Here is an 81426-nt window from a genome sequence, read left to right as displayed (position 1 = left end):
AGATCCCCGAACCCGACTACCGCGCCCTCACCGCATAACAACACGAGGGATCACACGCGACCGGATACACCACTCAAAAGGACTTGACCGGATGCCGCATCCACCCCCTCAACCCGACACCAACTCACCCCACCCGGCCACACCCCGACGCCTCGGGGTGAGCGCATGCCGCATCCACCCCCTCAACCCGACACCAACTCACCCCACCCGGCCACACCCCGACGCCTCGGGGTGAGCGGATGCCGCATCCACCCTCTCTACCCGACACCAACTCACCTCAAGCGGCCACACCCGGCCACACCCCCACGCTTCGGGGTGAGCGGATGCCGCATCCACCCCCTCAACCCGACACCACCTCACCCCACCCCGCCACACCCCGACCCTTCGGGGTGAGCGGATGCCGCATCCACCCCCGCAACCCGACACCAACCCACCCCAGCCGGCCACACCCCCACGCTTCGGGGTGAGCGGATGCCGCATCCACCCCCCGCAACCCGACACCAACCCACCCCACCCGGCCACGCCCAGACCGATCGGGGTGGACAGACGCCGCATGCCGGGCCGCAACCCGACACCAACCCACGCCGATGCACCCGGGCACGGCAAGCGCGCGGGCTACGCCGTGATGAAGGCCTTGTAGCGGTCGAGGGCGGCGGCGATCTCGGCGTCGGTCGCGGCATCCGGACTGAACAGCTCGGGGATCGGGTCGTCGGCGTGCCTGCCGACGGCGACCGAGTGCGTCCACACGCCGACGGCCTCGCCGCGGGCGACGAGGATGGGGCGGACGATCCCGTTCATGCTCGGCCCGATCGCGGCGAGGAACCCGGGCGCGCACGGCACGGTGCGGTCGACGTACGAGAGGTAGTACTCCTCGAAAGGCGGCAGGGCGTGGACCTCGTGCGCGGACGCGCTCCGCCGGGGCGCGGGACCCGCGACGACGTATTGCGGCTCGGGCTCGTCGTCGACGATGTCGATCCGACCGGATGCCGCCTCCGCAGCCTTCCGCGCGAGACCGAGCGGCAGCCCCGACCACCACGCGAAGTCGCGCGCCCCGGCCGGGCCGTGCGAGCGGATGTACCGCACGAAGAACTCGGCGAGCGCGTCTGCCGGCGCGGCCTGGTCGGGAGCCCATTCCTCGGCGAGCACCCAGAACTGCTCGCGCGTGGGACCCGCCTCGCGCGGCACGACGCCGCCCTGGCACAGGATGCCGCGCACCGAGAGCGCGAACAGCAGGTGATACCCCCGCTGTGCGCGGGTCGAGACTCCCCCGGCCTCCCAGACGGCGAACATCTCCTTGCGGGCGAGCCCATCGCCCCCGCGGAGGGCGGCGCGTGCCAGCCGCTCCGCGCGGGCGAGCTCGTCGGCGTCGATAGCCTCGGCGCGATGCACGGCCGCGGCCTTGCGGAACTGCCGCTCGCCCGTGACGGAGAGCACCCACGCGAGATCACTCGCGGGGAGGGCGTGGATCGTGCCGCGCATCGTCCAGGCGCGGATGATCTCGCCGCGGTCGAACGCCGCGTCGACGTCGCGGAGCGTCGGCTCGCCGCGCGTGCGCGCGGCGAGCGCCCAGCGCCCGCCCCAGAACTCTTGCGCCTGTGTCGCGAGCATGTGCTCCGCCGCGGCGAGCACGGTGGGCGCCGGGGCGCTCAGTCGATGCGATCGCAGACGCTCCGAGCGCAGGGACGCGACCCGACCCCCGCGCCCCGCGTCTCCGCGCGACGCGCTGGCGGCGTCTGGTGAGAGCGTCGGAACCATGCCCTCATTGTGCTCCGCGGGGCGGACATCGCGCGCCCGCGGATTCGACCCGCGCACGGGATTTCGCGCATGCTCGAGGACGCGTATAGCGTCGAGCGTCACGACAGAGGGAGTACGGGGACGTGGATCTCATCCTGCAGGCGCTCAGCCACACGATGACGACGATCGCCGGTCAGCGGATCAGCTGGATCGAGGCGTTCGGCTTCGTCACCGGCGCGCTGTGCGTATGGGCCGTCGCCCGCCAGTACTCATGGAACTGGCCCGTCGGCCTCCTCAACAACCTGGCTTTCCTCGCACTCTTCCTCGGCTACGGACTCTATGCCGACGCGGTGCTGCAGGTGGCTTTCTTCGGACTGGGCGTATACGGGTGGATCGCATGGAGCCGCCAAGGACGCGCCCTCGGATCGAGCGTCGTGCCGATCCGTCGGGCGACGACGATCGAAGCGGTCGCCGGCGTCGCGATCGCCGGCGTCGCGACCTGCGTCATCGCGTTCGCTCTCAACGCCCTCACCGACTCGATCGTGCCGTGGCCGGACGCGTTCATCCTGGCGTTCTCGCTGCTCGCGACCTGGGGGCAGGCGCGCAAGATGCTCGAACAGTGGTGGGTCTGGATCGCGGTGGACGTCGTCTCGATCCCGCTCTACGCCTACAAGGGCCTCTGGCTGACTGCGCTCCTCTACACGGGCTTCCTGGCTCTGTGCATCTATGGTCTGCGCAGCTGGACGCGGCAGCTCCGCGACCCGCAGCGGTCGGTCGACCAGGACGAGCCGATCGAGGTGATCGCGTGACCCGGAAGACGGCCCACGGCCTCGTCATCGGCAAGTTCTATCCGCTGCACGCCGGGCACCTCGCCCTCCTGCGCTTCGCGTCGGAGAGATCGCAGCGGCTGACCATCGTCCTGATGTGGTCGCAGTTCGAGTCCATCCCTCGCGGCACCCGCGAGCGGTGGCTGCGCACGGCCGCGGCCGAACTCGGGAACGCCCGCGTCCTCGCCGTTCCCTGCGACGCGCCCGTCGACTACGGCGCCGACATCGCGTGGCACGCGAACGCCGCGATCCTTCGCGAGGCGCTGGATGCCGGGGGCGCGCCCCCGGTCACCGGGGTGTTCAGCTCGGAGCTCTACGGCGTCGAGCTGGCCGCGCGATTCGGTGCCGAGCCCGTGCTGTACGACATCGACCGCACCGGGCACAGAGTGAGCGGGACGGCCGTACGGCGGGATCTCGTGCGGCGCTGGGATCGTGTTGCGCCGATCGCGAGACTCGACCTCGCGACGCGCGTCATCGTCGTGGGTGCGGAATCCACGGGAACCACGACACTCGCCCGGGATCTCGGCGAGCACTATCGCGCGAACGGCTTCCCGCACCTGCGCGACGTCGAGGAGTACGGCCGCGAGCTGACCTACCGACTGCATGCCGAGGCATCCCGCGCCGCTGGTGCGACGGCGTCGATGGACGCGATCGCGTGGCGCCCCGAGCATTTCGCCGAGGCTGCGACCACGCAGCTCGAGCGAGAGCAGGAGGCCGCGCTCGCCTGCCCGCTCGTGATCGCCGACACCGACCCGCTCGCCACGGAGGTGTGGGAGCGCCGGTACCTCGGTGAGGACTCGACGGCGGCGGCATCCGTCAACCGAGCCGGCTTGCCTCCGCGTGCCGTCTATCTCGTGACCGATCACGTCGGCGTGCCGTTCGAGCAGGACGGATGGCGGGACGGAGAGCATCTGCGGGCGGAGATGACGTCCTGGTTCACGGCCGAACTCACCCGCAGGGGTGAATCGTGGGTGCTGCTGCGCGGAGACCGGGCGGAGCGCCTCCGCTACGCCCGGCTGCTGATCGATGCGCTCTGGGAGCAGCGATCGACCTTCGCCTCGCCGCCCTGGGCGGACCGGACAGTCCTCCGAGCAGAGGTGCCCGCACCCGCGGATGCGGGTGAGTGAACTGCCCCCACCTGCGGGGTGCGGGTGAGTGAGGTGCCCCCCGGCCGTCAGAACGGGTTCGGCGTGAGGGTGTACTTCGTCTGCAGGTACTCGTGGATGCCCTCGAAGCCGCCCTCGCGGCCGAGGCCGGAGGACTTCCAGCCCCCGAACGGCGCGGCGGCGTTCGACGCGACGCCGACGTTGAGGCCCATCATCCCGGTCTCGAGGCGCTCGATCATCCGCTGACCGCGGGAGAGGCTCTCGGTGAACACGTACGAGATCAGGCCGAACTCCGTGTCGTTGGCGACGCGCACGGCCTCGTCCTCGTCATCGAACGGGATGATCGCGAGCACCGGGCCGAAGATCTCCTCCCGCAGGATGTCGCTGCCGGGCCGCACATCGGTGACGACGGTCGGCTCGTAGAACGTGCCGGGGCCGTCGACCGCGCTGCCGCCCGTCGTGACTGTCGCGCCGCGCGAGACGGCGTCCTGGACGAGCGCGGAGGCCTTCGCGACGGCGCGGTCGTCGATCAGCGGGCCGATCACGACGCCGTCCTCGGTGCCGCGGCCGATGCGGAAGCCCTCGACGCGCTCCGTGACGCGCCGCGCGAACTCCTCGGCGACCGAGCGGTGCACGATGAACCGGTTCGCGGCCGTGCACGCCTGCCCGATGTTGCGGAACTTCGCGAGGATCGCCCCGTCGACCGCCTTGTCGAGATCCGCGTCCTCAAAGACGATGAACGGCGCGTTGCCGCCGAGCTCCATCGAGGTGCGCAGCACGCCCTGCGCGGACTGCTCGAGCAGGCGCCGGCCGACCTCGGTCGAGCCCGTGAACGAGAGCTTGCGCAGCCGCGGGTCGCGGATGATCGGCTCGGACACGGCACCCGATGTCGAGGTCGTGAAGACGTTGACGACGCCCTTGGGCAGTCCCGCGTCTTCGAGCAGCTTGACGAAGTACAGCGTCGTGAGCGGCGTCAGCTCGGCGGGCTTGATCACGACGGTGCAGCCCGCGGCGAGCGCCGGCGCGATCTTGCGTGTCGCCATCGCGAGCGGGAAGTTCCACGGCGTGATGAGGAAGCAGGGGCCGACGGGATGCTGCGTCACGATCATCCGGCCCGTGCCCTCGGGGTTCGCCCCGTAGCGGCCCTGGATGCGCGAAGTCTCCTCGCTGAACCAGCGCAGGAACTCGCCGCCGTAGCCGACCTCGCCACGCGCCTCCGCGAGCGGCTTGCCCATCTCGATCGTCATGAGGAGCGCGAACTCCTCCTTGCGCTCCTGCAGCAGGTCGAACGCGCGACGCAGCAGCTCGGCGCGCTCACGCGCGGGGGTCTGCGACCACGACGGGAAAGCGTCGACCGCCGCATCGAGCGCGGCCTTGCCGTCGCCGGGAGCGGCATCCGCGATCTCCTTGACGACCTCGCCGGTCGCAGGGTCGTAGACCTTCAGCGTCCTGCCGCCGTCGGCGGCCAGCCACTCGCCGCCGATGAAGAGCCCGTCGGGCACCTTCGCCAGCAGTTCGGTCTCACGGTTCTCGCTCATGGGACTCCCTCGTCGAATCGTCTACGAGCATTCTGTGCGGCGAGACGCCTCCGGGTCTTCATACGCGGTGTCTATCCGACGATCCGGACTCGCCGTCACGTACACGCCGCTGCGTGCTCACGAGGCCCGAGGCGAGCTGCATAGGTCAATCGCCGCGGGATTGCAAGGGTTGAACCCTGAGCGTAGGCGATGGAAGCATCTCGCATGATGGTCTATCCGACCGTCGCCCATCCAGAGACGGGAAACCCCCCAATGAAGACACCCGCATCGAGGCGCGCGGCCGGCATCGCCGGCGCCTGCGCGCTCGCGCTCGCCATCACGGCGTTCAGCGGCTCACCGGTCAGCGCGGCAACGGGCGATGTCACCGGCGAACAGGAATTCGTCGTGCTGTTCACCGAGGGCACCTCCGCCGCGGCCGCGAAGGCAGCTGTGGAGGCGGCCGGCGGCACGATCGTGAGCCAGAACACCGACGTCGGAGTCGCGACCGTGACCACGACGGACTCGGAGTTCGCGGCGGCAGCGGCTGAGCAGGGCGCGATCGAGGGCACGGCTCAGAACCGGGTCATCGCGGACGTGCCCGACGCGCAGAAGGCGACGGGCGAAGCGACCAAGGAGGACGCCGCGGAGGCCGACCTCAAGAGCGACGCGAGCGCGGCGGCACAGGCCGCGGCGGGGGCGAAGAGCCGCGGAACGGGCGCCACCCCGACGGCCGATCCGCTAGCCTCGCTGCAGTGGGACATGAAGGCGATCGGCGCCACCGCCGACGGCTCGTACAAGTACGAGCGGGGCAAGGGCATCGTCGTTGGCATCCTCGACACCGGTGTGGACGGAACCCACCCCGACATCGCGCCCAACTTCAGCACCACGCTCAGCCGCAACTTCACCGTCGACATCCCGTTCGACGCGAACGGCGATGTCATCGACGGCGCGTGCGAGGACGACCCGGACGGCTCCTGCGAGGACCCGGCGAACGTCGACGAGGACGGCCACGGCACGCACGTCGCCTCCACGATCGCGTCGCCGCTCAACGGCATCGGCATCGCGGGCGTCGCGCCGGAGGCCACGATCGTGAACCTCCGCGCGGGTCAGGACTCGGGCTACTTCTTCCTGCAGCCCTCGATCGACGCGCTGACGTACGCCGGCAAGATCGGCGTCGACGTCGTCAACATGAGCTACTACGTCGATCCGTGGCTGTTCAACTGCGCGAGCCACCCCGCCGACTCGCCCGCGGACCAGCAGGAGCAGCAGACGATCGTCAAGGCGATGCAGCGCGCGCTCGACTACGCCCGCAACCGCGGCGTGACGCTCGTCTCGGCCGCCGGCAACGGGGCGAGCGACTACACGAAGGTGATCTCGGACGCGAGCAGCCCCGACTTCGCGGACGTGCCCGGTGAAGTCGCCTACGCGCGTGACCTCCTCGACCCCGCGACGTGCACCTCGATGCCGTCCGAGGGCCGCGGCGTGATCTCGGTCTCGAGCACCGGCCCGTCGTCGCGCAAGGCGTACTACTCCGACTACGGCAACGGGTACATCGACGTGGCAGCCCCCGGCGGCGACGTGTACGACACGCCCGCCGGCACGCGTGATCTCAGCGCGGGCATCCTCGCCGCCTATCCCAAGGTCGTGGCCGAGGCCGAGGGCGCGATCGACGCCAACGGAGAGGTCATCGCCCCCTGGGCTGTGAAGAGCTGCGACGCGAGCGGCGCCACCTGCGCGTACTACCAGTACCTGCAGGGCACTTCGATGGCGTCGCCGCACGCGGCGGGGGTCTCGGCCCTCATCGTCGGCAAGTACGGCGTGCGCGACTTCGTCCGCGGCGGTGACTACCTCCCGCCGATCGTCACGCAGGCGCGTCTCGAGCAGAGCGCGATCGACACGGCCTGCCCCGTGCCGGCGGCGTTCACGTACACGCGTCACCTGCCGTCGGGTGCGGTCGCGACCGCCACCCACACGTGCGAGGGGACGAAGGCGTCGAACGGCTTCTACGGCAAGGGCATCATCAACGCACTGAAGGCGATCGGACGCTGATCGAGCTGTCGATCAGCTGACGTCGACGAGGGGCCGGCTCCTGCGGGAGCCGGCCCTTTCGTGTCAGCTGTCAGCGGGCATCCGCACGGCGGACACGACGAAGGACGGATGCCTCGCCGAGGCATCCATCGCCGCCGCGCGGCTCAGCCCGAGACGCCCGCGATCGCGACGTCGTCGGCGAAGCGGATGTTGTACTCCGCGATCCGCTGCGGGACGCCGGCGAAGGCCTCGGCGCGCGCGTCCGACGCGAGGTAGGCCTGCTCGGTCGCGAGGAAGGCCTCCTGGTCGCCTTCGGCGCTCACGGCCCAGACGAACTCGTTCGTCTCGCGCACCCCATAGGCGAACTCGATCACGAACCCCGCGGCGGGCCGCACGCGCGGCATCCACTCCTCCCACCAGGCGAGGAAGGCGTCGTACTGTCCTTCGACGAGCGTGTACCGGCGGAGCTGAATCGTCCTCACCGTGGCATCCTCCCACGCCGCGGGGTTGCCTATACTCGTCGTGTCCGGCTGGGTCGCTCCCGCCGGTGCTCGAAAAAGGGGCACACAGCGCGCAGGCGCGAGACACACACGGCCCACGGATCCGTTCACTGTCTCCGGGAGATTCCATGCCCACCGTCTCCGCGCACGTCGCCATCGCCCTCGCCCACCACGTCGATCACGTCTTCGGAGTCATGGGCAACGGCAACGCCTGGTTCCTCGACGCGCTCGAGCGCTCGACGCCCGCTACCTACACCGCGATGCGGCACGAGGCGGGCGCGGTCGTCGCCGCCGACGCGCACTACCGCGCGGGCGGGGGCCTCGCGGCCGCAACCGCGACCTACGGCGCGGGCTTCACGAACACCCTCACGGCGCTCGCCGAGGCGCGGCAGGCCCATGTGCCGCTCGTCCTCGTGGTGGGCGACGAGCCGACGTCGGGGCCCCGCCCATGGGGCGTCGACCAGATCGCCCTCGCGTCGGCGGTCGGTGCGCGCACGTACACGGTCGGACGGACGGATGCCGCTGCCACGACCGTCATCGCGGTCGAGCACGCCCTCACCTACCGGGTGCCGACGGTCCTCGCGATCCCGTACGACGTCGCGACGCGCGAGGCGGGGCCCGTGCCGGAGGTCCCCGCGCCCGTCCTCCCCGCTCCCCTCGCACCCGCGGGCCCCTTCGCCGCCGAGTCGGTGCACGAGCTCGCCCGCCTGCTGGCGGGAGCGGAGCGTCCCTTCCTGCTCGCGGGTCACGGCGCGTGGGTTGCGGGGGCCGGTGACGCCCTCGGTGCGCTCGCCGACGCGACGGGGGCGGTCACGGCCTCGACGGCGCTCGGCCGCGGCATCTTCCCGCGGCGCGAGTCCGACCTCGGCGTGACGGGCGGCTTCGGCGCCGAGGGCGCGATGGACCTCGTCCGCGAGGCCGATGTCGCGGTCGTGTTCGGGGCGTCCCTCAACCAGTTCACGATGAGGTTCGGCGAGCTGTTCTCCCCCGGCACGAGGGTCGTGCAGGTCGACATCGCGCCCGCCGCGACCCATCCGCACGTCGGCGGCTATCTGCGCGGCGACGCTCGGGTCGTGGCCGAGACGCTCGTCGACGAGCTGTGGGCGCTCGGCGCGACGCCGTCGGGCTGGCGGGAATCCGTCGACGTCCCGTCGCTGCGGACCTACGAGCGCGGCGACGGCACAGCACCCGACGGGCGCCTCGACCCCCGGTCGATCGCGGCTCGCATCGGAGAGCTGCTCCCGGACGACCGCGTCGTCGTCTCGGACGGCGGGCACTTCATCGGCTGGGCCAACATGCACTGGGCCGTCGCCTCCCCCGACCGCATGATGATGGTCGGCACCGCGTACCAGTCCATCGGGCTCGGCTTCCCGTCGGTGCCCGGCGCCGCGCTCGCGAAGCCGTCGTCGACGGTCGTCCTGACGACGGGCGACGGCGGAGGGCTCATGGCGCTCGCCGACCTCGAGTCGGCCGTCCGCGTCGCCGCGGGCCGCGGGATCGCCGTCGTCTGGAACGACGGCGCCTATGCCGCCGAGGTCAACCTCTACGGCCTCAAGGGCGTCACGCAGGCGCCCATGCTCATCCCCGAGGTCGACTTCGCGGGCCTCGCTGCGGCCGTCGGCGCCGAGGGCGTCGTCGTGCGGGCATTGGCCGACCTCGATCGCCTCGCCGAGTGGACGGCGACGGATGCCGCATCCCGTCCCTTCCTCGTGCTCGACTGCCGCATCTCGCCCACCGTCATCGCGCCCTATCAGCGCGAGATCATCCGCGTGAACTCCTGACCGTCGCCGCCGGTCTCAGCCGGCGTCGCCCGCGCCACCGGTCTCAGCCGGCGTCGTCGAACTCGCGCCGCAGATACCGCGGGGCCTGCACGCGCCATGCCTCGGTGAACAGCTCCTCGAGGTGGTCGTCGTCGACGCCTGCCATGCGGAACGCGACCTTCGGCTCGCCCCAACTCGTCGTCGTGCGCAGGAACACGTCGGGCGCCATCTCGACGAGGGCGAGCGCGTCCACCCGATCTGCGACCTTCACCCCGACGACGAGCTCGGCCGCGACGATCGCGCGGATGTCGGCGGGGATGCTGGGCCACGGATGGCACTCCCACGCATAGAGCTTTCCACGCACGAACCACGCCGCACCGCCCGTCGTGGCGCGCTCCTCGCTGCCCGGGAGTCCCGCCGCGATCCGGCGCAGGTCGTCGAGGGTGGCCACGAGCCGAGCCTAGGGCGGGCAGCCGACGTCGGCGCGCGGTGTCGGCGGCGTGCACAAGCCGCCCACCGCGGCGGGAACGAGCACAGCCCGCCCCGCGGGGCGGGACGGGCTGCGATCGCGGCGGAGTGGGGGTCAGCCCAGCTCGAAGCCGAAGTCGAGGATGAGGTCGTCAGGGACATCCGACGTGGTGCTCGGGACGTCGTACCAGACGTCGAACACCATGACCCGGCTGCTGCCCGTCGGCACGACGTTACCCGGCTGCCCATCGGTGAAGATCGCGCGCTCGACCCAGACGCGGTTGCCGTCCTGCTGGTCGGCATAGCGGATGCGGAACTCGCGGTCGGCGGCGGTGTCGTTCGTGACCGTCACCGCGACCTGGGTCGACCAGTAGGTCAGCCCGTCGAACTTCTGCTCGACCTCGAACACGTCGGGCAGGTTGACACGCGTTCCCGTGGGGTCGCTGAGCTTGACGCCGCACGTCGTGGCCTCGGTGCCGGCGACGCCGACGGTGCTCGTCTTGGTGCCGTCGCGGAAGTACGCGACGTTCTTGCCCTTGACGACGTACGTCGCGGGCGTGCCCGCAGGCGCGTCCTTCTCCGCCCACTGCGTGGGGCCTTCGCTGCTCTTGACCGGCGAGTACTTGTACAGCGTCTTGAGCGTCGAGGCGGTGGCGGCGACGGGGGTGCAGGTCGTGTCATACATGACGGCTGCGTCGGCAGCTCCGCCCACGACGAGGGGGATGGCGATCGCAGCGGAGGCTGCGATGCCGAGGATGGTCTTGCGCACGGCTTCGTATCACTTTCTCTTGCTTCGGCCGCCGCCCCAATGCGACGCCTTTGCATAGTCTAACAGGTCTCTAATCCATCTCTAATGAGAGAGCATGGCAGCTGTGTCGATCGTTCGATAGGATCGCGTGCCATGGCGCGCCCCTATGGAGACCCGGTCGAGATCATCACCGGCCCAGTCCCCGCACAGTCCCCGTTCATCCCGACCGACGCCCGGATCGTCGTCGGCGTGGTCGCTCCCGCCTCGCCCGACCCGATCCCGATCGTGCTGCTGCCGGGGTTCGAGTACCGCATGGTCGAGTGGCGGCATCCCGAGACCCACCAGATCCACTGGCGGCTCGAGCGCAGGAAGTCCACGCCGCTCAGCGCCGAGGACGCCTAGCGTCTCGACGCTCACGCCGAGACGGGGTCGTGCGACCGCGCACTACGGCGCCTCGACGCGGCCGCCGAGCAGGCCCGTGCGGTACACGAACGCCGTCGCCTCGGAGCGACCGCGCACGCCGAGCTTGCGGTAGATCGCCATCGAGTGGTGCATCACCGTCTTGACCGACACTCCGAGGGCGACCGCGATCTCCTTGTTCGTCCGCCCCGTCGCGAGGTGGAGAAGCACGTCCCGCTCGCGCGGAGTGATGGCGGGCCTGGGCGCCTCGAGCGGCGCCGTGCTCTGCCCCACGGTGGACGGGTACCGGATGATCCGCGGTTCTTCCGGTCGGGATGCCGCACTCCGCGCGATCGCGTGCAGATAAGCCACGAGTGCCGGAGCCAGCGGACCGTGCTCGCCGGCGTCGGCCAGCACGGCTTCGCGGGTGAGGGGCGGCATCCGGTAGGCGACCGTCGACTCGAAGACGGCCACCGCCAGGGCCGGGTCACGCGAGGGCTCGGTGGAGTCGGGCTCGGCGCCGAGGCGCTCGATGAGGCCGGCAGCGACGAGTCGCGCCAGATCGCCGGCGACCTCATCGGCCGACCGTCCGCACAGGGCCGTCGCGGCCGCGAGTTCGAACGGCCCGCCGAACAGGACGAGGTCCCGAAGCAGGTCGTCGTGGCGCGTAGTGAGCATCCCCCGTGCGGCGCGCACGTCGGCGGGGTGGTCGAGGCTCACAAGGGTCCGGAACGGGCGGGGCGAGACATCCGCGCAATCCCTCCTTCCGGCGCGCCGAATATCGCCGACATCGCGAACGCCGCCGGCACACCCTTGCGACCAACCATGAGATCCACGCGGCCCCCTTGCCGCGCCGCAGGCCGGCAGTGCGGTGGACTCGGGGGATTCCACGTCGACGCACGGCGCCGGCCGCGTGCTGGGCTCAGCGTAGCGACGACGGCGCGCGGCGCGTCATCTCAGGCGTCAGACCGGGCGAAGGTCGGCCACTCCTCGTCCGCGGCGACCTCTTTCGCCTGGTCGAGCGCCCGCTCGATGCTCGCCTCGCGGTTGGCGGCGATGTCGACGGCGTGCGCGCGGATGAACGTCACGTCCCGGATGCCGACGAAGCCGAAGATCGCGCGCACGTAGGGCTCGAAGAAGTCGAGCGATCGCAGCGGGCTCTGCTCGCTGTAGTCGCTGCCCGACGACGTGACGACGACCATGCGCTTGCCCTCGAGCATCGGGAGCGGGTAGCCCTGCTCGTCGAAGCGGAAGAGGTAGCCCGGCTGCACGAGGCAGTCGATGTAGTACTTGAGCGCGTAGGGCACGCCGAAGTTCCACATCGGCGCCGTGATCACATAGGCATCGGCCGCCCGGAAGCGGTCGATCTCGTTCTCGATCTCGATCCAGGACTCCGCATGGTCCCGGCCGATCGGCATCCCGGCCAGGAGCGTGTACTTGGCCTCGATGTTGTCGCCCGCGATCGCGGGGAGGTCGGACCGGAAGAGATCCAGCGTCTCGACTTCGAGATCGGGACGCCGCGACCCCAGCTCGTTCAGCAGTGCATCCGTGATGCGCAGTGTCGTCGATCCTTCGAGCCTCGGGCTCGCGATGACGTGCAGCAGTTTCATTCTCGTCCCCTTCGGTGGTCCCCGGTCGAAGCGCACCACGCGCACTCGGCCCCGCGCATCGGGCATTCGCCCTATCTCATCCCCCGTGTGCGACGCTGGACCGATGGAGCGCAACGTCTCGAGCCGCATCGTCCTGGACATCACCGACCCCGCCGACCTCGTGTTCGCGATAGCCGTCGCCGAGCAGCACATCCCGGCGGTCGAGTCACTGACCGTCCGACTCGACGGCGTTCCCCTCGAGCCGCGAGAGGTGAGCGATGCGCACGGGACCCGCCTGCACCGCGTCCAGGCGGGAACCGGCCGGCTCGTCGTCGAGTACTCCGCCGCCGTCGCGGGGCAGGCGGATGCCGACGAGCCGACCGAGGCTGACCTGCTCGCGTACTCGCGGCCGAGCCGCTACGCCGAGTCGGATGCGCTGCTGCCCACGGCGGCGGCGGAGTTCCGCGGCATCCAGACCGGCGCCGACCTGCTCGCGTCCGTGTCGTCGTGGGTCGGCACGCGCCTCGCGTACGTCTCGGGCTCGTCGCTCCCGACGGACGGGGCCGTACGCACCCTGCTCAACCGCCAGGGCGTGTGCCGCGACTACTCCCACCTGTGCGTCGCGTTCCTGCGCGCGCTCGGCATCCCGGCCCGCCTCGCGGCGGTCTATGCACCCGGCCTCGCGCCCATGGACTTCCATGCCGTCGCTGAGGCGTGGATCGACGGACGCTGGTGCGTCGTCGATGCGACGGCGCTCGCTCCGCGCGCCTCGCTCGTGCGGATCGCGACGGGACGGGATGCCGCCGACACGGCGTTCCTCAACGTGATGTCGGGACGCGCCGACCTGGTCGAGACGACGATCTCGGCGGTCGTGGACTCGCTGCCTTTCGACGACGTGACGGAGCTCGTCTCGATCGCGTAGGACGAATTCGTGTCAACCTGTTGACATTCAAGATGTCAACAGGTTGACTCTGTGCATGGCCGACCGGATCACCGTCACCCTGCACCATCTCGTGTCGCTCATGGACGCGTACGCAGACGAGATGCTGCAGACCCGGCACGGAGTCACGTTCAGCCAGTTCCAGTTCCTCGCGGCCGTCGCCGACCTGCAGCCGGTCGACATCACGAGCCTCGCCCGGTGCCTGTTCGTCACCAAGGCGGCCGTCAGCAAGCGCGTCCCCTCGCTCGTCGCCGACGGCTGGATCGTCGCAGAAGGCGACCCGAACCACGGCCGCCGCGTGCTGCTGACGCTGACGCCGCGGGCGCTCCAGCTCGTCGTGCAGGCCGGCGGCGGTCTCGACGATCAGTTCACCTCGCTTTTCGCCGATCCGCGGCTGGGCGCCGACGGCATCGACGTGGACGTCCTCAATCGTCAGCTCGAAACACTCATGGTCCTCGTCACAGAAAAGGGAATCCCGCAATGAACCCTCGCATCCTCGTCATCGTCGGCACGCCGATCACCGGCAGTCTCAACCATTCGCTCGCGACGGCGTACGTCGACGACGCGCGGGCCGGCGGCGCCGACGTCCGCGTCATCGATCTCGCGAACGACCCGATCCCGGGGCACCCGACGCACCGGGACGAACTGCGGATGCCCCGCACCGACGATGACACGCCCCTCGACGCCGACGTCGCCGCCTATATCGAGGACGTTCGGTGGGCCGATCACATCGTGTTCTTCCACCCGCAGTGGTGGGGCACCTACCCCGCGGCGCTCAAGGCGTTCATCGACCGCGTGTTCCTCTCGGGCTTCGCGTTCCGCTACCGCGCGAAGAGCGCCCTGTCGGAGCGGCTGCTGGCGGGGCGCACGGCCCGCATCGTCATGACCATGGACTCGCCCCGCCTGTGGAACCGCCTCGCGTACCGCAATGCCGCCGAGACGAGCCTCAAGCGCGCGATCCTGGGCTACTGCGGCGTCAAGACGGTCGGTGTCACACGGTTCACACCCGTACGGTTCAGCGAGGACGAGCAGCGCTCGGGGTGGGTCGCCGAGGCCGGCAGGCTCGGGCGCCGCGATGCCGCGGCATCCGTCACACGCTCCCGCGAAGCCGTCGCCGTCGCCTGAATCGGCGCACGCCGCGGGCGTCCGCGTCCGCGGCGTGCGAATCTAGACGCATGAAGAAGTGGGTCGTCCGGTTCGCGACGCTTTACGTGTTCAACCTCGCGGTGCTGCTGCTGATCGATCTGCTCACGCCGGGCGTCCGCGTCGGGTGGGGCGTTCTGTGGGCGAGCGTCATCCTCACAGCCGCCGTCATCTGGCTCAAGCCGCTGATCAGCAAGTGGTTCGGCAGCATGACGGCCAAGTCGGCGCACCAGCGCACGAAGGCGGGCGAGACGCTCGTGCAGATCGGCCTCGTGTTCGTCGTCGAGCTCGTCGTCTGGATCATCGTCGTCGCGCTGTCGGGCGTCACGGTGCACAACTGGTTCTTCGGCTACCTCGTGCCGCCGATCTTCCTGCTCATCGCGTGGGCGATCTACGCCGCGATCGACACGCGCCTCGAGGCGCGCGCCGACGCCCTCTACGACCAGGCGTCGACGAAGCTCGGGAAGCGACCGACGGATGCCGCCGCCCCTCCCGCCGCCGACACGCGCGCCGAGGTCCAGGACGGCCTCACGCCCGAGCAGCGCCGCATGCTCGACGAGCTCGGCAACGGCTGAGCCGCTCCCCGCCCGAGCGCCACTCCTCGTCGGAGATCCGCCCCGCCGCTGTAACAAAGTGACGCGGGATGCCGCACCGGCCGCCCGCCCGACCAAGATGAAGACGCGCCGACAGCACGGCGCCACCCCACCGGAGGCCCCCATGTCGCGTTCCCTGCGCCCCGCCCTCATCGCAGCATCCATCGCCGCCGCCCTCGTCCTCGCCGGCTGCGCGGGGACCGCCGGCTCGCCCGACACCGAGAGCACGGCCGACGACGCCGGCTGGGTGACCCCCGGCAAGGTCACGATCGCGACGGGCGAGCCCGCGTACTACCCGTGGGTCATCGACGACGCTCCCGAGAGCGGCGAGGGCTTCGAGGCCGCCGTCGCGTACGCGGTCGCCGAGCAGCTCGGCTTCGCCGAGGACGACGTCGTCTGGGTGCGCACGAGCTTCGAAGAGGCCATCGCACCGGGCCCCAAGGACTTCGACTTCAACCTGCAGCAGTTCTCGATCAGCGACGAGCGCAAGCAGTCGGTCGACTTCAGCTCGCCGTACTACGAGACGACGCAGGTCGTCATCACCACCGGCTCCTCCCCCGCCGCCGACGCGAGCTCGATCGCCGACCTCAAGGACCTCCTGATCGGCGCGCAGACCGGCACGACGAGCTTCACGACGATCGAAGAGGTCATCCAGCCGACGCAGGGCGCGCAGGCGTTCAACACGAACGACGACGCCAAGCTCGCGCTCGAGAACGGTCAGGTCGACGCGATCGTCGTCGATCTGCCTACCGGCTTCTACATCGCGGGCGCCGAGCTCAGCGACGGCGTCATCGTGGGCCAGCTGCCGAACCCCGAGGGGGCATCGGGCGACCAGTTCGGCCTTCTGCTCGCGAAGGGATCGCCGCTCACGGCGAAGGTCACGGCGGCCGTCGACGCCCTACGCGCGGACGGCACGCTCGACGAGATCACGACCGAATGGCTCGGCGGCGACGACACCGCCCCGCTCCTGAAGTGAGGCCGGGGCGGCGACCGGATCGCACGCCCACCCGCTCGACTAGCCTGGCCCGATGACCCTGGCACCGGCATCCGATCCGCCTGTTCGACAGGTCAGCGCGGTCGAACTCGAGCGTCGCGCCTTCCGCAAGCGGCAGGGAACGAAGTCGGTCGTCATCTCGATCATCTCGACGCTCGTGCTCGCCGCGATCGTCTGGGTGACGCTGATCAACACGCCCGGCTGGTCGCGCGTCACCGAGATGTTCTTCGACTGGGACGTCGCGGTAGCGGCGTTCCCGCGCATCTGGAAGGGGTTCCTGCTCAACCTCCAGGTGCTCGCGATCTCGGCGGTGCTCGTGCTCGTCTTCGGGTTGCTCATCGCGACGATCCGCACCCTGCGCGGTCCCGTGTGGCTGCCGCTGCGCGCGCTCGCGGCGGGCTACACGGATCTCTTCCGCGGGATGCCTCTCATCATCGTCCTGTACATCGTGGGCTTCGGCATCCCGGGTCTCGAACTGATCCCCGTGCGCCTGCCGTACGCCTTCTGGGGCACCGTCGCACTCACGCTCACCTATTCGGCCTACGTGTCCGAGGTCTTCCGCGCGGGCATCGAGGCGGTGCACCCGTCGCAGCGCCAGGCGGCGCGGTCGCTCGGACTGAGCCATGCCAAGACGATGCGGCTCGTCGTCGTGCCGCAGGCGTTCCGCAAGGTCACCCCGGCGCTCATGAACGACTTCGTCGCGCTGCAGAAGGACGTCGGCCTCATCTCGGTGCTCGGTGCGGTGGATGCCGTCCGCGCCGCCCAGATCGAGACGGCGAAGTACTTCGACTTCACGCCGTACGTCGTGGCGGGACTGCTGTTCGTTCTGCTCGCGATCCCGACGATCCGCCTGACCGACTGGTACACGGCCCGCGTGCGCGCCCGCGAGCAGGTCGGCGGCATCGTATGAGCGCCGTGCTGCGCCTCGAGGATGTCTGGAAGTCCTTCGACGATCATGAGGTGCTGCGCGGCATCGACCTCGAGGTCGGTGCGGGCGAGGTCGTCGCGCTCATCGGCGCGAGCGGATCCGGCAAGTCGACGCTGCTGCGCACCGTCAACCTGCTCGAGCCCATCGACGACGGGCGCATCTGGCTGGGCGGCGACGACATCAGCGATCCGCGCGTCGACGCCGACACGGTTCGCGCCCGCATCGGCGTCGTGTTCCAGCAGTACAACCTCTTCCCGCACCTCACAGTGCAGGGCAACATCACGCTCGCGCTGCGGCACGTCCACCGGCGCTCGAAGAGGGAGGCGGATGCCGCGGCCCTCGCGCTGCTCGAACGCGTCGGCCTCGCCGACAAGGCCTCGTCGCACCCCGACCGGCTCTCGGGCGGGCAGCAGCAGCGCGTCGCGATCGCGCGCGCGATCGCGACCTCGCCCGACCTGCTGCTCCTGGACGAGATCACGTCGGCGCTCGACCCCGAACTCGTGGGCGAAGTACTCGATCTCGTCCGCGCGCTCGCCGACGACGGCATGACGATCGTCATGGCGACGCATGAGATGGCCTTCGCGCGCGACGTCGCCGACCGCGTCGTCTTCCTCGACGCGGGCCGCATCCTCGAGCAGGGTCCGCCCGCCGAGGTGTTCGGCGCCCCGCGCCAGGAGCGCACACGCGCATTCCTCGCCCGCTTCACCGCCTGACCCGGCCGTCGAGCGGCGCCCCACCTGTCCTCGAGCGAGCGGCGCGAGGCGGCGCGCCGGCGCCCCGCGATCGCGGCGATTCCGCCCGACGTGCATCCAAGGCGGCGTTCCTCCCGGAAAGCACCCTTGAAGGGCGGTCACCGATCGCTCGACGACAAAGGAGGAAGACAGTGCGCAAGACAGCAGCCGCCGGCCTCGTGGTCGGCCTCATCGCCGCCCTCGGCTTCGCCGCTCCCGCATCCGCGGAGACGAGCGGTTCCGCGCAGCTCTCCGTGCTGCACGGCATCCCGGATACTCCGGTCGACGTGTACGTCAACGGCGAGCGCACGCTCGACGATTTCCGGCCCGGTGACCTCGCGGGTCCGCTCGAGCTTCCCGCGGGCGACTACGAGGTGGCGCTCACGGCTCCCGATGCAGCCGACGCGAGCTCGCCGGTCCTCGGGCCGGTGACGCTCACCCTCGCCGCGGGCGCGAACTACACGGCCGCCGCCTACCTGAGCGAGGCGGGCGCGCCGTCGCTCAAGCTGTTCCAGAACGACATCGCGACGACCGCCGCGGGTCAGGGCCGGCTCACGGTGCGCCACATCGCCGCGGCTCCGGCCGTCGACATCCTGGCGGGCGGCTCCCCCGTCATCGAAGGCCTGACGAACCCGAACGAGCAGACGCTCAACCTGCCCGTCGGCACGGTCGCGGCATCCGTCGCCCTCGCCGGCACCACGGAACCCGTCCTCGGGCCTGCGGATGTCCCGATCCAGGACGGCGTGCTGACCATCGTGTACGCGTGGGGCAGCGCCGAGGACGACAATCTCGCCCTCGCCGTGCAGTCCGTCACAGTGGGGCACTCCAACCCCGGCGGAGTGCCGTCGGGAACCGCCGGATACCTCGCCCAGCGTGACTCCGTCACGACCATGGTCGGGATCGGCGCGGTCGGGGCCGTCGTGATCGCGCTGGCCGCGATGGCAGGAATCGGCGCGCGGCGCCGGCAGGAGTCGCGCCGCTGATGCGCGGCGGCACGCCGCGAGGGCACCGACGGCAGCGGTCCGCAGTGGCTGCGCTCGTCGGAACCGTCCTCGCGGCGTGCCTCGCCGCGTGCGGACAGGCGGTCCCGACGGCGGTCCCGCCGTCGCCCGCGGCATCCACCTCGGCGCCCGCACCGCCCACCGCGGCTGTCGATGTGCCCGTCACCTCCGCCGAGGTGCCGCCGCCCGTCGCGACGATCGCGCCGTCGCGGCTCGTGATCGAAGCGCTCGGGGTCGACATGACCGTCACGCCCGTGGGCGTCGAGCCGACCGGGCAGATGGAACTGCCGGTCGACCCCGCGATCGCCGGATGGTACCGGTACGGGCCGGATGCGGCGGCGACGGGCGGACACGTCGTGCTCGCGGCGCATGTCGACGCGATCGACTATCCGATCGGCCCGCTCGCGCGCCTGCGGGACGTGCCGATCGGATCACCCGTCGTCGTCGAGGCCGCGGACGGCTCGACCAGGACCTACGCCGTGGACTCGCTCACGTACTACGAGAAGTCGGCCCTGCCGACCTCCGACCTGTTCGCGCGCACGGGTGCTCCCGCGCTCGTCATCATCACGTGCGGCGGCCCGTTCGACAGCTCGACGGGACACTACCGCGACAACGTGGTCGCCGTCGCGACCCCGCGGTAGCACGCGATCTGCCGGCGACTCCGGGGTCAGCCGGCGGCGCGCTCCGCGGCCTCGACGACGTTCGTCATGAGCAGCGCGACCGTCATCGGGCCGACGCCGCCGGGGTTCGGCGAGAGGAAGCCGGCGACCTCTGCGACATCCGGATGAACATCGCCGTAGACCTTGTGCTTGCCCGTCTCGGGGTCGCTCTCGCGCGTCACGCCGACGTCGAGGACGGCGGCCCCGGGCTTGACGTCCTCCGCGCGGACGATGTGCCTGACACCCGCCGCAGCGACGATGACGTCGGCCTCGCGCAGGTGCGCACCGAGGTCGGTCGTGCCCGTGTGGGTGAGCGTCACCGTCGCGTTGTACTCGCGGCGCGTGAGCAGCAGCCCGACCGAGCGGCCGATCGTGACGCCGCGGCCGACGACGACGACGTGCTTGCCGGCGAGATCGTAGCCGTTGCGCACGAGGAGCTCGATGACGCCGCGGGGCGTGCAGGGCAGCGGAGTCGTGATCGGCGCGTTGACGTTGAGCACGAGGCGCCCGAGGTTGGTCGGGTGCAGGCCGTCGGCGTCCTTCGCGGGGTCGATGCGCTCGAGGACGGCGTCCGTGTCGAGGTGCTTGGGCAGCGGCAGCTGCACGATGTACCCGTGGCAGGACGGGTCGGCGTTCAGCTCGTCGATGAGGGCCTCGACGTCTTCCTGGGTCGCGTCGGCCGGCAGTTCGCGCTGGATCGAGTTCATCCCGATCGCCTCGGACTCGCGGTGCTTCATGCCCACGTACAGCTGCGACGCGGGATCGGCGCCGACGAGCACCGTCGCGATGCCCGGTGTGATCCCGCGCGCCGCGAGGGCCTCGACGCGGACCTTGAGCTCCGCCTTGATCTCGGCCGCTGCCGCGCGGCCGTCGAGCTTCTGTGCCGTCATTTCTCGTCCTTGATCTCGCCGAGACAGGGGATCCTGCCGAGGCGGGGAGTCATGCTCACCCGCGTCGGCGAGATCCCCTGCTTCGATGCCACGGGATGCCGCAAACAGCGGTCAGTGCTGCAGGCCGGGGTACAGCGGGAAGGCGTCGGCCAGCGTCGCGACGCGGGCGCGCAGTGCGGGCAGGTCGGCGCCCGGCAGGAGCGCGAGCGCGATGACGTCGGCGACCTCGGCGAACTCGGCGTCCCCGAAGCCGCGCGTCGCGAGCGCGGGCGTGCCGATGCGCAGGCCCGAGGTCACGAGCGGCGGGCGCGGGTCGTTCGGCACGGCATTGCGGTTGACCGTGATGTGGATCTCGTGCAGCAGGTCTTCGGCCTGCTTGCCGTCGATCTCGGCGTTGCGCAGGTCGACGAGCACGAGGTGCACGTCGGTGCCGCCCGAGCGCACCGAGATGCCGGCGGCCTCGACGTCGGGCTGCGAGAGCCGCTCGGCGATGAGGTGCGCGCCGCGCAGGACGCGCTCCTGGCGCTCCTTGAACTCGGGGGTGCCGGCGAGCTTGAACGCCGTGGCCTTCGCCGCGATGACGTGCATGAGCGGGCCGCCCTGCTGCCCCGGGAAGACAGCCGTGTTGATCTTCTTCGCGAGGTCTTCGTCGTTGGTGAGGATGAAGCCCGAGCGGGGTCCGCCGATCGTCTTGTGCACGGTCGACGAGACGACGTGCGCGTGCGGGATGGGCGACGGGTGGACGCCCGCCGCGACGAGACCCGCGAAGTGGGCCATGTCGACCCACAGGAGCGCGCCGACCTCGTCGGCGATCGCACGGAAGCGGGCGAAGTCGAGCTGGCGGGGGTACGCCGACCAGCCCGCGATGATGACCTTCGGCTTGTGCTCGACGGCGAGGCGGTGCACCTCGTCCATGTCGATGATCGAGGTCTCGGGGTCGACGCCGTACGCGACGATGTTGTAGAGGCGGCCCGAGAAGTTGATCTTCATGCCGTGCGTGAGGTGGCCGCCCTGGTCGAGCGAGAGGCCCAGCAGCGTGTCGCCGGGGCGCGCGATGGCGTGCAGCACGGCGGCGTTCGCGGTCGCGCCCGAGTGCGGCTGGACATTGGCGAACTTCGCGCCGAACAGCTCCTTGGCGCGCGCGATCGCGAGCTCTTCCGCGACGTCGACCTCTTCGCAGCCGCCGTAGTAGCGACGGCCCGGGTAGCCCTCGGCGTACTTGTTCGTCAGGACCGAGCCCTGCGACTGCAGCACGGAGACGGGCACGAAGTTCTCGGACGCGATCATCTCGAGGTATCCGCGCTGGCGGTCGAGCTCTCGGTCGAGCACCTGCGCGATCTCGGGGTCGATCTCGGCGAGCGGGGCGTTGAAATAACGATCGGTCATGACGATCTCCTTGACGACGGCTGTTCGGGGTGCGGCGCGCGAGGGTGCCGGGAATCGCTCCGGCCCAGGCGTGCGGTCGGATGCCGTTGTCGGTCGCTCCCCGGTGGTTGCCCACCTCAACGCCAGTCGCGACGGTTCGAGCATAACGGATGACGCTCCCCCGCCCGCGCGCACTGATAGGCTTGTCACGCCTTTTGTTAGGGATCCTTACACTTGCAGTCGACGACGACACCGCCGTCGCGGGCTGCCACGCCGCGGATCCATCGCCGCCCAGGTATCGCGCAGGGCCGGCGAGAAGAATGGAGACACCATGTCGCCCCTCGCCGTCGTCCCGGTCCCCCGTTCGCTCCAGCCTTCGCCGTCGGGCCCGTTCCCGCTCGCTTCGGCTGTCGTCTCGGGAGATCCGGATTCCGCCGCCACGCTCCGCGCGCTCGTCGAGGCCCGGACGGGCCTGGCCCTCGAGTCGGCGGGCGACGCGGCATCCGGCGGCCCCTCGATCGACCTGCGGATCGACGCGTCGGCTGATGCTGAGGGCGGCACCGCCGAGTCGTACCGCCTCACGGTCGAGGCGGCATCCGTCGTCGTGACCGGCGCCGACGCCGCGGGCCTCTTCTACGGCGTCCAGACCCTCGTGCAGCTCATCGCCCGCGACGGCGACGCATGGAGCCTGCCGGCCGTCCGGATCGACGATGCCCCGCGCTTCGCGTACCGCGGAGTCATGCTCGACGTCGCGCGCCACTTCCAGCCGGTCGGGACGGTGAAGGCCTACATCGACCGCGCCGCGGGGCTCAAGTTCAACGCGCTGCACCTGCACCTCACCGACGATCAGGGGTGGCGGCTCGAGCTGCGCTCGCGGCCGAAGCTCACCGAGTTCGCCTCGGGCACGTCGGTCGGCGGCGACCCGGGCGGCTTCTACACGGCCGAGCAGTACCGCGAGATCGTCGCGTATGCGGCATCCCGCCACATGATCGTCGTTCCCGAGATCGACATGCCCGGTCACACGCACGCGGTGGGGCTGGCCTATCCCGAGCTCGCCGAGGCGCCCGTGCTGTCGACGCACATCACCGACGTCGTCGAGGCCTTCGGCGGCGGGATGCCGACGGCGGGCGAGCCGTACGAGGGGATGGCCGTCGGCTTCTCGTCGCTGCGGATCCACGACGAGGCGACGTACGACTTCGTCGCCGACGTCTTCGGCGAGCTCGCGGCACTGACGCCGGGACCGTATCTGCACCTCGGCGGCGACGAGGCCCTCGGCACGGCGCCGGAGGACTTCGCGCTGTTCGTGGAGCGCGCGTCGACCATCATCGCTGACCTCGGCAAGACGCCCGTCGCGTGGCACGAGGCGGGCGCCGCGGCGGGTCTGCACCCCGACACGATCGGCCAGTACTGGGGTTTCACGACGCCGACCGACGGCATGGACGAGAAGACCCGCGCTTTCGTGCGGCGCGGCGCGCAGGTGATCCTCTCGCCCGCCGACGCGATCTACCTCGACATGAAGTACGCCCCCGACGCGCGGCTCGGCCTGACGTGGGCGAACGGCCCCACGAGCGTCGAACGGGCCTACGCGTGGGAGCCCGCCGACATCGTCCCGGGCGTCGGCGAGGCCGACATCCTCGGCGTCGAGGCGCCTATGTGGACCGAGACGGTCCGTGATCTGAGCGACATCGACGAGCTCGCCTTCCCCCGCATCGCGGCGGCGGCCGAAGCGGCATGGTCACCCCCGGCCGCCGACAGCGACCTGCGCACGTGGGAGTCGTTCCGCACGCGTGTCGGCGGGCTGGGCCCACTCTGGACCCGTCTGGGCATCGGCTTCCAGGCGTCCTCCGAGATCCCCTGGGCCAGCGAATGAGCACCGTCGTCCACTCGGTCCGGCTCGTCGACGGCGACCGCATCGTCGAGGACGCCTGGGTGCGCTTCGCGGACGGACGCGTCGTCGAGACCGGCACGGGCGCGGACTGGCAGCACGGAGCGGATGCCGCGGCCTCCGTCGACGCGACGGCGCTCGCCGGCCCCGGCGCGATCCTGACGCCAGGCTTCATCGACATCCACGGGCACGGCGGGGCGGGCGCCTCGTACGACGACGGACCCGACGCGATCCGCACCGCACGGGCCCTGCATCGCGCGCACGGCACGACGCGCGCCGTCGTCTCGCTCGTGACGGCGCCTCTCGAGACCCTCGAGCGGCGGGCTGCGATGGTCGCCGACCTCGTCGCCACCGACGCCGACATCCTCGGCTCGCACCTCGAAGGCCCCTTCCTCGACCTCGCACGCAAGGGCGCGCACGACCCGTCGCTGCTGAGGGCACCCGTTCTCACCGACGTCGAGCGCCTCCTCGCCGCGGGCCGCGGCACCGTGCGGCAGGTGACGCTCGCGCCCGAGCTGCCGGGAGGGATCGAGGCGATCCGCGCCGTCGTGGCGGCGGGCGCCGCGGCGGCCGTCGGCCACACCTCCGCCGATGCCGCGCAGTCCCGCGCGGCGTTCGACGCCGGCGCGACGATCCTGACGCACGCCTTCAACGCGATGGCCCCGTTGAACCACCGCGATCCGGGACCCGTCGGGGCTGCGGCATCCGACCACCGCGTGACCCTCGAGATCATCGCCGACGGCGTGCACCTCGATCCCGAGATCGTCCGCATCGCGTTCGCGGCCGCGCCCGGCCGGGTCGCGCTCGTGACGGACGCGATGGCGGCGGCAGGCGCCGCTGACGGCCACTACGAGCTCGGATCCCTCGCGGTGGACGTCACAGGCGGCGTCGCGCGGCTCGCGGAGGGCGGCGCGATCGCAGGGTCGACACTGACGCAGGATGCCGCACTCCGCCTCGCCGTGCAGGCGGGCGTGCCGCTCGCGGACGCCGTCGCGGCGCTCAGCACCGTGCCCGCGCGCGCGATCGGGCGCGGGGCGGACCTCGGCGGTCTCGCAGCCGGGACGCTCGCGGATGCCGTGCTGCTCTCGTCCGAGCTCGATGTCCGCGCCGTGTGGTTCAGCGGCGAGCGCGTCTGATCGCTGTCCGCCGCGCCGGAAGGCGGCGTCGGCTGGGGGCGGATGCGCCGCGCTGCGCGGGCAGATGGAATGCGGCCGTTGCATCCCCAAGATGCAACGGCCGCAGATTCCCGGGAGAGTTGCGGGGCGGAGAAGCCTCCCCCCGGTGTCTCTCCTCCCGCGGACGACTCGAGGCGTTCCGGTCCTCGTGTCGTCGTGCCCGCGGGTATCTCCCGGGAAGGGAGCGGGCAATGTCTCCTGCATATGAGACGCGCGTATTGCGGATCTATTACGCGGGTTCTGGACTTTTTTCTGAACGAATCCGCCGGACGTGGCACGAATCGCGAAAACCGCAGACAATGGGAGGAATTGGGGGATGGTCGGCGCCGACTTGGGGCGTGCTGACGCCCCCGGAAAGATCCACTGCATCGTGACGACCATTGACGATTCCGGCCCCACCGCCCTCGACGAGGAGGACGTTCCCGACCGGGCCGACGCCGACCTCGTGTTGCTGACGCGCTCCGGCGACAAGGCAGCCTTCGGCGAGCTGTGGTACCGGCATTACCGCTCGGGGATCGCCGTCGCGCGCGCCATCAGCTCGAGCATCGACCCCGACGACCTCGTGCAGGAGGCGTACGCGCGCATCTACCAGTCGATCCTCCGCGGAGGCGGCCCGACGGGTTCGTTCCGCGCCTACCTCTTCACGAGCATCCGCAACACCGCCGCAGCGTGGGGGCGGTCCTCGCACGAGCAGACGGTCGACCTGCTCGACACGATCGAGGACCCCGCGACGAGCGACGAGGCGACCGAGGCGGCGCTCGACCGCAGCCTGACGCATCGCGCGTTCCGGAGCCTCCCCACGCGCTGGCAGGAGGTGCTCTGGTACACCGAGATCGAGCAGATGAAGCCTGCCGAGATCGCGCCGCTGCTCGGCATCCGGGCGACGGCCGTCGCGCAGCTCGCCTTCCGCGCGCGCGAAGGGCTGCGCGAAGCGTGGATCCAGGCGCACCTGCAGTCGGTCCTCGACGGGTCCGACTGCCAGTGGGCGATCGAGCACCTGGGCGCCCACGCCCGCGAGACGCTCGCGCGCCGCGACCTGCGCAAGGTCGAGGAGCACCTCGCGGAGTGCCCGCGCTGCACGATCGTGGCCGCCGAGGCCAAAGCCGTGTCGAGTCGCCTCGCCCTCGTGCTGCTGCCGCTCACGCTCGGCGCCGTCGGCGCCGCGGGATACCTCGCGACGCTCCAAGGCGGCGGGGCGCCCATCATCGCCCTCGCCGCGGGAGCCGGTGCGAACGCCGCGTCGGCGCTCGCGCCGCTCGCCGCACCCGCGATGGCGACGACGGGCGGATCGGGAGCGGGGCTCACGGGCGGGTCGTCCGCGACGAGCGGCGCGGCCGGGTCCGCCGCGAGCGGCTCGGCGGCGGCGGCGTCGTCCGCGGCCGCCGCAGGCGGCACGGCGAGCGCCGGCGCCGTGGCTACAGGAGTCGGAGCCGCGACTGCGGCGGGCGGCGGGATCTTCGGCGGCATCGGCACGATCATCGGCGTCGCCGCGGCGACCGTCGTCATCGTCGGATCGTCGGTGACGGCATCGCTCGCGACGCCCGCCTCCGCCCCGGAATCCGAGCTCTCGGTCGGCGCCGTCAGCATGGCCGAAGGCTCGGAGGATGCCGCAGGCGCGGGCGTGATCGACCCGCTCGCGACCCCGACGGGGGAGGGCACCGACGCCGCGGAGGCCGGCGGCTCGGGCGGGAGCGCCCTGCCGTCGGGAACGCCCGCGCTCGCGAGTGCCAGCGTCGCCGTCGACGGCACGCAGCCGATCTTCACGCTCGCCGTCTCGGGTGCGCCCAACGCCATGGTCGAAGTGCTGCTCAACGGCGCCGTGCAGTCCGCGGCCTTCCTCGACGGCGACGGCAGCGGCTCCGCCGCGATCCTGCCCAACTACGGCAACGTCACATCCGATGCCCGCGTGCAGCTGCGATACCGCGCCGGCGACGAGATCGGCACGGCTCTGAGCCTGCGACTCAGCGACCTCGCGGATCTCGCCCCGATCCTCGCCGCCATGAAGCCCACGCACCCGAGCACGCCCGCGACAGGCGGCACGGGCAACGGCGCTGCGAACACGGGGAACAACGGGAACGGCAACGCGGGGAATAACGGGAACGGCAACGCCGGGAACAACGGCAACGGCAACGGCAGTACCGGGAACAACGGCAACGGCAGCACGGGGAACAACGGCAACGGGACGACCGGGAACAGCGGCAACGGCGCCGCCAGCGGGAACGGTGCGGCAGGCGGCAGCGGCGCGACGCAGGGCAGCGCCCCCGGGGCCGGCGATGAGACCGCCTCGGGCGGCAAGGGGAACGCCAACGGCGCGGGGAACGGCGCCGCGAACGGAAACGCCAACGGAAACGGCAACGCGAACGGCAACGCGAACGGCAACGTCAAGCCCTGAGCGCTCCCCCGGCCCGGGCTGCAGGTCAGGCCGCGCCTAGACTGGAACCCATGTCGGAGATGCCCCACGTCCGCCCCGTGCCGCCCGCCGAACCCGAGCCAGGCACGCGCGCGCCGCTCTCGGCCATCGACATCCTCGCCTTCGTGTGCGGGCTGTTCGCCTTCGGATCGCTCGCGCTGTGGGGCTTCGCGATGTGGCAGTTCCCGTGGAACATCGTGGTCAGCATCGCCGCGCCCGTCCTCGCGATCCTCGTGTGGGCGCTCTTCGTCTCGCCACGGGCCGTCTTCGCGGTGCACCCGTTCGTCCGGGCCCTCGTCGAGCTGCTCGTGTACGCGACGGCGACGATGGCGTGGTGGAGCATGGGCCAGCCGTGGATCGGCCTGGGCTTCGCGATCGTCGCTGTGACGGTCGGCGTCATCGCGGGCCGGCGCCGGTTCGCGTGACGACCGCCCCCGACGTCGCAGCACGTCTGCAGGCAGCGCTCGGCGAGCGGGTCGACACGTCCGATGCGGCGCGGCACGCGGCGCGGGCCGACAAGTCGGGGCACGCGGCATCCGGTCTCCCGATCGCCGTCGTCCACGCCCGCTCCGTCGAAGACGTGCAGGCGACCCTGCGGATCGCGACCGAGACCCGCACGCCCGTCGTGACGCGCGGTGCCGGCACGGGACTCGCGGGCGGCGCCAACGCGGGCGCGGGTGAGATCGCGCTCTCGGTGCGCGGCATGGACCGGATCCTCGAGGTGCGCCCCGACGACCTGCTCGCCGTCGTCGAGCCGGGAATCCTCAACGCCGACCTCAACGCCGCCCTCGCGGAGCACGGCCTCTGGTGGGCGCCCGATCCCGCGAGCCGCGCCATCTCGACGGTGGGCGGCAACATCGCGACCGGCGCCGGCGGCCTCCTGTGCGCGAAGTACGGCGTCGTGCGCGATGCCGTCCTCGGCGTCGACCTCGTGCTCGCCGACGGACGGCTCCTCCAGCTCGGCCACCGCACGGTCAAGGGCGTCACGGGCCTCGACCTCACATCGCTCGTCATCGGCTCCGAAGGCACTCTCGGCGTCGTCGTCGGCGCGACCCTCAAGCTCCGGCGCGTCGTGCCTGGCGTCGTGTGCACGGTCGCCGCGACGTTCCCCGATGTGCGGGCTGCCGCCGCGGCATCCGCCGCCGTCACCGCGTCGGGAGTGCAGCCCTCCATCATGGAGCTCATGGATGCCGCGTCCCTGCGCGCCGTCCACGATCTGCTCTCGCTCGATGCGCCGTCGCCCGGCGCCGCGCAGCTCACGATCCAGACCGACGGCCCCGCCGCCGACGTCGAAGCCGACGCCATCGCGGCGACGCTGCGCGCGGTGGGCGGCACGGTCGCCGTCACGCACGACCGTGCCGAGGGCGAGCGACTGCTCGCGATCCGCCGTTCGATGCATCCCGCGATGGAGCGCCTCGGCACGACGCTCATCGAGGACGTCTCGGTGCCCCGCAGCGCACTGCCCGCGATGTTCGACGAGATCGCCCGCGTCGAGCGCGAGCACGGCATCGTGATCCCGACCGTCGCGCACGCGGGCGACGGCAACCTGCACCCCAACTTCATCTTCGAGGGCGAGGTCGGCGAGGACGGCACGGTCGAGGTGCCTCCGGCGATCTGGGATGCCGCAGACGACCTGTTCCGCTCGGCCCTGCGCCTCGGCGGCACGCTGACGGGCGAGCACGGCATCGGCATCCTCAAGCGCCGCTGGCTCGCCGACGAGCTCGGCGACGATCAGTGGGAGCTGCAGCGCCGGATCACACAGGTCTTCGACCCGCTCGGCATCCTGAACCCCGGCAAGGTCTTCTCGGCCTGACCCGCCGCTGAGGGCTGCCGCGTCAGGCTTCGGGCGGGTAGACCTGCACGGGCTCGGCCGCGCGCGGCACCCGGCGCTGGGCATGGACGATGGACAGGATGCCGAGGATGACCGGCGCCGCGAAGTCCGTGAGCTGACCGAGTCCGAAGAAGATCCACACGACGTCGTTCTCGTCGCGGCTGATCTCGGTGCCTGTCGCCACGACGAGGAGCTGCGCGATGATCTGGGGCGCGGCGACCGCGATGAGGCCCCACAGCGGCGCCCACCTGAGCTGTCCCGTGATGACGCCTGCTCGGGCGATCTGGACGACGATGACGATCGCCGCGGCGAGCTGCACGGCGATGGAGATCCAGCCCCACGCGATGAAAAACTGCGTCGTGTCAGAGGTCACCTGAAGGAAGAGCGTCATGATCCGCTCGATGAGCGGCCACGCGGCGAGGCCCACCATCGCGCCCAGACCGAGCGGCTTGCGGGCGACGATGCTGCCTCCCCGCCCCAGACCGAACGCGTAGACGACGAGCGCGCAGGAGAACGCGACCACCGCGCCCCAGAAGACGACAGTGCGCAGCACGGGAGCCATCGACATCATCTGCGGTGCTACGAAGGCGAGCACGGCGCTCGCGATGAGGAGGACACCGCCCACCGTGAGCGTGCGACCCAGTTCGTCATCGCGTGAGGCAGCGGCCGCGGCATCCGTCATGCCTGCATCGTACTGATGCGCACGCGCGGGAAGCGCCCGGGCTGAACCGTGCCAAGGGGCGCGACGCTGGGCTCCCCCGACCCGGTCGAGTCCGGGCGCTTGCCGCCCGTCGACTCCTCGCGCCTAGAGGCCCTGCCAGGCCGGCTTGTTGTCGTACGTGTAGTGGTAGTAGTCGGCGAACTGCAGACGGGATGCCGCTGCCTCGTCGACGACGACCGTGACGTGCGGGTGCAGCTGGATCGCCGACCCCGGCAGCGACGCCGTGACGGGGCCCTCGACGGCGCCCGCGACGGCCTCGGCCTTGCCCTCGCCGAACGCGAGCAGCACGAGGTGGCGCGCCCGCAGGATGGTGCCGAGGCCCTGCGTGATGCAGTGCATCGGCACATCCTCGACCGAGTCGAAGAAGCGTGCATTGTCCTCGAGCGTCTGCTGCGTGAGCGTCTTGACGCGCGTGACCGAGGCGAACGACGAGCCCGGCTCGTTGAAGCCGATGTGGCCGTCCGTCCCGATGCCGAGGATCTGCAGCGCGACCCCGCCGGCCGCGGCGATCGCGGACTCGTAGTCGGCGCCCGCGTGCTCGATGCCCTCGAGCGAGCCGTCCGGCGTGCGGATGAGCGCGGGATCGAGCCCGAGCGGCTCGACGACCTCGCGGTGGATGACCGAGCGGTAGGACTCGGGGTGCGCCGGGTCGATGCCGACGTACTCGTCGAGCGCGAAACCGCGCACGCGCGAGACGTCGACGCCGTCGAGGCGCTCGGGCAGGGCCTCGTAGACCGGAAGGGGCGTCGAGCCCGTCGCGAGGCCCAGCACGACCTCGGGGTTCGCGCGGATGAGCCGGGCGATCTCGTCGGCGACGAGGCCGCCCGCGGCCTGGGCGTCCGGAACGATGATGACTTCAGCCATGAGTGAGTGCCTCCTCGGTGTGGGGGTCGTTGGTCGCACCGATGAGCGCCGCGCCAAGCGCCGCGGCGGGCGACCCGGCGGGCAGCAGCTCGACCCTCTCCTCGAGACGCAGCGAGCGCATGAACGGCGATGCTGCGGCGCTCGCGGCGAGCTCGGCGGAGACATCCGCCATGAGCCGGTCGCCGAGGGCCGTGACCCCGCCGCCGAGCACGACGACGTCGACATCGGCGGTGAGGATGAGGATGCGGACGGCCGACGCGACACCGCGCGCGATGCCCGCGCGCAGTTCGCGGGCGGTCTCGTCTCCCGCGTCGGCGGCGTCGAAGACGTCCAGGACCGGGAAGCGGCCGGGGCGGCCCCAGCGCTGCGCGACGGCTCCGCCGCCCGCGAGCGCCTCGACGCAGCCGTGCTGTCCGCAGCGGCACAGGGGCCCCGCGGGATCGATCGAGATGTGCCCGACCTCCCCCGCCGTGCCGCGCGCGCCCCGCGAGAGCTCGCCGTCGATGACGATGCCCGCCGCGACGCCGGTCCCGAGGTTGAGGTAGGCCATCGAGCCGTGCCGCAGACCGAGCCCGAGGGCATGGCCTCGCAGCGCGTACGCGCCCAGCGCCGCCGCCTTGACGTCGTTCTCGACCCGCACGGCGACGCCGAGCATCGGCGCCACCTCGGCGGCGAGGTCGAGGTCGTCGACCCCGAGGTTGACGGCGTGCGCGACGCGGCCCGTCTCTGCGTCGACCTGACCGGGGATCCCGATGCCGACCGAGTCGATCTGCGACAGGTCGGCTCCGGCATCCGTCGCCACCGCGTGGACCGCCGCGACGACCGTGCGGACGATCTGCTCGCCGCCCCACCCGGTCGTGAGGCGCACGCGCCCCGCGATGTCGCCCGCGTCGTCGACCACTACCGCGTCGGTCTTGGTCCCGCCGACGTCCAGCCCGACCCTCATCGCCCGACCTCCCGGCGGGAGGCGGCGGGTGTTCGCGCGCGCATCAGCCCTTGACCGCCCCAGCGACCAGGCCGCCGGTCATCCGACCCTGCACGATGAGGAAGAAGATGATGACGGGGAGCGCGATGAGCGTGGAGCCGGCCATGACGGCACCCCAGTTCACGGCGCCGCCGACCGACGACGACTGGAACGCGTTGAGCCATGGCATGAGCGTCAGGTTGTAGCCCTTGAGCAGCAGCAGCGCCATCGTGAACTCGTTCCACGACTGGATGAAGGCGAAGATGCCCGTCGCGATGAGGCCCGGCGCGAGCAGCGGGAAGGTGACCTTCCAGAACGCCTGCGACTTCGTGCAGCCGTCGATCATGGCGGCCTCTTCGAGGTCGGCCGGCACGCCCGCGACGAAGCCGCGGAGCGTCCAGATCGTGAACGGGATGACGCCGGCGAGGTACACGATCCCGAGCCCGAGCAGCGTGTTCAACAGGCGCCAGTCGTCGATCATGCCGTAGACGGTGAACATCATGGCTTCGGCGGGGATCATCTGCACGACGAGCACGGCCACGATGAACATGCGGCGTCCGCCGAAGCGGAACCGTGCGATCGCGACGGAGGCGAGGAAGGCGAACAGGAGGGTCGCGATGAGCACGCCGAAGGTCACGGTGAGGGTCGCGAGCAGCGCGTGCGGGAAGTCCGTCTGGCCGGGGGCCGCCTCGCGCGTCCACGCCGTGATGTAGTTCTGGATCGTGAACGGCAGCGGGACGAACGTGGGGTTGCGGCTCGTGATCTCGCTGTTGGGGGTGAACGACATGTTCACCATCCAGTACACCGGGAACGCCGAGCACACGAAGACGATGGCGGCCGCGATGTTCAGGAGCGTGCGCGTCGCGACGCGCTTGGCGGAGGGACGGCGTGCCGTGATCGAGCGCTTCTTGGGCGCCTTGGGCTCGCCGCCCTCGCCCAGGATCTCTTCGACACCGAGGGTGCCGAGCTGATTGGCCGCGTTGATCTGAGTGCTCACAGCTCCTCCTCCTTGAGCGTCGTGCGGACGTAGCCCCATGAGAGGGCGAGCAGCAGGATCACCATGACGACGCCGATGGCGGCCGTCGCGCCGAACTCACCGACGCCCTGACGGAACAGGTAGGTCCCGAGCACGTTGGTCTCGGCGGCGATGCCGCCGCGGCTCTGCAGCGCGTACACCTGCGTGAAGATGCGGAGGTTCCAGATGATCTGCAGGACCAGCACGACCGTGAGGACGCTGCGCAGGTACGGGAAGACGATCAGGCGGAAGCGCGACATCCCCGTCGCACCGTCGAGCGAAGAGGCCTCGAGGACCTCGCCGGGCACCTGACCGAGGGCCGCGTACGTCGTGAAGGCGACGAACGGAACCGACTGCCACACGATGATGATCGTCAGCACGAAGAAGAACGACCACGGGTTGAGCAGCCACGAGTGGTTGTTCCAGTCGTCCGTGCCGCTGATCGTGTTGAGGGTCCAGTTCACGAGCCCGTACTGCGTGTCGAAGATCCAGCCCCACACGACGGTCGCGGTCAGGGGCGGCATCGCCCACGCGAGCAGGAGCCCGACCGAGACGATGATGCGCCAGGCCCGTCCGAGCCTCGTCATGAGGACCGCGACGAGCACGCCGAGCGTCATGTTCAGGACCGTCAGGACGATCATGAGCGCGAGGCTGCGCATCAGGACCTGGGGGAAGTCGGACTCCGAGAAGAGGTCGACGTAGTTCTCGAACCAGACGAAGTTCGGCGTCGTCCCGAGGACCTTGTTCTTGACGGTGTAGTCGGTGAAGGACTGGATCACCATGAGGACGGCGGGATAGCCGACCATGACGCCCAGGATGATCATCGACGGGGCGAGGAGCGTCCAGGCATTGCGCGCTTCACGGCGCTTGCGCCGCTGGTCGCGGCGCTCGGCGCGCGCGAACGCTTCGTCGTGCTCGCCGTCTGCGGACGGTCGCGCGAGGGTGGCGGTGCTGCTCATCTCTCGCCTCCTCTCTTGTGGATTGCGTGACGTGAGGGGGAATGGATGCCGGGCAAGGACGCGCCGAAGGCAGCCGTTGCGCAGCGCGGGGATCGACAGGGCCCGACGACGGTCGGGGACTCCGGTCTCCGGGACGGGCGCAGGGGGCTCGCGCTTCCTGAGCCTGTCCGAGAGATCGGAGCGGGGCAAGGGGGTCCCGATGGGACCGGGACCCCCTCGACCTGCTACTTGTTGAGGATCGCTTCGATCTGAGCGTCGAGCTCCTCGGCGATCGTCTTGACGTCGCCGCCCTGGGCGATCTTGACGAGCGCGTCCGGGATGATCTGCGCCGCTTCGACCTCGGCCCAGTTCGGGCTCGTGGGCGTGAACTTCGAGTTGGCGAGGGCCGCGGCCTGCGCCTTGGCGATGTCGGTGTCGGGGAGCGACGACGACGCCGGGACGTAGCCCGGGGTCAGACCCTGCTCGGCGAGGAGCTTCTGGTAGTCCTCGGAGAGCATGATCTTGAGGGCTTCCTTGGCCTTGTCCTGCGCGTCCGACTTGGTCGCGACGGCGATGTTCGAGCCGCCCGCGAAGATCGGAGCGGTCTCGCCGGCCTTCATGCCCGGCAGCGCGAAGGCGCTCAGGTCGGCACCGAACGTGTCGGGGCATCCCTCGGAGACCTCTTCACCAGCGGCCTCGTCACCCCAGGGCCATGCGCCCGTGATGTTGCCCGCGGCCCATGCGGGGCTCGAGAGGAAGCCGACCTCGCCGTTGCAGAACGCGATGTTGCCCATGCGCTCGTTGCCGTCCGCCGGGGCGACCGACGCGTTGAGGTAGACGTCCTGGAGCATGTCGAGGCCCTTGAGGCTCTCGGGGCTCGAGAACTGAGCGTCCCACTCGTCGCCGTCCTGGACCGCGATCTCGCCGCCGTTGGCCCAGACGTAGGGAAGAGCGTTGTACCAGTCCTTGCCCGGGGCGTAGATGCCCGAGACCGTGTCGGTCTTCAGCGCGACGCCCTGGGCGACGTAGTCCTCGAGGGTCTCGGGGAGCGTGTCGCCGACGATCTGCGGCGTGTAGAAGACGATGCGGCCACCGGCGTAGTACGGCGCGGCGTAGAAGGTGCCGTCGAGCGTGCCCGCCTCGACGAGGCCGGGGAGCAGGTCGTCGCCGCCGAGCTCGTCCTGGATGTCGGAGATGTCGACGAACAGGCCCGCGTCGGCGAAGCCGAGCGCCTGCGTGTTGCCGACCTCGACGACGTCGGGCGAGTCGCTCGACGAGAGCGCGGCCGTGTACGTGTCGGAGACATCCGCCCACGTCTTCTCTTCGATGGTGAGCGTCCAGCCGTCGTTCTCGGCCTCGAACGTGTCCTTGAGGTAGTCGCGAGCGGTCTGCGGCGTGTCGGTGCCGACGACCCAGACGGTGAGGTCACCGGTCTCGGCCTCAGCAGCGGCATCGGTGCCACCGCCCGCGCAGCCTGCGAGAACGACAGCCGAAGCGCCGACGAGCGCGAAGGCTCCGAGCTTCTTGATCATGGTGTCTTCCTTCGTGTGTTTTCTCTTGGTGATTCGAAGGGGCCGGGTGGCCCATCCGGGGGGTTTTGTGCGGAGGTTCCGGGAGAACCTCCGACGAGGGAGGGATGCCGGTGCTACGACACCCCGAGTTGTCCTGAGAGGACCATGACGGCGGCGCCGCGCAGGACGATGTCCTGGCCTTGCTCCGTCATCCGCACGCGGACGCCGTCGTGGAACTCGGCGAGCGTCCGTGCACGGAGGGTCTCGACGGTCGCTTCCGCGAGGGGTCCGTCGAGAAGTTCGGTAGGGCCGGAGAGCACGATCTCCGACACGTCGAGAACGCCCACGATGGGCGCGAGCGCGATGCCGAGGCGCTCCCCCGCGTCGCGGAGGATCCCCTCGCGTTCCGAGGCGGATGCCGCGCCGATCCGCGCCGTGAGCGCGGGCACGGCGAGCCATGCCTCGAGGCACCCGACCTTCCCGCAGACGCACACGGGACCGCCGTCGGTGCCGACCGTGACGTGGCCGATCTCACCCGCCGCGAAGTGCGCGCCGCGCATGGGCTGAGCGGCGGCGAGCAGGCCCGAGCCGACACCGCGGCCGACCTTGACGAGCAGGACGTCGTCGCCGGCGCCGCCGAACGTGTACTCCGCGAGGACCGCGGCGTTGGCGTCGTTCGCGACGAGCACGGGCAGCGAGAGCGCCTCACGCAGCGCGCTCTCGAGGTCGAAGCCGACCCAGCCGAGGTTCGGCGCCGTGAGGATGACGCCGTGATCGTCGACGACACCCGGTGTGCCGACGCCGATGCCGAGGACGGGCGCGTGCGCCTGGGCGACGAGGTCGCGGGCGAGGGCGACGACCGTCTCGACGAGGTCCTGCGCGCCTGCGACGGGAGCGGACCGGCGGGCGACGATGTCGCCGTCGAGCGTCAGGACGGCGCCGATGAACTCGTCGCTCCCCGAGAGGTCGAGGCCGACGATGCGGTGGCCGTCGCGGTCGAGATCGACGAGCATGGCGGGCTTGCCGGGGCCGGATGCCTCGCGCATGCCCATCTCGGCGACGAAGCCGTCTGCGATGAGCTCGGCGACGAGGTCGGAGATCGTGACGCGTGTGAGGCCCGTCTCACGCGCCAGGTCGGCCCGGCTCATGGCGCCCTGGTGGAAGAGGGTCTGCAGGACGAGCGATCGGTTGTGCCCGCGAGCGTGCTCGGGCAGCACCTTGGCGCCCTGGCGGAGAGCCCGCCCAGGGCCGAAAACGCGAGAGCTCGCGGTTCCCTGCTGAGGGTGCGGCGGCTCGATCGTGGAGGAGCCGCGTTGCACGTCCGGTGAAGACATGTTTGTTAGTACACCTTACGAACAAACAATGCGCAAGCCGGCGGGGCGATTTGGACGGATCGTTTACAAACTTGTTACCTTCGGGCCGGATCCACTCCCCTTCGCCCGTCCACCGCCGTCACCTAGGCTGGGCGCCGGAGGACTCCATGAACCGCCGCATCGCCGCACTCACGATCACCGCGTTCGCCCTGTTGGGCCTCACGGCATGCACGGCCTCCCCCGCGCCGTCGAGCTCGTCCACCGCGCAGGCGGCGCCCGAGGGCGGCGACGGGCAGAGCGTCGCCGATGCGTGCGCGCTCATCCAGGACACGATGCAGCAGGCCACCGAGGACTTCGGCAAGGCCGCCGACGATCCCGCCGCCGTCGTCGGGGCGATGAAGTCGGCCGCCGACGAGCTCGCCGCCGCGGCGGACGAGATCACCAACAAGGATGTCGCGGCCGTGCTGCCGGGTGTCCAGCAGATGTTCGCCGACACCGCCGAGATCATGCAGGGCATCGTCGACGGCGACGTCTCGAAGATCGCCGATCTCGCGGCGCTCGGCGAAACGTTCCAGAGCACCGTCCAGGACTTCCAGGACCTCTGCGCCGCCGGGTGAGCCTCCCGGTCGTGATCGGACCGTCACCCGCCGGCTGAGCGGATCCCTTACCATGGAAGGGGAAATTCGGGAGCCGGGGGGTTTGGCATGACCGATCTGGCCGCCAGGCCTGACGCTGACGCGTCTTCGCCGGACGACGAGACCACTGCGATCGCGGGTGACGTCGACACCGTCGGCGCGCCCTCCGACGAGGGTCCCGACTCCCCCGCGTACGAGTGGGCAGCGGCAGAGCCGCACCCCCGCAAGCGCCGCCTCTGGCTGTGGATCGGCATCCCCGTCGCCACCGTCGCCATCGGCCTCGGTGCGGCATCCACGGTTCTCATCGCCCCCGGCACCTCGATCGCCGGCGTGCCCGTCGGGGGCCTGACCCCCGGCGCCGCCGCCGAAGTCGTGGGCCAGCGCCTCGCCGAGACCACTGTCGTGCTCACCGGCACGGGCGGCGACGCAGAACTGACCGGCGCCGAGCTGGGCGTCTCAGTCGATGCCGAGGCGCTCGTCGACTCCGCTTTCGCCGCGAGCCCCGCGTGGAACCTCGGCGCCTGGTTCGCCGAGCCCGTCGACGCTCCCGTCGCGATCGATACCGCCGTCGCCGTCGCGGCGCTGCGCGCCGCCGTCCCCTCGATGTACGTCGACCCCACCGATGCGACGATCGCCTTCGACCCCGCGACCGCGACCTACGTCGTGACACCCGCCATCGAGGGCGCGGGCGTCGATGTCGACGCCGTGCACGCCGCCGTCGCCGAGGCCTTCGCCGCCGGCGACGCGACGATCGACCTCGCGGCCACGACCGCGCCGGTCGAGCCTGTGGGGTCCACCTTCGTCGCCGACGCCCAGGCCGTCATCCTCAACCGCATGCTCGACACCGCCGGCTTCTACGTCGGCGCCGAGCGCACCGTCCCGATCGATCGCGCGACGCTCGCCGCGTGGCTCACGGTCGAGCCCGCCGACCGCGGCACGTTCGAGGTCAGCGCGGACCCCGCCGCGATCCAGCCCGTCGTCGACGGACTCGCCGCCGCCGTGAACCGCGCGCCGGTCGACTCCACGACGATCGTCAACGCCTCGGGCAAGACGCTCAGCACGCCGACCGAGGGCGTCGTCGGTCGCACCCTCGAGTCCACCGACGGCATCGCGAACTCGTACGCCGAGCAGCTCGCGACCGGCAACGCGGTCTACGCATTGCCCACCGCCGAGGTGCCCTTCAACACGACGACCCTCGCACGGCTGCTCGAGGTCGACCTGAGCGAGCAGCGGCTCTACCTCAAGGAGAACGGCGTCGTCGTCGACTCGTGGCTCATCTCGAGCGGCAAGGGCAACACGCCGACCTTCACGGGGCACTACACGATCAACTCCAAGGCGACCGTGCAGACGATGAACGGCTACGACCGCGACGCGCAGGGCAACATCACCGGCACGTACTCGACGCCGAACGTCAAGTGGCCCATGTACTTCAACGGCGGCCAGGCGTTCCACGGCGTCTACTGGCACAGCAACTACGGCAACCGCATGAGCCACGGCTGCGTCGGCATGCCCGAGTGGCGCGCGCAGCAGATCTACAACTGGTCTCCGTACGGCACCGACGTGTGGATCCACAGCTGATCCAGCCCTGACGCGGGCAGCAGGCACGGGATGCCGCGCGTTTGCGCGCCCGGACGGCGACTGCCTATCGTGAGCAGTGCGCCGCGTCAGCCGCGCCCGGCGGCGCCTCCGGCCACCGGCATCCCTCCTCCCGAAGGACTTCCGTGCCCCGTTTCGACCTGCCGCTCGCCGAGCTCCAGACGTACGCCCCCGAGATCGCCGAGCCCGCGGACTTCGACGCGTTCTGGGCCGACACCCTGACGCAGTCCCGCGCCGCGGGCGGCGAGGTCGTCGTGACGCCCGTCGACAGTCCGCTCGAGACGCTCGACGCGTTCGACGTGACCTTCCCCGGGTACGCGGGCGACCCCGTCAAGGCGTGGCTGCTGCTTCCCGCGGGTGCGGAAGCCCCGCTCCCGGCCGTCGTCGAGTTCAACGGGTACGGCGGCGGGCGCGGCCTGCCCTTCGAGCGGCTGGGCTGGGCATCGGCGGGGTACGCGTACCTCTTCATGGACACGCGCGGCCAGGGCTCGATGTGGGGCTCGGGCGGAGGCACGGCCGACCCCCACGGCACGGGGCCGTCGTCGAGCGGCTTCATGACGCGCGGCATCGAGGACCCCGCCGACTACTACTACCGGCGCGTGTTCACGGATGCCGTCCGCGCCGTCGACGCGATGCGCTCGCTCCCCCAGGTGGATGCCGCGCGGGTCGCGGTCGCCGGCGCGAGCCAGGGCGGCGGCATCGCCCTCGCGGCCGCCGGCCTGAGCGAGGGCCTCGTCGCGGTCTTCCCCGACGTGCCGTTCCTGTGCCACTTCTCGCGCGCCGTGGGTTTCACCGATGCGGATCCGTACCAGGAGATCGTGCGCTACCTCTCGGTGCACCGGGGCGCGGACGAGCGCGTGCACCGCACCCTGTCGTACTTCGACGGAACGAACTTCGCGACGCGCGCGACCGCGCCCGCGCTCTTCTCGGTCGCGCTGATGGACACCATCTGCCCGCCGTCGACGGTGTTCGCCGCCTTCAACCGCTACGGCGCGGCCGACAAGCGCATCGAGGTCTACACGCACAACGGGCACGAAGGCGGCCAGGCGTACCAGTGGGCCGAGCAGGCGCGCTTCCTGCGCGAGCGGGTCTAGCCCCAGCGCGCTCCGCCAGATCGGACCATTCGACGAGATTCGGACCATCGGCGCACGATGGTCCGAATCTCGTAGAACGATCCGCGTGTCGACGGATGCCGCGGCCGGGCGTCGTCCCGGGTCAGGGCGTCCGCGCCGGCGTCAGTCGACCGAGGTCACGTGCAGGACGAACGCCTGCACGGGCCACAGCGTCGGCAGCTGCAGGCCCGCCTCGACCAGGAGGCGGCCGGGCAGCTCGATCTCGCCCGCCATGTACCACTCGGGCGCGATCCACCCGTACTGCGTCTCGCCGATCTCGCGGCGGACGCGCACGCGGTAGCGGCGGTCGGGGTCGAGCCACGTGAGCCGCAGCCGCTCGGCGCGGGCGTCCTCGAGACTCGCGATCGTCGCGACGACGACGACCGAGGCATCCGGCGTCGCGAAGCCCGTCACGCGCCACGCGGGGTCGCGCAGGTCGGGGTGCACGACGGCGCCCGCGTGCACGATTCCGCGCAGCTCCTTGTAGAGGGCGCCGAACCGGGCGATCGCGGCGGTCTCGTCGTCATCGCACGAGAGGATGTCCCACTCGAAGCCGGACGACCCCATGAGGCTCGTCGCCATGCGGTACGACAGGTCGGTCGTGCGCCCCGAGCTGTGCGAGGTCGTGGGGCCGATGTGCGCGCCGACGATCTCGGGCGGCAGCAGCAGGCTCGTCCATCGCTGGATGTCCTGCCGCTCGACGGGGTCGTTCGAGTCGCTCGCCCACACGCGGTCGCACACCTCGAGGATCCCGAGGTCGGTGCGGGCTCCGCCGCTCGAGCACGACTCGATCTCGAGACCCGGATGCCGGGCCTTGAGCTCCGCGATCAGGCGGTACACCGCGAGCATCTGCACGTGCCCGCCGGGCCTGCCGTCGTGCGTCGACTCTACGAGGTCGCGGTTGTGGTCCCACTTGATGAAGTCGACGCCGACCTCGCGCACGGCATCATCGATCTGACCGAGCACGTGAGCGTACGCTCCGGGGTTCGCGAGGTCGAGCACGTACTGCGTGCGCCACGAGAGCTCGGGCTCGTGATCGAGGTGACCCGGGTCGTGCAGCAGCCACTCCGGGTGCGCGCGGGCGACGTCCGAGTCGAGCGAGACCATCTCGGGCTCGAACCAGAGACCGAACTGCATGCCGAGGTCGTGCACGCGCTGCGCGAGCGGCGTGAGTCCCTCGGGCCAGACGGTGCGGTCGACGACCCAGTCGCCGAGGCTCGTCGTGTCGTCGCGGCGACCCTGGAACCAGCCGTCGTCGAGCACGAACCGCTCGATCCCGACCTCGGCGGCCCGCTCGGCGAGCGCGAGCAGTCGCGTGGTCTCGTGCTCGAAGTACACCGCTTCCCACGTGTTGAGGATGAGCGGCCGAGGGGTCCGCGGATGCTGCGCACGTCCGCGAAGCCACGTGTGCGTGCGGGCGGAGAAGCCGTCGAGCCCCGCCTCGCTCCACACGAAGGCGACGCGCGGGGCGGCGTACTCGTCGCCGGGCGCCAGGACGATCTCGCCGGGACGCAGCAGCTCGCCGGCGCCGATGAGCGTCACGGCGTCGGTCACGCGGTCGACGCGGTAGGTCGTGTCGGACGACCACGCGGCGTGCGCCGCCCAGAGCCGCCCGCTCCCCCACCGGGGTGCGCGCTCCGAGGCGATCACGACGGTCGGGGCGTCGTGGCCGGGCCGACCGCGGCGCGACTGCCGCACCGTCGAACCCGCGGGCATGGCCGTCGTGACGGGGCGCTTCTCGCGCGCCCACCGTCCGTCGAACGTCGTGAGCGTGTCGGTCGTCGTCGGCACGGGCAGTGCCGACTCGAGCCACTCGATCTCGACGGGCGCGGACGGGCCCACGCGCCCGGAGGCTCCGGGCGTCGCGTCAGCGGCGCCTGGAGGGGGCGCGGCAACCGGATCCCCCGTGTGCCGAAGCGACTGCGCGACCCACACGACGCCGCCGGTCTCGATCGACACCCGCACGGTCAGTTCGAGATCGGATGCCGCATCCCGCGCCCGCGCGACCAGGGCGTCGTCCGTCGCCACATGATCGGTCTCGACCCAGCGGGCGTGGTGGAGCACTCCGCCGCGGCGCAGCTGCATGCCCGGGCGCCCCGTCCAGCCGTCGCCCTCGGCCGGCGAGAGCGAGACCTGCCAGGCCGCGTCGAGCGTGCCTTTGGACGACTGGCGGCTCAGGGCCGCAGCGAGAGCGGCCGCGTCGTCGTCCGTGACGGCGCCGAGCGCCGCGCCCCAGTGCAGGACGCGCGGGAGCCCGCGCGGACGGTGCTCGAGCAGCACGGAGACACCCTCGGCCTGAAGGTGGACGTGGCGCGTGGTCATGCGTTCTCCTCTCGCGGCGGGCGCTCGCCCGTGCCGCGCTCGACGATCCAGGTCGGCAGCTCGATCTGCCGGGTGAAGCCGGACGGGTCTCCGCCGCGCTCGAGGGCGAGCATCGCGGCGCGGCGGCCGAGCTCGACGGGGTCGTACGAGATGACGGTGACCCCCAGGACGTCGGCGGTGTCGAAGTCGTCGAAGCCGACGAGCGCCGTGCGGCCGTCGTCGTGCCGGTCGCGGAGCACCCGCAGCGCCCCCACTGTCACGCGGTTGTTGCCCGTGATGAGCGCCGTCGGGGCGTCGTCGGAGGCGAGCAGATCGGCCACGATGCCGTCGGGGCGGATGCTGAGGTCGTCGACGAGGCGCTCCCACCGCGCGCTGTCGTGGACGCCGTAGACCGCGAGCGCGTCTCGGTAGCCCCGCAGGCGCTCGGCCTGCGTGTAGACCGAGGCAGGGTTGCAGACGTAGCCGATGCGGCGGTGCCCGCGTGCGAGCAGCCGCATCGTGGCGTCGTACACGCCGCGGTGGTTCTCGATCACGATCGAGTCTGCGACGAGATTGCGCGCCGGCCGGTCTATCGCGATGACGGGCGTGCCGAGATGGCGCTCGCCCTCGAGGTAGGACTGGTCGTCGGCGACCGGGATGAGCAGCAGCGCGCCGACGCGCTGCGCGAGCAGGGCGTCGGCGACGCGCTCCTCGCCCTCCGCGGTGTCGTCGGTCGTCGCGACGACGAGCGCGAAGCCGTGGGCGGCGAGCTCCTTCTCGATGCCCGCCGCGACCTTGTAGTAGAAGGGGTTGCCGAGCTCGCCCATGATGAAGCCGAAGGTGTTGGTCGCGCCTCCGCGCCGCAGGCTGCGCGCGAGCGTGTTCGGCCGGAAGCGCAGGCGCTTGGCGGCTGCGAGCACCCGCTCGACCGTCTCGGGGGCGACGAGCTCGCGACTCGTGAAGACGCGCGAGACGGTCTTCGAGCTCACCCCCGCCAGACGCGCGACATCGTCGAGAGTCGCGCGGTTCTGCACCGTCATCGGCGGCCTTCCTTCGTCGGAACGCCGCCCAGCATAGCATCGTGGCAGCGAATGTCGACGTAGGACATTTGTCGGACATCTGCTCAGTTCATCGTATTCATGGGTCTGATAAAGCCCAGATCAAGCGATCTATTTTCTAGGCCTTCGGTGACAGGACACGACAAGACAGCGTTGACATTCAACCCTTGCGAGACCGTTCCCACGGTGCGTAATCTGCTCGTGCGACAACCCACGCGACGATGCGGCGGCACCCGCATCCCCAGTTCAAGGGTGAACCTGAGAAGGAGAGACACATGGCGAAGAAGTCATCGGCTGCGATCGCGCTCGTAGCCACGGGCGGCATCCTGCTGGCCGGATGCTCGGGCGGAGGCGGCGCAAGCGACGCCGACAACACGATCGACGGCGAGGTGAAGGGCGACATCACGTTCCTCACCTGGCGCACGGACCTCGAACAGGACGGCACGTTCGACAAGTACGTCGAGGAGTTCGAGAAGAAGTATCCCGATGTCAACGTGACGGTCGACGCACTGAGCGACTACCCGGCCCAGATGCAGACCCGCATGTCGACGACCAATTACGGCGATGTCTTCGGCATTCCGACGATCCAGCCCGACCAGTACGAGCAGTTCCTCGAGCCGCTGGGCAAGACGGCGGATTTCGAGGACAAGTACCGCTTCCTCCCGTCTTCGAGCTTCGAAGGCACGCAGTACGGCGTGGCGTGGGGCGGCAACGCCAACGGGGTCGTCTACAACAAGCGGATCTTCGACGAGGCCGGGGTGACCGAACTGCCCACGACCGAGAAGGAGTGGCTCGACGCTCTCCAGAAGGTCAAGGACAACACCGACGCGATCCCCCTGTACACGAACTACAAGGACGGATGGCCCCTGAGCCAGAGCTTCGGCAACCTGGGCGGGGTCACGAACGACCCCGACGCGCCCGTGACGCTCGCGGAAGACCCTGCGCCGTGGACAGAGGGCACCGATGTCTACGCCATCGACTCACTGCTGTACGAATCGGTCGCGGCGGGCCTGACGGAGGAAGACCCCCTCACGACCGACTGGGAGCAGTCGAAGGTCGACCTGGGCACGGGCAAGATCGCGGCCATGACGCTCGGCTCCTGGGCCGTCTCGCAGATGAAGGCCAAGGCCGAAGAGAACGGCGCCTCGGCAGATGACATCGGATTCTTCGCGTTCCCCGCGAACGTCGACGACGAGCAGTACGCCGTGATCGGCGGTGACTACAACCTCGGAATCAGCAAGCACTCCAAGTCCAAGGCCGCCGCGTGGGCGTGGCTCCAGTGGCTCGTCGAGGAGTCGGGCTACACCCAGACGCAGGGCATGATCTCGACGCTGATCTCCGACCCGCTCCCCGATTCCCTGGTCGCGTTCGAAGCCGCGGGCGTCAACCTGCTCGAGATCAACCCGGCGCCGGCCGGCAAGGAAGCGCTGCTCAACGAGACGTCGAACGATGCCCAGATCGACCTCTACGGCCCGATCTACCGCCAGAAGCTCGTCGACATCGCACGCGGCGCAGCCGACGGCGACAAGGAGAGCTACTTCGCCGAGCTCAACGACAAGTGGGGCGCGGCCGTCGAGAATCTCGCGGGCTGACCGAAAGGACGGTAGGCACAATGTCGATCACTTCTCCCGGTGGGGCTCCAGCCGGAGCGCCTGCCGTCCTCTCCCCGGCGGTCAGCTCTCGCCGGTTCCGCGGAGTCATGCGCGGAACCGGCGAGGGCCGGCCCCTCACCCCACGCAAGGGGCGCTTCGTCCGTGGGCTCACTCCCTGGCTCTTCCTCGCCGCAGCCGTCGGACTGCTCCTGGTCTTCACGTACTGGCCCGCGATCAACCTCTTCTACTACAGCGTCACCGACTGGGACGGCATCGATCAGCAGAAGAACCTCGTGGGCTTCGAGAATTACCTTGAGGTCTTCACAGACCCGCGGATCTTCTCCGTCTTCTTCGTCAGCCTCTACTACTTCGCGGCCTCGTTCGTCCAGATGGCGATCGCCCTCTACTTCGCGACGATCCTGAGCTTTTCGACACGGTTCTCGAGCTTCTTCCGCGGAGCGCTCTTCTTCCCCTACCTCATCAACGGCGTGGCCGTCGGCTTCGTCTTCCTCTACCTGTACCAGCCCGGCGGGACACTCGACACGGTCCTCTCGTGGTTCGGCGTGACGGACCCGCCGCATTGGCTCGGCGATCCGTCTGTCGTCAACTGGTCGCTCGCAGCCACGTCCGTCTGGCGCTATACCGGCATGGCCTTCGTGCTGTTCCTCGGCGCGATCCAGTCGATCCCGCACGAGCTGTACGAGGCCGCCGAGATCGACGGCGCTTCCCGCTGGGCCCAGTTCTGGGCGATCATCTTCCCCGGCATCCGCCGCGTCGTGGGCCTCACGGTCATCCTCGCGATCGCGGGCAGCCTCAGCGTGTTCGAAGTGCCCTTCGTGATGACCGGAGGCGCAAACGGTTCCAACACCTTCGTCATCCAGACCCTGCAGACAGCATTCACCTATCGGAGCGTGGGGCTCGCCTCCGCGATGGCGGTGGTCCTGCTCCTCATCGTGCTGGTCGTGACCTGGATTCAGCGCAAAGTATTCCCCGACGAGAAGGTCGACCTGACATGACCACGACAGAGCACACCATGACAGAGCCTCTCACCACGATGCCGATGCGGACCACCCCACCGCGGAAGATCCGCGGTCGATCGCCGCTCGAGCGCCTGCGCTCAGGCAGCGCGACGACTGCCAAATACACGAGCCTCGTCGTGGCGTCGATCATCACGATCCTTCCGCTCTCGGTTCTCCTGTTCGCGGGGCTGAAGACGGGCAAGGAATACGCCGAGACGGGCCCCTTCACGCCGCCGTCCGACTGGCTCAATTTCGACAACTTCGTCACCGCCTTCGTCAGCGGAGAGATGCTCCAGGGCTTCGTGAACACGACGATCGTCCTGGCCGTCTCCCTCGTGGGGACGATCTTCATCGGCACGATGGCCGCCTACGCCCTCGACCGGTTCAACTTCCGCGGAAAGCGGCTCGTCCTCGTGCTCTTCCTGGCCGCCACGCTGATCCCCGGCGTGACCACGCAGGTCGCGACCTTCCAGCTCATCAGCGCCCTCGGGCTCTACGACTCGATGGCGGCTCTCGTCATCCTGTTCATGGGCACCGACATCATCGCGATCTACCTGTTCATCCAGTTCATGCAATCCATCCCGGTGTCGCTCGACGAAGCGGCGATGATCGACGGCGCCAACCGCTGGACGATCTACTGGCGCATCATCCTTCCGCTGCTGCGGCCCGCGATCGCGACCGTCGTCATCATCAAGGGCATCGCGATCTACAACGAGTTCTACCTCCCCTTCCTCTATCTGCCGTCCCAGCAGTTCATCTCCACGGCGCTGTTCCGCTTCAAGGGCCCCTATGGGGCGCAGTGGGAGGTCATCGCCGCCGGGACGATCCTCGTCATCATCCCGACGTTCATCGCCTTCCTCCTGCTGCAGCGCTGGATCTACAAGGGCCTCACCGCGGGAGCCGTCAAATGACCCTCACCCTGACCCGCCGCCCCCTCCACGACGGCTGGACCCTCCGCGCTGCCGCCGGGCCCGCGCCCGCACCGATCGCCGGCGCGGTCGTGCCTGCGACCGTCCCCGGCTGCGTGCACACCGACCTGCTCGCGGCGGGCCTGATCCCCGACCCGTTCCTCGACGACAACGAGTCGGCGCTGGCCTGGATCGGGCTCGTCGACTGGACGTATCGCACGTCGTTCACGTGGACTCCCGACGGCGCCGAGCGCACCGACCTCACCTTCGCGAGCCTCGACACCGTCGCACGCGTGACGCTCAACGGCCGCGTCCTCGGCGAGACGGCCAACCAGCACCGGTCGTACCGGTTCGATGTGACGGACGTGCTCGTCGAGGACGCGAACGACCTCGAAGTCGCCTTCCGATCCCCCGTCAAGTACGCCAATGCGCAGAGCGTCGCGCTCGGCGCGCGCCAGCGCCCCTACCCGCTCCCATACGACGCGATCCGCAAGTCGGCGTGCAGTTTCGGATGGGACTGGGGCATCGCCACCTACACGAGCGGCATCGTGAAGGACGTCGCGCTCGAGTCGTGGTCGATCGCGCGGATCGCGCAGGCGCGCGTCGTCGCGACCCCGGAGGGCGACGGCGGCATCGTCACGGTCGACATCGAGGTCGAGCGAACGACGGATGCGCCATCCCGGCCGCTCGTCGTCAGCGTCGCGGTCAACGGGCCGGGGCTCGGCGACGTGCTGCCGGGCACGACCGTCGAGGTCGAGGGGGCTCGTGCGCGTGTGACCCTCGACGTGCCGGCAGTCGAGCGCTGGTGGCCCGCGGGCTACGGGGCGCAGCCCGTGTACGTCGTCGACGTCCGCCTGCGCGGCGACGAACCTCACGTCCTCGACGCGACCCACCGGACCGTCGGCTTCCGCGACGTGCGCTGGGACGTCACGCCCGACGAGTCCGGCACGCCCTTCACGCTCGTCGTCAACGATCAGCCCGTCTTCGTCAAGGGCGCCAACTGGATCCCGGACGACGCCCTGCCCGTGCGCATCACGCGCGACCGCCTGAATCGGCGCTTCGACCAGGCCCTCGACGCGAACCTCAACCTCATCCGCGTGTGGGGCGGCGGGCTCTACGAGTCGGACGACTTCTACGAGCTCGCCGATGAGAAGGGCCTGCTCGTGTGGCAGGACTTCCTGTTCGCGTGCGCCGCGTACGCCGAGGAGGAGCCGCTGCGCTCCGAGGTCGAGGCGGAGGCCCGCGACAACATCGCACGCCTCGCGCACCACACCTCGCTCGTGCTCCTGACAGGCAACAACGAGAACCTCTGGGGCTACGAGGACTGGGGCTGGAAGCAGCGCCTCGACGGCAAGACGTGGGGCGCGTACTACTACTACGATCTGTTCCCCGCGCTCGTGTCCGAACTCGCGCCGCACGTGCCCTATGCCCCCGGAAGCCCCTTCAGCCCCGGCGGCGGCTGGGACGGGCAGCAGCAGACGGGCCTGCACCCCAACGACGAGACGTCCGGCTCGATGCACCTCTGGGAGCAGTGGAACCGCCTGGACTGGACGACCTACCGGGACCACCGCCCGCGCTTCGTCGCGGAGTTCGGCTGGCAGGGACCGCCCGCGTGGTCGACACTGCTGCGCTCCGTGAGCGACGACCCGCTGACCCCCGAGTCGCCCGGCATGATCGTGCACCAGAAGGCGACCGAGGGCAACGTCAAGCTCACGAACGGACTCCTGCCGCACTTCCGCGTGCCGGAGGACATGGAGACGTGGCACTGGGCCATGCAGCTCAACCAGGCGATCGCGGTGCGCACGGCGCTCGAGCACTTCCGCTCGTGGGCGCCGCACACGCAGGGCGCCATCGTGTGGCAGCTCAACGACTGCTGGCCCGTCACGTCGTGGGCCGCGATCGACGGCGACGAGCGTCCGAAGCCGCTCTTCCACGGCCTGCGCCGCGCCTTCGCGCCCCGGCTCGTGACGCTGCAGCCGCGCGAGGGGGGTCTCGCCGCGATCGTGTCGAACGACACCGGCGGGGACTGGGCGGGCACGCTGCGCGTCCGCCGGCTCGCGTTCGACGGGACGGTGCTGGCCGAGACGGATGCCGCGCTCGAGGTGCCGTCGCGCGGCACGGTCACCGTGGCGATCGAGGCGACGGTCGCTGCCCCCGGTGACGCGGCGAGCGAGCTCGTCGTCGCCGAGATCGACGGCGTCCGCGGCGAGTGGTTCTTCGCCGAGCCGCGGGACTCGGCGCTCGGCGCCGCTGCTCTCGAGGTCGAGACGGCGCCCGCCGACGGCGGCACGCTCGTCACGGTGACGGCGCACAGCCTCGTGCGCGACCTGACGATCCTCGCCGACAAGGTCGACCCGTCCGCCGTCGCGACCGATGGACTGGTCACCCTGCTGCCGGGCGAGAGCGCCGGCATGCTGATCCGCCACGAGGGCACGCTCGACGCGGCGCGTCTCGGGGCGCCCGAGGTGCTGCGCAGCGCCAACCAGCTGGTCGCGCGGTGAACATGCTCGGCGGCCCCGTCTGCGGCATGACGTGGGGGTGGGTCGGCACACGCGGCACGTGGGGCACGGCCGAGGCAGCGGCATCCGTCGCGGCCATGGCCGACCACGCCGTCAACTGGACCGCGCTCGCGTACTCGGCTCTGCAGGCGACGCCGTTCTCGACCGAGATCCCGTTCCAGGACGCGCCGACCGTGACGGACGACGAGATCGTGTGGGCGATCCGCGAGGCCAAGAGCCACGGGCTCAAGGTGTGCCTCAAGCCCGTCGTCAACTGCGCCGACGGCACGTGGCGCGCCCACATCGGGTTCTTCGACCAGGACGTTCCGGGCGAGCCGACGTGGGGCGAGTGGTTCGTCTCCTACCGCGCGTTCCTGCTGCACGCCGCCGCGATCGCCGAGGCGGAGGGCTGCGAAATGCTCTGCATCGGCTGCGAGATGGTGCGCGCCGACGCGCGCGAGGCGGAGTGGCGCGCGCTCATCGCGGACATCCGGCTCGTCTACAGCGGGCTCGTCACCTACAACTGCGACAAGTACCAGGAAGACCGCCTCACGTGGTGGGACGCCGTCGATGTCGTGTCGTCGAGCGGCTACTACCCGATCGACGCGTGGGACGAGCAGCTCGACCGCATCGGAGCCGCGGTCGCGGCATCCGGCAAGCCGTTCATCTTCATGGAGGCGGGCTGCCCGAGCCGCGAGGGCTCGGCGGCGCGGCCGAACGACTGGACGCTCGCGGGCGCTCCGTCGGGCGACGAGCAGCTGCGCTACTACCGCGCGATGTTCGAGGCGTGCGCCGAGCGCCCCTGGGTGGAAGGCTTCATGCTGTGGGACTGGCCCGCGCGGCTGTATCAGCCCGAGGACGCCGCCCGGAACGACGATTACTGCCCGTACGCGAAGCCCGCCGGGGAGTACCTGCGCGAGACGTATGCGGTCATGAGCGGTGGGGAGCTGCGATGACGACGACACGGGTGCTCGCGATCGACGCGGGTCAGACCGGCATCAAGGTGCGCCTCGAGGCGCCCCACGAGCACGCCGAGGCGGTGTTCCGCGGCATCGACACGCACGAGCCGCTGCTGCCGCAGCTCGCCGAGGTCGTGCGCTCCGCGATCGCGAAGACGGGCGCCGTGCCCGACCTCGTGACGGCGGGCATCTCGGGGCTCACGGATCGGGACGCGGATGCCGCGCAGCTGCTCTCGCTCGTGCACGGCACGGGCGTGCGGGGCGCGACGCTCGCGCACGACTCGACGACGTCGTTCCTGGGTGCGCTCGGCGACGCCCGCGGCGCGGTCGTCGCCGCCGGCACGGGGGTCGTTACCCTCGCGGTCGGACAGGACGCCGTCTCGCGGGTCGACGGCTGGGGCTACATCATGGGCGACGCGGGCAGCGGCTACTGGATCGGGCGCGAAGCGCTCGACGCGGTCATGCGCGCATACGACGGCCGCGGGCCGGCGACGGCACTCACCGACCCCGTGCGCGAGCTGTGGCCGAGCCTCCCCCAGGCCTACATCGAGCTGCAGGCAGCCGAGGACCGCGTGCGGATCGTCGCCTCGTTCGCGGCGCACGTCGCACGGCTCGCCGCCGACGGCGATGCCGTCGCGCAGGCCATCACCGACCGCGCCGCGAGGGAGCTCGCCGCGAGTGTCACGACCTCGCTCGCGAACGTGCGGCGGGAGGCCGACGAGCGTTTCGCGGTCTGCGCGATCGGCGGCGTCTTCCGCTCCACTCGCCTGCACGACGCCTTCGCGGCGGCCCTCACCGACGGCGGCACGCGCACCGACGTCGCGCTCGTCGCCCCGCGCGGCGAGGGGATCGACGGGGCCCTCGCGCTCGCCGACCTCGCTGCGGGGCATCCGCTGTCGTCCGCCGTCTACCGGGCGGGAGCCGCGTGACGGCGCCCGGCCGGCTGCTCTTCGGCGGCGACTACAACCCCGAGCAGTGGGACGAAGAGGTCTGGATCGAGGATGTCGCGCTCATGCGCGAAGCCGGCGTCAACATCGTGACGCTCGGGGTTTTCTCGTGGGCGTTCCTCGAGGTCGACGACGACGTGTGGGACTGGGGCTGGTTCGACCGCGTCATCGCCCTCCTGTCCGAGGCCGGGATCGGGATCGACCTCGCGACGCCGACGGCGGCTCCCCCGCTGTGGCTGCACCGCGACCACCCCGAGATCATCCCCGTCGACCGCCGCGGCATCCGGTACTTCCCGGGCGGCCGCCTCGGCTGGTGCGCGAGCCACCCGACGTGGCACGCCTACTCCACGCGCATCGCCCGGACGCTCGGCGAGCGTTACGGCGCGCACCCCGCCGTGCGGATGTGGCACGTCGGCAACGAGCTCGGCGGCGGCAACCGCATCTGCTACTGCGAGGCATCCTCCGCCGCCTTCCGCGAGTGGACGCGGGCCCGCTACGGCACGATCGACGCGCTCAACCGGGCGTGGGGCACGGCGGTGTGGGGTCTGCGCTACCGGTCGTTCGACGACGTGACGGCGCCCCTCGCGAGCGAGTCGGGGCAGAACCCGTCGCTCCTGCTCGCCTACGACAGGTTCAGCTCGGACGCCCACCTCGACCAGTACCGCCGGGAGAAGGACGCGCTGCGCGCCGCAGGGGTGCAGACGCCCATCACGACGAACCTCATGCTCGGGGTCGGCGGCAGCGTCGCCGACTACGCGACCTGGGCCGGTGACCTCGACGTCATCGCGATCGACCAGTACACGCTGGCCGCCGATCCGCACCGCGAGCGGGAACTCGCCTTCGTCGCCTCGCGGGCGCGAGGCCTGGATCGCACCAAGCCGTGGCTCGTCATGGAGCACGCCGTGAGCGCCGTCAACTGGCAGCCGCGCAACGCGCCGAAGCGGCCCGGCGAGGCGACGCGGCACAGCCTGCAGCACATCGCGCACGGCTCGGACGGCGCGCTCTTCTTCCAGTGGCGGGCCTCCGCCTCGGGCGTCGAGCAGTACCACTCGGGCCTCGTGCCGCACGCCGGCACCGACACGCGCCAGTGGCGCGAGGTCGTGCGGCTCGGCGGCATCCTGGACCGCATCTCAGAAGTCGCGGGCAGTCTCGTGGAGCCCTCGCGCGTCGCGCTCGTCGCGGACCTCCCGGCGAAATGGGCGTGGGAGGAGGGGCAGAAGCCGCTCAACGACCACCCCCTCGAGCTCGCGGGGCGCCGCTGGCACGAAGAACTGTCGGCGCGCGGGCTCGTGCCCGACGTCGTGCCGCCCACCGCGGACCTGTCGGCGTACGACCTGCTCGTCGTGTCGGGGCTCTACGCTGTCGACGACGCGTCGGCCGCGCGCATCGCGGATGCCGCGGCCGCCGGCGCGACTGTCGTGATCGGCCATCTCTCGGGCATAGTCGACGAAGAGAACCGCGTGCGCACGGGCGGGTACCCCGGCGCGTTCCGCGACCTGCTCGGCGTGTTCGGCGAGGAGTTCGCGCCGCTGCTCGACGGGGAGCGTGTCGCGCTCGCGTCGGGCGCGATCGCGGTCGACTGGACCGAGCGCATCCGCGCCACGGACGCCGAGGTGCTCGACACCTACGCCGAGGGACCGCTCGCGGGACTGCCCGCCGTCACCCGCCGCCGTGTCGGCGCGGGTCAGGCCTGGTACGTCTCGGCCGACCTGAACGAAGGCCTCGGCCCGCTCGTGGACGACGTCGCGGCGGCCGCCGGGGTCGCACCGCGCGTGCCCGTCGTCGCGGGAGTCGAGGCGATCCGGCGCGTGAGCGGGGAGTCGTCGTGGCTCTTCCTCGTCAACCACGGCACGACCGACGCGCTCGTGCCGGCGGACGGCTACGACCTCGTCGCCGAGACGCCCGTCTCGGGCGCCGTCACGCTGCCCGCGGGCGAGGTCGCCGTGGTCCGCGAGACTCCCCGCGAGTAGCGCCCGGGCACACGAAAGTGGCGACCGGATGCCGCGGCATCCGGTCGCCCCTTTACTCGTGCGGGATCAGGCGAGGTCTTCGATGATCCGGTTGAAGGTCGCCGACGGGCGCATGACGCCCTCGACCGCGAGCGGGTCGGGACGGTAGTAGCCGCCGATGTCGACCGGCGTGCCCTGCACCGCGATGAGCTCTTCGACGATCTGCTGCTCGGCGGCCGTGAGCGCCTCGGCGACGGGCGCGAAGACGGTCGCGAGCTCGGGGTCAGCCTGCTGCTTCGCGAGCTCCTGAACCCAGTACAGCGCGAGGTAGAAGTGGCTGCCGCGGTTGTCGATCGTGCCGAGGGCGCGGCCGGGCGACTTGTCGTTCTCGAGGAACGTGCCGGTCGCGGCGTCGAGCGTGTCGGCCAGCACCTGCGCCTTGACGTTGCCCGTGAAGTCGGCGTAGTGCTCGAGCGAGGCCGCGAGCGCGAAGAACTCGCCGAGCGAGTCCCAGCGCAGGTAGTCCTCCTCGAGGAGCTGCTGGACGTGCTTGGGAGCCGATCCGCCGGCGCCCGTCTCGAACAGACCGCCGCCCGCGAGGAGCGGGACGATGCTCAGCATCTTGGCCGACGTGCCTACCTCGAGGATCGGGAAGAGGTCGGTGAGGTAGTCGCGCAGGACGTTGCCCGTGACCGAGATGGTGTCCTCGCCCTGGCGGAGGCGGTCGAGCGAGTACTGCGTCGCGGCCGCGGGCGCGAGGATCTCGATCGTGAGGCCGTCGGTGTCGTAGGCGCTGAGGTACTCGTGCACCTTGCCGATGAGGGCCGCGTCGTGCGAACGGCTCTCATCGAGCCAGAAGACGGCGGGCGAGCCGGTCGCGCGGGCGCGCGTGACGGCGAGCTTGACCCAGTCGCGGATCGCGATGTCCTTCGTCTGCGTCGCACGCCAGATGTCGCCGGCCTCGACCGCGTGCTCGATCAGGACGTCGCCGGCCTGGTTCACGACCTGCACGGTGCCGGGCGCCGCGATCTCGAACGTCTTGTCGTGGCTGCCGTACTCCTCGGCGGCCTGCGCCATGAGGCCGACGTTGGGGACGGTGCCGATCGTCGCCGGGTCGAGGGGACCGTGCGCGATGACGTCGTCGATGACCGTCTGGTAGACGCTCGCGTACGACGAGTCCGGGATGACGGCGAGCGTGTCGTCCTCGCCCCCGTCGACGCCCCAGAGCTTGCCGCCGTTGCGGACGAGCGCGGGCATCGAGGCGTCCACGATGACGTCCGAAGGGACGTGCAGGTTCGTGATGCCCTTGTCGGAGTTGACGTACGACAGGCGCGCGCCGCTCGCGAGGTCGGCCGTGATCGCGGCCGCGATCGCGTCGCCGCCCTCGACGGCCGTCAGGCCCGCGAGGATCGCACCGAGACCGTCGTTCGGCGTGAGCCCAGCCTCCGCGATCTTGTCGCCGTAGGTCGCGAAGACGTCGGCGAAGTACGCCTTCACGACGTGCCCGAAGATGATGGGGTCGCTGACCTTCATCATCGTGGCCTTGAGGTGCACCGAGTACAGGACGTCGTCGGCCTTCGCGGCCTCGAGCGTGTCGGCGAGGAACGCGTCGAGCGCCTTGGCCGAGAGGAACGTCGCGTCGACGATCTCGCCGGGGAGCACTTTGACGCCCGTCTTCAGCGTCGTCACGGCGCCGTCCGCGGAGACGTGCTGGATCGACAGGACGTCGTCGGACGCGATGAACGTCGTCTTCTCGTTCGACTTGAAGTCGTCGTGCCCGAGCGTTGCGACGCGCGTCTTGGATCCCTCGCCGAACGCCTTGTTGCGGTGCGGGTGCTTGCGGGCATAGTTCTTGACCGAGAGGGGCGCGCGGCGGTCGCTGTTGCCCTCGCGCAGGACCGGGTTCACGGCCGAGCCCTTGATGCGGTCGTAGCGCGCGCGGACGTCCTTCGCCTCGACCGTCTCGGCGTCTTCCGGGTAGTCCGGGATGTCGAAGCCCTGGCTCTGCAGCTCGGCGATCGCGGCCTTGAGCTGCGGGACCGAGGCCGAGATGTTGGGGAGCTTGATGATGTTCGCCTCGGGCAGCGTCGCGAGGCCGCCGAGCTCGGCGAGCGCGTCACCGACCTGCTGCTCGGGCGTGAGCCCCTGCGGGAACGCCGCGAGGATGCGGCCCGCGAGCGAGATGTCGCGGGTCTCGATGTCGACCCCGGCCTGACGCGTGACGGCCTGCACGATGGGCAGGAAAGACGCCGTCGCGAGAGCAGGCGCCTCATCGGTGTACGTGTAGAAAATGGTCGAGTCGGTCACCTGTGTCGTCTCCGTTCGGGTCGCGGTTCAGCCTATCGCACCGGCGAAACTATCTTGACATCGAGATACTTTGCCACGGGGCGAAACTCGACGTGCCGGATGCGGCTGATCCGGGCTAGCCTGTGCGTTATGGGTGACCTTCGACTGGTGGAACTGTCCGCGGCGACGATCGTGGCGGTCAACAATCTGTCGCTCAAGCCCGGTCAGGAGCAGTTCCTCGCCCCCATCTCGTACGCCGTCGCGGGCGCCGTCTCGAACCCCGCGACCGCGTGGCAGCGCGTCGTCCTGGACGAGGACGAGGTCGTCGGGTTCGTGAGCGCGAACTTCGATGACGAGGCTCCTGAAGAGCACTTCCGGTCGGTGCTGTGGCGCATCAACGTCGACGCCGACGACCAGGGCCGCGGCGTCGGCCGCTTCGCCGTCGAGAAGCTCCTCGAAGAGGCCCGAAACCGCGGCAAGGACCACGTCGACGTCATCTACGAAGCAGGCGAGGCCGGTCCCGAGGCGTTCTTCCAGCGCGTCGGCTTCACCGCCGTCGGCGAGACCGAGTACGGCGAGGTCGTCGCCGAGATCCGCCTGTAGCATCCGGCGCTCGACACGACGCTCCGCCTCCCGGCGCTCCCGGCTGACTTCCAGCAGCAGATTCGGATCGTTCTACCTCATTCGGACGTATTCGGCAGACGCATCCGAACCTCGTTGAGCGGTCCGAACTGAGCGACGTCAGGTCTCGGGGCCCCATCACGGCGATCAGCTGCGGCTCTTCGCCCAGCTCACCTCACTCGCTTCGGATCGTTCTACCTCATTCGGGTGCTTTGGGCAGAGGCATCCGAATCTCGTGGAGCGATCCGAAGCACGTGAGGTGGAGGTGTCCTCCACAGCGGGAGGGGACAAGGCGGTTGTCCCCGGGTGAGTCAGATCTCCGGGCAAGGTCGCAACGCGGCATCCATGATCTCCAGATGACCAGGCACCCGCATCGACTCCGCCGACCCCGATCACCCGTCCCGGACTGGCTCGAACAGGTGGGCGGAATCGCGCATCGTTCGCGCGCGCTCGCCGCCGGCTACCCACCGCACGCGCTCCGCGCGGCCGTGTCGGGCGGAGCGATCATGAGGGTGCGCCGCAACTGGCTGACGCTCGCGACCGTGGACGACGACCTGCGTGCGGCGGTGGCCGCGGGCGGGCGACTCGCCTGCGTGTCGGCGGCGCAGCATCGTGGATGGTGGATTCCACCGGCCGTCGCCGAGGACGAGCGCGTTCACGTCGCTGTGGCACCCCACAGCGCGGTGCCGCAGGGCCATCTTCGCGTGCACTGGTCGCGCCCGATCGTCCGGCCCGATTCCTTCGCACTGCTGGAGTCGGTCGAAGACACCCTCCAGCACGTCGCGGACTGCCTCCCGCGCGAGCAGGCCCTGATCCTCTGGGAATCCGCGTGTCATCGAGAGAAGCTGTCACGCGATTATCTGCTGAATGTCGACTGGCGCTCCCCCGATGCTCGCAACCTGGCGGAGGATGCCGATGCGCTCGCGGACTCCGGCTTGGAGACGCTCTTCGTCTCGCGCGTGCGCCGCCGCGGCGTGCGCGTCCGCCAGCAGATCGTCATCGGCGGCCATCCGGTCGACACGCTGATCGGCGAGCGACTCATCGCCCAGATCGACGGCTTCGAATTCCACTCGTCCGCGGCTGATCGAGGACGCGATGTGGCCCATGACGCCGAACTGGCCGCCCGCGGGTACACGATCCTGCGCTTCACGTACGCGCAGCTGATCTACGACTGGCCGGCCGTCGATCGCGCGATCGGCCGCGCACTCGCCGCGGGGCTCCATCGCGCCCGGTGAACTCGGATCCGTGAGGACGAAGCATCCGAATCCCGTTGAACGGTCCGAAGAAGACGGCGTCAGGGCTACGGGGACGTGGCGGAATGACGGATGCCGCGCCCTGCGCTGAGCGCGGGACGCGGCATCCGTCGCCTGAATCGACTGCTACACGAGCGACTCGCGCCACGCGGCGTGCAGCTGCGCGAACTTGCCCGTCCCCCCGATGAGGTTCTCGGGGCTGTCGTCCTCGATGATGCGGCCGTGCTCCATGACGAGCACGCGGTCGGCGATCGCGACAGTCGACAGACGGTGCGCGATGATGATCGCCGTGCGGTCGGCGAGCAGCGACTGCAGCGCATCCTGGATGAGGCGCTCGCTCGGCATGTCGAGCGAGGCCGTCGCCTCGTCGAGGATCAGCACGGCGGGGTCGGCGAGGAAGGCGCGCGCGAACGAGATCAGCTGGCGCTGTCCCGCCGAGACGCGCCCGCCGCGCTTGTTCACGTCGGTCGCGTAGCCGTCCGGCAACGCCTCGATGAAGGCGTCCGCGCCGACGGCGCGCGCGGCCGACTTGATCTCGTCGAGCGTCGCGTCGGGCTTGCCGAGCGCGATGTTGTCGGCGACCGTGCCGCTGAAGAGGTAGGCCTCCTGCGTCACCATGACGATCGCGCGGCGGAGGTCCTTCGGGTGCAGCGACCGCAGGTCGACGCCGTCGAGCGTCACACGACCCTCGGTCGGGTCGTAGAACCGCGACACGAGCTTCGCGAGCGTCGACTTGCCCGCGCCCGTCGTGCCGACGAGCGCGATCGTCTGGCCGGCCGGGATGTCGAGCGAGAAGTCGGGCAGGATGACGCGGTCCTTCGAGTAGCCGAAGAGGACGCCGTCGAAGCGCACGGCGCCGCGCGCGTTCCACAGGTCGACCGGCGTCCGCGGCTCGGGCACCGTCGGCTCCTCCTCGAGGACGCCGGACACCTTCTCGAGCGCCGCCGTCGCGGACTGGTACGAGTTCAGGAAGAACGCGACCTCCTGCATGGGCGAGAAGAAGTTGCGGACGTACAGGACGGCCGCGAGCAGCGTTCCGATGAGGAGCGTGCCGTCGACGACGCGGATCGCGCCCCAGAGCAGCACGACCGCGACGGTCACCGACGCGATCGCCATGAGACCCGGCTCGAAGGTGCCGAAGAGGCGGATCGAGCGCATGTTGACGTCGCGGTAGTCGCTCGCGAGACCGCCGAACTCCTCGTCGTTGCGGGGCTCCTTGCGGAAGGCCTTGACGGCGCGGATGCCCGTCATCGACTCGACGAACTTGACGATCACCTTGGCGCTGATGACGCGCGACTCACGGTAGACGAGCTGCGAGCGCGAGTAGAACCAGCGCATGAGCAGGAGCAGCGGGATGATCATGACGGCGAGGATCACGCCCGACTGCCAGTCGACGATGAGCAGCGCGACGAGTGTGAACCCGCCGTAGAGCAGGCCCGACAGCAGCTGGTTGAGGCCGCCGTCGAGGAGTTCGCGGATCGTGTCGAGGTCGCTCGTCTGCCGCGAGATGATGCGGCCCGACGTGTACGACTCGTGGAACTCGAGGCTCAGCCGCTGCGTGTGCAGGAAGATGCGCTTGCGCAGGTCGAGCATGATCGCCTGCGTGAGGCGTGCCACGACGACGACGTACCAGCCGATGAGAGCCGCCCCGCCGAGCGCCGTCACGAGGTAGACCGCGACGACGAGGATCGTCGGCATCCAGTCCGCCTCATCGACGGCCGCCGGCAGCGCCGTGTTGAGCCCGTACCCGATGAGGGCGGGGCCGAGGACGCGCAGGATCGTCGACACGACGAGCACGACGGCGGCGAGCGCGAGGTGGCCCCTGAGCGGCGTGACGAGCGACCCGAGCAGTCGCAGCGAGCGCTTGCGGATCGCACGACTCTCGGCGCGCGTGTAGTCGGAGCGGTCTTCGCCGCTGGTTCCTGTGACCGTGACGGTGCTCACAGGGTCACCTCCGTCGGTTCCTGAGTAGAGGCGTCGGCCTCGGAGCGAAGCTCGCGCGGTTTCAGATCGTCGTCGAACTCGGCGAGCTGCCGGCCCTCACGCTCGGCGTCCTCGAGGCTCGAGATGACGTGGCGGTAGTGCTCGCTCGTGCGGAGCAGCTCGGAGTGCGTGCCGACTGCCGTGATGCGGCCGGCCTCGAGCAGCGCGACGCGGTCGGCGAGCATGACCGTCGACGGGCGGTGGGCGACGACGAGCGCGGTCGTGGAGTGCAGCACTTCGCGCAGGGCGTCCTCGACGAGGGCCTCGGTGTCGACGTCGAGCGCCGACAGCGGGTCGTCGAGCACGAGCACGGCGGGCCGCGCCGCGACGGCGCGTGCGAGCGCGAGCCGCTGACGCTGGCCTCCCGAGAGCGAGAGGCCCTCCTCGCCGATGGTCGTGTCGACCCCGTCGGGCAGATCGTCGACGAACGCGGCCTGTGCCACCGCGAGCGCTTCGCGCAGCACGATCTCCGCCTCGGGACTGCCCGGCACGAGGTCCTCGCGGCCGATCAGGACGTTCTCGCGGACCGTCTGCGAGAAGAGCGTCGCGTCTTCGAACGCCATGCCGATGTGGGCGCGCAGCTCGGCGAGCGAGAGGTCGCGCACGTCGACGTCGTCGAGTGTCACGCGCCCCGCCGTCACGTCGTACAGACGCGTCGGCAGCGTCGTGAGGGTCGTCTTGCCCGAGCCCGTGAGGCCCACGAGAGCCATCGTCTCTCCGGGCCGCAGCACGAGGTCGACGCCGTCGAGCACATCGCGTTCGCGGGTCGCGGCATCCTGATACCGGAAGTGCACGTCCTCGAACGCGAGCCGGCCGCGCGGGGTCTCGATCGTCTGAGGCTCGGCGGGATCGGTGATCGTGTTCTCTTCGTCGAACACCTCGAAGATCCGGTCGGTCGCCGTCCGCGCGTCGAGCAGGAACGAGAAGAGGAATCCGATGGACTCCATGGGCCAGCGCAGCACTGTCGCCATGGCGAAGAACGCGATGAGCTCGGACGGCTGCAGCTGGCCGAGGGCCGTGAGGTAGATGCCCGCACCGAGACACAGCGCGAACGCGATGTCGGGCAGGATCACGAGCCAGAACCAGATCCAGCCGACGGCGCGCGCCTTGCTGAGCTCGGTCTCGCGCAGCGATTCGGCCTGTCGCGCGAACTTCTGCAGCGCGTGCTTGCCGCGGCCGAAGGCCTTGAGGACGCGGATGCCGTGCACCGACTCCTCGACCGACGTCGCAAGGTCGCCCGCCTGGTCCTGGGACTGACGTGCGAGCGATCCGTACGACTTCTCGAAGCGGTAGCCCGCGTACCAGAGGGGCGCGGAGCACACCAGGAAGATGGTGCCGAGCAGCCAGTGCCAGCGGAAGAGCAGCGCCGTGCCGACGACGATCGTGATGACGTTGACGACGAGCAGCACGATGCCGAACGCCATCCAGCGGCGCAGCATGCTGATGTCCTGCATCATGCGGCTCAGCAGCTGGCCGGACTGCCAGCGGTCGTGGAACGACACGGGCAGTCGCTGCAGACGCGCGTAGAAGGTCTGCCGCAGGTCGTACTCGACCTTCGTCGCGGGCCCGAGGACGAACCAGCGGCGCAGCCACACCATGAGCGCCTCGGCGAGCCCGAGCGCGAGGATGAGCGCCGAGCCCCACGCGATCTGGGCGAAGTCGCCCGAGGCGATCGGGCCGCGCACGACGACCTCGAGCACGAGCGGGATCGTGAGCGCGAGCAGGCTCGCCACGAGCGCGCTCACGGCGCCGAGGATCAGGCGCGGTAGGACGGGGCGCGCGAAAGGGAGCAGCCGCGCGAGGGCGCGCGGAGTGGAGAGGGGCGAGGAATGAGCGGTGTTGGTCATGATCCTTGTGGGGACGGATGCCGCGGCGACGCGACGAGACAGCGAGGAGCGCGTGAGCGCGAGGGTGAGGCCGGTCACCCGGCCTGTCGAGAGGAAACGCGTGGGGGCCCGGGCGTATGCCGGACCGCTGAGAACTAGCTGCGCGCTGCCCCGACGGCGGGGCGGGCCTTGCCGAGGGCCGCACCCGGGGTGAGGAAGACGACGACCGGCTGGGTGGCGATGACTGCCTGGTACATGACTTCCTCCTCGGATCGTGGTCAGCCGCGCGACCGCGCGACAGCCCTCCAGAGTAAACCTGGGAGTCGGCTGAACGCAAGCCGGGATCGGCGGGGAGCCGGCGGGGCGCGAACGGGCGTGCGCGCTCGGGTGTTTCGTCTCGCTCCCCGCGCTCAACGACTGCGGGTCGCTCCGGCTGGACCGCGGCTTACGCCGCCTCGCGCGCGAGGAGCGAGCGCTTGACGTCGAGACCCCACGCGAAGCCGCCGAGCGAGCCGTCGGAGCGGAGAACCCGGTGGCAGGGCACGAAGAGCGCGGGGGCGTTGCGCGCGCAGATGGATGCCGCGGCCCGCACGGCGCTCGGCTGGCCGAGCGCCGCCGCGAACTGCGAGTACGTGAGCGGCTCCCCCGGCTCGATGCCGCGCAGCGCGCGCCACCCCGCGAGCTGCAGTTCGGTGCCGGCCTGCGCGACCTCGACCGACGCGATCGCGTCGAGATCACCCGCGTAGTACGCGACGGCGGCGGCCGCGGCATCCGTCTCGCCATCGACGACGGCAGCCGGTCGCAGTCTCGGGGCGATGCGTGCGAGGGCCGCCTCAGGGTCGGCGGTCCACCCCGACGCGAGGACGCGCCCGCGCTCGTCGGCGAGGATCGTGAAGGCGCCGTCGGGGGTGTCGATCGTCTGGATGGTCGCGGTGGTCATGAGTGCTCCTCGAGCGGGTGGTCGGATGCGGGTCGCGCGCGTCGGGGGCGGGTCGCGGGGGCGGCGGCCCACAGGTGGGCCGTGAGGTAGCTGCGCCACGGCGCGGTGCGCGCGGCCCATGCCGTGAGCCCCACGGGGTCGGACGGGATCGCGGATGCCGCGGCGCCTGCGCGTGCCGCGACGTCGCCCGGCAGCAGCACGTCGGGGTCGCCGAGCACGCGCATGCGGACGTAGTCGGCGGTCCACGGGCCGATGCCCGGCATCGCGAGCAGGGCGGCGCGCTGGTCGGCACCGTCGTCGCCCGTCGTGAGCGTCAGACTGCCGTCGGCGAGTGCCGCCGCCGAGCCGAGGAGCGCGCGCGTGCGCGCAGCCGGGCCGCGGAGCACGTCGCTCCCCCGTTCGGCGATCGCCGCCATGGTCGGGAAGAGCAGCGTCGTCTCGCCGAACCCCGTCACGCGCTCGCCGAGCGCTTCGGCGACCGCCGAGAGCGCCGTGCGGGCAGCCGCGACGGTGATCTGCTGGCCCACCATGGCGCGCACGAGCATCTCGTGCGGATCGACGGCTCCGGGCACGCGGATGCCGGGGAGTCGTGCGACGAGCGGAGCCACCTCGGGCTGCGCCGCGAGCGCCTCGTCGACGGCGATGGGGTCGGCGTCGAGGTCGAAGAGCCGTCGAGCCCGGGCCACGAGCGCAGGGAGATCACGGAGGGCCGTGAGCCGCGCGCGCAGGTGCACGCGGCGGGCGTCGTCGAGCCGCAGCTCGAACCACGCGGGGCCGCCGTCGAGGCGCAGCGTGCGGGCGTAGGAGTCGGGGCTCGCGACCTCCATGCCCGGGATCGCACGCGCCGTCATCCACGCGAAGAGCCCCGCCGCGTCGAGCGGCCCGCGATACGGCAGCAGAAGGTCGATCGACCCCGTGACGGCGGCCTCGAGGCCCGAGGCGTCGGGCTGCCCGGACGCCCACGCGCTGCGCCGGCGCCGTGCACGCAGCTCGAGCGGCGGCATCCCGAACACTTCGCGGATCGTGTCGTTGAACTGGCGGACGCTCGCGAATCCGGCTGAGAACGCGACTTCGGATGCCGGCAGGTCGGTGCCGACGAGCAGCATGCGCGCCGTCTGGGCGCGGTGTGCGCGGCTCAGTGCGAGCGGTCCCGCCCCGAGTTCGGTCGTGAGCAGCCTCGTCAGGTGGCGAGGCGAGTAGCCGAGGCGCCGGGCGAGACCCGGCACCCCCTCGCGCTCGACGACCCCGTCGGCGATGAGCCGCATGGCGCGGCCCGCGACGTCGCCGCGGAGGTTCCACTGCGGAGACCCCGGAGCCGCCTCAGGGAGGCATCGCTTGCACGCGCGATAGCCGGCCTCGTGCGCGGCGGCGCTGGTCGGATAGAAGGTGACGTTGGAGGGCTTCGGCGTGCGGGCGGGGCAGCTGGGGCGGCAGTAGATGCCGGTCGAGCGCACCGCCGTGACGAACTGACCGTCGAACCGGACGTCGCGCGAGTCGATCGCGCGGTACCGCTCGTCGAAGGTCATCGCGATGCTCATGCCACTAGCCTGACACGCCCTGCCGACATCGACTGGCGGAAATCGGACACGGCGGTTCGGGCCGCTGACGCGGCATCCCGATTCGCCTCGCGCCACGAGATCAGGTGATCTCACCGGGACAGGAGAAAGCGCCGCGCATCGTCCTGCGCCGGTGACATCACCTGGTCAGGCAACGGCGGCGCGCCGCCGCACGGGCGAGCCCGCCCGGCTCAGTGGAAGAAGTGGCGCTCGCCCGTGAAGAACATCGTGACGCCCGCCTCGCGCGCGGCCTCGATGACCTCCCCGTCGCGCACCGAGCCGCCGGGCTGGATGATCGCCGTGATGCCGGCGTCGATGAGCACCTGGGGGCCGTCGGCGAAGGGGAAGAAGGCGTCGGATGCCGCGACCGAGCCGGCCGCACGATCCCCCGCCCGCTCGACCGCGAGGCGGCACGAGTCGACGCGGTTGACCTGGCCCATGCCGATGCCGACGGTCGCCGAGCCCTTTGCGAGGACTATCGCGTTCGACTTGACGGCGCGGCAGGACTTCCACGCGAAGATGAGGTTCGTCATCTCGTCTTCCGAGGGCTGCTCGCCCGAGACGAGCTGCCAGTCCTTCGCGACCGACTCGATGTCGTCGGGGAAGCGGTCGGCATCCTGCAGCAGCAGGCCGCCGGACAGGAGGCGCACGTCCATGGGCTCCTGCTTCCAGTCGGCGGGGAGCTGCAGGACGCGCAGGTTCTTCTTGAGCTTGAAGACCTCGAGCGCCTCGGGCGCGAAGTCGGGGGCGACGATGACCTCGGTGAAGATGTCGCGGAGGTTCTCGGCCATCTTGAGCGTGATCGTGCGGTTCGCCGCGATGACGCCGCCGAACGCGGAGACGGGGTCGCACTCGTGCGCGCGCAGGTGCGCGCTCGCGATGGGGTCGAGCGCGTTCGGCGCCGCCACGGCGATGCCGCAGGGGTTGGCGTGCTTGATGATCGCGACGGCGGGCTTGACCATGTCGAACGCCGCGCGCAGCGCCGCGTCGGCGTCGACGTAGTTGTTGTAGGACATGCCCTTGCCCTGGAGCTGCGTCGCCTGCGCGATGCCGTGCGCGCCCGCGCGGGTGTAGATCGCGGCGCGCTGGTGCGAGTTCTCGCCGTAGCGCAGCGTCGCGAGCCGCTCGGCCTTGATCGTGAGGTGCTGCGGCAGCTCGGCCTGGCCGAGGGTCTGCTCGGCGAACCACGTCGCGACGGCGCGATCGTACTCGCACGTGTGCGCGAACGCCCGGGCGGCGAGCTCGCGACGCTGGCTCAGCGTCGTGCCGCCCGAAGCCAGCGCGTCGATGAGCGCGGGGTAGGACTCGGGAGAGACGGCGATCGCGACGTTCGCGAAGTTCTTGGCGGAGGCGCGCACCATGGCGGGGCCCCCGATGTCGATCTGCTCGACGACGTCGTCACCCTCGGCGCCCGAGGCGACCGTCTCGACGAACGGGTAAAGGTTGACCACGACGAGCTCGAACGGGTCGATGTGCAGGTCGGCGAGCTGACGCTCGTGGTCCTCGAGGCGCAGGTCGGCGAGCAGGCCCGCGTGCACGCCGGGGTGCAGCGTCTTGACGCGGCCGTCGAGCGACTCGGGGAAGCCCGTGACGCTCGCGACGTCGACGACGTCGATGCCGGCATCCCGGATCAGCGACGCCGATCCGCCCGTCGACACGATCTCGACGCCCTGCGCGGCGAGCGCCTGCGCGAGCTGCAGCAGACCCGTCTTGTCGCTCACCGAGATGAGCGCGCGGCGGATCGCGACGACGTCGCGGTCGCGGTAGAGGGACGGGTCGTGGCTGGGTCCGGCCATGGGGAGGACTCCTCGGGGTGGGGTCGTTCGCGGAAAGTCGGGGCGCCGGGAGCCGGCGGGTCAGGAAGTGGTGGATGCGGCGGCGAGATCGAGCTCGCCGGTCGCGATGCGGCGGACGACGTCGATGAGCAGGCTGCGCTCGACGGGCTTGATCCGCTCGTGGAGGCTGTGCAGGTCGTCGCCGGGCAGGACCGGGACGCGCTCCTGTGCGACGATCGGGCCCGTGTCGACGCCGTCGTCGACGACGATGACGCTCGCGCCGGTCTGGACGACGCCCGCCTCGAGCGCGTCGCGCACGGCGTGGGCGCCGGGGAACTCGGGCAGATACGCGGGGTGCGTGTTGACGATGCGCGGAGCCCACGCCTCGACGACGGCGGGCGGCAGCAGGCGCATGAGACCGCTCAGAACGACGAGATCCGGCTGCCAGACCGCGAGCTGCGCCGCGAGCTCGGCGCCCCACTCGTCGCGCGTGTCGAATTCGCGCCACGGCACGAGGAAGGTCGGGATGCCGTATTCCTCCGCGTGCGCGAAGCCCTCGGCCTCGCGATCGGCGCCGACGACGACGATCCGCGCGGGGTAGCCGGGGTCGGCCGCGGCGTCGAGGAGGGCCCGCAGATTGGAGCCGGTACCCGAGATGAGGACGGCGACCGTGAGCACCCGCCTAGTCTACCGACGCGCGCTCGCCGCCCGCGCCGCGCCGCTTCACGGCAGGTCGATAGGAGCCGTGTCGGCGTCGGGATCGACCGGCTCAGGGCCGGGAGCCGGGGCCTTCGGGCTCGAAACAGGCGGGGTCTGAGCAGGCGGGGTCGGGGCGGGCGTGGTCGGGACCTTCGGGCTCGGGGCCGGCTCGCTCGGGGCCCCGGGCGCCGAACTCGGGGCCGCGGCCGGCGGCTTCGCGCTCGGAGCAGGTCCGGGCGCGACCGACGGCCCCGGGAACGCCGGCGACCCCTGCGGGCGGTCCGGCTGCGGCAGAGGGTCCTTGGTGCGGTCCACGAGGGATGCCGGAACCGCCGCGAGCGCGGTGGCCCACGCGGGCGGCTCCGATTCGGCGGGCGAGGCGGGAGCCGCATCGGGCACGGGGGGCGCTGCCGCAGCGTCGGGCGCTGTCGCATCCCCCTGCGCTTCTCGGTCCGCCGCCGACCGCGACGACAGCAGCAGGATCGACGCGCCGACGAGCACTTGGAGCCCGACCGCGAGTGCGACGGGCCCGGGCTCGGGGCCGAACTCCGCGAGGCGCCCCGGACCGATCGAGCCCGACGCGAACACCGCGAGCAGCGCCGCCGACCCCGCGCTGAGCAGAGCGATCGCGACCGCGACGACGAGCCGGGGCAGGAGCGGCTCGGCGAGCGGGGCAGGCGCCCACGCGAACGTCGGCGCGGCGGAAGGCGTGTCGGGGGTCTCTGCGGCGACGGCGGGTGCGGCATCCGTCTCCCTCGCCGTCGTGTCTGCCGCGGCCGCCGATGCGCTCGTCGCGCGAGGACGGGCCAGGAGCTCCTCGAGCGCCGCGCGGCGGGCTTCGTCGGTCGGGTCGAGGTCGTCCGGTTCGGGTGCAACGGGGGTCGAGGATGCCGGGTCGGACAGCGCCTCCACCTTGCGCGCCCGCGCCGGCTTGCGCGCCCGCGCGCGAGGCGCGATGCCCGCCGCCGCGAGCAGGTGCGAGCGGGCGATCCACCCCGCGAGCGCCCCGACCCCGATCGGCAGGAGGACGACGAGCAGGAGCCACGGACTCGACGACTCGGGCACGAGCCCGAACGCGGGGATCCCGGGCAGCACTCCCACCTGCGTGCCCGAGGGCGAGACGGCGGTGTCCGTGCCCACCGCGAAGCCGGGTCCCGCGACGAACGACAGGCCCCAGACGACGAGCGTCGGGAGGTACGCGAACTGGGCGAGCGTCATGACGACGACCCCGAGCGCGTCGAAGTTGCCCGCCTGATAGAGCGCGACGATGTCCCCCGCGCGCAGGACGATCGCGGCGGCCAGCGAGAGTGCGCCCGCGCCGACGAGTCCCGCGACCGCTGCGGCGGAGGCGCGCACCGAGACGCCCGGGACGGCGCCCCACCATCCGGGCCACGCCTCGACGCGGTCGCGCAGCCGCGCGAGTGCGCCGTACCCCGCCTCCCGCCATTCCGTCGCGACGGCTCCCGCGAGCGCGGGCACGGCGAACAGGAGCGTCGGGAAGAGCACGGCCTGCCACACGGCGGCGGTCGCGACGGAGTTCTGCGCGCTCACGGCGATGAGCGCCGAGAGCGCGGCGATCACGACGGTGCCCGTCAGGACGCCCGTGAGCCACGCATCGGCGCGGGACGCGCGGGCGCCCGATCGCGCCGCGAAGATCGCCGTGAAGGTCGCGAAGGCGAGCGGGGCGAGCGAGAGGGCGAAGGATGCCGCGTCCTCAGAGACCCCGGCGGCGGCGAGGTAGTCGCCGGGCAGCGAGAGGGCGAGCGGGACGAGGTGCCCCAGCTGCCACACCGCGGCGCTCGCGGGCCACAGGGCGCCCCAGTCGGCGGTGTCGCCGAGGGCGACGACCCACAGGACCGTGAACGGAGCGAGCACCGCCGCGACCCCCGCGGCGACCGCGATGGCGGCGTCGAAGGCGGAGAGGAGGGCGACGATGAGGCGATGCATGCGACTTTCGACCCTACCCAGCGCCTCCGGGCGTGCCGGACGACCACGCCTGTGTCCAGCGGATCCCCGGCTCAGCGCGCGGAGCACCCGGCTCCGGATGGCGCGGCCCCCGCGGGCTATGCCTCGTGGGGCTCCAGGAGGAAGACCGCGATGAGGCGGTCCGTCTTGGTCTGGTAGTTCGCGTAGTCGGGCCACGTCTCGAGCGAGCGCGCCCACCATTCGTCGCGCTCGTCGCCCGCGAGCTCGCGCGCCGTGTAGTCGCGCTTGTCGGCGCCGTCCTGCAGCTCGACGTGCGGCTGCCGGCGCATGTTGCCGGCCCACTTCGGCTCGTCGGGTGCTCCGCCCTTCGACGCCACGACGGCGTAGCGGCCGCCATGCTCGACGCGCATGAGAGCCGTCTTGCGGAGCGCGCCCGTGCTCGCCCCGACCGTCGTCAGCACGATGATGGGCCGGCCGCGCAGAAGGTTCGCGCGCTCCCCCTCGCTCGCCTCGAAGGCCTCCGCCTGCTTGCGGGCGTGGTCGGACGTGGACGGTGCGTATTCTCCCGTGAGCGGCATGGCCCCACACTAACCGCGCCCGCGACGACGAGGCCCGTTGTGCGACTAGCGTCTTCTGCGGAGGTTCCCCCGTGAGCACAGCACCATCGACCGAATCCCAGGTCACCCCGCAGGAGCGAGGAGCGCTCGACCGCTTCTTCGAGATCACGCGCCGCGGATCGACGCCCGCCGCCGAAGTGCGCGGCGGCCTCGTCACGTTCGTGACGATGGCCTACATCGTCATCCTCAATCCGATCATCCTGTCGAGCGGGACGGATGTCGCGGGCGACAGCCTCGGATTCCAGCAGGTCGCCGCCGTCACGGCGCTGACGGCGGGCGTCATGACGATCCTCTTCGGCCTCGTCTCCCGGCTGCCGTTCGCGTTCGCGGCGGGTCTCGGCATCAACTCGTTCCTCGCCGTGAGCGTCGTGGGGCAGGTCACGTGGCCCGAGGCGATGGGCCTCGTCATGATCAACGGCTTCATCATCGTGCTGCTCGCCGCGACGGGCCTGCGGCGGCTCATCTTCGACGCCGTCCCGGTGCAGCTCAAGACCGCGATCACGGTCGGCATCGGCCTCTTCATCGCCTTCATCGGCTTCGTCGACGCGGGATTCGTGACGTCGACGGGCGTCGCGTCACCGCCCGTGGGCCTCGGCATCGAGGGCTCGATCGCGACGATCCCGACGCTCGTGTTCGTCATCACGCTGCTGCTGTGCGCCGTCCTGATGGCGCTGCGCGTCAAGGGCGCGCTGCTGATCGGCCTCGTCTCGGGCACCGTCCTCGCGGTCGTCATCGAGGCCGTCTGGCACATCGGGCCGAAGTCCGGCGCAGACGGCGCGGTGGTGAACCCGGGCGGGTGGTCGCTCTCGGTCCCCGCCCTGCCCGCGAGTTGGTTCAGCGTCCCCGACCTGAGCCTCGTCGGTCAGGTCGACCTCTTCGGCGCCTTCGGACGCATCGGCGGCCTCGCCGCAACGATGCTCGTCTTCACCCTCGTCTTCACGAACTTCTTCGACGCGATGGGCACCATGACGGGCCTCTCGCGCGAGGCGGAGCTCGCCGATGAGAAGGGCGACTTCCCGCGACTGCGATCCGCACTCATCGTCGAGGGCGTGGGCGCCGTCGCGGGCGGCTTCACGTCGTCCTCGTCGAACACCGTGTTCATCGAGTCCGCATCGGGCATCGGCGAAGGCGCGCGCACGGGGCTCGCGAACATCATGACGGGCGCGCTGTTCCTGCTCGCGATGTTCCTGACGCCGCTCACGTCCGTCGTGCCCTCCGAGGTCGCTGCCGCCGCTCTCGTGATCGTCGGCGCGCTCATGATGTCGCAGATCCGCCACGTCGACCTCGGCGACCTGTCGGTGCTCATTCCCGTCTTCCTCACGGTGACGGTCATGCCGTTCACCTACTCGATCGCGAACGGCATCGGCGCCGGGTTCATCTCGTGGGTCGTGATCCGGTCGCTCACGGGCAAGGCGAAGCAGATCAGCCCGCTCCTGTGGGTCGTCGCGGCAGGCTTCGTCATCTATTTCGCACGCGGGCCGATCGAGGCCGCGCTCGGCGCCTGACACGCGAACAAGAGGGGGACGGATGCTCCCCACGCCCACTCCACGCATCGCTGCGCGCTGCGCGGAGCCTCCGGGCGCGTGGGCCCGAGCATCCGTCCCCCTCTTCTGTCGGTGCTTACAGCGAAGCGATGATCTCGCGCATGAGAGCGGCGGTCTCGGACGGCGTCTTGCCGACCTTGACACCGGCGGCCTCGAGGGCCTCCTTCTTCGCCTGCGCCGTGCCCGCCGAGCCCGAGACGATGGCGCCCGCGTGGCCCATCGTCTTGCCCTCGGGAGCAGTGAAGCCCGCGACGTAGCCCACGACGGGCTTCGTGACGTTGGCCTTGATGAAGTCGGCCGCGCGCTCTTCGGCGTCGCCGCCGATCTCGCCGATCATGACGATCGCCTTGGTCTCGGGGTCGGCCTCGAACGCCGCGAGGGCGTCGATGTGCGTCGTGCCGATGATGGGGTCGCCGCCGATGCCGATGGCCGTCGAGAAGCCGATCTCGCGCAGCTCGTACATCATCTGGTAGGTCAGCGTGCCCGACTTCGACACGAGGCCGATCGGTCCCTTGCCGGTGATGTTGGCGGGCGTGATGCCGACGAGCGACTCGCCGGGCGTGATGATGCCGGGGCAGTTCGGCCCGATGATGCGGGTCGTGTTCCCCTTCGACTGCGCGTAGGCCCATGCCTCGGCCGTGTCGCCGACGGGCACGCCCTCGGTGATCACGACGAGCAGCGGGATCTCGGCGTCGATGGCCTCGACCATCGCGCTCTTCGTGAAGGCGGGCGGCACGAACGCGATCGACACGTCGGCGCCGGTCGAGGCCATGGCCTCGGCGACGGTCGCGAAGACGGGCAGCTCGACGGCGTTGCCGTCGGCGTCGTGGTGCAGCACGGTCGTGCCGGCCTTGCGGGCGTTGACGCCGCCGACGACCTGCGTCCCGGCCTTGAGCATGAGGGCTGTGTGCTTCGTGCCCTCACCGCCCGTGATGCCCTGGACGATGACCTTGGAGTCCTTGTTGAGGAAGATCGACATGTTCTGGGTCCTTATGCGTTCGCGAGCTCGGCGGCCTTGTCGGCGCCTTCGTCCATGGTCTCGGCAAGGGTGACGAGGGGGTGGTTCGCGTCGCGGAGGATCGCGCGCCCCTCTTCGACCTTGTTGCCGTCGAGGCGCACGACGAGCGGCTTGGTCGCGGTGGAGCCGAGCTCGGCGAGCGCGCCCACGATGCCCTTGGCGACGGCGTCGCACGCTGTGATGCCGCCGAAGACGTTGACGAAGACGCTCTTGACCTGCGGGTCGCCGAGGATGACGTCAAGGCCCGCGGCCATGACCTCGGCCGAGGCGCCGCCGCCGATGTCGAGGAAGTTGGCGGGCTTGACGCCGCCGTGGTTCTCACCCGCGTAGGCGACGACGTCGAGCGTCGACATCACGAGGCCCGCGCCGTTGCCGATGATGCCGACCTGGCCGTCGAGCTTGACGTAGTTGAGGTCGTTCTCCTTGGCCTTCGCCTCGAGCGGGTCGGCGGCGTCCTTGTCCTCGAGGAGCGCGTGCCCGGCGTGACGGAACTCGGCGTTCTCGTCGAGCGAGACCTTGCCGTCGAGGGCGATGATCTCGCCGTCCTCGGACAGGATGAGCGGGTTGACCTCGACGAGCGTCGCGTCCTCGCCCTTGTAGACCTGGAAGAGCTTGACGAAGACGGCAGCGACCTTGGGGGCGAGTTCGTCGTCGAAGTTCGCGGCCTTCGCGATCTCGAGGGCCTTGGCCTCGTCGATGCCCGTGAGCGGGTCGACCTCGACGCGGGCGAGCGCCTCCGGGCGCTCCACGGCGAGCTCTTCGATCTCCATGCCGCCCTCGACGCTCGCGAGCGACAGGTAGGAGCGGTTCGCGCGGTCGAGCAGCACCGAGAAGTAGTACTCCTTGTCGATGCGGGCGCCCTGGGCGACCATCACGCGCTTGACGATGTGGCCCTTGATGTCGAGGCCGAAGATGGCCTTCGACAGCTCATAGGCCTCTTCGGGTGTTTTCGCGACCTTCACGCCGCCGGCCTTGCCGCGACCGCCGGCCTTGACCTGGGCCTTGACCACGACGACTCCGCCGATCTTCTCGGCCGCTGCACGCACCTCCTCCGGCGTGTCTGCGACGATGCCGGCAAGCACCGGCACCTCGTACTTCTCGAACAGATCGCGTGCCTGATACTCGAACAGATCCACAGTGCAGTCCTTCGCTGGGGGCGAATGTGGGAAAGATGGCCCGGAAGATCTCTTGATGTCAAGAGACCGGCCAATCCCCTAGCGTACTACCGCGCGCCGGGCGGCCCGTTCCCGCACATACCGGACAACCCGCCGGATCAGTTCCGATCAGGATGCCGGATCGACGCAGATGCCGCGGCGCCGGCATCCGCTCCCTGCGCGGTCTCGGCGGGCGGCCTGGCAGGCGTGCGCCTCGGCGCGACGGCCCCCGCGAGCGAGGCGAGGAGCGCCGCCGTGAGCAAGCCGGTGCCGAGCATCTCGTCCCCGAGCAGGAGGGGGGCGTTGAGATCGACCCCCGCGTCGGGATCGCGGGCGAGGGCCCCGAAGGCGAGCACCGTGACACCGAAGAGCGCGTTGGCGATGAAGAGGAGGACTCGGCTCGACCGCGGGTAGCGACGAGACGTCCCATTCGCCCGGCCGCCGCCGGTGAGCAGCGCCCACACGAATCCGAAGAGCAGGAAGGCCGACCCGGCGAACCCGAAGGCCCACTTCAGCGGATCCTCGACGAACGTGCGCTGGTCGAACAGGGCCGCGATGAGCAGGGCCACGCCGATCGCGGCGCCCCGCGCCGGAGTGAGGCGTCTGCGCACGATCCAGGCGGTCAGAAGCGCGAGGGCGGCAACGGTGATGACGACGGTGAGGGCGAAGCCCACCCACATCAGGCGTTCGAGTCCCGCGAGCGCGAGCGCTGACATCGCGACGACGACGACGCCCATCGACGCGTACAGCTCCGGCGTGGTTGTCCGCCCCTGGCGCGCGGCGCGGGCGGCGACCACGAGCAGTGCGAGGCCGATCGCGAGGCGCAGCCCCCACGTGACCGTCCGACCGCCGATGGCGTCGGCGAGCGCGGTGGGGGGCGCCGCGATCCCGTCGTCGAACGTGACCGTGAACAGGATCGACGTCAGCATGTACAGGACCGTCGTGGGGAGGATGCCGACGACCAGCAGTGCCGCGATCCCCTGCGAGATCTCGCCGAACCGCGATTCGAGCGCGGCCGTCTCCGGAGGCGCGGACGATCCGCGCAGGCGCGCGACGAGGGCCCAGGAGCCCGCGACGGCGACCACCAGGAGGGTCGCCGTCAGGAAGGGCACGGCCTCCGTCGCCTCGCCCGAGGCGAAGCCGGCGACCATCGCCCACAGCCGCCACAGCACGAGGGCGCCCAGCAGCGCCGCGCCCACGGCGACCGGCAGGTGCCGGCGCACCGAGGCCGCCGACTGCGTCGCCATCGCGCACGAGAGCTGCGCCACCGCGGCGCCCGCGGCGAGGGCGGCGGGATAGGCGAGGGGTGCGAGATTCTGCATGAGCGAGGCGAGGGTCACGGGCCCCGCCTCGATCCCGAAGGCCGCCGCCGCGCGCGTCATGTTCCACGCGGGCACGCCGATCCCGATCGTGATGAGGACGAAGACGGCCGCGAACTCGCCCCACGCGTACCGGCGGCGCCGGCGCACGACGAACAGCACCCAGAGTCCCGCGACGGCCACGACCGCGGCGACGCGACCTGGGGTGACCGCGCTGTCCAGCGACGTGTCGGTCACACCGGTCGACACGATCACGAGAGTCGAGAGCGCCGTGACGATGATGCCGAGCCACAGCGGAACCCGGACGGCGGCCGTCTGTGCGAGCGAGAGGGCGAGCACGACGAGCGCGAGGATCGGGCCGACCGTCCACGCCGGGAGCGACAGCGCATACGTGCCCGCCGAGGCGGTCAGTTCACTCGCTTCGCGGATCGCGCCCGCGGCGACGACCGCGACGGCGGCGAGCACGTATCCCGCGAGCGCGATGGCGATCACGGGGCCGAGGCCCCTCGGCCAGCGCTCGATGCGCAGGCGCCCCTCGCGTACGGGACCGACGACGACGTGTCCGATGAAGTCGCGCACGACTCCGACGACCGGCCGCACGACGGCGCGCACGCGCCCTGCGGCGGTCACCGCCCCACCTTCACGATCCCGGCCTTGCCGTCGAGCATCCACACGGCGTTGGTCGCGGCGGTGAGGTAGCGGTACGAGCCGAGCGATTCGGCCGGGACGGGCCAGGTCGCGGCATCCGTGCCGTCCGAGCCGATCAGACGGATGCTCGACCCGCCGGCGGCGACGAGCGAGGTGCCGTCGCTCGTCATCGCGGTCGCCCGCGGCGCCCGCCAGCGGATCCCGCCGTCCTCCGCGCTCATCGCCACGAGGTCCTCCCAGGTCTGCGCGACGACGAGGTCGCCCACGATCGCGAGGTCGTCCAGGCCCGTGCCCACCCCGGTCTTCCACAGGGTCGCGCCGGTGACGGGATCGAGGCGCTCGATGCCGTCGTCGCGGGCGACGAAGATCGACTCGGCATCGGCGGCGAGGGCGTCGGCCTTCCAGTCGTCGGCTCCGGTCCAGACGACGGAGCCGTCCGTCAGGTCGACGGCCGCGAGGCTGCCGACCCTGTCGCCGGCCACCGCGAGGGACCCCGACACCGCGAGCGTCTCGAGCCCGTCCGCGGACACGTCGGCCACCCAGCGGTCCTCCCCCGTGGCCGCGTCCACGAGGCGCACGCTGCCGTCGAGCCCGGCGACCACGAAGCAGTTCGCGCCGCCGGCGAGCGGGGCGGTGACGACGAGGTCCGGCGTCGAGCGCGTCCAGACGCGATCGCCGCGCGCCGTGTAGGCGATGAGGTCGCGCCGTGATGTCGCCACGATGAGCACCTCGCCCTGCGACCCCATCGCTGTGACGTCGCCGCCGGGCCCCAGCATCCGAGCGACGAACAGGCCCTGCGCGTCCTCTTCGAACAGGTTCAGGTCGGCCGAGTTCGCATCGGCCACCGCCAGACGCGATCCGACCATCACCGGGTTCAGGGCGGGCGTCGTCGTGAAGGCCGTGTCACCCCACACGGAGTCGGCCAGACGCGCCGCGACGGGGGCGGCATCCCAGTGCTCCGGATGCTGCCACGACGGCACCCGTCCGCCGAGCTGGATGGCCACGTGGGGCTCTTCTGCGTGCGAGATCGTGACGGGCTCGAACCCGTCGACGGCTCCCGTGCTCGCGACGACCCCCTCGCCGGGGCACCACAGGGACGTCTGACGGTAGATGAGGTCGTCGCCCTCGTCAGGGGTGAGTGTCAGGGTGGACGCCGTCTCGAGGCATCCGTCCTCGGCGTATGGGGCGAGCGCGGGGTCTTCGGGTTCGCGCGCGGTGGAGTCGGCGGAGTACGCGTACAGGGCCGAGAACGGCATGCCGTCGGCGCCCAGTCCGGCCCAGACGCTGTCGCCCTCGCTCGACCACTCCGCTCCGCGCTCGACGTCGGCGGGCAGCACGAGCAGTCCCGGCACGAAGACGGAATCGGTGGGGAAGCCGATGGCGGCGATCTGGCGGATCCCGTCTCCGCCGACGCTGAACAGCTCTCGCGGAATGCCGCCGGCGCGCCCCGCCTCGGGCCCCGAATACACCCCCCAGTGCGGGACGGACACGGCATCGGCGGGATAGCCGCCGACGGCGATCTCGTACGCGGTCTCGGGCAGCGCGAACAGCGCGGAAAGGCCCGGCGCGCGCCGATGCTCATGCTGCGCGACTCCCCCGGGCATCTGCGACCACCCGGCCGTGCCATCACGGGGGGTGAAGGCCGCCGCCGCACCCCCTGCCGTCGACGCGCGCACATCCGTCGCCGCGACGAGGGCGAGCGTGCCGACCGCGACCACTCCGCAGAGGACGGCGGCCGGGACGATGCGCCGACGACGCCGCCGCGAGACCTGCCCCGCCCCCGGCATGCCGTCAGGATAGGGCCGCCTCCCCGTGCGCGAACGCAGGCGCGCATTAGGCTCTGCACATGAGCGACACCGCCTCCATTCCGACTGCGCAACACGCGGTGGTCGCCGCCGCGCTGGACCTGTTCGCCGAGCAGGGGTTCGAGGCGACATCCGTCGAGCAGATCGCGCAGGCCGCGGGCATCTCGCGCTCGACCTTCTTCCGCCAGTTCGGCGGCAAGGACGACGTCGTCTTCGCCGACCACGAGCTCATCCTCGAGGGGCTGCGGGCCTACCTCGCCCAGCCGCACGAGAACCCGTGGGCGGCCGTGTGCGAAGCATCCATCCGCGTCTTCCGCCAGTTCACGGCGGACCCCGAGCTCGCGCGACGTCGCTATGCGATCGTGCGCGGCGTGCCGGCCCTGCGCGAGCGCGAGATCGTCACGGTGTTCCGGTACGAGCGGCTCTTCGACGAGTACCTGCGCGAGTCGCTCCCCGGTATCGACCCGATCGACGCCGTCGGCTTCGCCGCGGTCGTGACGGCGATCCACAACCATGTCCTGCGCCAGCTTCTGCGCAGCACCAAGCGTGTGCCCGTGGCCGAGCTGCGCCGCGCGCTCGACGAGGCGATGCGCCGGTTCGGGGTGGCCCCCGAGGGGACGGATGCCGCTCCCGACGACCTCGTCGTCGCAGTCTTCCCGCGCCGCATGCCGAAGGCCGAGATCGCGCGGCGGCTCGGCGAGCACCTCGCCTGAGCGCGTCCTTCGAACGCCTCACCGCGCGCGCCGGGCGGCGCCTCACCCACCGTGGCTGATTCCCGCCCGGGCGCTCGGAGCGCAGAGTAGGTTCGAGCCATGAGCACCGTGGACGCCTCGCCCGCAGCCCCCTGGTTCGCCCAGGACGCCGCCGCCGTCACCTCCTCCCTCGACACCGACCGGGAACGCGGACTGACGCAGGCCGAGGCGAGCAAGCGCCTCGCCGCGCACGGGCCCAACTCGATCCCCGCCGAGCCCTCGCCCTCGATCTGGCAGGTCGCCTGGTCGCAGGTCATCGACCCGATGAACGTCATGCTCATCGCCGTCGCGGTCATCAGCCTCTTCATCGGCCAGGTGAGCGTCGGCATCCTCGTCGGCGTGCTCGTGATCCTCAACGTCGTCATGGGCGCCCGCCAGGAGCTCAAGGCCAAGGCGTCCGTCGACGCACTCTCCAAGATGCAGATCCCGCAGGCGCGAGTCATCCGCGACGGCGCGCTCGTGCAGGTCGAGGCCGCGACGCTCGTCCCCGGCGACATCGTCGTGTTGGAGGCGGGCGAGATCGTCCCGGCCGACGGTCGCATCCTGCGCTCGGCGACCCTCGAGACGCAGGAAGCGGCACTCACGGGCGAGAGCGCGCCGATCCCGAAGGATGCCGAGACGCTCGCCGACCCCGAGACGACCCTCGGCGACCGCGCCAACATGGTGTTCCAGAACACGCAGGTGACCCGCGGGACCGCGACCGTCGTCGTGACCGACACGGGCCTGCAGACCCAGATGGGTCAGATCGCGTCGATGCTCTCGGCGGTCAAGCCCGCCAAGTCGCCGCTGCAGCGCGAGCTCGACTCGCTCACGGGCGTGCTCGGCTGGATCGCGTGGGGAGCCGTCGCGATCATCGTCATCACGGGCCTCGTGCGCGGCCAGGAGATCACCTCGGTGATCCTGCTCGGCATCTCGATGGCGATCTCGGCCATCCCGACCGGCATGCCCTCCTTCGTGCAGGCGATGCTGTCGTTCGGCTCGCGGCAGCTCGCCGAGCACAACGCGGTCGTCAAGAACCTCACCGACGTCGAGACGCTCGGCGCGACGAGCGCCATCAACTCCGACAAGACCGGCACGCTCACGATGAACGAGATGACGGTCGAGTCGCTCTACCTCGCGGGCGAGTGGTTCTCGGTCGCCGGCAGCGGCTACGAGAAGTCGGGCGAGATCCGCCGCGTCGCCGGCACGCCGAACCCCGACTTCACGACTCTCGCACTCGGGCTGACGCTGTGCAGCGACGCGACGGTGTCGGACGACGGCGTCGTCATCGGCGACCCGACCGAGGCCGCGCTGGTCGTGCTCGCCGCCAAGATGGGCGCCGATGCCGAGCTCACGCGGGCCAAGTTCCCGCGTGCGGCCGAGGTGCCCTTCGACTCCGAGTACAAGTTCATGGCGACCTTCCACGAGGTCCCGCGGGACGGCGCCGTCCAGCTCATCGAACTCGTCAAGGGCGGACCGGATGTCGTCCTCGAGCGCTGCGCGACGGTGCTCACCGCCGACGGTCCGGTGCCGATCGAGACGCAGCGCCAGGCCGTCCTCGACGCCAACCGCAGCCTCTCGGAGCAGGGCCTGCGCGTGCTCGCCTTCGCGTTCCGCCGCTTCGAGCCCGGCACGGCGATCCCCGCCGACCCGATGGCCGAGGTGAAGGACCTGACCCTCGCGGGACTCGTCGGCATCATCGACCCGCTGCGCCCCTCCTCGAAGGAAGCCGTGCGCATCGCGCGCGAGGCGGGCATCGAGGTGCGCATGATCACGGGCGATCACGCCATCACGGCGGCGGCGATCGGCGCCAAGCTCGGCCTCGGGACGGGTGCCGCGAGCGGCGCCGAGATCCAGGCCATGAGCGACGACGAGCTCAAGGCGAAGCTCCCCGAGCTGCACGTCTTCGGACGCGTCACGCCGGAAGACAAGCTGCGCCTCGCGCGCCTCATGCAGGAGACCGGCGATGTCGTCGCGATGACCGGGGACGCCGTCAACGACGCCGCCGCGCTCAAGCAGGCCGACATCGGCGTCGCGATGGGTTCGGGCAGTGAGGTGACGAAGCAGGCGGGCAAGATGATCCTCGTCGACGACAACTTCGGCACTCTCGTCACCGCGGTGCGCCTCGGCCGCGCGATCTACGACAAGATCGTCAGCTACGTCCGCTACCAGATGTCGCAGCTCTTCTCGCTCGTGCTGCTCTTCCTCGTCGCGAGCCTGTTCGACATCAACAGCGGCGTGCCCCTGCAGCCGATCATGATCCTGTTCCTGAACTTCTTCGTGTCGATCTTCCCGGTGATCGTGATCCTGCAGGATCCCGTGCCGGACGGCATCATGCAGAAGCCCCCGCGCGACCCGAAGAAGACCATCGCCAACGGCGGAGCCGTCATCCTGTGGTTCGTCTACGGCGGCCTGCTGTTCCTCATGACCCTCATCCCGCTGCTGCTCTACCCCGAGGACCTCAGCCCCACCGAACCGAACTTCCCCGTGACGATGACCTTCGTCGTGGCCGCGTTCGGTGCGATCCTCGGCGGCCTCGCGATGCGTCGCGACCCCGAGAACGGCCTGTCGGCGCCGATCCTCTCGGCCGTCAAGTGGCTCTCGATCCCGCTCGCCCTGACCGTCGCCGCCGTGGAGATCCCGTTCATGCAGAACCTCATCCTCACGACGTCGCTCACCGGTCAGCAGTGGCTCATCGCCATCGGCCTCGCACTCGTCGTGCCGCTCTTCGTGGAGGTCGAGAAGCTCATCCGCCGACGCCGCATCGCCAAGCGGGCGCTCGCCGCCTGAGAGCGCGACGAGGGTGCCGGGCGCCGGCACCCTGTCTGCTCGGTGAGACTGAGTCCTACCGCATGTGACATTCAGTCCCATTAGAATCGAGGCATGACCGACTTCCGCGCGCGCCCGGGCGAGAACACCGAGGGCTACGACGTCACCCGTCGCCTCGGCACCGACTACTACGCCGTGTTCGCCGACATCCCCGAGGCAGACCGTGCCGTCTGGGAAACCGCGCAGTCGTTCGTCGACGAGGTCGGCGACCGGATGCTGGACGCCTGGGATCGCGCGGAGTACCCGCTCGACCTCGCGCAGCGGCTGGGCGAGCTCGACCTGCTGAACGACGGGATCGAGCATCCGTCCCTCACGCACTTCTCCCCTCTCGCAGCGGGCCTCGTCAACATGGAGATCTCGCGCGGCGACGGCTCGCTCGGCACCGTCATCGCGGTGCAGGGCGGGCTCGCCCTGCGCACGCTCGCCCTCTTCGGCAGCCCCGAGCAGCAGGAGCGCTGGCTGCAGCCCATCGCGCGCCTCGAGGTGCCGGCTGCCTTCGCCCTGACGGAGCCCGACCACGGCTCGGACTCCGTGTCGCTCGAGACGACCGCGCGGCGCGACGGCCTGAAGTGGGTCCTGAACGGTGCGAAGAAGTGGATCGGCAACGGCGCCTCGGGCGGCGTCACGTTCGTCTGGGCGCGCGTGGACTCCCCCGGCTCGCCCGACCACGAGCGCGTGCGCTGCTTCCTCGTGGAGCAGGAGCGCGCCGGCTACACAGGCACGGTCATCACCGGCAAGGCGTCGCTGCGCGGCATCCATCAGGCCCACATCGTCCTCGACGACGTGCGCGTGGCCGCCGACGCCGTGCTTCCGGGCGCGACGTCGTTCAAGGATGCCTCGACCGTGCTCTACTCGACCCGCTCGGGCGTCGCGTGGTCGGCACTCGGGCACGCGACAGCCTGCTACGAGGCGGCCCTGACGTACGCACAGCAGCGGACGCAGTTCGGCAAGCCGCTCGCGAAGTTCCAGATGGTGCAGGAGCGCCTCGCGCAGATGCTCGAGGAGCTCACGGGCATGCAGCTGTACTGCCGCCACCTCGCCGACCTCGAGCTGTCCGGCGGCCTGCGCCCCACGCAGGCGTCGCTCGCGAAGTACCACAACACGCGCGCCGCGCGGAGGATCGCCGCCACGGCCCGCGACCTCCTGGGCGGCAACGGCATCCTGCTCGAGAACCGCGTCATGCAGCACATGGCCGACATCGAGGCGATCCACACCTACGAGGGCACGGAGTCGATCCAGGCCCTTCTGATCGGCCGCGACATCACGGGGATGAGCGCCTTCGTCTGACGCGCGGCATCCGTCTGGCGCGCGGCATCCGTCTGGTGCGCGGCATCCGTCTGGTGCGCGGCATCCGTCTGACGCGCGGCATCCGTCTGGCGCGCGGCATCCGTCTGGCGCGCGGCATCCGTCTGGTCCGCGTGGGGTGAGCTGGTGCCGGGTGAGGCGTGCGGAGGCGGCAGGTGTTCACCCCGAAGCGCCGGGGCCAAGGCGCGTGGGGTGAGCTCGTGCCGGGTGAGGCCTGCGGAGGCGGCAGGTGCTCACCCCGAATCACCGGGGCCATCGCCCGTGGGGTGAATTCGCGCCGGGTGAGGCCTGCGGAGGCGGCAGGTGCTCGGTTGCGTCCGTCAGAGTGGTGTATCGGTAGCTCGGTGAGCGTGTCGCTGTGAATGGCGACGGTCACCGCGTGATCCTTCGAGGAAACTCCTACATCTCTCTCGAAAGGAACCACGACGATGACCGTCGTACCCAGTATCGATCCTGCTCGCTTCCTTGAA

The 81426-nt window shown here is 70.9% G+C and carries 67 protein-coding genes and 1 riboswitch; of the genes, 35 read left to right on the top strand and 32 right to left on the bottom strand.

Annotated features, from left to right (window positions below):
* Window positions 1–615: 615 nt before the first annotated feature.
* Window positions 616–1755 (bottom strand): DNA glycosylase AlkZ-like family protein, encoded by a 1140-nt coding sequence (locus tag MJ607_RS18670; RefSeq protein ID WP_243077139.1) that lies wholly within the window; start codon window positions 1753–1755, stop codon window positions 616–618.
* Between the two features lie 122 nt (window positions 1756–1877).
* Between MJ607_RS18670 and pnuC the strand changes: the two genes are divergently transcribed.
* Together pnuC and MJ607_RS18660 are read left to right on the top strand one after the other, a co-directional pair.
* Window positions 1878–2543, top strand: coding sequence for a nicotinamide riboside transporter PnuC (gene pnuC, locus MJ607_RS18665; protein WP_243077138.1), 666 nt, complete (start codon window positions 1878–1880; stop codon window positions 2541–2543).
* Entirely contained in the window at window positions 2540–3688 is a 1149-nt protein-coding gene (locus MJ607_RS18660; protein ID WP_243077137.1) for an AAA family ATPase, read from the top strand. Before pnuC ends, MJ607_RS18660 begins: the two co-directional genes overlap by 4 nt.
* Before the next feature lie 47 nt (window positions 3689–3735).
* Here the strand turns inward: MJ607_RS18660 and MJ607_RS18655 are convergent, their stop codons facing one another.
* Complete coding sequence (locus tag MJ607_RS18655) at window positions 3736–5205, bottom strand: NAD-dependent succinate-semialdehyde dehydrogenase (RefSeq protein ID WP_243077136.1); 1470 nt, start codon at window positions 5203–5205, stop codon at window positions 3736–3738.
* Between the two features lie 252 nt (window positions 5206–5457).
* Between MJ607_RS18655 and MJ607_RS18650 the strand changes: the two genes are divergently transcribed.
* Entirely contained in the window at window positions 5458–7233 is a 1776-nt protein-coding gene (locus tag MJ607_RS18650; protein ID WP_243077135.1) for a S8 family serine peptidase, read from the top strand.
* 143 nt (window positions 7234–7376) lie between these two features.
* Here MJ607_RS18650 and MJ607_RS18645 read toward each other — a convergent pair whose 3' ends face one another.
* Window positions 7377–7694: a hypothetical protein gene (locus MJ607_RS18645; protein ID WP_243077134.1), complete on the bottom strand. Its 318-nt coding sequence runs from the start codon at window positions 7692–7694 to the stop codon at window positions 7377–7379.
* Between the two features lie 146 nt (window positions 7695–7840).
* On the opposite strand from MJ607_RS18645, the gene MJ607_RS18640 reads away from it, so the two are divergent.
* On the top strand, window positions 7841–9493 hold the full coding sequence (locus MJ607_RS18640) for a thiamine pyrophosphate-binding protein (RefSeq protein WP_243077133.1): 1653 nt from the start codon (window positions 7841–7843) through the stop codon (window positions 9491–9493).
* Window positions 9494–9536: 43 nt separating this feature from the next.
* Here MJ607_RS18640 and MJ607_RS18635 read toward each other — a convergent pair whose 3' ends face one another.
* Entirely contained in the window at window positions 9537–9923 is a 387-nt protein-coding gene (locus MJ607_RS18635) for an MmcQ/YjbR family DNA-binding protein (RefSeq protein WP_243077132.1), read from the bottom strand.
* Between the two features lie 132 nt (window positions 9924–10055).
* Window positions 10056–10709: a hypothetical protein gene (locus tag MJ607_RS18630; protein WP_243077131.1), complete on the bottom strand. Its 654-nt coding sequence runs from the start codon at window positions 10707–10709 to the stop codon at window positions 10056–10058.
* 132 nt (window positions 10710–10841) lie between these two features.
* Here MJ607_RS18630 and MJ607_RS18625 point away from each other — a divergent pair, with 132 nt between their 5' ends.
* A complete protein-coding gene (locus MJ607_RS18625; RefSeq protein WP_243077130.1) occupies window positions 10842–11090 on the top strand; it encodes a hypothetical protein in 249 nt (82 codons plus the stop codon).
* Window positions 11091–11132: 42 nt separating this feature from the next.
* Here the strand turns inward: MJ607_RS18625 and MJ607_RS20280 are convergent, their stop codons facing one another.
* Both MJ607_RS20280 and MJ607_RS18615 read right to left on the bottom strand, forming a co-directional pair.
* Window positions 11133–11807 (bottom strand): LuxR C-terminal-related transcriptional regulator, encoded by a 675-nt coding sequence (locus tag MJ607_RS20280; protein WP_243077129.1) that lies wholly within the window; start codon window positions 11805–11807, stop codon window positions 11133–11135.
* Between the two features lie 236 nt (window positions 11808–12043).
* Window positions 12044–12697, bottom strand: a complete 654-nt coding sequence (locus tag MJ607_RS18615) for an FMN-dependent NADH-azoreductase (RefSeq protein WP_243077128.1) — start codon at window positions 12695–12697, stop codon at window positions 12044–12046.
* 103 nt (window positions 12698–12800) lie between these two features.
* On the opposite strand from MJ607_RS18615, the gene MJ607_RS18610 reads away from it, so the two are divergent.
* The 9 genes from MJ607_RS18610 to MJ607_RS18570 all read left to right on the top strand — a co-directional run bounded on the left by MJ607_RS18610 (window position 12801) and on the right by MJ607_RS18570 (window position 19647).
* Window positions 12801–13598 (top strand): transglutaminase family protein, encoded by a 798-nt coding sequence (locus MJ607_RS18610; RefSeq protein ID WP_243077127.1) that lies wholly within the window; start codon window positions 12801–12803, stop codon window positions 13596–13598.
* A gap of 55 nt (window positions 13599–13653) precedes the next feature.
* Complete coding sequence (locus MJ607_RS18605) at window positions 13654–14100, top strand: MarR family winged helix-turn-helix transcriptional regulator (protein ID WP_243077126.1); 447 nt, start codon at window positions 13654–13656, stop codon at window positions 14098–14100.
* Window positions 14097–14741: an NAD(P)H-dependent oxidoreductase gene (locus MJ607_RS18600; RefSeq protein WP_243077125.1), complete on the top strand. Its 645-nt coding sequence runs from the start codon at window positions 14097–14099 to the stop codon at window positions 14739–14741. The genes MJ607_RS18605 and MJ607_RS18600 overlap by 4 nt, the downstream gene beginning before the upstream one ends.
* Before the next feature lie 50 nt (window positions 14742–14791).
* Window positions 14792–15334 carry a hypothetical protein gene (locus MJ607_RS18595; RefSeq protein WP_243077124.1) on the top strand — a complete coding sequence of 181 codons (543 nt, stop codon included), beginning with the start codon at window positions 14792–14794 and terminating at the stop codon, window positions 15332–15334.
* A gap of 142 nt (window positions 15335–15476) precedes the next feature.
* Window positions 15477–16328: an ABC transporter substrate-binding protein gene (locus tag MJ607_RS18590; protein WP_243077123.1), complete on the top strand. Its 852-nt coding sequence runs from the start codon at window positions 15477–15479 to the stop codon at window positions 16326–16328.
* 52 nt (window positions 16329–16380) lie between these two features.
* Window positions 16381–17256 carry an amino acid ABC transporter permease gene (locus MJ607_RS18585; protein ID WP_243077122.1) on the top strand — a complete coding sequence of 292 codons (876 nt, stop codon included), beginning with the start codon at window positions 16381–16383 and terminating at the stop codon, window positions 17254–17256.
* Window positions 17253–17987, top strand: coding sequence for an amino acid ABC transporter ATP-binding protein (locus tag MJ607_RS18580; RefSeq protein ID WP_279234888.1), 735 nt, complete (start codon window positions 17253–17255; stop codon window positions 17985–17987). The genes MJ607_RS18585 and MJ607_RS18580 overlap by 4 nt, the downstream gene beginning before the upstream one ends.
* Before the next feature lie 170 nt (window positions 17988–18157).
* Window positions 18158–18988 (top strand): DUF4397 domain-containing protein, encoded by an 831-nt coding sequence (locus MJ607_RS18575; RefSeq protein WP_243077121.1) that lies wholly within the window; start codon window positions 18158–18160, stop codon window positions 18986–18988.
* A gap of 44 nt (window positions 18989–19032) precedes the next feature.
* Entirely contained in the window at window positions 19033–19647 is a 615-nt protein-coding gene (locus tag MJ607_RS18570; RefSeq protein ID WP_243077120.1) for a class F sortase, read from the top strand.
* A gap of 26 nt (window positions 19648–19673) precedes the next feature.
* On the opposite strand, the gene MJ607_RS18565 is transcribed toward MJ607_RS18570, so the two are convergent.
* A complete protein-coding gene (locus MJ607_RS18565) occupies window positions 19674–20555 on the bottom strand; it encodes a bifunctional methylenetetrahydrofolate dehydrogenase/methenyltetrahydrofolate cyclohydrolase (RefSeq protein ID WP_243077119.1) in 882 nt (293 codons plus the stop codon).
* 111 nt (window positions 20556–20666) lie between these two features.
* Window positions 20667–21941 carry a serine hydroxymethyltransferase gene (gene glyA, locus MJ607_RS18560; protein ID WP_243077118.1) on the bottom strand — a complete coding sequence of 425 codons (1275 nt, stop codon included), beginning with the start codon at window positions 21939–21941 and terminating at the stop codon, window positions 20667–20669.
* A gap of 55 nt (window positions 21942–21996) precedes the next feature.
* Window positions 21997–22081, bottom strand: a riboswitch (ZMP/ZTP riboswitch).
* A gap of 170 nt (window positions 22082–22251) precedes the next feature.
* Here glyA and MJ607_RS18555 point away from each other — a divergent pair.
* The 5 genes from MJ607_RS18555 to MJ607_RS18535 all read left to right on the top strand — a co-directional run bounded on the left by MJ607_RS18555 (window position 22252) and on the right by MJ607_RS18535 (window position 29203).
* A complete protein-coding gene (locus tag MJ607_RS18555; protein WP_243077117.1) occupies window positions 22252–23790 on the top strand; it encodes a beta-N-acetylhexosaminidase in 1539 nt (512 codons plus the stop codon).
* Window positions 23787–24941 carry an N-acetylglucosamine-6-phosphate deacetylase gene (nagA, locus tag MJ607_RS18550; protein ID WP_243077116.1) on the top strand — a complete coding sequence of 385 codons (1155 nt, stop codon included), beginning with the start codon at window positions 23787–23789 and terminating at the stop codon, window positions 24939–24941. The genes MJ607_RS18555 and nagA overlap by 4 nt, the downstream gene beginning before the upstream one ends.
* Before the next feature lie 409 nt (window positions 24942–25350).
* Window positions 25351–27372: a sigma-70 family RNA polymerase sigma factor gene (locus MJ607_RS18545; protein ID WP_243077115.1), complete on the top strand. Its 2022-nt coding sequence runs from the start codon at window positions 25351–25353 to the stop codon at window positions 27370–27372.
* Between the two features lie 50 nt (window positions 27373–27422).
* On the top strand, window positions 27423–27815 hold the full coding sequence (locus MJ607_RS18540) for a YrdB family protein (protein WP_243077114.1): 393 nt from the start codon (window positions 27423–27425) through the stop codon (window positions 27813–27815).
* Entirely contained in the window at window positions 27812–29203 is a 1392-nt protein-coding gene (locus MJ607_RS18535; RefSeq protein ID WP_243077113.1) for an FAD-binding oxidoreductase, read from the top strand. Before MJ607_RS18540 ends, MJ607_RS18535 begins: the two co-directional genes overlap by 4 nt.
* 22 nt (window positions 29204–29225) lie before the next feature.
* Here MJ607_RS18535 and MJ607_RS18530 read toward each other — a convergent pair whose 3' ends face one another.
* The 7 genes from MJ607_RS18530 to MJ607_RS18500 all read right to left on the bottom strand — a co-directional run bounded on the left by MJ607_RS18530 (window position 29226) and on the right by MJ607_RS18500 (window position 36568).
* A complete protein-coding gene (locus MJ607_RS18530) occupies window positions 29226–29903 on the bottom strand; it encodes a hypothetical protein (protein ID WP_243077112.1) in 678 nt (225 codons plus the stop codon).
* Between the two features lie 123 nt (window positions 29904–30026).
* A complete protein-coding gene (locus tag MJ607_RS18525) occupies window positions 30027–30806 on the bottom strand; it encodes a glucosamine-6-phosphate deaminase (RefSeq protein WP_243077111.1) in 780 nt (259 codons plus the stop codon).
* The gene (locus tag MJ607_RS18520) at window positions 30799–31752 is read right to left on the bottom strand and encodes an ROK family protein (RefSeq protein WP_243077110.1); all 954 of its coding nucleotides are present in this window, start codon (window positions 31750–31752) and stop codon (window positions 30799–30801) included. Before MJ607_RS18520 ends, MJ607_RS18525 begins: the two co-directional genes overlap by 8 nt.
* A gap of 43 nt (window positions 31753–31795) precedes the next feature.
* A complete protein-coding gene (locus tag MJ607_RS18515) occupies window positions 31796–32668 on the bottom strand; it encodes a carbohydrate ABC transporter permease (RefSeq protein WP_374238080.1) in 873 nt (290 codons plus the stop codon).
* Between the two features lie 95 nt (window positions 32669–32763).
* Window positions 32764–33744 (bottom strand): carbohydrate ABC transporter permease, encoded by a 981-nt coding sequence (locus MJ607_RS18510; protein ID WP_243077108.1) that lies wholly within the window; start codon window positions 33742–33744, stop codon window positions 32764–32766.
* Window positions 33745–33968: 224 nt separating this feature from the next.
* On the bottom strand, window positions 33969–35255 hold the full coding sequence (locus MJ607_RS18505; RefSeq protein ID WP_243077107.1) for an extracellular solute-binding protein: 1287 nt from the start codon (window positions 35253–35255) through the stop codon (window positions 33969–33971).
* Window positions 35256–35368: 113 nt separating this feature from the next.
* A complete protein-coding gene (locus MJ607_RS18500; RefSeq protein ID WP_243077106.1) occupies window positions 35369–36568 on the bottom strand; it encodes an ROK family transcriptional regulator in 1200 nt (399 codons plus the stop codon).
* 146 nt (window positions 36569–36714) lie between these two features.
* On the opposite strand from MJ607_RS18500, the gene MJ607_RS18495 reads away from it, so the two are divergent.
* The 3 genes from MJ607_RS18495 (at window position 36715) to MJ607_RS18485 (ending at window position 39872) form a co-directional block, all read left to right on the top strand.
* Complete coding sequence (locus MJ607_RS18495) at window positions 36715–37164, top strand: hypothetical protein (protein WP_243077105.1); 450 nt, start codon at window positions 36715–36717, stop codon at window positions 37162–37164.
* 87 nt (window positions 37165–37251) lie between these two features.
* On the top strand, window positions 37252–38760 hold the full coding sequence (locus tag MJ607_RS18490) for a L,D-transpeptidase (protein ID WP_243077104.1): 1509 nt from the start codon (window positions 37252–37254) through the stop codon (window positions 38758–38760).
* Between the two features lie 143 nt (window positions 38761–38903).
* Window positions 38904–39872, top strand: a complete 969-nt coding sequence (locus MJ607_RS18485) for an acetylxylan esterase (RefSeq protein WP_243077103.1) — start codon at window positions 38904–38906, stop codon at window positions 39870–39872.
* Window positions 39873–40013: 141 nt separating this feature from the next.
* Here the strand turns inward: MJ607_RS18485 and MJ607_RS18480 are convergent, their stop codons facing one another.
* Together MJ607_RS18480 and MJ607_RS18475 are read right to left on the bottom strand one after the other, a co-directional pair.
* Window positions 40014–42212, bottom strand: coding sequence for an alpha-galactosidase (locus MJ607_RS18480; protein WP_243077102.1), 2199 nt, complete (start codon window positions 42210–42212; stop codon window positions 40014–40016).
* Window positions 42209–43231: a LacI family DNA-binding transcriptional regulator gene (locus MJ607_RS18475; protein ID WP_243077101.1), complete on the bottom strand. Its 1023-nt coding sequence runs from the start codon at window positions 43229–43231 to the stop codon at window positions 42209–42211. Before MJ607_RS18475 ends, MJ607_RS18480 begins: the two co-directional genes overlap by 4 nt.
* 293 nt (window positions 43232–43524) lie before the next feature.
* Here MJ607_RS18475 and MJ607_RS18470 point away from each other — a divergent pair, with 293 nt between their 5' ends.
* The 7 genes from MJ607_RS18470 (at window position 43525) to MJ607_RS18440 (ending at window position 53142) form a co-directional block, all read left to right on the top strand.
* Window positions 43525–44841 (top strand): ABC transporter substrate-binding protein, encoded by a 1317-nt coding sequence (locus MJ607_RS18470; protein WP_243077100.1) that lies wholly within the window; start codon window positions 43525–43527, stop codon window positions 44839–44841.
* Between the two features lie 107 nt (window positions 44842–44948).
* A complete protein-coding gene (locus MJ607_RS18465) occupies window positions 44949–45857 on the top strand; it encodes a carbohydrate ABC transporter permease (protein ID WP_243077099.1) in 909 nt (302 codons plus the stop codon).
* Window positions 45854–46771 carry a carbohydrate ABC transporter permease gene (locus MJ607_RS18460; protein WP_243077098.1) on the top strand — a complete coding sequence of 306 codons (918 nt, stop codon included), beginning with the start codon at window positions 45854–45856 and terminating at the stop codon, window positions 46769–46771. The genes MJ607_RS18465 and MJ607_RS18460 overlap by 4 nt, the downstream gene beginning before the upstream one ends.
* The gene (locus tag MJ607_RS18455) at window positions 46768–49269 is read left to right on the top strand and encodes a glycoside hydrolase family 2 protein (protein WP_243077097.1); all 2502 of its coding nucleotides are present in this window, start codon (window positions 46768–46770) and stop codon (window positions 49267–49269) included. Before MJ607_RS18460 ends, MJ607_RS18455 begins: the two co-directional genes overlap by 4 nt.
* Before the next feature lie 2 nt (window positions 49270–49271).
* The gene (locus MJ607_RS18450; RefSeq protein ID WP_243077141.1) at window positions 49272–50222 is read left to right on the top strand and encodes a 1,4-beta-xylanase; all 951 of its coding nucleotides are present in this window, start codon (window positions 49272–49274) and stop codon (window positions 50220–50222) included.
* On the top strand, window positions 50219–51154 hold the full coding sequence (locus MJ607_RS18445) for an N-acetylglucosamine kinase (protein WP_243077096.1): 936 nt from the start codon (window positions 50219–50221) through the stop codon (window positions 51152–51154). Before MJ607_RS18450 ends, MJ607_RS18445 begins: the two co-directional genes overlap by 4 nt.
* Complete coding sequence (locus MJ607_RS18440) at window positions 51151–53142, top strand: beta-galactosidase (RefSeq protein WP_243077095.1); 1992 nt, start codon at window positions 51151–51153, stop codon at window positions 53140–53142. The genes MJ607_RS18445 and MJ607_RS18440 overlap by 4 nt, the downstream gene beginning before the upstream one ends.
* A gap of 66 nt (window positions 53143–53208) precedes the next feature.
* On the opposite strand, the gene MJ607_RS18435 is transcribed toward MJ607_RS18440, so the two are convergent.
* Complete coding sequence (locus MJ607_RS18435; RefSeq protein WP_243077094.1) at window positions 53209–55428, bottom strand: NADP-dependent isocitrate dehydrogenase; 2220 nt, start codon at window positions 55426–55428, stop codon at window positions 53209–53211.
* Window positions 55429–55557: 129 nt separating this feature from the next.
* Here MJ607_RS18435 and MJ607_RS18430 point away from each other — a divergent pair, with 129 nt between their 5' ends.
* Together MJ607_RS18430 and MJ607_RS18425 are read left to right on the top strand one after the other, a co-directional pair.
* The gene (locus MJ607_RS18430) at window positions 55558–56010 is read left to right on the top strand and encodes a GNAT family N-acetyltransferase (RefSeq protein WP_243077093.1); all 453 of its coding nucleotides are present in this window, start codon (window positions 55558–55560) and stop codon (window positions 56008–56010) included.
* 560 nt (window positions 56011–56570) lie between these two features.
* Window positions 56571–57263 carry an endonuclease domain-containing protein gene (locus tag MJ607_RS18425; protein WP_243077092.1) on the top strand — a complete coding sequence of 231 codons (693 nt, stop codon included), beginning with the start codon at window positions 56571–56573 and terminating at the stop codon, window positions 57261–57263.
* Window positions 57264–57407: 144 nt separating this feature from the next.
* Here MJ607_RS18425 and MJ607_RS18420 read toward each other — a convergent pair whose 3' ends face one another.
* The 8 genes from MJ607_RS18420 to MJ607_RS18385 form a co-directional block, all read right to left on the bottom strand.
* A complete protein-coding gene (locus MJ607_RS18420; protein WP_243077091.1) occupies window positions 57408–59225 on the bottom strand; it encodes an ABC transporter ATP-binding protein in 1818 nt (605 codons plus the stop codon).
* Window positions 59222–61111, bottom strand: a complete 1890-nt coding sequence (locus MJ607_RS18415) for an ABC transporter ATP-binding protein (protein ID WP_243077140.1) — start codon at window positions 61109–61111, stop codon at window positions 59222–59224. Before MJ607_RS18415 ends, MJ607_RS18420 begins: the two co-directional genes overlap by 4 nt.
* Window positions 61112–61535: 424 nt before the next feature.
* Window positions 61536–62030 (bottom strand): methylated-DNA--[protein]-cysteine S-methyltransferase, encoded by a 495-nt coding sequence (locus MJ607_RS18410; protein ID WP_243077090.1) that lies wholly within the window; start codon window positions 62028–62030, stop codon window positions 61536–61538.
* Window positions 62027–63568, bottom strand: coding sequence for an AlkA N-terminal domain-containing protein (locus tag MJ607_RS18405; protein WP_243077089.1), 1542 nt, complete (start codon window positions 63566–63568; stop codon window positions 62027–62029). The genes MJ607_RS18410 and MJ607_RS18405 overlap by 4 nt, the downstream gene beginning before the upstream one ends.
* A 209-nt stretch (window positions 63569–63777) precedes the next feature.
* On the bottom strand, window positions 63778–65382 hold the full coding sequence (gene purH / locus MJ607_RS18400) for a bifunctional phosphoribosylaminoimidazolecarboxamide formyltransferase/IMP cyclohydrolase (RefSeq protein WP_243077088.1): 1605 nt from the start codon (window positions 65380–65382) through the stop codon (window positions 63778–63780).
* A 60-nt stretch (window positions 65383–65442) separates the two neighbouring features.
* On the bottom strand, window positions 65443–66039 hold the full coding sequence (purN, locus tag MJ607_RS18395) for a phosphoribosylglycinamide formyltransferase (RefSeq protein WP_243077087.1): 597 nt from the start codon (window positions 66037–66039) through the stop codon (window positions 65443–65445).
* A gap of 45 nt (window positions 66040–66084) precedes the next feature.
* Window positions 66085–68007, bottom strand: a complete 1923-nt coding sequence (locus tag MJ607_RS18390) for a DUF6350 family protein (RefSeq protein ID WP_243077086.1) — start codon at window positions 68005–68007, stop codon at window positions 66085–66087.
* A 116-nt stretch (window positions 68008–68123) separates the two neighbouring features.
* Window positions 68124–68564, bottom strand: coding sequence for a nitroreductase family deazaflavin-dependent oxidoreductase (locus tag MJ607_RS18385; RefSeq protein ID WP_243077085.1), 441 nt, complete (start codon window positions 68562–68564; stop codon window positions 68124–68126).
* A gap of 71 nt (window positions 68565–68635) precedes the next feature.
* Between MJ607_RS18385 and MJ607_RS18380 the strand changes: the two genes are divergently transcribed.
* Window positions 68636–70108, top strand: coding sequence for an NCS2 family permease (locus tag MJ607_RS18380; RefSeq protein WP_243077084.1), 1473 nt, complete (start codon window positions 68636–68638; stop codon window positions 70106–70108).
* 115 nt (window positions 70109–70223) lie between these two features.
* Here the strand turns inward: MJ607_RS18380 and sucD are convergent, their stop codons facing one another.
* The 4 genes from sucD to MJ607_RS18360 all read right to left on the bottom strand — a co-directional run bounded on the left by sucD (window position 70224) and on the right by MJ607_RS18360 (window position 76073).
* Window positions 70224–71126 (bottom strand): succinate--CoA ligase subunit alpha, encoded by a 903-nt coding sequence (sucD, locus tag MJ607_RS18375; protein ID WP_243077083.1) that lies wholly within the window; start codon window positions 71124–71126, stop codon window positions 70224–70226.
* Between the two features lie 11 nt (window positions 71127–71137).
* The gene (gene sucC, locus MJ607_RS18370; protein ID WP_243077082.1) at window positions 71138–72301 is read right to left on the bottom strand and encodes an ADP-forming succinate--CoA ligase subunit beta; all 1164 of its coding nucleotides are present in this window, start codon (window positions 72299–72301) and stop codon (window positions 71138–71140) included.
* A gap of 137 nt (window positions 72302–72438) precedes the next feature.
* Window positions 72439–74268 (bottom strand): hypothetical protein, encoded by a 1830-nt coding sequence (locus MJ607_RS18365; protein WP_243077081.1) that lies wholly within the window; start codon window positions 74266–74268, stop codon window positions 72439–72441.
* A complete protein-coding gene (locus MJ607_RS18360; RefSeq protein WP_243077080.1) occupies window positions 74265–76073 on the bottom strand; it encodes a PQQ-binding-like beta-propeller repeat protein in 1809 nt (602 codons plus the stop codon). The genes MJ607_RS18365 and MJ607_RS18360 overlap by 4 nt, the downstream gene beginning before the upstream one ends.
* 59 nt (window positions 76074–76132) lie before the next feature.
* Here MJ607_RS18360 and MJ607_RS18355 point away from each other — a divergent pair, with 59 nt between their 5' ends.
* The 3 genes from MJ607_RS18355 (at window position 76133) to MJ607_RS18345 (ending at window position 80938) form a co-directional block, all read left to right on the top strand.
* Window positions 76133–76804 (top strand): TetR/AcrR family transcriptional regulator, encoded by a 672-nt coding sequence (locus tag MJ607_RS18355; RefSeq protein WP_243077079.1) that lies wholly within the window; start codon window positions 76133–76135, stop codon window positions 76802–76804.
* A gap of 99 nt (window positions 76805–76903) precedes the next feature.
* Window positions 76904–79612: a cation-transporting P-type ATPase gene (locus MJ607_RS18350; protein ID WP_243077078.1), complete on the top strand. Its 2709-nt coding sequence runs from the start codon at window positions 76904–76906 to the stop codon at window positions 79610–79612.
* 93 nt (window positions 79613–79705) lie between these two features.
* On the top strand, window positions 79706–80938 hold the full coding sequence (locus tag MJ607_RS18345; protein WP_243077077.1) for an acyl-CoA dehydrogenase family protein: 1233 nt from the start codon (window positions 79706–79708) through the stop codon (window positions 80936–80938).
* Here the strand turns inward: MJ607_RS18345 and MJ607_RS18340 are convergent.
* The gene (locus MJ607_RS18340) at window positions 80866–81138 is read right to left on the bottom strand and encodes a hypothetical protein (protein ID WP_243077076.1); all 273 of its coding nucleotides are present in this window, start codon (window positions 81136–81138) and stop codon (window positions 80866–80868) included. The two genes, MJ607_RS18345 and MJ607_RS18340, sit on opposite strands and share 73 nt — an antisense overlap.
* Between the last annotated feature and the right edge of the window lie 288 nt (window positions 81139–81426).

It is taken from the genome of Microbacterium sp. SS28 (assembly GCF_022761035.1).
In the GTDB taxonomy this organism is placed as follows: Bacteria; Actinomycetota; Actinomycetes; order Actinomycetales; family Microbacteriaceae; genus Microbacterium.
Note: the sequence above shows the minus strand (reverse complement) of the source record. Positions and strands in the feature narration are given on the sequence as shown.

Excerpts from the sequence above, each read along its gene's own strand:
- MJ607_RS18670 (WP_243077139.1), bottom strand. The coding sequence starts at position 1,755 with ATGGTTCCGACGCTCTCACCAGACGCCGCCAGCGCGTCGCGCGGAGAC.
- MJ607_RS18655 (WP_243077136.1), bottom strand. The coding sequence starts at position 5,205 with ATGAGCGAGAACCGTGAGACCGAACTGCTGGCGAAGGTGCCCGACGGG.
- MJ607_RS18650 (WP_243077135.1), top strand. The coding sequence starts at position 5,458 with ATGAAGACACCCGCATCGAGGCGCGCGGCCGGCATCGCCGGCGCCTGC.
- MJ607_RS18640 (WP_243077133.1), top strand. The coding sequence starts at position 7,841 with ATGCCCACCGTCTCCGCGCACGTCGCCATCGCCCTCGCCCACCACGTC.
- MJ607_RS18625 (WP_243077130.1), top strand. The coding sequence starts at position 10,842 with ATGGCGCGCCCCTATGGAGACCCGGTCGAGATCATCACCGGCCCAGTC.
- MJ607_RS18615 (WP_243077128.1), bottom strand. The coding sequence starts at position 12,697 with ATGAAACTGCTGCACGTCATCGCGAGCCCGAGGCTCGAAGGATCGACG.
- MJ607_RS18610 (WP_243077127.1), top strand. The coding sequence starts at position 12,801 with ATGGAGCGCAACGTCTCGAGCCGCATCGTCCTGGACATCACCGACCCC.
- MJ607_RS18605 (WP_243077126.1), top strand. The coding sequence starts at position 13,654 with ATGGCCGACCGGATCACCGTCACCCTGCACCATCTCGTGTCGCTCATG.
- MJ607_RS18600 (WP_243077125.1), top strand. The coding sequence starts at position 14,097 with ATGAACCCTCGCATCCTCGTCATCGTCGGCACGCCGATCACCGGCAGT.
- MJ607_RS18595 (WP_243077124.1), top strand. The coding sequence starts at position 14,792 with ATGAAGAAGTGGGTCGTCCGGTTCGCGACGCTTTACGTGTTCAACCTC.
- MJ607_RS18590 (WP_243077123.1), top strand. The coding sequence starts at position 15,477 with ATGTCGCGTTCCCTGCGCCCCGCCCTCATCGCAGCATCCATCGCCGCC.
- MJ607_RS18585 (WP_243077122.1), top strand. The coding sequence starts at position 16,381 with ATGACCCTGGCACCGGCATCCGATCCGCCTGTTCGACAGGTCAGCGCG.
- MJ607_RS18580 (WP_279234888.1), top strand. The coding sequence starts at position 17,253 with ATGAGCGCCGTGCTGCGCCTCGAGGATGTCTGGAAGTCCTTCGACGAT.
- MJ607_RS18565 (WP_243077119.1), bottom strand. The coding sequence starts at position 20,555 with ATGACGGCACAGAAGCTCGACGGCCGCGCGGCAGCGGCCGAGATCAAG.
- glyA (WP_243077118.1), bottom strand. The coding sequence starts at position 21,941 with ATGACCGATCGTTATTTCAACGCCCCGCTCGCCGAGATCGACCCCGAG.
- MJ607_RS18555 (WP_243077117.1), top strand. The coding sequence starts at position 22,252 with ATGTCGCCCCTCGCCGTCGTCCCGGTCCCCCGTTCGCTCCAGCCTTCG.
- nagA (WP_243077116.1), top strand. The coding sequence starts at position 23,787 with ATGAGCACCGTCGTCCACTCGGTCCGGCTCGTCGACGGCGACCGCATC.
- MJ607_RS18540 (WP_243077114.1), top strand. The coding sequence starts at position 27,423 with ATGTCGGAGATGCCCCACGTCCGCCCCGTGCCGCCCGCCGAACCCGAG.
- MJ607_RS18530 (WP_243077112.1), bottom strand. The coding sequence starts at position 29,903 with ATGACGGATGCCGCGGCCGCTGCCTCACGCGATGACGAACTGGGTCGC.
- MJ607_RS18525 (WP_243077111.1), bottom strand. The coding sequence starts at position 30,806 with ATGGCTGAAGTCATCATCGTTCCGGACGCCCAGGCCGCGGGCGGCCTC.
- MJ607_RS18520 (WP_243077110.1), bottom strand. The coding sequence starts at position 31,752 with ATGAGGGTCGGGCTGGACGTCGGCGGGACCAAGACCGACGCGGTAGTG.
- MJ607_RS18510 (WP_243077108.1), bottom strand. The coding sequence starts at position 33,744 with ATGAGCAGCACCGCCACCCTCGCGCGACCGTCCGCAGACGGCGAGCAC.
- MJ607_RS18505 (WP_243077107.1), bottom strand. The coding sequence starts at position 35,255 with ATGATCAAGAAGCTCGGAGCCTTCGCGCTCGTCGGCGCTTCGGCTGTC.
- MJ607_RS18500 (WP_243077106.1), bottom strand. The coding sequence starts at position 36,568 with ATGTCTTCACCGGACGTGCAACGCGGCTCCTCCACGATCGAGCCGCCG.
- MJ607_RS18495 (WP_243077105.1), top strand. The coding sequence starts at position 36,715 with ATGAACCGCCGCATCGCCGCACTCACGATCACCGCGTTCGCCCTGTTG.
- MJ607_RS18490 (WP_243077104.1), top strand. The coding sequence starts at position 37,252 with ATGACCGATCTGGCCGCCAGGCCTGACGCTGACGCGTCTTCGCCGGAC.
- MJ607_RS18480 (WP_243077102.1), bottom strand. The coding sequence starts at position 42,212 with ATGACCACGCGCCACGTCCACCTTCAGGCCGAGGGTGTCTCCGTGCTG.
- MJ607_RS18475 (WP_243077101.1), bottom strand. The coding sequence starts at position 43,231 with ATGACGGTGCAGAACCGCGCGACTCTCGACGATGTCGCGCGTCTGGCG.
- MJ607_RS18470 (WP_243077100.1), top strand. The coding sequence starts at position 43,525 with ATGGCGAAGAAGTCATCGGCTGCGATCGCGCTCGTAGCCACGGGCGGC.
- MJ607_RS18465 (WP_243077099.1), top strand. The coding sequence starts at position 44,949 with ATGCGCGGAACCGGCGAGGGCCGGCCCCTCACCCCACGCAAGGGGCGC.
- MJ607_RS18460 (WP_243077098.1), top strand. The coding sequence starts at position 45,854 with ATGACCACGACAGAGCACACCATGACAGAGCCTCTCACCACGATGCCG.
- MJ607_RS18455 (WP_243077097.1), top strand. The coding sequence starts at position 46,768 with ATGACCCTCACCCTGACCCGCCGCCCCCTCCACGACGGCTGGACCCTC.
- MJ607_RS18450 (WP_243077141.1), top strand. The coding sequence starts at position 49,272 with ATGCTCGGCGGCCCCGTCTGCGGCATGACGTGGGGGTGGGTCGGCACA.
- MJ607_RS18445 (WP_243077096.1), top strand. The coding sequence starts at position 50,219 with ATGACGACGACACGGGTGCTCGCGATCGACGCGGGTCAGACCGGCATC.
- MJ607_RS18430 (WP_243077093.1), top strand. The coding sequence starts at position 55,558 with ATGGGTGACCTTCGACTGGTGGAACTGTCCGCGGCGACGATCGTGGCG.
- MJ607_RS18415 (WP_243077140.1), bottom strand. The coding sequence starts at position 61,111 with ATGACCAACACCGCTCATTCCTCGCCCCTCTCCACTCCGCGCGCCCTC.
- MJ607_RS18410 (WP_243077090.1), bottom strand. The coding sequence starts at position 62,030 with ATGACCACCGCGACCATCCAGACGATCGACACCCCCGACGGCGCCTTC.
- MJ607_RS18405 (WP_243077089.1), bottom strand. The coding sequence starts at position 63,568 with ATGAGCATCGCGATGACCTTCGACGAGCGGTACCGCGCGATCGACTCG.
- purH (WP_243077088.1), bottom strand. The coding sequence starts at position 65,382 with ATGGCCGGACCCAGCCACGACCCGTCCCTCTACCGCGACCGCGACGTC.
- MJ607_RS18390 (WP_243077086.1), bottom strand. The coding sequence starts at position 68,007 with ATGCATCGCCTCATCGTCGCCCTCCTCTCCGCCTTCGACGCCGCCATC.
- MJ607_RS18385 (WP_243077085.1), bottom strand. The coding sequence starts at position 68,564 with ATGCCGCTCACGGGAGAATACGCACCGTCCACGTCCGACCACGCCCGC.
- sucD (WP_243077083.1), bottom strand. The coding sequence starts at position 71,126 with ATGTCGATCTTCCTCAACAAGGACTCCAAGGTCATCGTCCAGGGCATC.
- MJ607_RS18360 (WP_243077080.1), bottom strand. The coding sequence starts at position 76,073 with ATGCCGGGGGCGGGGCAGGTCTCGCGGCGGCGTCGTCGGCGCATCGTC.
- MJ607_RS18355 (WP_243077079.1), top strand. The coding sequence starts at position 76,133 with ATGAGCGACACCGCCTCCATTCCGACTGCGCAACACGCGGTGGTCGCC.
- MJ607_RS18350 (WP_243077078.1), top strand. The coding sequence starts at position 76,904 with ATGAGCACCGTGGACGCCTCGCCCGCAGCCCCCTGGTTCGCCCAGGAC.
- MJ607_RS18345 (WP_243077077.1), top strand. The coding sequence starts at position 79,706 with ATGACCGACTTCCGCGCGCGCCCGGGCGAGAACACCGAGGGCTACGAC.